Below are 112,725 nucleotides of genomic sequence, written 5' to 3'. Positions count from 1 at the left end.
TGGGTTCCATGGTGGCGCGCTGATAGGTGTCGAGTTCGGTAACGGCCGCGCCGGCGTCATAGCCGAGCACTACGCCTGCGCCGGTGTTGTAGGGGTACATCCACACGTTGTAGGGATTGTGCGTGGAGTTGTTGTAGCCGCGGGTGGCGGAACGGCCCTGGGCGGAAACCACGGTCTTGGCACGGAGGATGACGTATTCGCCGGTCACCACGTTCCAGCCGAGCGCGCCGCAGGCCTTGCCGCTGTCGGAGAGGATCTTCATGGCCATGATGCGGTCGAGCACATGTACGCCGGAATCGCGCACGATGCGGGCCATGACGCGCTTGATGGTCATGCCGTTGGCGATGTGAACCCACCAGGTGCCGGGCTGGCCGAAGCCCTGAGTGCGCTTGTAGGTGCCGTCGCTGTTCTTGCTGAAGTCCACGCCGCACTTTTCAAGGCGTTTGAGCATGTGCTCCATGTGGTTGTACCAGCCGTTGGTGATCATGGCGGGCGTCCAGCCGTTGAGGGGCTTGGCATAGAACTTCACCAGGTCTTCGGCGGTGTCGAACTTGGAACCTTTTTCGTTCAGGACGGCCATGTAATGGTCATTGCCGCCACCGATACAGCCGGAACTTTCCAGCTTGCCTTTATCCAGCAGCACGACGTCCAGGCCCTGCTCGCGAGCTCCGAGGGCCGCGCCGCAACCGGAGGCGCCGGAGCCAATGACGAGCACGTCTGTTTCAATCAGCGTGCCAAGCGGATGAGGGGAGATCTTCATGAAAATATCCTCTATGTTTATAGGAGAAGTCCTTGTTCAGAAAGAAGATTGCGCTTTCCAGCAAGGAAGGATCGGTAGGTTTAAGCCGCTGCCTTTTTGCGTCCGCGCAGCTGGATGAGGGTGAGCGCGACGAAGATGGCGATGCCGGCGATAAGGAACTGAATGTGCCCCAGGGCAATCCAGATGCCGCACAGGGCGACTACCACGGCGAGGCCCCAGCGTTCGGCGACGTTGAGTATGCGCAGCCCGTAACCGGTGATCATCATGCAGAAGGCGATGACGGTGAACACGCCTACGACAGAGACGATCAACGTTTCGGCAAGCGGTCCCTGTCCGAGCATGAGGGCAGGACGGCCCACCACGAGGTAGGGGATGGCGAAGCCCACTGCCCCGACCATGGAGGCCTCGAGCGCCGTTCTCATATAGGACGACTCAGCGATACCGGCGGCAGGCAGAGCAGCGAGGGCGATGGGCGGCGTAAGGCAGGAGAAACAGGCGAACACAAAGACGAACATGTGGGCTGCGAAGGGGTCTACGCCCATGTTGACGAGAACCGGAATGCCGACCATGGAAACGAGCAGGTAAGCAGCCAGAGTGGGAACGCCCATGCCGAGGATCAGGCACACGCACATGGTGATGAACAGCGCAATGGGAATGCTGCCGTGGGACCACATGACGATGAGCTGGGGAATCTTGATGCCGAGCAGCGTCTTGGTCACGGTGGTCATGATGGGACCAAGCACGGCGCAGGTGACGCCGATCTTGGCGCCGGTGACCGCACCGTCGATAAAGGCGGGAAGGATGCTCTTGAGTTGATCGTATTTTTTGGAAGTGACGATGTCGATGATGTTGAGCACGAGCAGAAGCATCATGGCCCAGAAGATGGTGAACATGGGGCTGTACCCCATGACCAGCAGAGCGATGATGGCCAGCAGGGGAAGCACGAAAATGGGGGCGTCGTGGATGAACGCGCGCAGGGAGAAGGCGGCGATGTCGCTGGGATCCATGCGGATGCCGAGACGCTTTGCCTGGAACTGGGCGTAGAGACCTACGGAGAGGAAGTACAGAAGAGACGGAATGAGCGCGGCAGCCATGACAGTGACGTAGGGTACTTCCGCAAGTTCGGCCATGACGAAGGCGGTGGCACCCATGACGGGGGGCATGATCTGCCCGCCGGAGGATGCGGCGGCTTCAATGGCGCCGGCCTGATAGGACTTGTAGCCCACCTTCTTCATAAGGGGAATGGTGAACGCGCCGGTCGCGGCCACGTTGGCCATGACGCTACCGGTTACGGAGCCCATGAGGGCGCTGGAGACCACGGCGGTGATGGCGGGACCGCCGTCGAGCTTGCTGCCGGTGAGCATACCTACCTGGTTGAAGAAGCGGGCCGCGCCGGTAGCTCCGAGCAGGCTGCCGAAGAGCACGAAAAGGAAGATATAGTTTGCGCTGATGCCGAGCACCTGGCCGTAGATGCCGCCGGACAGATCCAGACCGTAGCTGACGAGCAGTTCATCGATGCCGATATTGGGGGACTGCAGCGGGCCGGGCAGATAATGACCGAACACGGCGTAGGCGATGAAGCACATGGCGACGATGGGGAAAACCCATCCGAAGGAGCGCCGGGAGGCTTCAATACCCAGACCGACCAGCAGGACGCCTACGAACATGTCCTGACCTGTGAGATCCAGCATGGGGCCACGTTCTTCCTGCAAGCCGCTGTAGTTCAGAAACATGTAGGCTGTGGCATAGATGGACAGCGCGATGAGCAGCACAACGACGGCTTTGCCGAACGTGGATTTCTGTCTGGTAAACGCCCACAGGAATACCAGCACGAGAGCCATCATGTAGTGCAGGTTCTGGTGCTGGATGGGGCCTATGAGCATCCACTGCGTATATACAAGATGGTACAGCGCCATGATGAGCGCCACCCCTACCATAAGGATGCGTACCACGTTGTTCTTTGCCGTTTCCATGGTTTTGTTCCTCTTTAGTGCGACCGGGGGAAAAAGAGCGTAAGGACAGATTCCCTGTTCTCGGAAGATCAGGGGCAGCGTACGCCGTAACAGGATTTTTCGAAGGGAAAGACCGGGGGGGAGAGGGCGCGCCGGCACAGGGGAGCGTGCCGGCGCGCGGAAGGAAAAATCAGCGCAGGCCTTTTTCCTTGTAGAAGCGCAGCGCGCCGGGATGGATCATGTCGTCGGGCACGGTAGGAACGATGAGTTCGGGCCAGACACCCTTGGCCGCGGCGGAGTAGGTGGCCATCTCATCGCAGTGTTCATAGAGTACCTTGGCGATGGTATAGGCGGTCTGCTCATCCAGCTCGTCGAAGGCATAGATGCCGAGCAGGTCGCGCCAGCTGGGGATTTCCTTCGCCGGTACGTTATCGCCGATGGCACCGGCGGGCACGCTCTTGCATTCGTAGGCGATCTTGTCGTTTTCAGAAGCCTTCTTCACAGCTTCCGCGGGAATGTCGATGTAGTGGGGATTGCCGCGGGAGGCGATGAGTTCGCCATAGACGGCGACGGGAACCCAGGGCGGAGTCTGACGGGAGCTCACGCCGAGAATCATGGCATCGATGGAGCCGTCGAGCATGGCGTCGCGCATACTGCCCCAGTTCATGTATTCAAAGTCGATGGACTTGGGATCGGAGCAGGCGGCCATCACGATGGACGCATGGTTGTGACCGAGTACCGTGGGCTTGGGGCCGAGGCCGACCCGTTTGCCTTTGAGGTCTTCGATGGTTTTGATGCTGGGATCGAAGGTAATGAGAGTCTGGATGTTTTCGCTCATGTTGCCGATGAGCTTCAAGCCGGTGAAGGCCTTCTTGTAGGGGGCGACGCCGGCGCGGGCTTCCATGACGGGAACCAGAGTACCCGCAACGATGCGCCGTTCGGGAGCCTGTGAAGCCTTGATGATGCCCATGCCCGTACCGTTGGTTTCCACGGCGCTGGCCGTGATTTCGGGGGCGTGGATCTTGAGGATTTCCGTAAGGGCGTAGCTCATCTGATAGAGTGTTCCGCCGAATATGCCGGCCTGAATTTCCACGGTTGCCGCGTGAGCGGGAGCGGAAATGCCGAGGGCCAGTACGCATGCCGCCAGAGATTTGAGAGAGAGTCGAGCCATTGTTGCCTCCTGATTGCTATTGTGAAAATAATCCACAAACGACCTTGTCTTGTCAATTTGAAAAGATTTGTTTATTGTTTGATGAAATTACACATAGTTCCGCTGAGAATATGATCTGCACAATAATTATTGGAAATAGTTATTTTTTAATAGTGCTGTTCCTTTTGTGGAGTAAAAAGGGAATAAAATATAACCATAAGAGATAATTTGTTTTTTATTTTTTAAGAAAGAATTTCGTCGCAGGCAGGCGGGAAAAGAGCCGGGAGAATTCGTGCTTCTTTTTCCTTAATGGGCAGAAGTTTGAAAAAAAAAGAACAAGTTGTTTATTGTATTGCTGGAATAGATGTTTTTTTTCTTTGATATTGTCTAAAATGGGGCAAAACTTCGCCGCGGGTATTCCTGTAAAAGGTCTCATTTTGCCGGAAGTACAGGATTGCCGGTGAGTTGCAGACGTCCGCGGCGGGATAGGGAGAAAAAAGTGATAGAAGAATTGAGCGGAGATTTTTTTCAGCAGCTGAGGGGGTTTTACTACACGGCTCATACGGGCAGCATACGCAAGGCCGCCCAGCTCATGAACCGGAACCCTTCCACCATAAGCTGGCAGATCAGGCAGCTTGAGCAGCAGCTCAATACGGTACTGTTCGACAGGTACATGAAAAGGCTGCGGATTACGCCGGAAGGGGAGAGGCTGCTTTCCTGGACGATTTCCACCTTCGAGCTTCTTCGCGGCATGAAGTCCGACATCAGTTCGCCTTCCGGGGTGCTGCGCGGAACAATCAGCATTTCCAGTAATCTTCCCTTCTCGGCACGGGCGGTTCGCATCATCGCGGCGTTCCGCAGGGATCATCCCGAGGTACATATAAAGATACGCCGTGCGCTTCCTTATGAAACCGTGGAGGATGTGGTCAGCTCCCGTGTGGATTTCGGTCTTACCGGCATTACCCGCGAAGTGCCGAACTGCCAGCTTGAGGAACTTTTTACATCTCAGCCTCTGCTCATTGCGAGGGAGGACAACGAGTTCGGTCTGCCCGAAAGGCCCACGGAAGAGGATCTGATACGCCTGCCGTTCATTTCCTTTCTGGCGGAGAACATGGAGGAGAGCGGCGACCCGTACTTCGATACGTCCCTGGCGTCACTTTCCCAGCCTCTGCAGACGGTGCTGAGCGTGAACAACTATCACCTCATGCTCCGCTATGTGAAACAGGGCATGGGCGTGGCCGTCATGGACGAGCTGTGCCTCATGGCCAGCAAATACGGCAACCTCGGCGAAGGGCTGCGCTCCTATCCTCTGGACGGCATCCTGCCTCCGGTGCACAACGGCATTCTGCTCAGACATCATAAGCATCTCAGCCCGCAGGCAGCGGCGCTTATTGCCAGAATGCGCGAGGAACTCAAGGACGGACTTGCCAAAATCCGCGAGCTGGCCCGATAGCATGTGTTCCTTTCATGGGGACGGACTGCGGAGAAAGTCTTCTCCGCGGTTTTTCCGCTCCCTTGACCGGAAACGGGGCAGGCCTTAAGCTGGCCCAGGTTTTGCAATTTCCCGGCCCTGCGGGGCCGTACATTCGCCGCGCCCTTTCACGGGTGCGGCCAGAGCGGATATATTATGGCAGCAAACGCTTCCCTCGCGGCCCTTTACCGGCCGCAGACCTTTGCCGAGGTGGTCGGGCAGGACATGGTGAAATCCATCCTTTCCCGCGCCGCGCGCGAAGACCGTGTGGCTCCGGCCTATCTTCTCAGCGGCACGCGCGGGGTAGGCAAGACCACCATCGCCCGCATTTTCGCCAAGGCGCTGAACTGTGAGCATGCACCCACGGGAGAACCCTGCAATCAGTGCGAAGCCTGCCGCCGCATCACGCAGGGAAACTTCGTGGACGTGGTGGAAATCGACGGTGCGTCCAACCGCGGCATCGACGACATCCGCCGCCTGCGCGACGCCGTGGGGTATGCGCCTCTGGAAGGCCGCTACAAGGTCTTCATCATCGACGAGGCGCACATGCTCACCAAGGAGGCCTTCAACGCCCTTTTGAAAACCCTGGAAGAGCCGCCCGCCCGCGTGACCTTCATCATGGCCACCACGGAGCAGCACAAGTTTCCGGTGACCATCATCAGCCGCTGCCAGCATTTCGTGTTCCGGCAGATTCCCGAAGCCGTGCTGGAAGAGCATATCTGCGACATTCTGCACCGTGAGGGCCGCGAGTTCGAGTCGGAAGCCGCCCGTCTCATCGCCCGCCGTGCGGCGGGAAGCGTGCGCGATTCCATGTCTCTGCTCGGACAGGTGCTGGCGCTCGGCTGCGCTCCCGGCGAACCGCTTACGGCGCAGCAGGCCCGCGAGGTGCTGGGCCTTGCCGGGCGGGAAGTGATGGATCATCTGCTCGACGCCCTTGCCGCGCAGGATGCGGCGGGCATCGCCGCCCTGGTGCGGGAACTGCTTTCCCAGGGGGCGGACATGGGCTTTTTCCTGCGGGAACTGTGCTCCCTTTGGCGCAACCTTTTCCTCATCCGTCAGGCCGGAGCCGGAGCAGTCCGGGAACTCAGCCTGCCGGAAGCGGAAGAGAAGCGGCTCACCGCCGCAGCCTCGCGCTTCACGCTGACCTACATTCACGCCGCATGGCAGATGACGCTCGATTCCCAGCGCCGTATTCTCACCAGCCTTGAACCTTCCGCCGGCCTTGAGCTTCTGCTTCTGAATCTGGCCATGCTTCCGCGCCTGCTTCCTCTGGAAGAACTGGGCGCGCTGCCTCCGGTGCCGTCTGCTCCGGGAGCTGCTTCCGCTCCTGTGATTCCGGCGTCTTCCTCCGCGTTTTCCGCACCGGCGCCCTCCGCCGTTTCCGCGTCAGGGGAGGTGTCTTCTTCCGTGCCGGGGGAGTCGTTTGCCGTTGAGGCTTCTTCCCCTTCCGTTGAGGCGGAGGCGGTTTCCGTCGTCCCTGCGCCTCCGGCGAAGGCGGAAAAGTGCCCTGCCCCGGAGTGGCGGAGCCGCCCTTCTCCCGTGCAGCAGCCTGCACCGGCGCAGCCTTCCGCGTCCGTCCGAGGCTTGACGGAGGAGCCTAAAACTGTTGAAACTCAGGCCCTGGAAGCCCGGGGGCAGGCGGAAGACTGGAAGGATATTCCCGTGGACGCCTCTCTCCCGTGGGAGGGTTTTCTGGAAACATGCAGGGACAACCGCGACATTCCCCTTCCCATGCTCCGGCAGGTGACGGGCGAGGTGCGCGGCGACTGGCTTGTCCTGCAGGCCCTTTCCCAGGTCATAGGGCAGCAGCTCAGACGCAAGGAAAAGCTTCAGGTGCTGGAGCAGCTTGCCGCCGCCTGGGCGGGCAGACCTCTGCGCATAGCCTTCCGTCCTCCGCAGAAAATCGTGCGTACCGAGGCGGAGCTGAAGGAAGAAATTCAGCAGCACCCCGTCATCAGGAAGTTTCAGGAAGCTTACGACGCCAGACTGGTGCGCTGCACCCCCATCAACCGTTAACATCGCAACAAAAGGGCCGGGAGCCCTTACTCTTCAAGGAGACACGGCATGAAGAACATGAACGACCTGCTGCGCCAGGCTCAGGTGATGCAGAACAAGATCGCGAAACTCCAGCAGGAAATGGCTGAAAAGGACGTGGAAGCTTCCGCCGGCGGCGGCATGGTGAAGGTGGTCATGAACGGCCGCCAGGAAATGAAGTCCATCACCATCGACAAGGCCATCATGGAAAGCGGCGACACGGAAATGCTTCAGGATCTTGTGATCACTGCGGTGAACGAGGCCGTGCGCATCGGCCGCGCCAACCTCGAAAGGGAAATGGCCAATATTTCCGGCGGAATTCATCTGCCCGGCATGTTCTAGGCCTTTGAAGACATTTCCGGCGATACGCCGGAGCGGGACGCCCGGTTCCTCAGGGAACCGGGCGTCTTTTGTCTTTTTCCGGGCTGTTCGAAAAGGCGGCCGCCTCTGGGCAAGGTCTCCGGCAGGAGGAGGATGCCGTACCGGTGAAGCTTGCGGGGCACAGGGACGGAGTTTTTCCGTCCTTGTCAGAAAACGGCAACTCCTCTATGCTGGGCCAAACCCTTCCCCCTGGAGGATTTCATGCCTTACCGTATGGTATTCCTGCCTTTTTTACTGTGGTGCTGCATGGCCGGTTCCGCCTTCGGCGCGTCGCAGGACGCTTTGGCGCATGTGCGCGCCGTGTTCTCTGCGCCGATGGAGGGAGACGAGGTGCTCAGGCTTTACCTTGAACCGGACGAAGCGTTGTGCAGAAAAGCCTACGGCGAGGAGTGGGCGAGCCGCTGCGCGGTGAGTGCGGGCAGGGAGGGCGCGCCGGTATCCGGTGTCCGTCTTTCTCCCGATATGCCCGGTGACTGGCGCTGGGACGGAGACAGCAGTCTTGTCTTTTTGCCGAAGAAGCCTTGGCCGGAAAAAACGGCCTTCACCATTTCTTTTGCCGAATCCTTTCTGCCGGCCCGTGCGAAGCTGAGTGCAAAACGGCTTTCCTTTTCCACGCCGCCTCTTGCGACCCTGAAAATGGAGGGAGAGGTATGGATCGACCCCGATCTCAACGGAGAGAGGGCCGTATCCTTCGACATCGCCTTCACCACGCCGCCGGACAGAAGCATGGTGGAACGCGACGCCGTACTGGCCGTTTCCGACAGGTCTCTTCGCTTAGGCACGCCGGAATTCGTCTGGAACGGGGGAACGAACTGCCTTGTGAGGGCGCGCATACTTGCTCTGGCCGAAGGCCCCGGTACGGTGACGCTTTCTCTGCCGGGCGTTGCTGCGGAGGTACGCGGCAAGGGCACGGGCTGGACGGTGCCGAAAGGGCGTGAAACTGCCGTGCAGCAGGTGACGGTGCCGGGCAGAAGCACGCTTTTTGCCGTGCGCCGCGCCACGCTTGAGGCAGCGCAGGATGAAAATCTCGCAGGAGAATATCGCCTTACGCTGGAAACCAGCCTTCTGGTGCGGCCCGACGCCGTGGCCCGTGCACTGAAGGCCGTGCAGCTTCCCCGCAGTCTGGAGAAGGAAGCCCGTTCGCCCACGGTATGGACGGCGGCTCCTGTCATAGACAATGAAACGCTCAGCCGCGCAAGGCCCGTGAGGGTGGAACCGCTGCAAAGCTCCGACACCGCCGTGGGCAGAATGAGCTTCCGTGTGACGGCGGAGCCGGGCAGCTATGTGCTCTTCGACCTGCCCGGAGGCTTCGGGCCTTCGGAGGAGTTCACCCTTGCCGGGCCGTGGCGCGAGGTGTTCCATGCGGCGCCTTTCCGGCCGGAACTGGACTTTCTTCAGCCCGGCAACGTGCTTGCCCTTGGAGGAGAACGCAAGCTGGACATCCATTCCAGCGGACTCACAGCCATACGCTGGCGGGCGCAGCGCGTGCTCGACCCGTACCTCGGGCTGCTGGCCTCCCTGCCGTCGCCCTTTGCGGGGGGCAGTCTTCCCCTCGACACCATGGCCGACAGCCGGGAAGGCACGCTCACCCTCAGTCGAACGGAACCCGGCGTTCCGCAGTTTTCCGTGCTGGACGTGACGCCTCTTCTCGAAGGCGGGCATGGACTCATGCGCCTTGAACTGACGGGCATGAACGGCAAGGAGACAGTGGCCCGGGCGGAGCGTTTCCTTCTGGTGACGGATATCGGCATGATCGTCAAAAAGAGCGCGGACGGGGGGCGCGATGTCTTTGTGTGCTCCCTTTCCCGGGGCGAACCCGTGGCCGGAGCCGTGGTGCGTATTCTCGGCGCCAATGGCGAGCCCGTGGCCGAAGCCGTGAGCGATGCGCGCGGCAGGGCTTCCCTTCCTTCCGTCTCCGGTCTTATGCGGGAAAAAAGGCCCGTTGCCGTGACCGCTCTTCTGCGAAGCGGCAGAGGTGAGGACATGGCCTGGCTTTCCCTCGACGATTACGGCCGTCAGGTGGACGTTTCCCGCTTTCCCACTCAGGGACAGACCAGCCGTGCCGACGGCATCAACGCCTATGTCTTCAGCCAGCGGGGCATATTCCGTCCCGGAGAAACGCTGCGTTTCGGCATACTTCTGCGCCGGGGCGACTGGAAGGCGCTTCCTTCCGACATGCCCTTTACGGCGGAGCTTCTCGACCCGGCGGAACGTACGCTGCTGGAGCGTCGTTTCTCCGTGGGACCCGACGGGCTGGCGGAACTGAGCTGGAATGTGCCGGAGAGCGCGCCTTCCGGCCGGTACCGCCTCAATGTGCGCACGCCGGACGGCCAGGGCATGGATGTGGTGCTCGGCTCCGCCGCCGTGCGTGTGGAGGAGTTCCAGCCCGACACCATGGAACTTTCCCTTGCCCTTTCTCCCGCGCCCGGCACGGGCTGGCTGGAAGCTTCCACGGCGAATGTGGAGGCCGCTTTAAAAAATCTCTACGGTCTGGCTGCGGCGGATCGCCGTCTGCGCGGACGTCTTTCGGTCTGGCCCGCGCCGCTCTCCTTCCCCGGGTATGAGGATTTCACCTTCCACGATGCCATGCCCTATCAGGGGTCGCCGCTCACGCTGGAACTCGGAGAATTCCGTACCGATGCGGAAGGGCGCGTCGTTCTGCCTCTTCCGCTGGAGAAGCTGCGCGGCGGTACGCTGCACTGCAGCGTTCTGGTGGAAGGGTTTGAGGCAGGCGACGGACGCAGCGTGACGGAAGAGCTGGATTTTCTGCTTTCTCCCCTGCGTGCGGTACTGGGCTTCAGACCCACGGGTACGGGCGGCAACCTCGACTTCATCCCCAGAGGGAGCGAAGCCGCGCTGGAATTCGTGGCCCTCGGGCCCGACCTTGCGCGGGTCGACCCCGGGGAACTGTCCTTTGAGATATCGGAAAGGCGCTATGTGACCAGCCTCGTCACCGACAGGGAGGGGCGCTTCCGCTATGAGGAAACGCCGGTGGACCGCGTGCTTTTTGCAGAGAAGAGAAGAGTGGACGCGGACGGCCGTCTTTCCTTCGCCCTGCCTGCGGAAAAAAGCGGCGAATACCTGCTTGCCGTGAGGGACAGGGAGGGCCGTGTCATGGCGCAGGTGCCCTTCACCGTGGCCGGCAACGACGATCTGCGCCTGGCGGGCAGGGAAAAGCTGCCTTCGGGCACGCTGCGTATGCGTCTGGAAAAAACGGCGCTTGCCTCCGGTGAAAAGGCGCGCTTTTTCCTCTCCTCCCCGTATGAGGGCACGGGCCTCGTCACCTTTGAGCGCGACGGCGTGGAGGCCTGGCGCTGGTTCCGCGCTCCGGCCGGGGACAGCGTACAGGAAATAGAGGTGCCGCAGGGCTTTGAGGGCCGCGCGTATGTGCATGTCGCGCTGGTACGCGCCCTTTCCTCGAAGGATGTGTTCATGCAGCCCTATGTGTATGCCGTCTCGCCCGTTTCCGTAAACGTGGCGCGCCGCGACATGGGGCTGAAGGTGACGGTTCCTTCCGAACCTGCGCGTCCGGGCGGCGTCATTGCCGCGAGCGTGTTCTCCCGTCATGCGGGCAGGGCTCTGGTGTTCGCCGTGGATGAGGGCGTGCTCAGCCTCACTTCCTTCCCCACGCCCGATCCTCTGCGCTATCTGCTGAACGACAGGGCGCTGGAAGTGGAAACCATGCAGATGTTCGACCTGCTCATGCCCGAACACGGTTCCTTCCGTATCCCCGCCTTCGGCGGTGACAGAGGCATGGCCGGGGGGCGCTTCCATAATCCCTTCAAGCGCAGGAACGAGCCTCCCATGAGCTGGTGGCTCGGCCTTGTGGACGTGAAGGAGGGAGAAAATCCCGTGGAAATCCCCGTTCCGGGCTACTACAACGGCACGGTGCGCGTCATGGCGGTGGCCTCTTCGGCGCATGAGGCGGGCAGCGCCTCGGCACGGGCAACGGTACGCTCCCCCGTAACGGTTACGCCGCAGCTTCCGGTGCTGGCTTCTCCGGGAGATGTGTTCGAGGCGGCCGTGGCCGTGGCCAATCATACCGGCAAGGATCTTGACGCCGTGCTTTCTCTGGAATGCGACGCGGCTCTTCGCATTATCGAAGGTCCGCCATCCTCCCTTATGCTGGCTCCCGGCTCGGAAGTGACGCTTCCCTTCCGCGTGGAAGCGCAGGACAGGCCCGGCGGCGCAGCGGTGCGCTTTACCGTGAAGAGCGGGGAGAGCGTTCTTGCCATGCGGGAGGTTTCGCTTTCCGTCCGTCCGGCTTCTCCCCTGCGGGAAAGCCTGAAGACGGGAACGGTCGCAGCCTCTGCGGAGCTTTCCACGGGCCGCAGCCTCTATCCCTATGAGGCGAAGGGGTCGGCTTCGGTATCGGCCCTGCCGCTGCCCGCGTTGCGTGGGCTTGTCCGCTATCTGGAAGCTTATCCCTACGGCTGCGTGGAGCAGCGCATCAGCCGTGCGTTCCCCTTCCTTCTGCTCATGGACCGGCCCGGGCTTGTTGCCGATGCTTCCCGTCCCGAGGAAGAGACGCGCAGGCTCGTGCGGGAAAGACTGGATGATGCCGTACAGGCGGTGCAGAGCGCTCTGCAGTGGCGCGGGGTGTCGCCCTGGCCCGGCGGGGAACCGGATGTGCTCGTCACGGCCTATGCCGCGGATTTTCTTCTGACCATGCACGAAAAGGGCGCGGCTTTGCCCGGAGGCCTGCTCTCCTCCGTTGTGGACGCGCTGGAAAAGGTACTGGACCGCGTGCCCGCCTCGCTGGAAGAGGGCCGGGCGCAGGCTTACGGACTCTGGGTGCTCACCCGAGAGGGGCACATCACCACGCAGGCGCTTACCCGGCTTGTGGATCAGCTGGAGGAGCGTTTCCCCGCATGGAAGGAGGATGTGACCTCTTCTCTGGTGGCGGCATGTTGCTCCGTCATGCGCATGAAGGACGACGCAGCGGCATTCATCGGCCTGTACCGCAGGCCGGGGGCCGGTTTCCGGGGCGGCACGCTGGATGCCCTGGCCGTGCAGGCGCTGCGTGTTTCCATGGTGGCGCGGTACTTCCCCGATCTTCTGGAGGATACGCGTTCCGCTCTGGCCGACGAGCTTGTGGACGCCACGGGCGGCGGCCGTTATGTAAGCCTTTCCGCCGCGCTTGCCGTGCGTGCCCTGCTCGATCTTGAAGAGGCTGTTCCCGTTCCCTCCGGCGTATCTCTGCGCTGCACCGCCATGCAGCCGGGCTTTGAGGAGGGCTCCTTCCTGCCGCAGGAGCTGTACGGAATGCTCACTCTTTCCGCACCGGGCTGCGCCTCCTATGCGCTTGCCGTGCCCGAAGGCGGTCAGCCCCTGTATTTCGAGGTTTCGGATCAGGGCTTCGACCGCAAGGTGCCGGAAGGCACGCTTTCCGAAGGTATGGAAGTGACGAGAACCTATCTTGACGCAGAGGGCAATCCCGTCACGAGCGTACATCAGGGCGACGTGATCACGGTGTCCGTCACGGCAAGGGTCTATGGCGGAGTGCTGAACGATGTGGCCATTGTGGATCTTCTGCCCGGCGGCTTTGAAATGGAACTTGCCGCCCCCGTTCATACGGGTGATGCGGCGGACGCCCGTGCCGACCGGAGGGAAGACAGAATGATATTCTTCGCCTCACTGGGCACGGAACCTTCCACCTTCACCTACGCCGTGCGTGCGGTGAACAGGGGCGTGTACGCCCTGCCCGCCGTGCAGGCGGAAGCCATGTACGACAGAAGCGTCCGCGCCCATGCTGCGGGCGGGACCATTGTTGTGGAATGAGTCCATGCCCCTCCCCGCCCGGGGAGGGGCATGGCGTCGGGAGGGTGGATTGCGCATACTGCGGATTTTTTCTGCGGCGGTTCTTCTTTCTGCGGCGTTTTTCTGGCTCTGGCTTGCCCTGAGTCCGAAGCCGCCGCTTCTGGAAGGCGTGGAGTTTTCTCCTCTGGTGCTGGACGGCGGGGGCGAACTTATGCGCATGGGCCTTACCTCCGATGAAAAGTACCGTCTGCGCGTGCGTCTGCATGAGGTCTCGCCCGAGGCCGTGCAGGCGGCGCTTTTTTATGAAGACCGGTATTTTTACCGTCATTTCGGGGTGAACCCTTTTTCCCTGCTGCGTTCGGCCCTTTCCATGCTGGCGGGTTCCCGCCGTATGGGCGGCTCCACCATCACCATGCAGGTGGCCCGCCTCCGCCTCGGGCTGTCCACGCAGAGCGTGGGCGGCAAACTGGTGCAGATGGCCCGCGCCCTGCAGTACGAATACCATTACGACAAGAGCAGGATTCTTGAGGCATACTTCAACCTTGCGCCCTACGGCGGCAATGTGGAAGGCATAGGCGCGGCCGCGCGGGTGTATTTTCATGTGCGGCCCGGCGATCTTACCCGCGCGCAGGCCCTGGCCCTGACCGCCGTGCCGCAGAATCCCGTGCGGCGCAACCCGCTGGGCGGGCCGGATTTCGATGCGGCCCGCCGGAGAATGCATGACCTGGTCATGAAGGCGGGCGGTACTGACGCGGAAAGGCCCGTGCGTTTTTCCCTGTCGGGAGGTGAGGCTCCTCTTCGTGTGTACGCCCCTTCGGCGCTGCCTTTTGCCGCGCCGCATCTTTCCGGCGAACTGTTGTCCCTGTCCCGGGAAGGCGCGCCGGTACGCACTTTTGTGGACAGAAACGCGCAGGCGGTTCTGGAACGGGCGCTGACGGGATTTGCCGCACGGGGCAGGCGCTACGGACTCGACAATGCTTCCGCGCTGCTCATTCACTGGCCGACCATGGAAGTGCGGGCTCTGGCTGGTTCGGCGGATTTCTTCCGCGCCGACATTTCCGGTCAGGTGGACGGCACGCGGGCGAGGCGTTCGCCCGGCTCCACGCTCAAACCCTTCATCTACGCCATGGCGCTGGATCAGGGGCTCATTCATCCGCAGACGCTGCTTGCCGATTCCCCGCGCAGCTTCGGCGGCTACGATCCTGAGAATTTCGACCGCGTTTTCCGCGGTCCGCTGCCCGCGCAGGAGGCGCTGCGCGCAAGCCGCAACATTCCCGCCATTACGCTGGCCTCGGAGCTGCGGCCCGGCCTGTACGGGTTTTTGCGCCGCGCGGGGGTGGAACTGCCCTTTGATGAAGAACATTACGGGCTGAGTCTGGTGCTCGGCGGGGCGGAAGTGACCATGCGCGAACTCGGCGGGCTGTACGCCATGCTGGCCAACAAGGGCGTATGGCGGCAGATACGGCTTTTTGCCGGGCAGGAGCTGAAGAGCGCCGTGCCGCTGCTTTCCCCGGAGGCGGCCGTCGTGGCGCTGCGTATGCTGGAAGACGGCGTGCACTTCGTGCGTACCGGCTCCGGCCCTGTGCCGCTGCGCTTCAAGACCGGAACGTCCAACGGCTTCCGCGACGCATGGACCGCGGGTGTGGTGGGGCCTTATGTGCTGGTGGTCTGGGCGGGGAATTTCGACAATACGCAGAATCCTCTGCTGGTGGGCGGAGAGGTGGCCGCCCCTCTGTTCACCGATATCGCTCAGGCGCTCGCCTCCCTCGACGCTTCCATGACCGATCTCATCCCTCGCCTGCAGGAAGGGCTGAACATCACGCGGGAGAAGGTATGCGCGGCCACGGGAGACCTTGATACCTCTCTGTGCGGGGAGGTGACGGAAACATGGTATATCCCCGGCAGGTCGCCTACGCGGTCCTCGGGAGTATTCCGCATCATTCTCATCGACAGGGAAACGGGACTTCGCGTCTGCGAGGCCGTGCCCGGCCGTACCGAGGAAAAGGTGTGGGAGTTCTGGCCTTCGGATCTGCGGGCGCAGTTTCTGCGCGCGGGAGTGGTGAAGCCTCCGCCGCCGCCCTTCGGCCCGGGCTGCGGGCAGGAAGCCGTGCCGGGCATGCCGCCGCGTATTCTTTCCCCCAAGGAAGGCGTGGTCTATCAGCGCAGCCTCTCTTCCCCGGAGAGAAGCGACATCGCCCTCATTGCCGATGCCGACGCCGATGCGGGCGCTCTGTTCTGGTTTGTGAAGGATCGCTTTCTCGGCCGTTCCACGCCCGGAAAGCCGCTGTTCTGGCGTCCGCAGGACGGCGTGCATGAGCTGCGTGTCGTGGACGACAGAGGGCGGGCCTCCGGCAGGAAACTGATGGTGAAAACCCTGCCCTGAGCGTTCGGACGGCACGAACAGAGGGGCTTTTCCTTGAAAAAAGAAGGAGCGTCGGAAGGAGGTCCCGGTCGTCTTACCTGTTTTTCAGGAGGGAGACCTTCCATTCCCCCTTCCACGGGGGCAGGAGTTCAAAGCTGCGGCTGCTTCCTCCGGGCAGAGGCAGTTCCAGCCGGAAGGCATGCAGCTTCAGTCCTTCGCGGGAGGATTCTCCATACCAGGGGTCCCCGGCGATGGGGTGGCCGCGCAGGGCGAGCTGTACCCGTATCTGATGGGTCCTGCCCGTAAGAAGGCGCACCAGCACAAGGGTATGCTCACGGCCGTGTATGCGCCTTTTTTCAAGAGGGGTGACCACGCAGCGGGCCTCTCTGGCCTCCGCCTCGCCCCGGGAGGCGGCGCGCATATGTTTTGCCTTTTCATCCTTTGCCAGATAGTCGGAGAGTTCCCGCGTTTCGCCATAGGGCCATGCGCCCTCCGTCCATGCCAGGTATTCCTTGCGCGGCGCTTTTCCTCCGCGCCCGGCGAGGGCATCGGTGAGAAGACGCACGGCGGCATAGGTCTTGCCCGCCACGAGCAGGCCCGACGTGTCCTTGTCCAGCCGGTGTACGGGGGCGGGCACGAAATCGGCGCGGGCGCGTTCTCCGGCAAGGCGCGAGGCGATGCTGTCGCTGTGCCCGGTGCCGCCCTGCACGGGAAGCCCCGCTGGCTTGGCGATGACGATCACGTCTTCGTTTTCGAACACGATGTCGAGTCGCCCACCCCGGGGCGCTTCAGGAGCGTGGGGCATGTCCGATTTCGCGCTTCCAGCGGGAAGAGGCTCCGCAAAGGGAGGCACGCGCACGGCATCGCCTTCGTTCAGGCGGTCGAAGGCCTTGGCCCGGCCTCCGTTGACGCGCACCTGACCGGTGCGTATCCAGCGGTGGAAGTCGCTTGAGGGGGCGTTTATGCGGCGCTGAAGAAAGTTGAGCAGCTTCTGCCCCGCTTCCGCCCTGCTGACGAGGAGAGTCCCTGTATTTTTACTGTGTTCCATGGGTGTTGAAAGGTCCTTTCGCAGCGCGTTTCATGCGCCGTGCGCCGAAGAAGCATAAAAGTTTTCCTCTGTTGCGTCCAGATTGCACGGATACGGAAAAAAGGGCATTTTCCCGGAAAGGCGAAAGAAACGACTTGTGTATCCATGGCATTCCTGCTATGTAGAGAGACCTGCCCGATGAGGGCAGAATTCTGTTTGTTAGGTTGGAGGATCCGTATGGCAACTGCCGAAAACATGGAAAACCAGATCGATTCCGAAATGAGCTTCGCGAGCGCGCTCGAAGACTATCTCAACCCCGACATGGGCGACCTTGAAGAAGGTTCCATCGTCAAGGGTGAAGTCGTGCGCGTGGACGACGACACTGTGCTTGTGGACGTGAACTTCAAGTCCGAAGGCCAGATCCCCGCTGAAGAATTTCGGGACGCTCAGGGCAATATAACGGTCAAGGTCGGCGATCGCGTCGATGTGTACGTTGCCCGCAAGAACGAAATGGACGGTACCATCACCCTTTCGTTCGACAAGGCCAAGCGTATGCAGCTGTTTGATCAGCTTGAAGAAGTTCTGGAAAAGAACGGCGTCATCACCGGCACCATCACCCGCCGCATCAAGGGCGGCTACACCGTCGATCTCGGCGGCGTGGAAGCCTTCCTGCCCGGTTCTCATGTCGACCTCCGTCCTGTTCCGGACATGGACGCCCTCGTCAATCAGCAGTACGAATTCCGCGTTCTCAAGATCAACCGCCGCCGCAGCAACGTCATCGTTTCCCGCCGCGTGCTGCTTGAAGAAGAACGCGACACCAAGCGCAGCGCTCTGCTCCAGACCCTGGCCGAAGGCCAGATCGTCAAGGGCAAGGCCAAGAACATCACCGAATACGGCGTGTTCGTCGACCTCGGCGGTCTCGACGGTCTGCTGCACATCACCGACATGTCCTGGAAGCGCATCCGCCATCCTCGCGAAATGGTCTCCCTGGGCCAGGAACTGGAACTCAAGGTTCTTTCCTTCGACAAGGAAAACCAGAAGGTTTCTCTCGGCCTGAAGCAGCTCGTGCCCGATCCCTGGCAGGACATCACCGCCCGCTTCCCCGAAGGCTCCCATCACACCGGCAAGGTGACCAACCTTGTGGACTACGGCGTGTTCGTGGAACTCGAACCCGGCGTGGAAGGCCTTGTGCACATTTCCGAAATGTCCTGGACCCGCAAGCTGCGTCATCCTTCCCAGATGGTGCATCAGGGTGATGAGGTCGAGGTGGTCATCCTCGGCGTGGACAGCGAAAAGAAGCGCATCTCCCTCGGTATGAAGCAGGTCAAGCCCAATCCCTGGGAACTCGTGGGCGAACGCTTCCCCGAAGGCACCGTCATTGAAGGCGTCATCAAGAACATCACCGAATTCGGCATGTTCATCGGTATTGAAGACGGCATCGACGGCCTCATCCATGTGTCCGACATCTCTTGGACCAAGAAGCTGCGTCATCCCGGCGAACTCTACAAGGTCGGCGACGTGGTGCAGGCCAAGGTGCTCACCGTGGATCAGGAGAACGAAAAGTTCACCCTCGGCATGAAGCAGCTCACCGAAGATCCTTGGAGCAGCGTGCCCGCCCGCTATCCCGTGGGCAACATCATCACCGGCACCGTGACCAACGTGACCGACTTCGGCCTGTTCGTGGAAGTGGAAGAAGGCATCGAAGGCCTCATCCATGTGACCGAACTCGGCAAGAAGGTGAAGTCTCCTTCCGAACTCTACAAGGAAGGCGACACCGTGCAGGCCAAGATCATCCATGTGTCCGCCGACGAACGCCGCCTCGGTCTCTCCATCAAGCAGATCAAGGACGACGAAGAACGTCGCAAGCCCAAGGATTATCATTCCGGCGACAACAGCATCAGCCAGACGCTGGGCGACCTTCTCAAGCAGAAGTTCAACGACTAGTTTCTGATTCTCTTTGATGTACGCGGGGCGGAAAGCACAGCTTTCCGCCCCGCTTTTTTTAGGCTATGAGTAGAAAAATGGCGGAATATTCCGCACCCGGCGCGAAAGGCCGCCGACACACTCTGAAGGAAAGGGCGCAGGCCCTCGGAGGTGCCATGAAGCAGCAGGAAATAGAGCGTAAGTTTCTGGTCACGGGAGACGGATGGCGCGGCCTCGGCGACGGCGTGCTGTACCGGCAGGGCTACATCGCCCGCACGCAGGACAGAACGGTACGCGTGCGGGTGGCCGGGGAGAAGGGGTATCTTACCATAAAATACCGCGGCGAGGGCATTGCCCGCAGCGAATTTGAATATGATATCCCTCTGGAGGAGGCGCAGGCGCTTCTCGACGGGCTTGCTCCCGGGGAAATCATTGAAAAGCTGCGCCACACCTTCGAGTATGAGGGCAGCGTGTGGGAAGTGGATGAGTTTCTGGGGGCGAACAGGGGACTCATCGTGGCGGAAATCGAGCTGGATGCCGAAGATCAGGCGTTTTCCCGACCTCCGTGGCTGGGGGAGGAAGTGAGCAAGGTTTCCCGTTATCTCAATGTGGAACTTTCCCGTCTGCCCTATACGGCCTGGAACCAGGAGGAGAAGGAAGGAAAAAATAGCTGAGGGGCGGGGCGAACCATGGCATGATGTGATCGTGGACACAGTTTTTCCGTGTAAAGCTTCCTAGGGTGGAAGCTTCAGAAACTGTTCTCGATGATACCGTGGAGGATGCCATGGGCGAAATGTTTTGTTTTCAGTGCGAACAGACGGCGAAAGGCACGGGCTGCACCGTAAGCGGCGTGTGCGGCAAGAAGCCGGAAACGGCGCATCTTCAGGATGTGCTGGTGGGCGAACTTGCGGCGCTGGCCCGCGTGGCCGTGCGTACGCCCGAACTTGACGAGCTTGTGGAAAACGCGCTGTTCAGCACGCTGACCAATGTGAATTTCGACGACCTTTCTCTTTCCGCCATGGTGCAGAAGGTGCGCCGGATGCGTGTGGAGAGCGGTGCGAAGCAGGCGTATGATCTCAGCCTCGTGTGGAACGCCGGCGAGGATGAGCGAAGCCTGAAATCCCTGCTGCTTTTCGGCCTGAAGGGTATAGCGGCCTATGCCGGCCATGCGCGCACCCTCGGCTCGACCAGCGATGAGGTGTCGGATTTTCTGTACAAGGGGCTGATCCTCATTGCTTCCGAAGCGACGAAGGAAGAGCTCCTCGCCGCAGTCATGGAGGCTGGCAGGATCAATCTCGTCTGCATGGAACTTCTGCACAAGGCCAACAGGACCTACGGCGTGCCTTCTCCCGTCACTGTGTCGCGCACGGTGGAAAAGGGCCCCTTCATCATCGTGACCGGGCATGACCTGCACGATCTGGCTCTCCTGCTGGCACAGACCGAAGGCACGGGAGTCAGCGTCTATACCCACGGGGAGATGCTGCCCGCCCATGCCTACCCTGAACTTAAGAAGTACCCGCATTTCAAGGGGCATTTCGGCACCGCATGGCAGAACCAGCAGAAGGAGTTCGCTTCCGTGCCCGCACCGGTGCTCTTCACCACCAACTGCATCATGCCCGTGAAGGAAAGCTATGCCGACAGGGTGTTCACGACCGGCGTGGTGCAGTACCCCGGGATGCGCCATATCGACGGGGAGAAGGATTTTTCTCCCGTCATTGAAAAGGCTCGGGAACTCGGCGGTTATGCCGAGAATGTCACCTTCCCCGGCATCAACGGCGGCGGGAGCGTGACCACGGGCTTCGGCAGCGAGGCCGTGCTTTCTCATGCGGGAACCATCGTGGAAGCCGTAAAGTCCGGCGCCATACGGCATTTCTTTCTTGTGGGCGGATGCGACGGGGCAAGGCCCGGCCGCAACTACTATACGGAATTCGTGAAGAAGGCTCCCGCCGATACCGTGGTGCTTACCCTGGCCTGCGGCAAATTCCGCTTCAACGACCTGAATATCGGCGAGATAGGCGGTATTCCGCGGCTTCTGGATATGGGCCAGTGCAACGACGCCTACGGAGCCATTCAGGTGGCTCTCGCTCTGGCCGGGGCCTTCGGCTGCGGCGTGAACGATCTGCCGCTGACGCTGGTGCTTTCCTGGTATGAACAGAAGGCCGTGGCCATTCTGCTCACGCTGCTGTACCTCGGCGTGAAGAACATTCGCCTCGGTCCGTCTCTGCCCGCCTTCGTTTCTCCGGCCGTGCTGGAATTTCTGGTGAAGGAATTCGGCATACGGCCCGTTTCCACGCCGGAAGAGGATCTGGCCGCCATACTCGGAAAGTGATCTGCATACGTTCCTGTCTCCGCCTCCCGGAATACGGCCTTTTCCGTGTTCCGGGAGGCCTTTTTTATCTGTCATGACCGAAAGCCCCGCATTCTGTGCGGGGCTTTCGGTCATGGGGAAAATCCGCTAGAATATCTCCTCTCCGCAGGCCGTAAAGAGAAAGTACGGGCCCCATGGACGACGTTTTCGTATGCGGCGTTCTCCGGTTTCTTATGCCGGACGGAGCGAAGAACGGCGGATGCTTTCGGCAGGAAAAGGGCATGGAGAAAAAACAGCACAGGCGCTTTGCAGGCTTCGACCTTGCGCGCAGAAGCGGCAGGACAACCCTTCTCGGAGACGGGCTGGACGGCTGGCTTGCCTCCCACGGCATGCAGGCCCGTCATCACATGCTGACCGCGCTCTGGCAGAACTGGGACATCGTCATGGGCACGGAACTTGCGCCGCTCGCCCATCCTCTGGGGCACAGGGGGAATATTCTGCTTGTGGGTGGAGACGATTCCTGCGCCATGCAGGAGCTTTCCTATGCCGTGCCGGAAATTCTCGAAAGGGTGAACGCCTTCATGGATGAGGAGTACTTCCACAAGGTGGAGCTGCATCTTCTTCTGGGCAGAAATTCCCTGCGCCGTGTGGACATCACCGAGGCGCCGAGTCTTCCGCCTCCGCCCCGTCCTCCGCGCCTCGGTCAGCTGAAGCTGCCCCCGGATTCGCCGCTGGCCGCCTGTTATGAAGCCTATGTGCGCCTGTTCAACGGCGACAAAGAGAAAAAGTAAAGGCCCCGTTCCTGAAGGAAGGGGCCTTTTTTCGCAGGCAGTGCGGATATTTCAGCTCAGATGGAAGTCTTCGCCGAGATAGACCTCGCGGGCCCGGGCGTTGTTCACGATTTCATCGGGAGTGCCGGAAAGGATGATGTTGCCCTGAAACATAAGGTAGGCTCTGTCGCAGATGGAGAGTGTTTCCCTCACGTTGTGGTCGGAAATGAGCACGCCTATGCCGCGTTCCTTGAGACCCCGGATAAGCACCTGAATATCGCCCACGGCGAGGGGGTCGATACCGGCAAAGGGTTCGTCGAGCAGAACGAAGAGCGGATCGCGGATGAGGCAGCGGGCTATTTCCAGGCGGCGGCGTTCACCGCCGGAAAGATAGGAGGCGTAGGATTTTTCCAGTCTGGTGAGACCGAATTCCTCCATGAGCTGATCGGCGCGTTCTTTCTGCTGGGCACGGGAGAGGCCGGTATGCTCAAGAATGATCTGAAGGTTCTGGCGCACGGTGAGTCGGCGGAATACGGAACTTTCCTGCGGCAGGTAGGAAAGTCCCACGCGGGCGCGGCGGTACAGAGGCCATGTGCTTATTTCCTGCCCGTCCAGAAGAACCTTGCCCGCGCTGGGTTTGATGATGCCGGTGATCATGTAGAACGACGTGGTCTTGCCCGCGCCGTTGGGCCCGAGCAGACCCACGATTTCGCCCTGCCGCATGGACACGGAAACTTCGTGGACGACTTCCTTCTGCCCGTAGCGCTTGCACAGGTGTTCGGCGGAAAGCGTGGAACTCATTACTTGCCCTTCTTGTCGTTGGAGGAGAATACGGCATGGACGCGCTGCCTGGGGCTGCCTTCCACGACGCTCCTGTTTTCATTGACGTAGTAGCGGATCACATTGCCTTTGATGGAATTGTCGCCGTCATGCAGCACGGGGTTGCCTTCCAGTACGAGAAGGCTTTTTGCCGAATAGTAGGTGGCCTTCTGTGCGGAGCCGGTCTGCGTTCCGTTCTGGAAGCGCACGTTCTTTTCCGCCACGATGCGGTCGAGGTCGCTCCCTTCCATGGCGGGCGCTGCGGAATTTTTCTCCTTGCCCGCGTCGTTTTTCGACGTGAGGTACAGCGTCAGAAGTTCCGACCACATTTTGAATTCGCCGCGCACGGCTTCCACCCTGCCCTGAAAGACCACGGTGTTCTTGTCGGCGCTGTAGACCATGGTGTCGGCCGTCACGTCCACGGGAAGGTTGCTGTCCCCGCCGGGCATGGGAGCCGCAGCAGCGCAGGTTGCGCAGAACGCGACGATGAGAAGAGAAAGAAGTGCCTTTTTCATGACTGACTTTCCTTTTGCGCGTCTTTTTGCGCGGCGTCGGGGGTATCGGCGCCGGTTGCGCCGTTGGAGGTGTCGCTGTCGGAGGGCGTCCAGCGCATGCAGACGCCCTGTTCGCCCGTCAGGACATTGGTGTTGAGATCCCATACCAGGCGGGACGACGTGCCGGAAAGCGTCGGTCCGGCAAGTTCGGCGCCGTCGGGAAAGGTGAGGGTGCGGCTGGTGTTGAGAAAGACGGCAAGATCGCCCGTGAGTACGTTTTCCTCATAGGTGGCCTGTACTTCGCCGGACATGGAAACCTTCTGGTTGCCGTCCTCCACCCGACCTACATTCGAGGTGGCGCGGATGATGCGAGTCTCTCCGCCTTCGGCGTTTTCCAGCATATAGCGTATATCGGGGTCACGCACGGTAATGGCGCCGGATTCCTGGTTCAGCGTGGCCCAGTCGGCGTTGAGTTCAAAGCTCTTGCGGCCTTCGTGCCCCTGCGAAAGCATGATGCCGCGCACGGCAAGATCCACCGTGTTCTTCACTTCTTCCGGCGGGTCGGAAAGCAGCTTGTTCAGGTCGGCGGAGCGCACCACGTTTTCCAGAGCTTCCAGCGCCTGGCGGGTTTTCCAGCTCTGCCAGCCGTACCAGATGCCCCATACGGCCGCGCCCGCAACGATGAGGGCAAGGGTTCTGCGCAGGGAATCGTTCATACCTTGGCCGGTCCTGTAGCGGCGGTCCACAGATCTGCGGGATTTCTGCCGTCCATGCGGGCGGCGAGCAGAAATTCCACGGCCTCGCGCACGGCGCCTTCCCCGCCTCTGGCGGCGGTGATGTAGAGCGCTTCCTTCTTCACCTGGGTTACGGCGTTGGCCACGGCCATGGGCATACCCACGCTGCGCATGGGATCAAGGTCGATCCAGTCGTCGCCGAGGTAGGCCATCTCTTCGCGGGCAAGGCCGTATTTCTTCCGTATGTCCTCAAGCTTGGGCAGCTTGGATTCGAAGCCCGCGTAATAGTCCTTCACGCCGAGCTGCGACATTCTGGCCAGAACGCAGGGATCGTTTCTGCCCGTGATGATGCCGACGCCTATGCCAGCGCGCAGCGCGGTCTTGATGCCGATGCCGTCCTGGGAGTTGAAGCATTTCAGGGGATGTCCGTTTTCCTGAAAGTACAGTTTGCCGTCGGTGCATACGCCGTCGACGTCGAGCACGAGAAAGCGGACTTTCGCGGCCGCTTGAAGCACGTCCTCATGGGCGGGAGTGCCGGGAATATTCGAAAAGGGAGCAAGAGGAGAGGGCATGGTATTCTCGCTTGGCAGGCAGATGTGGGAAAGGGCGGAAGGGCCCTTCCGTACAGGAAAATAGCCTGAAATTTCCGTTCCGTCAAAAATGAAGAAAGCCGTTTTTCTGCCGCGCAGGAACGGCCGTATTCCGTGTTTCTCACGATCGTCCGGCCGGGGGATCTTGCCAGAGTCTGCCATATTTTTTATTCTGCCCGGAATCGTATGCAGGGCGTGTTGCGCCTGCAGCGTGTCCGACCACAGTTTCTTTGAGGGAAAACGGTATGATTCATTGCGCCATCTGCTTTCATGATTCCGGTACCATGTACAAAACGGTGTACTGCGCGCTGCTTTCCTGTTTTGAAAACACGTCGGAACAGGTGCATGTGCACGCGCTCATCGACGAGTCCGTCAGGCCGTACAGGCATTTTCTGGAAGAGCTTTGCGCTTCCTTCCATCATGAAATCACCTTCTATGATCAGGTGAACGTTCCCAGAGACATCGTGAATATGTTCCCCGGGCAGACCGTGGGCATGTACACCGAGGCCAGCCTCTTCCGCATGTGCCTGCACGAACAGCTGCCCGAAGAGGTGGAAAAGGTCGTCTACTTCGACTGCGACATCATTTTTGAGCGCGACATTGCGGATTTGTGGAATATGGAGCTGGGCAACGCCTGGATGATAGCCGCCCATGACCCGGAAAGGGTGTGGTCGGCCCGCAAGAAGAAGTATTATCTCGGGGCGCTGGGTATCGAGGAGAGCCGTTACTTCAACAGCGGCGTGCTCCTCATGAATCTGAAGGCGCTGCGCGAGGCGTCGAAGGAAGAAAACGTGTTCTGGCGGGCCTACCGCCGGGGGGCGAAGATGTTTGCCGGACTGCCCTTTACCGTGTTCGATCAGGATCTGCTCAATTACATGCTCGCCGGCGACAGGGAAAAGCTGAAGCTTGTCGACGCTTCGTTCAACTATGAGCTCTGCCTTTTTGACCGGCGTTTTCTGCGCCTGAAGGAAATGGAAGGCAGAATTCTGCATTTTCCCTCGCTCAAGCCGTGGCAGAAGTTCTTTCCCGCGCAGCTCGCCTACTGGAAATACTATATCAGAACTCCCTGGCGCGACGAGGCGCTGCCCATGATCGAAGAGCGCATGTTCGACAAGAAGGACAGAATATGGCCCGTGCTCCTCTGGATATGGCGCAGGCATGAATCCCTGCGCTGGCTGGCCCGTCTGCGCGGTGCGCGGTAGCATGTTTCCAGGTCTTTCCGCCGTGATGCGGAAGGCATGAACAAAAAAAGCCTTCGGGAAACCGAAGGCTTTTTTTGCTGCCGTTCTGCGGCATGAGAAGGCTACAGATCGAGGATGACCTTGCAGGCCACGGCCACCTGATAGAGAATTTCGGAAACTTCCTTCACCGCCTGCATGTTCTTGGAATCCACGCGGGGCAGAACGAGTATCTGATCGCCGGGAAGTACCTTTTTCGCCTTGGGCGTCACTTCCCCGTCGGGGTGCACCACAAGGATGTTGGAGGTATCGGCCCTGTTGCTGAAGCCGCCCGCGCTCCTGATGTAGTCTTCCATGTCGCGCTTTTCGTTCCACACCACGGCCTGGGGCATGATGACTTCGCCGCTGATCATGACCACGTCCGTTTTTTCGGGAATGACGATGACGTCGCCGTTTTCCAGCGCGATGTCGGCGATTTTACCGCCGCTGCCCACCACCACGATGCCTTCCGGTTCCACCTTGCGGGCGCGGTCGATGAAGCTGGAGAGCATTTCCGCTTCCTTGGCGCGGATCTGCGCCTCGTCGTTGCTGGAGGAGGTGGCGGTATAGGCGTTGTGTTCCAGGCGGTTCAGGGCGTCTTCAATGGCCTTTTTCTGCTGCTTGGCCGTGCTGATGCGCTTGATGTAGAGGCCGGAGATGTTTGCCCTGTCCGGGTCCACGGAAATGTAGCTCAACACTTCCTGAAGACGCGCGTTGCGCCGTACGGGGAAACGGGAGGAACCGAGAATGGCGCCCTGTGCCTCCACCATGATGGTGCTGCCCGTGGTATCGGCCAGAAAACGCACCTGGTCGTCGTTGGCAAGACGCAGCCGGTTGAAATCCTTGATGGAAAGGTACTGATTGTAGGGCACGCCGTCTCTGAAGCCGGAAATGCTTACATGGGAGGCGCGGGAGTTGGGATCGGCCAGGCGCACCAGAGCTTCGCCCGTCATCTTGCCTTTTTCAAATTCGAAGCGGGCGGCGTTGCGTACTTCCCCGCTTGCGGTGACCGTGGGGCCCTTTTCCGCCACGACCACGGTATCGCCGTCCTGAAAGCGTATGGAGGGAATGCGGCCGTAAAGAATGAAGGGGTAGAGATCCGCCGTGGCTATGGGCTGCTGATTCCTGAGCACGCGGATGTCACGGTAGCTGCCGCGCCGCGAGTCGATGCCGCCCGCCTTGTCGAGGAAGGAAAGAACATTGTCGGAGGCCATGCCCGCGTAGCTTCCGGGGTGATTCACAAATCCGGTGACGAACACGGAAATGTTCTGGGTATCCAGAGGGCGGGCATAGACCTGCACGTCGCTGATGCCGGAAACATTCAGTTTGCTGATGATGGACTGCTGAAGCTGGGCGGCATCGTTCCGTGGCAGGCCCGCAAGGGGAATGCTGCCGATTTCGGGCAGATCCAAGGTTCCGTCCGGCGAAACCGTGAACACATCGTCGAGGGTACGGCCTCCCCACATGCGCACGAGAATACGGTCGCCGCTCTGTATGGTTCCAGACGCATTGCCGGAGGAGAAGTTGCCCTGGAACAGGTTGCTGCCGAAGGGAAGATTTTCCTGAGAGGAAGAGGACGAGGAGGAAACCGCCGTAGCGGTGGCCGTGGCGGTGGCCGTCGCCGTGCTGGTGGCTTCGGCGGCCGGGGCCTGAGAGACGAGCGAAAGGCTCAGAAGAAGAAAAAGAACGAAGACGCGCAAAACAGAACTCCTGCCCGAAGGCTGGAAAGAAAAAACGGGCAATTATGCGGGAAAACGGGGATCAGTCCAGTCCGCGCCCCCAGACGCGGGGCATGAGCTCCCAGCTTTCGCCCTGGCGGCAGAGAACGACGATTTCCGCTTCGTGGGGAGGACGGCTGACCACGGCCCTGCGGCAGTCGCGCCCGGTGGCGGAGGTGAAGGAATCTTCGACCATGACATCCACCAGACCGCCGAAGGAGGGATCGTCGATGGAGGCCTGCGCCCCCTTGTTGTTCATGGAAATGAACTGGGCCACGGGAGAGAGGGGCGTTTCCGGCATGGAGGCTTCGGGCGCAGGGGCGCTGCCGAAGGGATTGGCAAGACAGCCGCCCAGAAGAAGGCAGAGGGCGGCGGTGAAGACGGGAATGATGCGCATGGGAATATCCTTAGGGAGCATTTTCGCGGAAATTCCGCGAAAAGAATATATGTCCGCTTCCCTTTCCCTGTCCAGAGGGGGCGGGGCGGCCGTGCCGCAGTCTCGGCCGTGCCGGAAAGACGGAACCTGTTGCGGATGCTCAATACCACAAGGCCAAAAAGCTGGAAACAGTTTGGAAAAATATTTTATTTCCAATAATATCAAAGGGATTTTTATTTTTTGCATTGGCCGCCTGTTCTCTGGAGAGGGCGTCGTCAGTCTTTGTCGCGCAGATACCAGTTCCAGGCGTCGCGGATGATTTCCTCCACACCCGAGTGCCCGGGTTTCCAGCCGAGAACGGCCAGAGCGCGGGAGGCGTCGGCCACGAGGCAGGGCGGGTCTCCCGCACGGCGGGGACCCATGGTGCAGGGCAGGGTACGCCCGGTCACCTTTTCTGCTGCGTGCAGGATCTGTTTTACGGAAAGACCGGTGCCCGTGCCGAGATTCAGGGCTTCGCCCTCGCCGTCGCGGCAGGAGACCAGGCGTTCCACGGCCCGGATATGGGCCGCGGCCAGATCGCGCACATGAATGTAGTCGCGGATGCACGTTCCGTCCGGCGTGGGGTAATCGTCGCCCATCACATGAAAATCGTTGAGCTTGCCGTCCAGAGCCATGAGGGCTCGGGGAATGAGGTGGGTTTCCGGCGTATGGCGTTCTCCGGTTTCCCCATCGGGGTCGCCCCCTGCGGCGTTGAAGTAGCGCAGCGCCGTCCAGGAAATACCGTGAGCGCGGGCGAAGTCGGCCAGCATGCGTTCCATGAAAAGTTTGGTCTCCCCATAGGGATTGATGGGATCGGCCGGGCATGACTCCGTAATGGGCATGACGCCGGGCACGCCGTACACCGCGGCGGAGCTTGAGACCACGATGTTGCGCACGCCGGTGTCGCGCATGGCTTCCAGCAGGCTCAGGGTTCCCCCCACGTTGTTGCGGAGGTATTTGCCCGGGTTCTGTACGGATTCGCCCACCTGCGAAAAGGCCGCGAAGTGTATGACGCCGTCCGGGCGGACGCTTTTCATGCAGGCGCGCAGGCGCTCTCCATCCAGAATATCCCCCTCAAACAGAGGACCCCACTTCACGAGATCGCGGTGTCCGGTGGAAAGATTGTCGTATACGGTGACGTTGTGCCCCGCATGGGCCAGAGCCTTGCTGGTGCAGCTGCCGATATAGCCGGCTCCGCCGGTGACGAGAATGTTCATGACGTACTCCGCTGTGGTCGGCCGACGCGGGGCGCGGCGGCGTTTCGGAAGCAGTATAGCGGGAAGGAAAATCAAAGAAAAGGGGAACGTTGCGGCCTGCTTTCGTTTCGAACTCTGCGGGACGGGCCGCCCGCTGCCGGGCGGCCGGGAACAGTTCGTCTTGAAAGTCCTTGTCAGTCCTTGCGTTTTTTTTCCGTGCCTATGCGGCTGCCCACGTCGTCCACGGCCTGTATGATGGTGACGGTGTCGAGGTGTGCGTAACGCATGGTGATGCGCGGGTCGTGGTGACCGAGAATCTTCTGCACCTCATAGAGGGAATGGCCGGAGTTGATGAGCAGGCTTGCAAAGGTATGGCGCAGATCGTGCAGGCGCACGTTGTTCAGCCCGAGCCTGCCCCGTATGGTGTTCCATGCATAGAAGAGCGAACTCATGTGCCGCTGTCCTTCGGCGTCGCCCGGGAATATCCATTTGCCGTTGCGGGGCAGGCTGTTCAGTACGGAAAGAGCCTCGTGGGAAAGGGGGATGTAACGGGTTTTGCCCGACTTGGAGAGCGGTACCTTGAGAAGGCGGAGGGAAAAATCCACATGCCCCCACTGGGCGGAAAGCACTTCGTTGCGGCGCGCCCCGGTGAACAGCAGAAGCTTGATGGCCGCCGCCGTAGTGGGGTTGGGCCAGCGGTCGAGTTCCTGAAGTACCTTGCGGGCGTCGTTTTCCGAAAGGTAACATGCCCGGGAGGGGCCTTCGGACAGCGCCCGCACATGGCGGCAGGGATTTTTGCCCTCGGGCAGCAGTTCCCAGCGTATGGCGCAGTTGAACAGACTTTTCAACAGAGAATAGGCCCTGTTGCAGGAAGCCTGCGAAAGCCCCGTTTCCAGCATGTGTTCCTGCCAGGCCAGAACGTCCGCCGTGTCGACGCTGTCCATGGGGCGGTTGCGGAAACGGGGGTAGAGGTACTGTTCGATGAGCCGCTTGTCCAGTCGCCAGCTTCTTTTCTTGACCTTGGCATAGGGAAGATAGTGGGTGTTCACAAATTCCTGGAACAGATTGCGGCCTTTGTCCCGGGCATGGGGATTCCAGGCCGAAAGCATGGAGGAAAGCATTTTGGCCCGCTGCCTGCTCTGCTGCGTGCTGGTCTGCGACGCGCTTCCGAGAAAGTACGAGGTCATGTGCCCATCCATGTTTTTCCGCAGGCTGAAGTGCCAGCCCAGCTCCTGCGTGAATTCCAGGCAGAAGCCGGACAGGTCGGTATCCTCATACCGGGTTTCTTCGCCGGGATCAGTGGCGATGCAGTTCGTGACAAAATGGGTGGTCAGATACTGATTCATGATGCCCTCCTATGGGTTGCAGTTCCATAAGGTGGCAGAATTTGTTATTTTTTCGAACAGCCCTCAGCAGGCGCAAAATTTTTTCGACGAGGGGTAAGGTCTTTTTCGTACTGTCAGTTTTAAGAAAGGATGCAACATGATTTCTCCCATGATGTCAGTTTGCGGCATGAGTGTCTTATACTGTCAGTTTAATATGCGGGCAAGCGGAAACGCGGTGCGGAAAGCGTCAGGAAAGGAGCGCTTCCTCCATGAGACGGGCGGTGCGGGCCGCCCCTCCCTGCCGGGGAGCAAGCCACGCCTGGAATTCGCGGCGGACGCTTGCTCTGTCTCGGGCGGAGGCGGCCTGCCTGATCATGATGTCGATGACTTCCCGGGGGGTATGGGCCACGTGCAGAAGGCCCGCTTCCTCGAGGGAGGGCATGGAGGAATCCCCCGTGCCCATGGCCCAGAGGAAGTTGTGGGCCGAAGGGCCTATGCAGGGCACGCGTCCTGCGGAGAGAGCCTCAAGGAAGTTCTGCCCGCCCTGGCCGAAGCTGCCGCCCACGAATACGGCGCGCGCCGAGGCGTACAGCCCGGGCAGATCGCCGAAATGATCCCATATCAGCACGCGCCTGCGCGGCAGAATGCGGCCGGGGGGAAGCTCCGAGGCGAGCAGAGGCATGAGGGCGAGGTCTTCCAGCACGCTTTTCCAGGTACCCACACGGTGCAGATGCCGGGGCACGATGATGACGGCCGCATTGGGCACGGCTCTGTACAGACGGGAAAGCTGGCCGGGAATGCGCGTTTCTTCGCACTGGCGTACCGAGGCGAACAGGAATACGGGATCGCTGCCGCCCGGAGCGGAGCTATGTTCGGAAAGCGGAAGGGAAAGATTGTCCGCCGCAAGATCGAACTTGATGTTGGGCATGACATCCGCCGGACAGGGAAAGATGTCGGCGAACATCTTTTTGTCGTAGCGGGAGACGGCATGGATGGAGGAAGGCGCGATATCGGCCATGAGAGCGGGGAATATCTTGCCGAAGTGTGCCGTGGAACTGTTGATGCGCCCGTTGAAGACGTGCACGGGAACGGATTTTTCCCGGCAGGCGGCCATGAGAGCCGGCCACAGTTCCGTTTCCAGCAGGGCCACGAGGCGGGGAGAAGCCAGAGATACGGCTTTTCTCACGATGTCGGGCTCATCGAAGGGGGCAAAGCGTACGAGCATGGTAAGCTGCGGATGACTTTCCCGCAGGGAGGGAAGCGCCGCTTCCAGCACGTCGCGCCCCTGTCTGGTCCAGGTGGTCACAAGGACGCGCAGAGGGATATCGGCGCCGAGATTCCGGCAGACGGCCACGGCAAGGCGTGCTTCGCCGCCTGAGGCGGCCTGAATCCAGATATCCACGCCGTGCCCGCCGGAGGGCGGGGCATCTTTTTCCAGCCAGTCGTCGGGAACCAGGCGTTCATTCCAGCCGTCGGCAAGGCGCGGGCTGCGCTTCAGAAAAGGGCGCGCCAGCTTCCAGAGCGCACGGTACGCGCGGAAGAAAGGACGTTGGAAAAGAGATACTGACATAAAATCCTCTCCGGTCACTATGCTATAGATGTCTGAGTGATGCAAGTTCTTCCCGCCTTTGAGGAGGGAGACGGAAAGGGGCACGGCGGCGCAGTTTTCCGAAAACCGGTTGGGAAACGGCAGAGCCGTATCGGATGCATGGTCCGTAAGAAAAAGGGCGTCTTCCGCGGGGCTTTTTCCCGGTCGGAAGGTTTCCTGATGCGGAAGATGGGAAACTTCCGGCCGGAAAGGGGAGCTTTGTATGATGCGGCGTTTTTCCATGTGCGCCTGCAGCAGGCACGAAAAAAGGCGGACCTTGCGGCCCGCCTTTTCTTATGGGAGATGATGGGGGATCAGAACTTCTCTTCGTCGCCGCGCTTGCGCAGAGCGGTGTGGCCGCCGGAGGAGTTCACGGTTTCAATGCCCATGGCGCGCAGCTTGAGCTGGGCTTCGTAGGCGCGGGTACCGGTGTTGCACACGAGGGCCACGGGACGATCGGCGGGGATTTCCTTGGCCGCGCGGGCGTTGAACTCTTCCAGCGGCAGGGAGAGGTACTGGCCGGGATGGCGCTCTTCAATGGGCTTGCCGGCCTTGGCGGGACGGATGTCCACGAAGAGGTAGTTGTTTTCGTCGCGTTTTTCCCACAGATCCACGAATTCATCGGGAGTGATGGCGTTGTGGTAGCCGCTCACGACGTTGTCGGCCACGTTGCCGGCAGCGTTGATCACATCCATGGCGGAGGCGAAGGGCGGCGCGTAGCAGACTTCGAGGTTGGAGAGATCGTTCAGCGTGGGACGGGACACCTGAAGCATGGCGGCCACAGCGTCGGTACGGGCCTTCACGGCGGAACCGTCGGTGCTCATGCCCTGGATGCCCAGCACGCGGCGGGACTGCTTGTCCACCACCACGTTGATGCTGGTGTTGGTGTGGCCGGGATAGAAGTGGGCCTTGTCGGAACCTTCCATGCTCACTTCAATGGCGTCGAAGCCGGCGGTGCGGGCCTGATGCAGGGTAAGACCGGCGCCGGAGGCATACATCTTGTTGAGCTTCACGCACCAGGAACCCACCACGCCTTCGAAGGTAGCCTGACCGCCGGCGAGGTTGGTGCCGATGACGCGGCCCTGCCTGTTGGCCATGGAGCCGAGGGGCAGGTAGGAAAGATCGCCGGAAATGAGGTTGCGCACCACGACCACGTCGCCGCCGGCGTAGATGTCGGGGTCGGAGGTCTGCATGTGGGTGTTCACCATGATGCCGCCGCGGGGATGGCAGGCGATGCCGGCGTCGGCGGCGATCTTGGAGTTGGGAGTCACGCCGATGGAGAAGATGACTTCGTCGGCGTCGATGGTGCGCTTGTTGGTCACCACCTGGCAGACCGCTCCGTCCTTGCCCTTGAGTTCCTTCACGCTTTCACCGGTGAGCACGGTGATGCCCATTTCTTCCAGGTCGTGCTTGGCGATCTGGCCGAAGTTGTAGCACAGCTGCGCGGGCAGAACCTGGTTGAGCATTTCGATGACGGTGACCTTGATGCCCCACATGTCGGCCAGAGCCACGGCCATTTCCAGACCGATGAAGCCGGCGCCGATGATGACGGCGTGGTTGATGCGGCGGGCGGCGCACTGTTCCTGAATGGCCTTGGCTGCTTCAAGGCAGGTCACGGAGGTGACGTTCTTCAGATCCGTGCCGGGGATGGGAGGAATGCGGGGGCTGCTGCCCGTGGCGATGACCAGCTTGTCGTAGGGCATGTCGCTCTTTTCGCCGGTCTGCGTATTTTCCACGGTAACGGTCTTTTCCTTGCGGTTGATGGAAAGGGCACGCATGTGGCAGATGGCGTTGACGCCCTTGAGTTCCTTGAAGAAGGCTTCGTCGCGCACGACGCCGGCGTTGGTGGTGCGCAGGCCGTTCATCTGAGGCACGTCGCCGCCCACGAAGTAGGGAATGCCGCAGCCGCCGTAGGAGATGTAGGTACCCTGATCAATCATGGTGATGTTGCTTTCGGGCATGAGGCGCTTGGCGCGGGCGGCAGCCTTGGGGCCGAGGGCGACGCCGCCGATGATGAGAATATTGGGAGCCATGTGTAAAAACCTCCAGAGAATAAAGGTTCGTTTCGCAGCAAAAAAACTATCGCCCGATACTTTATCAGCAAGTTGTCGGAAAAGGCAAGATAATTACGCACGCCCGCGGGCTCTTCACAAATTCTTTTGCTGCGGCCGTGCAGGATGAAAAGTGGATAAATAAAGTTAATTCAGCATATTGATATGTATTTTTCTGCCGGAAAATCTCTTTGTTAAATGCTGTGGGCGCAAGGTTCACATTCAGGAGAGCTTCTTTTTCCTGCCGGGGAAGCGCGTTTTTCTCCGGTGGGAGGCCGGGAGTCTCCAACAGCCTGTTCCTTTTGAGAAAAGGCAAGTTCTTTTTTTATCAAAGAGAAAAAAGGGGTGCAATGCCGTCTTTCGGCGGCGAAGACGCGTCATGGCGGAGCAAGTCTTCACAAAGTGAAGGCGACGAAGCGGAAAAAAGAGAAAAACATATGTGAAACTGGCAGGTTGAGGAGAAGGCAAAAAGAAGCGTGCCTGTGGCCATGCTTATGCGAACATGCATAGGTTGGCGGAAGATTTTTAGTAAAAAAAATAAATAAATACAATAGAATAATGATAGCTTGCCCTTCTAGCTTATGCCGATACGCATAATATGCATATCAGCATAAGGCTGCAAAATAAAATATAAAAATCACAAAATAGAATAATTATTTAATATAGTTGAATTTTTTACAGAAAAAAACTCTTTTTCAAAAGGTGAAGGGGCTTTGCCCCATTTTTTGCGGCGATGTCTTTTAACTTATTGTTATTTATAAATAAAAAAATGATTTTTCATAAAAATTCATCATGGCACGCTTCTTGCTTACAGGAAAATGCCGCACGGGAACATTTTATACAAGTTCCTCTTCTCTCAAAAAGGAAGAATGCGGCGGATAAGGGAAAAACGTCGGATGAACCGGCCAACCATACAAACGAGAAGGAGAAGCCATGAAACTTTTTCGCACGTTGCTTTGCGGTGTCGCCGTTGTCGGCATGATGGGCGCCAGCAGTCCTGCAGAAGCCGCCCGTCCCCTTACCCTGCGCCTCGGGCACCCCATGGCTCCGGGCAACAATGTCACCGTAGGGTATGAGAAGTTCGCGGAACTGGTGAAGGCCAAGTCCGGCGGCAAGATAAGGATACAGATTTTTCCCAACTGCCAGCTCGGTTCCGACCGTGTGACCACGGAAGCCGCCCAGGCGGGCACGCTTGACCTTTCTTCGAGCTCTACTCCCAATCTGGCCAGCTTTTCCAAGGATTACATGGCGATCGATCTGCCCTATGTGACATCGCCCAGGTATCAGCAGAACCTCTACAAGGCGCTGGATGAGGGCGAGCTCGGCAGGGCGCTGGACAAGGTGGCGGAACGCTGCGGATTGAAGACCATCATGTTCAGCGAATACGGCTACAGGAATTTCGTAAGCGCGGGCAAGCCGCTGGATTCCGTCAAATCCCTCATGAATCTCAAGGTGCGTACCACCGATTCTCCCGTGGAAGTGGCCGTGGCCACGGAACTCGGCATGAATCCCGCCCCCGTGGCCTGGGGAGAAACCTATACCGCTCTTCAGCAGGGTACCGTGGATGCCGAGGGCAATACCTTCTCTCTGCTCAACGACGCCAAACATACGGAAATTCTCAAGTATGCCATGAACTCCGAGCACAATTACTCCATGCACATCCTGCTCATGAACAAGGCCCGCTGGGACGGCCTGACGCAGGAGCAGCAGAACATCATCATGGAAGCCGCGCGTGAGGCCACCGACTGGCAGCGGGCGGAAACCATGAGACTGGAAGAAGCCGCCTGGCAGGCCTTCCGCGACAAGGGCATCAGTATTCACATGCTCACCGAAGAACAGAAGTCCGAGCTCTACAGACTCACCCAGCCCGTGCGCGATACGTTCGCCGGGGAAATCGACCCCGACCTGTTGAAGCTCATCGCCGACACCCAGAAGTAATACCGCCTGCGGGCGGAGCAGTCCGCCCGCCTCATACCCTTCTCTGAGGCTTGGAATCCATGAGCACCGATACGGAAAAATCTACCGGCATACTGTACTGGCTTGATGAGAACTTTGAAAATATCTTTCTGGTTTCAGGCCTTCTTGCCATCATCTGCTTCATCACCTGGCAGGTTGTTTACCGCTACTTCATCACTCCCTTCATCGACCGCGCGGGCGCGGCCGTGTGGACCGAGGAAATTTCCCGCTACATCTTCATCTGGATATCCTATATTGCCGTAGGCGGGGCCATCCGCAAGCGCAGCTCCATCCGCATCGACTTCGTGTATCAGATGCTGCCGCCCCGCCTTCAGCGCATCAGCTGGATATTCGTGGAACTCATCTTTCTTACCCTCACCCTTACCATCGCCTGGTACGGCTGGGGGCAGATAGAGCGGCTCCAGCGTTTCCCGCAGCATACCGCGGCCATGCGCATTCCCTTCCTCATTCCCTATCTCATTCTGCCTCTCGGCTTCGGCCTCATGAGCCTGCGCCTCGTGCAGTCCATGATCAGGCAGGTGAAGGTGACGGGAGTGCCGGACAGCCTCATCGGTGCGGTTCTCGCCGTGGCGGTCATGTCTCCCTGTGTGCTTGCGGAGTATATCGATCCTGTTCCCGCCCTGTTCGGTTACTTCCTCGTGTTCTGCGTGACGGGTGTGCCCATTGCCATAGGCCTCGGCATGTCCGCCCTGACCACCATTCTCTGTGCCGACACGCTTCCCATCGAGTACCTTGCGCAGGTGTCCTTCACCTCGCTGGACAGCTTCCCCATCATGGCCATCCCCTTCTTCATTGCGGCGGGCGTGTTCATGGGCGCGGGCGGCCTGTCCCAGCGCCTGCTCGGCCTTGCCGATGAAATGGTGGGCGGCATGTACGGAGGCATGGCCCTCACCACCGTGGCCACCTGCATGTTCTTCGGCGCCATCAGCGGTTCCGGCCCGGCCACCGTGGCGGCCATAGGCGCGCTCACCATTCCGGCCATGGAGGAACGCGGCTACAGCCGTACCTTTGCGGCGGCCATCGTGGCGGCGGCAGGCGCCATAGGCGTCATGATTCCGCCGAGCAACCCCTTCGTGGTATACGGCATCGCGGCTCAGGTTTCCATCGGCGATCTGTTCATCGGCGGCATCGTGCCCGGCGTGCTTACCGGCGGCGTGCTCATGGGCTATTCCTACTACGCGGCACGCAGGAACAACTGGCGCGGTTCCGCCCGCACCCGTACCGTGGCTACGGTGACGCGCGCCGTATGGGATGCCAAGTGGGCTCTGCTTGTTCCGGTCATCGTGCTCGGCGGCATTTACGGCGGACTCATGACTCCCACCGAAGCCGCGGCCGTGGCCTCCTTCTACGGGCTCATCGTAGGTGTGTTCCTCTACCGTGAACTGGACTTCCGCAAGGTCTGCGCCTGCTGCGTGGAAGCGTGCGAAACCTCCGCCGTCATCATCGTGCTCATGGCCATGGCCACATTGTTCGGCAACATCATGACCATTGAAGACGTGCCCGGTACCATAGCCCGCGCCATTCTCGGCATCACCAGCAGCAAGATAGCCATCCTGCTCATCATCAACGTGCTTCTGCTCATCGTGGGCATATTCATGGAGGCTCTGGCCGCCATCGTCATTCTCGTGCCCATACTTCTGCCCATCGTCACCGGTGTGGGCGTCTCGCCCCTGCACTTCGGCATCATCATGGTGGTGAACCTGGCCATCGGTTTCCTCACCCCGCCCGTGGGCGTCAACCTCTTCGTCGCCAGCGGCATATCGGGCACGCGCATCGAGCAGATCGCAAAAGCCAGCCTGCCCATGATAGGCCTGATGCTCATCGTGCTTCTTCTCATCACCTATATCCCGGCCATTCCTCTCTGCCTGATCGGCGGAGCCGGATAACTTCGGCCGCCCATACGGCAATGCGGATCTTCCCGGAGCCTTTTCCGGGAAGAGGTCTTCCTCCTCACCCCCATTTCAGGAGCGCAAGGCTCCCGGAGCCCGGCCGAAAGGCGGAGCCCGAAACAAATCATCAAGGAGTTCAGTCATGAGTGCCATCGAAATGCTCAATCCCGAAGCCTGTGAATGTCATTCCCCGCAGGAACAGCGCATTTTCGACGAACAGAAGGGCAGGAAGGACAAATACTACGACACGCATGCCCGCGTGTTCGACCTCATCGCCAGATTCGAAGGTCAGACTCCCGTCATCGACGTGGAACGCGCCCTGTACTTCACCCAGTCCATGAAGGAAACCGAAGGTCAGCCCCTGGTGCTGCGCTGGGCCAAGGCTCTCATGCATATCGCCAGGAACATGACCGTGGAAGTGGAGGACGGTCAGCTTCTGCTCGGTCGTGCGGGCGCAAAGATAGGCCGTTACGGCATACTGTACCCGGAACTCGACGGCGACTTCCTCGACATCGCGGTGCGCGATCTGCCCACCCGCGAGCAGTCCCCCGCCACCATCAGCCCGGAAGACGCGAAAATCGTCATGGAGGAAATCGCCCCCTACTGGAAGGGCAAGACCTACCATGAAGCCCTGAACAAGGCTCTTCCCGACTGGGTGCACAAGCTCACCTATGTGGACGACGACGGCCTCATCTCCCGCTTCGTGGTGAACGAAACCTCGTCCTTCCGTTCCTCCATCCAGTGGGTGCACGACTATGAAAAGGTGCTGAAGCGCGGCTTCAACGGCATCAAGGCCGAAGCGGAAGCCAAGCTTGCCGCCCTTGACCCCGCAAGCCCTGTGGATCAGGCCGACAAGCGTCCCTTCCTGGAAGCCGTGATCCTCGTGTCCGACGCCATCATTCTGTGGGCCCGCCGTTATGCCGCCAGGGCCCGCGAAGTGGCGGCCCTCACCACCGACCCTGTGCGCAAGGCCGAACTTCTGAAGATGGCCGAAATCGCGGAAAAGGTTCCCGCCGAACCTGCAGACAACTTCTATGAAGCCGTGCAGTCTCAGTGGTTCGTGCAGATGTTCTCCCGCATCGAGCAGAAAACCGGCACCACCATTTCCAACGGCCGTATGGACCAGTACTTCTACCCCTATTACAAGAAGGATATGGAAGAGGGCGTCCTGACCGAAGAAAAGGCCATGGAACTTCTGGAATGCATGTGGGTGGGCATGGCCGAATTCATCGATATGTACATCTCCCCCCAGGGCGGCGCCTTCAACGAAGGCTACGCGCACTGGGAAGCCGTGACCATCGGCGGACAGACCAGAGACGGCGTGGACGCCACCAACGAGCTCACGCATCTGTTCCTCCGTTCCAAGCGTGAATTCCCCCTTCATTACCCGGACCTTGCCGCCCGCGTGCATTCTCTCTCCCCCGACGAATACCTGTGGGACGTGGCCGAAACCATCAAGTACGGTTCCGGTTTCCCCAAGCTGTGCAACGACGAGGAAGTGGTGCCTCTGTACGCCTCCAAGGGCGGTACCTTTGAGGAAGCGCTGGACTACGCCGTTTCCGGCTGCACCGAAACCCGTATGCCCAACCGCGATACCTATACCTCCGGCGGCGCCTATACCAACTTCGCCGCGGCTCTGGAAATGGCTCTGCGACAGGGCAGGATGAAGAAGTACGGCGGCGAGCAGCTCGGTATCGAGACCCCCGATCCCCGCACCTTCAAGACCTGGGACGACATGTGGAATGCCTACAAGGCCCAGCAGGAACTTTTCCTGCGCGCCACCTTCACCCAGCAGTACATCGTCACCAAGGTGCGCGCCGAGCACTTCGCCCAGCCCATGGGTTCCGCGCTGCATGATCTGTGCATGAAGCACTGCCTCGATCTGCATACCCGCATCATCCCCGAGGGCGCGAACTTCGGCTACTTCGAGTTCATGGGCTTCGGTACCGTCATCGACTCCCTGGCGGCCATCAAGAAGCTGGTCTTCGAGGAAAAGCGCATCACCATGGATCAGCTTCTGGAAGCCATGGATCACAACTGGGTGGGCTACGAAGCCATACAGCGGCTCGTGAAGAGCTGCCCCTGCTACGGCAACGATGACCCCTATGCCGACGAAATCGGCAAGGCCATCGACCGCATCTGCGTGGAATTCGCCCAGAAGTATTCCCCGGAAATGGGCATCAACAACGACGTGCGCTATGTGCCCTTCACCTCCCATGTGCCCTTCGGCAAGGTGGTGAGCGCAACTCCCAACGGGCGTACGGAATGGTTCCCGCTCTCGGACGGCTCTTCCGCCTCCCACGGCGCGGACGTGAACGGCCCCACGGCCATTCTGCTTTCCAACTACAAGACCAAGAACTACGGCCTGCGCAACCGTGCGGCCCGTCTGCTGAACATCAAGTTCACGCCCAGGAGCGTGGAAGGCGATGCCGGCACCGAAAAGCTCGTTCAGTTCATCCGCACCTGGTGCGATCTCAAGCTGTGGCATCTGCAGTTCAACGTGCTCAATCAGGAAACGCTCATCGCCGCACAGAAGGACCCGCAGAAGTACCGCAACCTCATCGTCCGCGTGGCCGGCTACAGCGCCTACTTCGTGGATCTTTCTCCCGATCTTCAGAACGACCTGATCGCCCGTACCGATCATGACGATCTGTAGCAGACAGGGGGCCTGAGTCCCCGCCGGCTTCTCCTTCCTGCCGTGGAGAAGCCGGTTTTCCTGACAGAATGCCGGGGCGCCTTGCCGCCGCCCCGAAGCGGTACATGAGGTTACCATGAGTACGTTTGAAGACAGAAAGATCACCGGCGTGGTGTTCAATATCCAGAAATATTCCGTACACGACGGGCCGGGCATACGCACCATCGTGTTCACCAAGGGCTGCCCCCTGTCCTGCCGCTGGTGCAGCAACCCGGAATCGCAGTCTCCCCGGCCGCAGATGGCCTTCAATCCCGGGCGATGCATTTCCCCGGCAAAATGCGTCTTCTGCATTCCGGCCTGCCCTCATGGTTCCATTCGTGCCGAAAACGGCGCGCTTTCCATCGACTGCACGCATTGCGCTGCATGTGAAGGCATTGCCTGCGCCCGTGCCTGCCCTGCGCAGAGTCTCATTGCGTACGGCAAAGTCCGTACCGTGGAGGATGTGCTCGGCGTGGTGGCGCAGGATGCCATTTTTTATTCCCGCTCCGGCGGCGGCATGACCATTTCCGGCGGCGAACCTCTGCTGCAGAAGGATTTCGCGCTCGCGCTTCTGCGTGAAGCGCGCAGGCGCCGCATCAAGACCGCGGTGGAAACCTGCGGCTGCGTTCCGTGGGAAACGCTGGAGGAGGCCGCGCCGCACCTCAACAATATTCTGTTCGACGTCAAGCATACCGATACGGAAAGGCACCGATGGGGTACGGGCGTGGGCAACGAGCTCATCCTTTCCAATCTGAAGAAGCTTCTGGAGACATTTCCCGACAAGCCCGTGCTGGTGCGCACGCCGGTGGTTCCCGGCTTCAACGATACCATGGAAACGGCGCGGGAAATCGGGCGGCTGCTCAAAGGATATGCCAATGTTTCCTATGAGGCGTTGCCCTACCACCGGCTGGGTACGCAGAAATACATGTTTCTGGGCAGGGAATACCCCATGGGCGACGTTTCCCTTCCCGCAGGGGTCGCCCAGCGCTTTCAGCATGTCGTGGATGAGGAACGCGGCGTGAACGAGGCCCTTTAGAGGTTCTTACATCATGAGGAATCTGCGATGAAGATTATCGACTTCCGTTTCCGGCCCCATACCGGGGCCATTCTGGACGGCATTAAAAACAGCACCATGTTCAAGGCCAGCTGCGAGGCCAGCGGCTTCGACAAATGGCAGGCTCAGCCTCTTGAGCGCATCGTCGCCGACCTTGAGGAAAGAGGGGTGACTCGCTGCGTCATCACCGGCCGCGACTGCAGAACGACCTATGGTTTTCCCGACAACAACGGGAGCGTCCTGGAGTTCTGCCGCGCGTATCCCGACATGTTCGTCGGCTTCTGGGGCATCGATCCGCACAAGGGCATGGACGCCGTGCGCGAGGTGGAAAACGTGGTCAGCGAGTACGGTATGAAGGGTATTGCCACCGACCCGTATCTTGCCCGCATAAGTCCCTGCGAGGCCCGCTACTACCCCGTGTACGCCAAGTGCTGCGAACTCGGCGTGCCGGTGTTCATCACCATGGCTCCGCCGCCCCAGGTGCCCGGCGCGGTGATGGCCTGCACCGACCCGCGCGATGTGGACGTGGTGGCGCGCGATTTTCCCGAGCTGAAGATCATCATGAGCCACGGCGGCTATCCCTTCGTGCATGAGGCTATTTATGCCTGCTATCGCAATAAGAATGTGTATATGGACATTTCGGAGTATGAGACTGCTCCCATGTGCGAAATCTACATAAGCGCCATGAAGTCCATGATTGCCGACAAGGTGCTTTTCGCAAGCGCTCATCCCTTTGTGGAACAGGGCGAGTGCCTGGCACACTATGCCGCCATGGATCTGCCGGAGGATGTGCGCGAGAAGGTGATGTACAAAAATGCCTGCAGGGTGCTGGGGCTTTCCGAAGAATGATGCAAAGGGCGGACGGCTGTCCGCAGACATGGGCAAGGTCGCCGGGGCCGCCGCGGAAAAGGACGAAAGCCCGTTTTTGCAGCGGCCCTTTCCTTACGGGAGAGGGCGGGAAAAGCGATTGTGAACGACGTGGAATTGTTGCAGAATGTTTTTTTGTGGAAAAATTCAGCCTACGGTCGTTTGCTCCATGGATTCTGTACTTCTTGAATATGTAGAACAGGCTTTCGACGTCTTTCAGGACGGCATATGGATAAGCGATGCCGATTCCACATGCCTTTTCGTCAATAAAAAGTACGAGGAACTGAGCGGCTTTTCCAGAAAGTGGATGATGGGCCGGAAGGCGACGAGTATTGTGGCCGAAGGTATTTTCGACGTGGCCGTCAACCCGGAGGTCATCAGTACCGCACGGCCAGTTTCCAAAATACAGACGCTTTCCAACGGCCGCCATCTTTCCCTGGACGGTTTTCCCATTTTCGATAAAGAGGGAAAGGTGATCATGTGCATCACCTTCATCCGCGACATAAGTACCATAGTCAGCATGGAAAACCGTCTGGCTCAGCAGCGAGAGCTTCTGAACACGATTGTGCGGCTCAACAACAGCGCGGGGCTTCAGTCCGGAGAGGACGGGAGCGACTTCATATACAGCTCCGCCATGGAGGCCTTTCTTTTCAAGGCCCGCATCATGGCGCAGACGGATATTTCCATTCTCATTCTTGGGGAAACGGGCGTGGGCAAGGACGTCATGGCCCAGCGCATCCACACCATGAGCCGCCGGGCGGACAAGCCCTTCATCAAGGTGGACTGCGGAAGCATTTCCCCGAATCTCATTGAATCGGAGCTGTTCGGCTACATCGGCGGGGCCTTTTCCGGCGCAAGCCGGGGCGGCCACATAGGCCTTATCGAAGCCGCCGCCGGAGGAACGCTGTTTTTCGACGAGATAGGCGAGCTGCCCCTGCCGCTGCAGACGCGGCTTCTGCGTTTCCTGCAGGACGGGGTCATCGTGCGGGTGGGGGCGAACACTCCCAAGAATGTGGATGTGCGCGTGGTTGCCGCCACCAACAAGGACCTGGAAAAGGCCGTGAGCCGGGGGGAATTCCGCAGCGACCTTTACTACCGCCTGAAAATCGCGGTGCTGCATATTCCGCCTCTGAGAAAGAGAAAGGACGATATTCTTCCTCTGGCCGAGTTTTTCTTCCAGTATTTTTCCCGGCGTTACAACAGACCTCTGACCATGGCGGAGGATGTGGAACGCCTGCTGCTTGCCTACGAGTGGCCCGGCAATGTGCGCGAACTCAAGAGCATGATGCAGGAGGCCGTGGTCACCTGCCCGGAAAGTGTGGTGCGTGCTCATCATCTGCCCATCAAGGCCGTGCCGTCGGAACGGAAGCCGGTTTCCTCCGAAGAGGAATTCGACTTCGAGGGGAAGGATTATCACGACATCATGCGCGAGATGGAATGCCGCATGCTGCGCGCCGCCATCGCCCGTTTTTCCGGGAACATGACGGCGGCCTCCAGAATGCTCCGCATGGACAGAAGCACCATGTTCCGCAAGATACGCGAACTGGAGAAGCACGGGCTGAAGGTGATTTAATCTTTTTCCTGTCGGGAATGACCGGAAAGCAGAGCGAGGCAGATGCCGCCGAGTATGGGCACGGAACAGAGCGCAAGGCGCAGGGTGACGGGTTCGGCAAGAAAGATCACGGCAAGCGCGGCCGTGATGAGCGGCACGCTGAGCTGGATGACGGAAGCGCCCGTGAGGCTGTAGCGCGGTACGATGACGTACCAGAGTATGTAGCCGAGGGCGGAGGCCAGCGCCCCCGCCGCCAGCGCGCAGGCGTAGGCTTCGGGCTGCGCGGCTTCTTCCAGAGCAAGGGCGGCAGCGCCTGCGGCAAGCGCGGCGAGGGAGGCGCGGAAGAAATTGCCCGCCGTGGCCAGAGAGGCGGAGGAGGCTTTTCTTCCGCAGAGGCTGTATCCGGCCCAGGCAAGGCCCGTGACGACCATGAGCAGCGAGGCCCCCAGAGGCGGAGCCGTAAGTCCGGGCGAAAGCAGCGCCAGCAGACCGGCAGAAGCCAGGGCGAGCCCGGCCGTCTGCCGCTTCGTGAGGCGCAGGCCGTGGCTCATGCCCCAGCCCATCATGCCGAACTGTACGGAAATATTGATGATCAGGGTTCCCGCGGCCGAAGGGATGTTCTTGTAGGCCAGGGAGAAGGAGATCATGTAGAGAAAGAGAAAAAGCGCCCCCGGCCAGGAACTCTGCTTCCATGCCTGCTTCCACACCGAGCCCTCTCCCTTCTGCCCCCGCACCAGATGAACGGCGCAGAGCAGGGCCAGCATGGCTGCGGCGGAAAGGCCCCGCACGGCGGTGTACTGGAGAGGCTCCATATCCCAGATGACGAGGGCCGCGCGGCAGAAAATGGAGTTCAGGGCGAAAAGGGTGAGACAGAAGGCTGTGGAAAGAAAAAGAGTCATGGCAGAACCCGCTGTTGCGTTGGAGTCTTACCTTCCCTGCATGTTTCATGCCATGGGCGGCGTATGCACGGAAAAACGGGGCGGCATGGCTGACCATGCTGCCGCTTTGCAGGATGGCCTTGCGCTCCGGGCGGCTCCGTTTCGGGGCGGAACGGCAAAGGCCGAGCCTGTTCATGGAAGGATACGGCGCCTTTCGTATCAGGGTTTTCTGGAGAAATACAGGGGCGTTTTTGCAACAACAGGCATGAATGCACAGGCAGTATTGCACACAAAGATAGAAATATACAAAAAATTTCCATGGTGGTATAACCCGTGGTACGGAGGATCTCTGGTTCCTGCCGTTTTCGCGGGCGGCCCGCCTGCGTGCGGGCGGAGAAGTTCCCGGGGGAGGGGAGATGACCATATTTCTTGCGGTGAGTTTCGTGGTGGTGGGGTTTCTCTGTGGGGCCACCAGCATAGGGGGCATTCTGCTCATTCCGGCCATGGAATACGGCACGGGAATGCCGCTTCCTCTGGCCTCGGGTACGGCGCTGTGCAGCTTTTTCTTTACCGCTGCGGTGGGTACATGGCTGCACTACAGGCGGGGCAACCTGAAGAAGGAACTGGTGCTTCCCCAGTGTGCGGGGGCGCTCATCTTCAGCTTTTTCGGCGCGCTGACCAAGCATGTGGTGGGGGCCGTGGCGTTGAACGCCATCCTTGCCGCTCTCATCATCGTTTCCGGTCTTGCGGCCCTCAGGCCTGCGCGTCCCGTGCGCAGCATGGAAAGCGCGCAGGGACGTTTCCGCTACCTTCTGTTTGTGGGGGCTTTCGTGGGATTCATGGCCGGGCTTACGGGCATGGGCGGCCCCGTGCTTTCCGTACCCATGATGATCGTCATGGGCTTTTCTCCCATGGCCACGGTGGCCGCGGCGCAGCCTTTTCAGATGTTCGCCTGCTTTTCCGGGAGCGTGGGCAACATGATTCTCGACCAGATCGACTGGCCGGTCGCGCTCTTTTCCGTGCTGCTGCAGAGCGCGGGCGTATGGGCGGGCATACGCGCGGCGCGCAGCATGAATACCGCTCTTCTGAAAACATCCATCGCTTTTCTGTGCGTGTTCACAGGCGTGTTCATGCTTTTTCGCTGAAGGTTTTTGACCCGCACAAAAAAGGCCGGAACGAGTTCCGGCCTTTTTTCATGACGGGCGGGCTTATTCGCCGAGAGCCTTGTGGTAGGCTTCCAGAGCCTTTTCCAGGTAGGCGCCTTCCGGCTTTTCCGGCAGGCTCCAGGCAAGGGCGTGCAGACCTGCGGCAAGATCGGCCCAGTCCACCCAGCCCATGTGGGCGAGGCGGATGACCTTTTCCTTGAGATTGCCCTGACCTGCGGTGAGAATGACGCCGCAGTCCTTGAAGGCCCTGGCCACAATGGGGCTTGCGGGCATGGAGTCGGGCATGAGAATGCTGGTCAGACCCCAGGTATAGCGGCCTTCTTCCTTGACGAAGAGATCCATGCCCATGGCGGAAAGCCCGGTTCTGGCCATCTGCGTAAGAGCCCACTGTTTTTTGAAGATATTGTCCATGCCGAATTCCAGCAGCATGGTCAGCGCTTCATGCAGTCCCACGAGCAGACTGATGGGCGAGGTGTAGTGCGTCTGGTTCTTTTCGCAGTTGGCCTTCTCCTGCACGAGGTCGAAATAGTAGCACTGGGGGGCGACGCTTTCGGCCTTTTTCCAGGCGCGGGGAGAAAGGGCGATGAAGGCCAGGCCGGGGGGCAGCATGAGTCCCTTCTGCGAACCGGTGATGAGGCAGTCGATGCCCCAGGCATCCATGTCCACAGGGGAGATGGAAACGGCGGAAATGCCGTCGGCCACCAGAAGCACATCCCTTTCGCGGATGACGGCAGCCACTTCCTTCACGGGATGCAGCACGCCGGTGGACGTTTCGGAAATCTGCATGAACACGCCGCGTATGGCGGGATCGGCGTCCAGCAGGGCGCGGATTTCTTCAGGATCGAAGGATTCCCCCGCATTTTTGGAAAGCACCACGGCTTCAAGGCCGCGCATCTTCACGATGTCCAGCCATCGGTTGCCGAAATAGCCCGCCGTGGCCACGAGCACCTTTTCGCCGGGCGAGAAGAGGTTGAAGGCCGCGGCCGTCATGCCGCCGGTGCCGGAGCATGCCAGGGGAATGACCGGGGAGGACGTGCAGAAGAGCTTCTTCAGCATGACCTGATTTTCGGCCAGAACGGTCTTGAACGCGTCCTTGCGGTGATGCGGCAGGGGCGCGGCCATGGCAAGTCGGACACGGTCGGGGATGGGCGTGGGGCCAGGGGTGAGCATACGGGTAGCCTGAATGGAAGACATGGCGGAACCTCTTGTGCCGGCAAACTGTCGGAATGTTTTGCGCGGGATATGCGCGTCTTCACGGTATAGAAAAACGTCCTCAGCGGCAAGCATCCCCGGCAGGGAATGAAAAAGGCCCCGTGCCGTCGTGGCTCGGGGCCTTTCGTCCTTGCGGGCGGAAAAGAGCGTCGGTCTATGCCGGAAGATGGAACAGGAAGGCCTTGAGGTAGGCCGTTTCCGGCATGGCCGGGTGTATGGGGTGATCCGGCCCCTGGAAGCCCTGGAAGAGCAGGCGGGCGTTTCTGCGGCGTTTTGCCGCAGCCCGTGTGACGGCGGCGCGCAGGGCGTCGGCTTCCAGATGATGGGAGCAGGAGCAGGTCATGAGCATTCCGCCGGGCCTGACGAGGTCGAGCCCCAGTTCATTGACGCGGGCATACGCTTCAAGGCCCTGACGCGCGTCCTTCTTGCGCTTGATGAAGGCCGGAGGATCGAGGCAGACGATGTCGAAGGTGCGGCCCTCGCGCCGGAGATCCGCAAGCAGGGTAAGGGCGTCGCCCTGAAGGGTTTCCACTTCGGCTCCTGCGGCTTCGCCGTTTTTCCGGGCGTAGGAAAGAGCCTGGGCGGAGGCGTCTAAGAAGCTCACTCTGCCTGCGCCTTTTTTTGCCGCCAGCGCGCCGAAGCCCCCGGCATAGCAGAAGGCATCCAGCACATGGCAGCCGGGTGCGGCCTCAACGAAGGGCGTAAGCGCGGCGCGGTTTACCCGCTGATCGTAGAACCAGCCGGTTTTCTGTCCGCCCCTGAGCGGCAGGGCGTAGGTCATGCCGTTTTCTTCAATCTCTGTTTCGTCGGGAACGTCGCCGAGGGCGCTTTTCTGGAAGCGTTCCAGCCCTTCCAGATCGCGGGAGGCCACGTCGTTGTCCAGCAGAACGGAGGCGGGATGCAGCATGTCGTTCAGTACGGAGAGCAGTTCTTCGGTATGGGAGTCCATCCCCGCCGTGGTGATCTGGCAGACGATGTGGTCGCCGTGTCGGTCCGCCACAAGACCGGGCAGAAAATCGCCCTCTCCGTGGCAGAGGCGGTAGAAGGGACGGGAGAACATGCGTTCGCGCAGGGCGAGGGCGTCGGTGAGGCGGCGGCGCAGCAGATCGGCATCCAGCGCCTCCTCCGCCTTGCGGCTCACCATGCGCACGGCGATGAGCGAAGCGGGGTTGACGTAGCCTGTGCCGAGAATGCGGCCCCCGCAGTCGGCCACAAGCACGTTCTGCCCGGGAGTAAAGGAGGAAAGAGGGGAACGCCTTACGTCGATTTCGTTGCTGAACACCCAGAGGTGGCCTGCGCGCAGGCGGCGGTCTTCGCCTTTTTTCAGAAAAACGGTTTCCATGGCACGGTGTGGCTGAAGGATTGATGCATATGCCGCTTCGGGGCGGCTTGCGAAGGTCCGTTTCGGGCTGCCCCGGCTAGAGCAGGTTCAGCACGAACATGCAGAACCAGAGCGCGGCATTGACGACGAGCAGCAGGAAGACGGCGGCGGAGGCCATGTCCTTGGCGTTCTTCACTCCGATGTTGTATTCTTTGGTGATGAGATTGAGGGTTTCCTCAATGGCGGTATTGATGAGTTCCGCCATCATGACCAGAAGCCAGGCACCCAGGGCGATGAGCCAGGTGAGCGCGGGCTTCTGGAAGACGGCCAGCAGGATGATGAGAAGGATGAGTATGCCCGTTTCCTGCCGGAAGGCCAGACTGAGGCGCAGGCCCGTTCCGAGTCCGGCCAGGGAATAGCCCGCGGCCTTGAAGATGTGGAAGAAGCCTTCCTTGAAGCGTTCGCCGTTCATGATTACGCCTGCTGCTGCGGTTCGCCGCCGATTTCGAAGGAGCGGAACTGGTTGGCCTGGCCGTTGGCCTTGGGGCATTCCTTGCGCAGGTAGCAGATGTCGCACGCGCCGCGGAAGGGATAGGGGGTGAGCACGCTGAACTTGGGCAGCATGGAGTGGGTCACGTCCTGATATTCCAGTCCTTCCCTGGCAAGGACTTCGCGCAGAGCGGCCGTAGGCTCGGGAGCCGGGGCGCAGCCCGCTTCTTCCACCTCGGGCATGAGCTGGTACACCGCGCACTGGCACATGGTCTGGGCAAGGGCGCTCAGGCGGTAGCCGTATTCGGAGGACCTGGCCCATTCTTCGTCCACTTCCTTTTCCACGGCTTCATCCAGCCACAGGGCGAGATAGCGGCCCTTGCCGGTTTCCAGCTTGAGGGCGTGCAGCATGGGCAGCCAGCGTTCCCAGGTTTCGGCCAGCTCTTCGACCACCTTGCCGCCGAGTCGCTTTTCGGAAAGAAGGTTCAGCATGAGCTCAAAATCGAAGATGGGGCGGACGGGCAGCGTTTCCTTGGTGTAGCTGTTCATATATGTTCCTCTTGGGAGTGATGTCGGAGGCCGGGTTCCTCTGGCCGTCTTGAATGACCCAATGTGCCGCGCGACCGGCCTTCCGTCAAGTATCCGGCGGAAGCGCAGGCGGCCCGGGAGAGCATAAGATCCTTTACTTGAAGGGCTGTTCGGGATATGAGGAAATGTCCCGGCCAGCCCGCGAGGCGGCCGTTTTTGAGAGGTTTGCATGAGTCAGATCAGATATCCCAGCAGGGTGCGCTACGAATACAGCCAGGACCCTGACTGCCGCCTTCAGTACACGCACGGCGTGTGGGGCGGCATCAATCCGCAGGGCGAGATAGAAGTGAATTTTTATGTGGAAAGCGACAAGCTTCCGTCGTTTTCCGAACGTGCCGTGGAGCCGGACGGAGCCTTCGGCGCGGAAGTGGTGCCCTTCGATGAGGAAGAGCGCGTCATCAACCGTCACATCCATTCCCGCGTGCTTTTCAACTATCACACGGCCCGCGCCCTCATGGAGTGGCTGGAAGAGAAGATAGACACGCTGGAAATGGAGGAAAGCGCCAACTTCAACCCTGAAGACGGCGGCCCCGAGGTACAGCAGTAAATGCCCCGCAGGAACCGTTACCAGATAGGCGGAGAGGAAGAGAAGGAATGCGTGAGCCGTTCGCAGAAAAAGCGCGACAGCTCGGCCCTTCAGGAAGTGGGTGAACGCCTTGCCAAAATTCCCGCCGTCAAAAGGGCCCGCCTGCCGCTGCCCGAAGATCTGCGCGACGCTCTGGATGAGTACGACCGTCTTTCCGGTCACGAGGCCAGAAGGCGGCAGATGCAGTTCATCGGCAGGCTCATGCGCGAGGCGGGCGAGGAAGGCACACTGCAGAGCGTGCTCGACGCCCTTGCCGTGCTGGAATAGTCTTTTCGGAGGAAAAATCGGCCGGATGCATATTTTTTGCTTGACGGCCGGGAATGAATCTGGCAAATATACACCTGCAACGGGGATGTAGCTCAGTTGGGAGAGCGCTTGAATGGCATTCAAGAGGCCAAGAGTTCAATTCTCTTCATCTCCACCAGAATTTCAGCCGCCTGTACCTACAGGCGGCTTTTTTCATATCTTTACACCGGAGCGAGATATGCTCGAACCTGATATACGCATCGACGACGACATGCTTTCCCGTTGCCCGGAATGCCGTCTGGGCTGGCTCTGCTATGAGGCGCAGCCTGTGGAATCCGGCGAAGCCGTATGGAGCCGTTTCGCGCTTTTTCTGCCCGGTCTGAAGGCGCGGCTGGAAGCGACTCCCCTTGCCGACATGCCCAATCTCGGTGAATCCCGGCGCGGATACAAGGCCTGCGGCAAGGATCCGGGGCGCTGGCGCGTTTCTTCCGAAGCGCTGTACCGCCGCGTGCGTCAGGGCAAGGATCTTTACCGCATCAACACCGTGGTGGATGTGAACAACCTGATTTCTCTGGAAACGGGATTTTCTCTCGGTTCCTACGACAGGGACAGGCTGGAAGGCACGCTTGTGCTGCGTCGCGGCCGTAACGGGGAGAGCTATCCGGGCATAGGCAAGGATGCCGTGGATCTGGAGAACATGCCTCTTCTTGCGGACGACGCGGGCGCGGTGGGCAGCCCCACCAGCGATTCCACGCGGGCCATGGTGCGCCCCGAAAGCCGCCGTATCCTTACCCTCATATATTCCTTTTCGCCAAGGGCCGAACTGGAAAGAGCGCTCGATCTGGCCCGCACGCTTTTTGTGGAGCTGACGGGTGCGGAGAATCTCGTCTGCGGCATTGTGGAGAAGCGTGCGTGAAAAAGCTTATGAATGATCGCCGGTTCTGGGTAGGAACCGGTTACTGCATCATGGCGGCGCTGGCCTGGGCCATCATCGGTCCTGTTTCCCGCGTGTGTTTCGCCGAAGGCATGGGGCCCACGTCCGTCGCGTTCTGGCGACTGGCCATTTCCGGCCTGTGCTTTCTTGTGCACGCGCTTTTGAGCGGAGGCCTTCATGCCCGCGGGCGCGACCTTGTAAGCATGCTGCTCTTCGGCGCCGTGAACGTGTCGCTGGTCATTCTCTCTCTGCAGATTTCCATTCAGAAAAGCGGCGGGGCGCTTGCCATCATTCTCATGTTCACGGCTCCGGCGTGGGTGGCCTTCTTCTCCCGGCTGATTTTCCATGAAGCCATCAACAAAGTGAAGGTGGCTGCGCTGGCGCTTGCCATGGTGGGAACCAGTCTGGTCTGCCTTTCGGGCGGCAGCCTCGGAGAGGAGATATCCTATATCGGCATAGGCTGCGGCCTGCTTTCCGGTTTTACCTATGCCTTCCAGTTCCTCTTTTTCACCTGGTACAAGGATCGTTATTCCACACAGGCGCTTTTCGCCCTCACCTTTCTCCCCGCCGCGCTGGTGCTGGCCTTCTTCGCGGAGTTCGGTCCCATGACGCTGCATGCGATGGGGGCTCTCTTCATTCTCAGCGTGGTGTCCACCTATATTTCCTATTTCTGGTACGGGCAGTCGCTGCGCTATCTTTCTCCTGTGCAGGCCGCCATTCTGGGCAATCTGGAACCGGTGGTGAGCACGCTTTTGTGCTGGTGCTTCTGGAACGAGAACTTTTCCTTCATCGGCTGGGTGGGCTGTGCGCTGGTCATCGGCTCCGTGCTGCTGCTTGCGCTGAAGAAGTAACGCTGTTTTCCGCTGCATGAAAAAAGACGCCTTTCCGAAGAAGGGCGTCTTTTTTCATACGCATGATGGAAGAGGGAATGTTCTGTGCCTGCGTTATCTTTCCGAAGTTCTTCGCTTATACGGCCGTCAGAAGATCACCGAGGAAGAGATAGGCGAAGGCGAAGTAGATGCATACCCCGAAAAGATCCATGATGGACGTGATGAGCGGGGAAGAGAGCGTGGCCGGGTCCGTGCCCATGCGACGGGCAACGAAGGGCAGACAGAGGCCGATGACGCCTCCGGCTGCGGTGCAGACGAACATGCTGAGCCCCACGGTGAGGATGACGTCGAAGCTGATGCCCTTGGAGAACCAGGCCAGAATCCCTTCCAGCACGGCTACGCTGAGCCCGAGGGCGCAGGCGACGGGCATTTCCCGCCGGAGCACGCGCCACAGATCGGACAGGCAGAGCGTTACGTCGCCCACGGCCATGGAGCGTATGACCAGCGTGGCGGACTGGCTGCCGGTATTGCCGCCCATGTCCACGATGGGTGCGATGAATGCGGCAAGCACGATGACGCGGGAGAGTATTTCCTCCTGCGCGGCGACGAAGGTGCTGGTGATGACGCCGAACACGGTAAGGAAGATGAGCCAGAACACGCGCACTCTGAACATGGCGGGCAGGGAGGACTTCAGAATGTCCAGATCGGTGTCGTCGGCCGTGGCCGTGCCGCCGAAGCGGGCGAGCTGGGAGGCGTCCTGTTCCTTTTCTATGTCCATGGCGTCGTCCACGGTGATGATGCCCATCATCTTGTTGTCGTCGTCCATGACGGGCAGGGCCAGCAGGTCGTAGCGGCGTATCATTTCCGTGGAGCGGGTGCGCGGCCATGAGGCGCGTACGGAAACGGGACGGCGGCGCATGATGCTTTCCACGGCGGCGTTGTCGTCCGCAAGCAGCAGTTCCCGGAGCGACACGGTGCCGAGCAGATGCTTTTCCCTGTCGAGCACATAAACGATATAGACGGTTTCGCTGCCGCGCGCCGCAGCCCGTACGGTTTTGAGCGCCGCCGCGACCCGCGTTTCGGGAAGAACGGAAATATATTCGGAAGTGGTGGCGGAGCCGGTGCTTTCTTCGGGGAAGGATGCCAGATGGAGCATGTCTTCCCGGATGCCCTGTTCCAGAGAGGGCAGAATGTTCCGCCGGGCCTGAGCATCGAGCAGACCGTAGAGGTCGGCGCGTTCGTCGGCGGGGAGATGCTTCAGCAGACGGGCGGCCTCCTCTTTGTTCATGTCGTGGAAAAGACCGGTCTGGAGTTCTTCGGAAAAATAGCTGAACAGGGAGGCGGCCGTTTCTCTATCCAGCCCTCTCAGCAGGGAAAGGACGGAGGCGCGGGGAAGGGTGGCGAGTTCTTCCGCCAGGTCGGAGGGATGCCCGGTTTCCGCCATGGTGGTGAAATCGAGGTGGCGGCGGTTCCGGGACAGTTCACGGACGCAGAGAGCGATATCCTTACGGGTCATGGCATGATTCCTCTTTTTGTGCGGTTGAAGGGGAGGATTCGGGGCGATGGGCCGAAGGGACGATGGTACTGTCGGGGTTTTCCATGGAATGCTCCTTGCAGATGGAAAGGGTGAGCCGCAGGAAACGCGGCATGACGATGCCGGAAGGAGGCCTGCGCTGTGCGTGCGTGAGAAATCGACGCAACGCACGGCGGAGCCGTAGCGGGCGCACGGGGGCCGGCCCTCCTGCCATGGTCGGAACAGGCGGAATTAAACGAGGGGAACGGCATCCGCCTCAGGGAAGCGGAGCGTTACGCACAGGGGAAGAGGGCTGTATTGCCGGAAGAGGCGGGAGGCAGGGACGGGGAATGCCGCCGCAGGTATTTTGCGGAGGAAAGGGCGCAACAAAGAGCAGCGCGCGGCACAGAGCGCGTGGGGATGCGGAACACGTGGAAAAGAGGGGAAAAACATGGAACCTCCTCGCCCGGCCTGCGGCCTGCGGGAGGATGCGCGCAAGGCCGTCAGTTCAGAGCGTCGAGAAAGGTGAAATGTTGACTGTGACTGTCGGCAGACATGGCGACTTCCTTGCAGATAAAGAGTGAATGACCCCCAATAGCCTGTAAAAGCTGAAGATGTCAAGCCCGGGCGTCGCCTGCGCGAATTCTGCACGAGGGGCGGAGCGCGGCCGATGCCTTGAATGGCGGAGTTTTCTGCCGGAAAAGCTGCCGGCGGAACCGGAGGCAGGGGCGGAGGGAAGAAATCGTCCCGTGGGGAAGTATTGCTGTACGGAGAAGGCGGGGAGACTTCGGCCCGCAGGCGATTCTGCCTTCAGCGTCGCCGGACAGGGGGGAGCCGTAAGTTTTTTCAGGGGGGGAAGGGAACACTGTCCCGGCGAAGCGGCGGGAACGGCCCGGAGGGGGCTGCATGGGGCCGGGGCGCGCGCTTTTGCGGTCGATAGGGAGCAGGGAAAACGTTGCCGCAGGGAATTAAAGCAGCAGGCCCGCGCTGTTCGGCGCGGGCCTGCAAAACGGCGACTGCTGTGTCTACGCCTTCTGCGCGCGGATCCAGGCCATGGCTTCGGGCAGGTTCAGCGTGCCTTCGTAAATGGCGCGGCCGGAAATGGCGCCCTGAAGGCTGGCGTTCACACTGAGGGGATAAAGGGCCTTGATGTCTTCAAGCGTGGCCACGCCGCCCGCGGCCACCACGGGTACGGGGCTTGTTTCGGCAAGGTGCGTGAGCATGGGCATGTTCACGCCGCTCTGCATACCGTCGCGTGCGATATCGGTGTAGATGATGAAGGCCGTGCCGTCGCCCACAAGGCGGGGCAGCACTTCATCCACCGTAACGCCCGCATCGGTCACCCAGCCGCGGGTTTTCAGCCTGCCGTCCACGGCGTCGAGGGAAACGCCTATTCTGCCGGGGAACAGGGAACAGAGGCGGGCGTATTCAGCGGGCTTTTCCAGCGCCATGGTTCCGATGATGAGGCGGGTCACGCCTGCGTCGAACCACATGCGCGCGGCGTCTTCGTCGCGGACGCCTCCGCCGAGTTCAATGGGAATGTCAAGCGCGGCACTGATGCGGGCCACAAGGTCGGCGTTGACGCTTTTGCCCTGGAAGGCGCCGTCGAGGTCGATGAGATGCAGCCATTCCGCGCCCTGCTTCTGCCAGTGCAGGGCGGCTTCCACCGGATCATCGTTGAAAACGGTGGACTCTTCGGCCTTGCCCTGTTTCAGGCGCACGGCCTTGCCGTTCTGCAGGTCTACTGCGGGAAAGATGATCATAGACCGAATTCCTCCAGAGCCTTGTCCATGCCTTCCGCCGCAAGTTCCTCAGCCGTGATCCAGCTGCCGCCTCTGCGGAAGAAGGAACCGATCTTGGTGATGTCGCTGGCAAGAGATTTCTGCTCTTCGGCAAAGTGGCTGCGCATCACCAGCGTGGCGGGATCGCGCGCATCGATGAGGTAGAAGTCTTCGTTGACGGAGGCGGCGGACATGACGCCGGCCTTGCCGCCCACGCGGGCCTGCATCTCGATGATGTGCGGAACGATGATCATGTCCGCGCCTGCGGCCCGGGCGCGCGTCGCCCAGGTGACGAGGGCGTTTCTGCGGCCGCGCGCGTCTCTGGCCATGTCGCCCGAAATGTCGGCATCACTCAGAAAGACGTAGGAACGGCCGCTTTTCTTCAGCTTGTCGCGGAAAAGATCGTCCAAGGCCGCCAGCGTCTGTTCGGAGATTTTCTTCTGGTCTTCGGGAATGAAGCCGGAAAGAAGTTCCGTGGTCTGCGTAGGCTGGGTGAAGGGCGCCACGGCGACGACAAGGTCGGGCATGATGAGGCGCTGCTGTTCGGGCCCCTTCTGGCAGCCGGCCAGCAGGCAGAGGCTGCACAGGGCAAGGAGGAAATGGCGGAAAAACATCAGTCGAGACTCCCCTTGGTGCTGGGCATACGGTCATGGCTGCGGCGCACAGCCTGCGCCAGCGCAAGGCCCAGTCCCTTGGCGGCGGATTCCAGAAGGTGATGGCCGTTTTTGCCGTACTGGAAAGAAATGTGAAGATTGCACTGGGCGGAGGAGGCGAAGGCCTTGTAGAATTCCCGCCATACGTCTTTTTCCTCGCCCGCCATGACGGGGGGCAGCAGTTCGTCGCCCCGGAACTCCAGCCACGGGCGGCCCGACAGGTCGATGGTCACGTCGGCCAGGGCTTCGTCCATGGGCACGCGCGCCCAGCCCACGCGGGCTATGCCTTTTCTGTTGCCGAGAGCATCACGCAGCGCTTTGCCCAGGCACAGGGCCACATCTTCCGTGGTGTGGTGCGCATCCACATGCATGTCGCCGGAAGAGGTGAGACGGAGGTCGAACCCGGCCCAGAACGCCGTGAGCGTGAGCATGTGGTCGAGCATCCCGAAGCCTGTGGAAACGGTGCAGTTGCCCGCTCCTTCGAGCAGAAGTTCCAGCCGTACCGAGGTTTCCCCCGTGGAGCGCGAAAGCTCTGCCGCGCGTTCAGAATAGTCCGCCATGTCAGGCCTCCTTTTTCCCTTCGCTTTTTTCCGAAGCGTCGCCGGAATCCTTCTTCTTGTACGCCATGGCCGAAACATAGATGCTCACCTCGTAGAGAAGCAGCATGGGCAGGGCCATGAGGCACTGGGAGAAGACGTCCGGCGGGGTGAGAATGGCGGCCACGATGAAGATGACCAGTATGGCGTAACGCCTTGTGCGGCGCATGAACTCGGGGGTGAGCAGGCCGAAGCGCGAAAGAAAATACGCGAACAGCGGCATTTCGAACACCAGTCCGAAGGCGATGAGGAGCTTGAGCGCAAAGCTGAGGTATTCCTCCACCGATATCATGGGCACGATGGTTTCCGTGGCGAAGCCCATGAAGAACTTGAAGGCGATGGGGAACACCAGGAAGAAGCAGAACGCCGCGCCCGCCAGGAAGAAGATGGAGGAGAAGAAGGCCAGCGGCAGTACCGCCCGCCGTTCCTCACGGTACAGGCCCGGCGCGATGAAGGCCCAGAGCTGATAGAAGCTGAAGGGACTCGTGCCGAACAGCGAGGCCACGAGGGCCACCTTCATATAGGTGAAGAAGGCTCCCTGCGGAGAGGTGTAGATGAGCTTGCTGCCCTCCGGCATACAGGCCTGAAGAGGGGCGGAAAGGAAGGCGTACAGCGGTTCGGATACGCCGTAGAACGCCACGAAGCCGAGAAGAACGATGATGACGATGCGGAAAAGCCGACGCCTGAGTTCGTTGAGATGCCCCATGATGCTCATGGGCACGTCGTCTTCCGCGCCTTCCTCCTCGTCCTCTTCGGGTTCTTCCTGCTTTTTTTCCGGAGCCTGGAAGGCTGCAAAGGCGGGCACCTCGGAGGCGGGCTTTTCTTCCCCGCTGTTTTCCACGGGAGTTTCCGGCTCTTTCTCAGGCTGCTCCCGACCGTCCTCTCCGGCATTTTCTCCGAAGAGATTCAGCGGCCCGTGGGGGCTGCCGTCGTCGAAAATATCGGCGGTGTCGGCGGGCGCGTCCCCTTCGTTTTTGTCGGCGTTTTCAGCGGGAGCATCTTCTCCCGGAGCCGCAGGGGCGGAACTTTCACCGGAATCGTCGCCTTTTCCGGTTTCATCCTTGGAAAATTCGTACCCCGTGGAGGCGGCCGAAGCTGCGGAAGCGTAATAGGAAGCCATATCCGGCTCAGCCTTGTTCACGGCGTCGTCGGAGGGCTCCCCTCCAGTCACAGGGGGATTGATGATGTCTTTGTTTTCCATGCCGTCCGCCCGCTCAGGCCTTGTTTTCCGTATCCGTCTCAGCATTTTTGACCTGTGCTGCGGCCTTTTCCGTTTCGGCTCCGGCGGCGGCCTTTCTGGCCTTTGCCTTCTCCGCTTCTTCCTCAAAGGCGATTTCCGTATTGAGGGTGCGCTGGAACTCCGTGGAAACACGGCGGAACTCGCCCATGGCGCGGCCAAGGGTATGGGCTATCTTGGGCAGGTTCTTGGGGCCGAGAACCAGAAGCGCCACAACCAGGATGACCAGCAATTCTGTACTGCCGATGCCGAACATCTATAAAAACTCCTCGCGAGGGTTATCTCTCCGTCAGCTCTGGACGGTAGCATATCGTTTGTGGGCCTTCAAGTGCATCCTTGTTCCGCATCACGCCGGGAGCGCTTTCTCCGGGCCGCCCTCAAAGTATATGCGCAGAACGCGTCCCTCCCCATCGAAGGCAACGCCTTCTTCTTCCAGCAGACGGCGCTGTCTTGCGGCGCTTTCTTCGGAAAGAGAAGGAAGGGAACCGTCCTTGCGTACGACTCTGTGCCAGGGCACGCCTTCCTCTGGGCAGACGTGCAGCGCCCACCCCACCTGGCGGGCCATGCGTCCGTTGCCCGCGAGAAACGCCACCTGCCCGTAGCTGATGACCTGCCCGGGCGGAACCGAACGGACGATGTCGTACACTCTTTCAAAAAAGTTCATGACGCTCTCCGTCAAAGGGAAAAGGGGCTTGGCCGGTTTTGGGGTACCGGAAAGGCGGCACGAAAAAGCCGCCGGAAGAGGGAAGGGGACGTTTTTGTTTTTCTGCCTCGCCGGCCGTTTTTCTTCTGCGCCAGAAGCCGGCGACGTGCCTTGGAGCGCGTTTTTGCGCCGTGTCAGAAAACATATTCCAGGATCAGGTCTTCGTCCCGTTCTTTTACCGTGCGGTAGCCGAGTCTGCGGTACAGCTTCAGCGCAGGGTTTTCCCTGTGCACGGAAAGAGAAGTTTTTGTGCAGCCCCGGGCCTTCAGCTCCCTGAGCATGCGCGTCATGAGGGCGCTTCCCCACCCTCTGCCCCGGAAGGGCGCATACAGGGCCACGGCAAGTTCCGGCGTTTCCTCATCCACATGTCCGAAGCCCTGCATGAGGCGCACCCATACTGCCCCGACCACCCTTCCTTCCGCCTCGGCGCAGAAACAGAGATCGCCTTTTCTGGCGCCGAACTCTTCGATATACGCATAAAGGGCGGGAAGACGGATGATGCTCCGGGGGGCTTTTTCTTCCCCTTCCTTCTGGAATACTGCTTCATGGAGAAAGTCTTCCAGAAGCGGGTATTCCTCTTCCTTCATGGGGCGGATGAGGCAATTCATGGCGTTTCCTGCAAGGGGATGAACAAGGCGTTTTCCGCAGGGAAAGGTTTCTCCGCAAGGCGCGAGGGCCGGGTACGGCCGAGGCGGGGAAGACAGGTTCCTTCCGTGTCTCCGGGGGCCCGGTCATGCTCTGCTGATGCGCCGGAAAGCCCGTCCGGGCGCTTCGCGGGCTTTCCGTGCCGCGGTGTCATGCTCGCGACCCTGCACGCGCCTTTCAGATACGAAAAGCCCCGGAGGCCTTAGGCCTTCGGGGCGGAGGTTCTTATTCCCACTCGATGGTGCCCACGGGCTTCGGCGTAAGGTCGAAGAGCACGCGGTTGACGCCGCTCACTTCCTTGGTGATGCGGTCGGTGATGTGCTGCAGCAGGGAGAAGGGCACGTCTTCCACGGTGGCGGTCATGGCGTCCACGGTGTTGACGGCACGGATGATCACCGGGTAGGCGAAGGTGCGTTTGCCGTCGGACACGCCCACGGACTTGAAGTTCGGCACCACGGTGAAGTACTGCCATACCTTGCCTTCCAGGCCGTTTTTGGCGAATTCCTCACGCAGAATGGCGTCGGATTCACGCACGGCTTCGAGGCGGTCGCGGGTGATGGCGCCGAGGCAGCGCACGCCGAGACCGGGGCCGGGGAAGGGCTGGCGGTACACCATGCCGTCGGGCAGGCCGAGGGCCTTGCCCACCACGCGCACTTCATCCTTGAACAGGAACTTCAGCGGTTCCACGAGGGAGAACTGCAGGTCTTCGGGCAGGCCGCCCACGTTGTGGTGGGCCTTGACGGTGCCGCTTTCCAGAATATCGGGATAGATGGTGCCCTGAGCCAGGAATTCGATGCCTTCCTGCTTGCGGGCTTCTTCTTCAAACACGCGGATGAATTCCGCGCCGATGATCTTGCGCTTCTGCTCCGGTTCGGAAACGCCTTCGAGCTTGTTCAGGAAGCGTTCCACGGCGTCCACATACACAAGGTTGGCCTTCATCTGATTGCGGAAGACTTCAACCACCTGTTCGGGTTCACCCTTGCGCAGGAGGCCGTGATTGACGTGCACGCAGACGAGCTGCCGGCCGACGGCCTTGATGAGCAGGGCGGCCACAACGGAGGAATCCACGCCGCCGGAAAGGGCGAGCAGCACCTTCTTGTCGCCGATCTGTTCGCGCAGAGCCTTCACCTGTTCTTCGATGAAGGCCTGGGCGAGAGCCTCGGTGTTGATGCGGGCCATGGATTCGGGGCGGACATTGCTGGACATGATGTTCTCCTCAAAAGGAAGGATTGAAGATTCTCTGGATTATTCCCATTCGATGGTGGACGGCGGCTTGGAGGAGATGTCGTACACCACGCGGTTGACGCCCTTCACTTCGTTGATGATGCGGCCGGAGATTCTGGCCAGAAGGTCGTCGGGCAGGCGCGCCCAGTCCGCGGTCATGGCGTCCACGCTTTCCACGATGCGCAGCGCGACCACATGCTCATAGGTGCGGCCGTCGCCCATGACGCCCACGGTCTTGAGCGGCAGAAGCACGGCAAAGCCCTGCCATACCTTGCGGTACCAGCCGGAGGAACGCAGTTCGTCCATGACGATGACGTCGGCCCTGCGCAGAATGTCCAGGCGTTCGCGGGTCACTTCGCCGATGATGCGGATGGCGAGTCCCGGGCCGGGGAAGGGATGACGCCACAGAATGGATTCGGGAATGCCGAGCTCCGCGCCCACGGCGCGCACTTCGTCCTTGAAGAGTTCGCGCAGGGGTTCGATGAGCTTCATGTTCATCTTTTCCGGCAGGCCGCCCACGTTGTGATGGCTTTTGATGACGGCGCTGGGGCCCTTGTAGGACACGGATTCGATGACGTCGGGGTACAGGGTGCCCTGGGCGAGGAACTTCACGTCGTGTCCGGCGTCCTTGATGGCCTGGGCTTCCTTGTCGAAAACATCGATGAAGGTGTGGCCGATGATCTTGCGCTTCTTTTCCGGGTCGTCCACGCCGGAAAGCAGATCGAGGAAGAGGTCGGCGGCCTGAACGTATTTGAGGTTCAGGTTGAAATGTTCGCGCAGGTAACCCACCACCTGTTCGCCCTCGTTCTGCCTGAGAACGCCGTTGTCCACGAAAATGCAGTGAAGCTGATGGCCGATGGCCTTGTGCAGCAGCACGGCCACCACGGTGGAATCCACGCCGCCGGAAAGGGCGCAGATGACATGGCTTTCGCCCACGGTTTCCCGCACTTCTCTGACCACGCGTTCCACAAAGGAGCTCATGGACCAGTCGGGAGCGATGTGCGCCACCTTGAAGAGGAAGTTGTGGATCATCAGGGCGCCTTCCTCGGAGTGATGCACTTCGGGGTGGAACTGCAGAGCGTAGATGCCGCGCTCTTCGCAGCTCATGGCGGCCACGTCCAGCGTGGCGGTGCGGCCGGTGACGATGAATCCGGGCGGAGGCGTCTGCACCTTGTCGCCGTGGGACATCCACACGCGGGAGCTTTTGCCCCCGGCAAAGCCGGTCATGCCGTCCCACAGGGGGCAGTCGGCAACTTTTTCCAGGTCGGCCGGGCCGTATTCCCGGGTTTCCGACTGGGCGAGTTCTCCGCCGAGTTCATGGGCGAGAAGCTGCATACCGTAGCAGATGCCGAGCACGGGCACGCCGAGTTCGAGAATGCCTCTGTCGAGGCGGGGGGCGTCTTTTTCCCCCACGCTGGCCGGACCGCCGGAAAGAATGACGGCGTCGGGATGCATGGCGGCCACTTCGGCGGCGGAGATCACGCAGGGATGAATTTCGGAATAGACTCCGGCTTCACGCACACGCCGGGCGATGAGCTGCGTGACCTGGGAACCGAAGTCGAGAATGATGACTTTGGACATGAGTGTTCCGGAAAGTAAGGCCCTGCCCGCCTGTGCAGGCTGGGCAGGGCCGTTCGGTTAGTTTTCGACCTTGTAGTTGGGGGCTTCCTTGGTGATGATGACGTCGTGCACGTGGCTTTCGCGCAGGCCGGAGGCGGAAATTTCCACCATGTGGGCCTTTTCGTACAGTTCATCAAGCGTGGCGGCGCCGAGGTAGCCCATGCCGGAACGCAGGCCGCCCACAAGCTGGAAGACGGTGTCGGCCACGGGGCCGCGGGCGGGCACGCGGCCCACGATGCCCTCGGGCACCAGCTTCTTGGTGGGGTTCTGGAAGTAGCGGTCCGCGCTGCCGGAACGCATGGCGTCGATGGAACCCATGCCGCGGTAGGTCTTGTAGGCGCGGCCCTGGTAGAGAATGGTTTCGCCCGGGCTTTCGTCGGTACCGGCAAGCATGCTGCCGATCATGACGGAATGGGCGCCGCAGGCGAGAGCCTTCACGATGTCGCCGGAGAACTTGAGACCGCCGTCGGCAATGCAGCAGCGGTCGGCTTCACGGGCGGCACGGCTGCCTTCCATGACGGCCGTGACCTGGGGCACGCCCACGCCGGCCACCACGCGGGTGGTGCAGATGGAGCCGGGTCCGATGCCCACCTTCACGGTGTCGGCGCCGGCCTTGATGAGGGCCTTGGCGCCTTCATAGGTGGCGATGTTGCCCGCGATGAGCTGGCAGTTCGGGAAGGTGGAACGCAGCATTTCCACGCTGCGCAGCACGTTGGCGGAATGGCCGTGAGCGCAGTCGAGCACCAGAACGTCCACACCGGCGGCGAGCAGTTCGGAGGCGCGGTATTCGCAGTCCTTGCTGATGCTCACGGCGGCGCCCACGCGCAGACGGCCCTTGTCGTCCTTGCTGGCGTAGGGGTACTGCTGCACCTTGTCGATGTCCTTCATGGTGATGAGGCCGCGCAGCTGGCGGTTTTCATCCACCACGAGGAGCTTTTCGATGCGGTGGGCGTGCAGGTGATGCTTGGCTTCCTCGAGGGTGGTGCCCACGGGCACGGTAACGAGGTTTTCGCGGGTCATCACTTCACAGACGAGGGTGGTCTGCGGCTCGGTGACGAAGCGCACGTCGCGGTTGGTCAGAATGCCCACAAGTGCGCTGTTCTTTACCACGGGCAGGCCGGAAACGCGGAAGTCGGACATGAGATCCAGGGCGTGCTGCACCGTGTCGTCGGGAGCCACGGTGACGGGGTCGAGGATCATGCCGCTTTCGGACTTCTTGACCTTTTCCACTTCAAGGCGCTGACGGGCGACGTCCATATTCTTATGGATGATGCCGATGCCGCCCTGACGGGCCATGGAGATGGCCATTTCCGCTTCCGTCACGGTATCCATGGCGGCGGAGATGAAGGGTACGCCCAGTTTGATGCTGGGAGTCAGCCATGCCGACACGTCGACCATGTCCGGGGTGACTTCCGAATACTCGGGAACCAGAAGGACATCGTCGAATGTCAATGCCTTGCCAAGCACAGTGGCCATATTTTCCTCCAGGGTTGGATTAAATTCGGAAAAAGATAGGTCAGAATATCTATGAGACCTGCCACTGTCAACCTTGGCCGCCGCCCCTTCCCCGAAAGCGGGCGCGGGGAGGGGCGTTCCCGGCCTGGCGTTTTCCGGCGTTTTTTTGTCGATGCCGGAGCGTCTCTTCCCGGTGATGCCGGGGAAGGTGGCGAAAAAAAAGCCGGGAAAGATTCCCGGCCGGTATAGTTCGGAGCGCCTCAGGTTCAGCAGCGCAGATTGGAGCTCCTGTCGGCGTTTCTGGAAATGGCCTCCTCCGCAGGATCGCATTCGCTTCCGGCGGATTCTTCGGCCGGGGCGCAGCGCAGGTTGGAGTTCTTGCCGGCATTGCGGGAAATGGCTTCTTCCGCGGCGTCGCACTCGGTGTTCACGGCAAATTCTTCCGCAGGAGCGTCTTTTTCTCCGGCGGAGCCGCCGCAGCGGAGATTGGACGCCTTGCCCGCGTTTCTGGAGATGGTTTCTTCCGCCGCGTCGCACTCGCTTTCATCGTCGGGGGCGTTTTCCACAGGCGCGCAGCGCAGGTTGGAACTTTTGCCCGCATTGCGGGAGATGGCCTCTTCCGCGGCATCGCATTCATGGCCGGCGTCGGCGCCGTCCATGGCTTTGCGGAGGCGTTCCTCATCTTCATGGGAAAGGGAGGTCTGTATGATGGTGCCGCCCGTGCCTTCCAGTTCCTTCAGGGCCTTGTCCATGGTGATGCTGCGGAAAAGCACGAAGAGCATGGAACCGCCGGGTCTGAGGTTCCGGCCCAGGTCCTTCATGAAGGCATCGTCGATACCCACGTCGGCCAGCGCCCCGGAAACGGCGCCCGCTCCCGCGCCTACGGCTGCGCCGAGCAGAGGATTCATGAACAGAAGGCCGACGAGAAGGCCCCAGAAGCCGCCGGAAAGCGCACCCGCGCCGGTGAGATTGTGGAGCTGGAGCAGCTTGATCCTGCCGTTTTCCTTGCGGATGGCGATGACCGCATCTTCCAGGTCGACAAGATATTCCTTCTGCATTTTAAGAAGGCGCAGACGCACTTCTTCTGCCTGAAACTCATTGGGGTAGGCAACAACAACGAGAGTACTCATGGAACCTCCTTTTTTCTTTTCTATAGCAGGAGCGATGAAAAAAATCCATGAGTTTTGTGAAAGAAAAGCCTGGAAGGTACAAGTTTATTTTTCAACAAGCGCATGGCCTGTGGCGTTTACGCGGCTCTCATACGAAGGAGTATCATGGGAAAATATCATACATGCAGGCAAAGGTGCAGTATGGGGAAGGGAAGGCCCAGACCGTCCTTTTCCTCTCTTCCCGCAACGGTGAATCCCATGTGCCGGTAGAAGGAAAGCGCCTCCGGGTTCTGTTCGTTCACGTCCACGAACCGGGCTCCGAGCCTGACGGCGAGGCGCAGAAGCGCGCCGCCTGCGCCTCGGCCCCGGAAGGCCGCGTCTACGAAGAGCATGTCCACATTCCGGCCGTCCATGCCCATGAACGCGACGGCCCTGCCCTCTTCCCGGGCGACGAAGAGCTCGGGAACCTCCCGGAGAGCGTCCATCACCAGAGGGCGCAGCATGTCGATGTCCTGAGGGGAAAGAAAGTGGTGCGTGGCGCGAACCGAGGATTCCCAGACAGGAAGAAGTTCTTCAAGAAGCGCTTTTGAGCGAAGTTTCACGTTTTCCATGTTCATGATTGTTCCCGTACCGGCCGCCTTGCGGCAGAAGAGGCCCGGTGATTTTCTCCCGGAAGAGAGAAAGAGCCGCCGCTGTCGGCAGGACGGCGGCGCATGATGCGGATTTTTACGCAAGGGGGCAGGAGGTGCCTTTCCCGGATGAACCGGGGCGCGCCATGGCGTATATACGACGCGGCCGGACCCGCATCGGCAGGCCCGGCCGGAAAGAGAGGCTCGGCGCTATTTTTTTTCCTTCTTGGCGTGGGCGGAGCGCAGATGCAGGCGCATGGGCGCGTGCCGTATGCCGAAGATGCGGCGAAGGGAACGCTCCAGATAGCGGGCGTAGGAATCGGCCACGCGGTCGGCGTCGTTCACGAAGCAGACGAAGGTGGGCGGTTCGCTTTCCGCCTGGGTGAGGTAGAAGAACTTGGGCCGCACGCGGCGCACCACGGGAGCCTGATGCCGCGTCAGGGTTTCTTCCATGGCACGGTTGAGCAGACCGGTGGAAACGCGGGTACCGCATTCGGCATAGATGCGCTCCGCAAGGGGAATGAGCCTGTTGAGGCCTTCGCCCGTGCGCGCGGAGGTGGGAACCAGCGGCACATGGCAGCAGAAGCTCAGTTCTTCCTGAAGATTCTTCATGAGTTCGGTGCGCGCTTTGACGGGGATGAGGTCCATCTTGTTCACGATGATGAGGAAGGGCGTCTTGCGTTCGTCGAGAAGTTCGATGAGGCGCTTGTCCTGCGTGGTGAGTCCTTCCGTGGCGTCGAGCAGAAGAAAGGTCACGTCGGCCTTGGTGGTGCTCTTTAGGGAGGAGTTCACGGAAAAGCGTTCCACCGTGTCGGTGATGCGCGAACGGCGGCGAACGCCGGCGGTATCTACGAAGGTGTAGGTTTTGCCGTTCTTTTCCACCGTTACGTCCACGCTGTCGCGCGTGGTGCCCGCCTGATCGCTCACGATCATGCGGTCTTCTCCGATGAAGGCGTTGGTCATGGACGACTTGCCCGCGTTGGGGCGGCCCAGCAGGCACAGCCGGAGGTGATCGGTAACCTTGCGGCGGCGTACCCCGGGTCTGTCGCGGTCTTCTTCCAGGTCTTCCTTTTCTTCGCTTTCTTCCTCGTCGTCGAAATCGTCGTCTTCGGGGAGAAGATCGCGGATTTCTTCTTCAAGGGCGCGCAGGTTGTGCCCGTGTTCGGCGGAGCAGGCGATGAGGGGAAAGCCCAGACCGTGGAATTCCGCAAGCAGCAGTTCTTCCTTTTCCGCGCCGTCCACCTTGTTCACCACCAGCAGTATGGGCTTGTCGCATTTGCGCAGGTATGCGGCGAGGTGCTCGTCGAAGGGCATGAGACCGTCCTTTCCGTCCACCACCATGCAGATGACGTCGGCTTCCTTCAGGGCGGCTTCGGCCTGGCGCAGAATATCGGCTTCGAAACCGCGTATGCCCGCGGGGCCTTCGGCCACGGCCTGATGATGATCGAGCGTGATGCCGCCCGTGTCGACGATGGCGAAATCGCGGCCGTAGCGCGAACGCACCACGCCTTCCATACGGTCGCGCGTGACGCCGGGGCGGTCATGCGTGATGGCGCGGTTGCTGCGGATAAGGCGGTTGAACAGGGTGGACTTGCCCACATTGGGGCGTCCCAGCAGAACGACTTTGGGCATCATGGGCGGGCACCTCGTTATGTTTTGGTTTGGATCGTTGTTTTCCGGCGGGCCGGAAGCGCTGACGGCCTGCACCCTGCGCAGGCTCTTTTCAGGAACGTCTGCCGCACGCAGAAGGAGCGTTTCGGGAGGACTCAGGCAGGCGCAACATGCTCCCCGTCGGAAAGAACGGAGGCAATCTTTTACGCCCAAGGGCGGCTTCTGTCCAACCTTTTTCAGGATACCCCCCTCGGCGGGAGAAGATCAAGATGGGCTGATATGCTATATAACCTATTGAAATATAATAAAAAATAAAAAAATCCTTGCAATATTTCCTCAATTCGTCTATAAAAACGTTTTTTCCGTTCCAGAAAGACATATCTCTATCACGGAGTCCCGCCATGACCCGCAAAGACCGTACGGAAGGAATTTACAGCCGCCGCGAAGTGCTCGACGAGAGCGAACGCCGCCAGTATAACCTTATCCAGCTCAAGGACCTGCTTTCCTACGCCTACCGCTATTCGGAAGACGTGAAGAAGCGTTTCGACCGTGCCCAGTTCAACGTCGAGAAGTTCAAGACGCTTTCCGACCTCAAGCATATTCCCATCCTTAAGAAGAAGGAACTCATCTTCCTGCAGACCATGGGCCCGCGTCTCGGCGGTCTGCTCACCAAGGATATCGGCGAACTGCGCCGCGTCTTCCTTTCCCCCGGTCCCATTTTCGACCCGGAAGACCGCAACGACGATTACTGGGGCTACACCGAAGCCTTCTATTCCGTGGGCTTCCGTCCCGGCGACGCCGTGCAGGTGACCTTCAACTATCATCTCGCGCCTGCGGGCCTGATGTTTGAAGAGCCTCTGCGCAACCTGGGCTGCGCCTCCATTCCCGCCGGTCCCACCGACGCGGCCACGCAGCTCGACATCATGCAGAAGCTGCGCGTTTCCGGTTATGTGGGTACGCCGAGCTTCCTCATGCATCTTGCCCAGCGCGCCGAGGAAAAGGGGCTCAACCTGCGCAAGGACCTCTTCCTGGAAGTGGCCTTCGTGACCGGCGAGCGCCTTTCCGAGAAGATCCGCAGCCAGATGGAAAAGAAGTACGACATCATCATGCGCCAGGGCTACGGCACCGCCGACGTGGGCTGCATAGGCTACGAGTGCTTCCAGAAGAACGGCCTGCACATCTCCAACCGCTGCTACGTGGAAATCTGCCATCCCGATACCGGTATTCCGCTCAAGGACGGTGAAGTGGGCGAAGTGGTGGTCACGGCCTTCAACAAGACCTATCCGCTCATCCGTCTTGCCACGGGCGACCTTTCCTACATTGACCGTACGCCCTGCTCCTGCGGCCGTACCAGCCCCCGCCTCGGCAGCATCGTGGGGCGTGTGGACACCACCGCCCGCATCAAGGGCATGTTCGTCTACCCCCATCAGGTGGAACAGGTCATGGCCCGCTTCGAGGAAATCAAGCGCTGGCAGATCGAGGTCACCAACCCCGGCGGTGTGGACGAAATGGTGCTGTATGTGGAAGCGAGCAACTTCAAGCGCAAGGAAGAGCTCCAGCATCTGTTCCGCGAACGCATCAAGCTGCGCCCGGAACTGCGCATTCTTGCTCCGGGCAGCCTGCCTCCTCAGATCAAGCCCATCGAAGACAAGCGCGTCTGGGACTAACGAACATTCCCTGCGGTGCGCCTTGCGCGCACCGCAGGACCGGCCTTTCTCAAGCCGCCTCCGGGCGGCTTTTTTGTTTCCGCCGGACCGTTTTATATTTTTTTTCTGCCGGGAAGGGAGGAAGGAACCGGGAGTCGGCGTCGGAACCTGTGCCTGTGAAGCAGGTTTCCCCGCAGGGCCGTTCCGTTTGCGGGGCATGGGAAGAAACTGCCGGAGAAGGGGCGTCATCCTGTATCCCCGTCTTGACAAAACACAGAAATTTTTTAAAAATGTCGACATTCGACATTCTTCTTGTGCCGTTTTTCTCTAAACGGCCGGAAGGCCGGAATGTTCTTCGTCGGAGCGCCGCATACTGCGGCCGTGTTCCGGGAATGTTCCGAAGGCTGGAGTTTTCCTCATGCCGCCCGGAAGCGGGCGATGTTTGAAACATAAGGAGGCTGGGGCAGCAGACAGAACAGGCGGCAGAGACGTCCGCGTATGATGGCTGCAGAGGCGGAAGCGCTCTTCGGATCAGGCGGGACGCGCGAAGAGTACAACGTATTTTTCCTTGAGAGTTGCTATGTCAAAGCGTTTAGGTCTTCCCGCCCAGATGGGCATCGGCATGTTACTCGGCGTCATCGTCGGCGCCATGGCTCCTTCCATCAGCATCGACGCGAGCTGGTTCAAACCTCTCGGCGATCTGTTCATCACCCTGGTCCGCATGGTGGTGGTTCCGCTTGTGTTCACCACCCTTGTGGCGGGCGCGGCGAGCGTGTGCGACGTGAAGGAACTCGGACGCGTGGCCTCCAAGACGCTGATCTACTACCTGCTCACCACCACCGTGGCCGTGGTCATCGGCCTCATTCTCGCCAATATCATCCGTCCCGGACTCGGGCTTACGCTTTCCATGGAAAATCTTGCGGTGAAGGACGTTTCCGCTCCTCCGCTCATCAAGGTGCTCATGGACATCGTGCCCCTGAATCCCATCGACGCCCTGGCCAAGGGCAACATGCTCCAGGTCATCTTCTTCGCCATCCTGTTCGGCTTCGCGCTCAGTATGCTGGGTGAGAAGGGCCGTCCCGCCTTCGTGTTCTTCGACTCCTGCGCCGAAGTCATGATCAAGGTGACGGGCATCGTCATGCACTACGCCCCCATCGGCGTGTTCGGCCTCATGGCCTTCACCGTGGCCAACCACGGTCTCTCCGTGCTGCTGCCCCTCATCAAGCTGGTGGCGGTCATGTATCTGGCCTGCCTCATTCAGGTGCTCGCGGTGTATCTGCCCTGCGCCCGCGTGGCCGGGCTTACGCCTTCCACCTTCCTGAAGGGACTGACCGAACCTCTCATCATTTCCTTCTCCACCTGCTCCAGCGCGGCGGCTCTTTCCTCCAACCTGCTTTCCGTGCAGAAGCTCGGCGCCTCCAAGTCCGTGTCCAGCTTCTCCATCCCCCTCGGCAACACCATCAATATGGACGGCGCGGCCATCTACATGGGCGTGGCGGCCATTTTCGCGGCGGAAGTGTACGGTATTCCCATGCCTCTGGATAAGCAGCTCACCGTCATTCTGCTGGCGGTGCTCGCCTCCATCGGCTCCATGGGCGTGCCCGGCGCGGCCCTCATCATGATCACCATGGTCTTCACGCAGGTAGGCATTCCGCTGGAAGCCATCGCCCTCATCGCCGGCGTGGACCGTATCATGGACATGGCCCGCACCACCATCAACGTTCTCGGCGACGCCACCGGCGCCCTTCTGGTTTCCAAGCTGGAAAACAACGGCGAATGCAGGGAATAACCGTGGTTCAACGCTTTTTCGATCATCTGCCCGAGCCCCGCACCATAGGTATCGTGGGGGGGCTCGGCCCCTATGCGGGGTATGACCTCGTGCGAAAGATCTTCCGCTGGACGAAGGCCGGCACGGATCAGGAGCACCTGCCCATCATGCTGCATTCCTTCCCCGGCTGGATCCCGGAGAGGCCCGCCTTCCTGCTGGGTGAAACCAGGGAGAATCCGGGAGAGGACATCGGCGGCATCATGGCGCAGCTTGCCGAAAACGGCGCGAGGGTCATAGGTATGCCGTGCAATACGGCGCACAGCCCCCGCATTCTGAACACCGCGCTGGAGCGCCTGCAGGCTACCGGCCTTGACGTGACCTTCGTGTCCATCATCGAAAGCGCGGTGAAGCATGTGAGCGCTCTCTGCCCCGGTTCCGGGCGCATAGGGCTCATGGGCACGGTGGCCACGCTCCGTACCCGTCTGTATCAGGATGCGCTGGAAAAGGCGGGTCTTGAGCCCGTACTTCCCGATGAAGAGGAATGCGCCATGGTGCAGCGCGCCATCAGCGATCCCGCCTTCGGCATCAAGGCCTTTTCCGACCCGGTGACTCCCCGTGCGCGGCAGATACTGCTTGACGCCGCGCGCCGTCTGGTGGAGGTAAGGCATGTGGATGCCGTACTCCTTGGCTGCACGGAAATTCCGGTAGCGGTCACCGAGTCCGTTCTGTACGATACTCCCGTCGTGGACGCCACAAGCGTGCTCGCGCAGGAACTGATCCGGGCCAGTTGCCCGGAACGACTTAAGCAGGTTGCGGATTTTTAGAACGAACGGCACCTCAGGCTGCTTTTCCCGGGGCTTTCCCGTGCGGGGATTCCCGCCGGGGCCCGCAGATTCGCCCCCTGAGTCCCGCTTTCACCCTGAAGAGAAGGAAACACCATGAATCTCGCCAAGTTCCCCCGTCGCGGCTATGTCAAGGAAGTCACCCCCATCGAGTATCTTCCCAACTTTTCCAAGGCTCTGGGCAACAAGGTCAACGTGTACATCAAGCGCGACGACCTGCTCCCCGGCTGCGCCGGCGGCAACAAGACCCGCAAGCTCGACTTCAGCATCGCCGACGCCATCGCTCAGGGCGCCGATACCCTCATCACCTGCGGCGCGGTGCAGTCCAACCACTGCCGCCTGACCCTCGCCTGGGCCGTGCATGAAGGCCTCGACTGCCATCTGGTGCTGGAAGAACGCGTGAAGGACAGCTACAACCCCGAAGCTTCCGGCAACAACTTCCTGTATCAGCTTCTGGGCGTGAAGAGCATCACCGTGGTGCCCGGCGGCTCTCCCATGATGGAAGAAATGGAAAAGGTGGCGGAAAAGCTGCGTGCGGAAGGCAGAAAGCCCTACATCATCCCCGGCGGCGCTTCCAACCCCATCGGCGCTCTGGGCTATGTTTCCTGCGCGCAGGAAATCATGCAGCAGATGTTCTCCATGGGCATCAACTTCGACCATGTGATCGTGCCCAGCGGCAGCGCCGGCACCCATGCCGGCATGATCGCCGGCTTCTACGGCAACAACATGGACATCCCCATGTCCGGTATCGACGTGAGCCGTCCCGGCAACGTGCAGCAGGCTCTCGTGCACAAGCTGGCCCAGGCCACCCTCGATTACATCGGCGCCGGCGTGCAGCTTCCTGAAGAAAAGGTCGTGTGCTACGGCGACTACTATCAGCCCGGCTACTCCATCCCCAACGACGGCATGATCGAAGCCGTGAAGATGCTTGCCCGTACCGAAGCCATCCTGCTCGACCCCGTGTACAGCGGCAAGGCCATGGCCGGCATGATCGACCTCATCCGCAAGGATCACTTCCCCAAGGGCGCCAACGTGCTCTTCCTGCACACCGGCGGCTCTCCCGCTCTGTACGCCTACCTGCCCACCTTCCGTAAGTAGGATCTGAGCGTTCAGGCATCAACAACCCCTCCCCCGCCTCCGGTTGTCGGCAACGGCTTCCGGGGGCGGGCTTTTTTATGGGCCGCGTTCTTCCGGGAGAATGGGCCGCGCGGCGGGATGCCCGGGGGCAGAGTATTTTTCGTGGAAAAAAGAGAAACGCGGTGTTTTTCCCATGCCGGAAGCCGGAAAAGGGCGCTTGGGAGCATTTTTCCCGGAAGTCGGCGGAATTTTTCGCCGCCCGGGCGGAAGTAGCTGTTGAAAGACGAGGCATTTCAAGTGTAAGTTGTTACGACAGGGTTTACATGCCTCTGTCGGTTTCCGCCCCCGGAGCGGCGTTCACCAGGAAAACACCCCTTCCCGCCATGCAGTTCAAAAAAGAAACCTACAGTATCCAGGCTGCCGCATACATACGCGGTCTCATCCGTTCCGGCGCGCTCAAACCCGGCCAGCCCGTGCGCGAAGCCCAGATATCGGAAGAGCTCAACATCAGCCGCGCTCCCATCCGTGAGGCGCTGCTCATGCTGGCGCATCAGGGGCTTATCTGTTCCGAACCGCAGAAGGGCAAATATGTGCGTTCCATGAGCGCCAAGGAAATTTACGACAGCTATGTGGTTGCCGGTATTCTGGAAGGCGCTGCCGTGGCGCAGTCACTCCACCGCTGGACGGCGAAGGAGGAGGCGGCCTTTGCTGAGGTGGTGCGTCGCCTGGATGAACAGGTGAATTACGCCGTGCATCTCGACACGCTCACCGAAATAGACGAGGCGTTCCACATGACGCTGCTTTCCGCCTGCACCAACGAGCGCCTTATCGAGCTGGCGCGCACGTCCTGCTCATCTTTGGCGAAGTTTCTGTACTATACCTACTGGCGCACCCTGTTCACGCCCAAGGAATTCTATGACCGCCATCATCTCATTGCCGAAGCCGTGCGCGAGAGGGATCTTGTGCATATAGAAACGGTGCTGCGCGGGCACTATGAGGAAGTGGGCCTGCGCCTTTCCGAACTGGTGCACGACGACATGCCCGATGGGGAAGAGAAGGCGGGAAGAGGAGCGAAGCTCCGCCGTGCGCCCCTTTCCTTTCCGGCGTAGGGATGTTCCGCCGCAAAAGCCCTGCGCTGAGCAGAGGCAGGTTCCGCCATGAAGAAAAAAGCCCGTGTCGAACGGGCTTTTTCCGTATCGGGAATCATCGCCGGAACGGGCGCGCGTTTTTTCCGGTGTTTCAGTTGGAAATCCATACTTCGCCGATGATGAGGCAGTCGCCCTTATCGTCCGGCATCCAGTACAGGGCCTGAAGGCCGTGATGGAGCACGCCCTTGCGCTCATAGCTTTTGATGAAACAGGAAACCCAGTATCCCGGACCTTCCAGAATACGGATGCCTTCCCTGTCGAGAAAGACGTCATGCTGGAGCTGGAACTCCGAACGCAGGCGTTTGCGCAGGGAGGAAATTTTTTCCCTGTTGCCCCGGGGGAATTTTTTTCTGTCGTACAGTTTGAGGATGTCGTCGGTTTTTCCGAGGCGTCTTTCCATCCATAGCAGGGTCTTGCAGCGCACCGTTTCCTCGGCGGAAAGCAGCGCCCGGGTATCCGGCGCAGGCGTTGCGGAGAGGGGAGGGCAGACATTCTGTTCCGAAGTCTTCCCGGGAGGAGGGCAGACATCGGCGGGCGATTCCGCGCTGTGGAACACGGTTGTTCCGCCCGGCAGGGAGGGAAGGAGGCCTTGCGCGGCCGTGCCTTCCGGCGGAGTTTCAAAGGGGGCTCCCTGCAGATGTTCCGCAATGATGACGGGCGTGCCCGGAATGAGCAGGGGCACGAGATCCTCGATTTCGTACATGTCTATGGCCATGCAGCCCCGGGTGGTGAGTCCTTCGATGGGCTGGCCCTTGCTGTGCAGCCATATGCCGCCGCCGGTTTTGCCTCGCAGCCGGTCGGCGGGATTGGGATAGTTGAGGTTGAAGGCGTGAGGCCCGTATTCCATGAAGTCGAGCTTCTGCTCTATCTTGTGTGTGACGAAATATACCCCTTCCGGCGTACGCAGGTCCCCTTCCTTCTGCTTGTCGCCCTCTCTGCGGCCGTGAATGCAGTCGAATGTCCGCGTCACGACGGGGTCGGCCTTTCTTCTTTCCACCTGAAAGAGCAGCTTGCGGCTTTTGTCGGCGGCAAGGAAATACTCCGGCGTATGGGAGGAGAGGCCCGTCGTCCATTCGGCAGAGGCCGGGGCGGGAAAAAGCAGGCAGATGAGAAGCGCGTAGAGGAACCTGGGCAAGCGGAGTCTCCTTGAGGTGTTGGAGCCTTTTCGTGACTTGGGGGAAGGCACGTGTATTTTAAGGAAAATCCTCGGCGTTGACAATGCCGCATACGAAGAGCGCCGCCCCGGCGGTACCGGAAGCGGCGCTCTTCGTATGCCCGGAGGCGTTTATTTTTCCGCGAGGACGCGGTCGACGATTTCGGACTCGTAGCGGGTGTAGTGCCCGATGTCGAAAATGGCGTCGAGTTCGGCGGGGGTGAGGTGGGCTTTGATTTCCTCATCGGCGCGGATGAGATCGGGGAAGGACTTGCGTGTCTCCCAGCTTTCCATGGCGCGCTTCTGCACCACCACATAGGCCTGCTGGCGGGGCATGTCCTTTTCGATGAGGGCGGTGAGCACTCTCTGGGAGAAGAAGAGACCGTAGCTGCCCCAGAGATTGCGTTCCACGTTTTCGGGCAGGATGCGCAGCCCTTCCAGCAGACGGTTCAGGCGGTGCAGCACATAGTCCATGAGAATGGTGGAATCGGGGGTGATGATGCGTTCCACCGAGGAATGGCTGATGTCGCGCTCATGCCACAGCGCCTGGTTTTCCAGGGCCGCGAAGGCGTTGGAACGGATGACGCGGGCAAGGCCGCACATGTTTTCCGCGGAAATGGGGTTGCGCTTGTGGGGCATGGCGGAAGAACCCTTCTGCCCCTTGGCGAAGCCTTCCTCCACCTCGTGCACTTCCGTGCGCTGAAGATGACGCAGTTCCACGCAGATGCGTTCCACCGTGCCTGCGGCGATGGCCAGGGAGGTGAAGTAGTGGGCGTAGCGGTCGCGCTGCACGATCTGGGTGGAGATGATGTCGGCCTTCAGGCCGAGGAGTTCGCAGGCGCGAGCCTCCACGGCGGGGGTGATGACGGTATAGGTGCCCATGGCGCCGGAGAGCTTGCCTGTGCGGATGTCTTCCACGGCGTCGGCGAAGCGCTTCTTGTCGCGCAGAAATTCGGCGTAGAATCCCGCGAACTTGAAGCCGTAGGTCACGGGCTCTCCGTGAATGCCGTGGGAACGGCCCATGCAGACGAGGCCCTGATGGGCGCGGACGAACTTCTTCAGCGTGTCGAGCACGAGATCGAAGTCGGCGAGGATCATGTTGCCCGCCTCCACCATCTGCAGGGCCATGGCGGTATCCACCATGTCGGAGGAGGTGCAGCCGAGGTGGATGAAACGCGCGGAGGGGCCGATCTTCTGTTCCAGATAGGTGAGGAAGGCGATGACGTCGTGGCGGGTGACGGATTCGATTTCAAGGATTTTGTCCACATCGAAATCCACATCCTGCATGATGTTCTTCAGATCTTCGTCGGGAATGACGCCCTGTTCGTTCCAGGCGCGGCATACGGCCTGTTCCACCTTGAACCAGTAGCGGTAGCGGTTTTCCAGAGTCCAGAGACCGGCCATTTCCGGCCGGGAGTAACGCTCTATCATGGTGGCCTCTATTTCGTACCGGCGGAGGTGTCCGCGCTTTTCGCGGGGGCCGGGCTTTCGGCTTTGGGGGTGGAGGGAGCGCTTTCTTCCGGCTTCTTGTCGGAAACGGAGGGAACGCCCTTGCTTTTGTCGAAAAGATTGCTGGTACCGTGCCCGTAGGAGGAGGCGAACCAGCCGCCTCCTTTGAGAATGAAGGAAGTGTTGGAAATCACTCGATGGCAGCTCTGCCCGCAGTCGGGGCAGGGCTGCGTTTCGGCGTCGTCGCCGGAATGCAGCCATTCTTCAAAGGTCTTGCGGCATTGGGGGCAGGCGTATTCGTAGATAGGCATGGGAAAGAAAGGGTTGGGACAAAAAAAGAAACGGCGTGTCCGCACGAGCAGCCGACACGCCTAAAACCTACTGCAACCGGAAGGCCGCAGAACCGAGCAGCCAGGCTTACTTCTTGGCGGCAGCGGCCTTGGCTTCGTGGATGCGTTCCTTGATGCGCTGGGCGCGACGATGGCGACGGCGATCAAGTTCCTTGGCGCGTTCAATCTTCTTATGGGCCATGAGATTGCTCCTTAAAAGAAATGTATCCAGAAGATATAAACTCTCCGGCGGGCGCTGTCCAGCGAAAGAAGGGCGTCCGCCGCGGGAGGGCGTTTTTTTCCTGCGCTTTTTCTTTGGCAGAGATCGGGGCCGGCGTCCGGTCCGTGGCTTCGGGCTTGTCAGCAGGGGCGCCCATGCGTATGCTTTTGCGCTGTAATCTGTGTTATGAGGTGCGTATGAGCGAAGTCGTCACGGAAGGCACGCTGTCCGCTCTGCTGGGGATAGAAGTCGAAGGTTTCGGGGCGGACGGGCGCGGCGCGGTATCCATGCCGCTGGACGGGCGTCACAGAAATTCCATGGGCAACGCCCACGGGGGTGCGGTGTTCACCCTGGCCGATATGGCCTTTGCCGCAGGGTGCAGGGGGGCGGGACTGGTGTGCGTGAGCGCGCAGTGCTCCATTTCCTATCTTCTTCCCGGTCAGCGGGGACCGCTGCGGGCCGAGGCCGTTCCCGTGAAGCTGGGGAGTACCCTCGCCGTGTTCGACATCATGGTGTACGACGGGGCGGGCAGAAACATCGCCAAGGCCGTGATGACCGGCTATATCGTCAAAAGGCTGAAGAGCGGAGCGGAGCATGACTGAAGAAAAGACGCCGTTCGACGAGGATATCGAATTTTCGGAAGAAGAGGGCGGGAGCGTCGGAGAAGAGCGTCTTTTTCCCGTGCCCGAAGGTACGCGCAGGGTCCGCCTCGACGTGTTTCTCAGCTCCGTGGCGGAACTTTCCCGCAGCAGGGTGAAGAAGCTGGTGGAGCAGGGGAGCTGCACCGTGGACGGTGCCCTCTGCACGGATGCGGACATGCGTGTGCGGCCGGGCCAGAACGTGACGCTGCGTATGCCCGGAGCCTCGGAAGCGCTGCTTCCCGAGGAAGGGCCGCTGGACATCGTGTACTGCGACGAGGATATCGTGGTGGTGAACAAGCCCGCCGATCTTACCATGCACCCCTGTCCGAGCTGCCCGCAGGGCACGCTGGTGCACCGGCTGCTGGCCCGCTTCCCGCAGCTGGCGCTTCAGGAAGGGCCGAGACCCGGCATCGTGCACCGGCTGGACAAGGACACGTCCGGCCTTGTGATCGTGGCCCTTTCGGAAAGGGCCAGGCTCCGCCTCATCGAGGATTTTGCCGCAAGGAGGGTGCACAAGACCTATCTTGCCGTAACGCGCGGCGTTCCTCCCTCCGAGGGAACGTGCGATCTGCCCATAGGCCGTCACCCCGTCATCAAGACGCGCATGGCCGTAGTGCCCGAGGAGAAGGGCGGCAGAAATGCGCTTACGACATGGAGCACGCTTTACGCCTCGTCTTCCGGTCGCTTCGCTCTGCTTGCCGTTCGTCTTTTCACGGGGCGCACCCATCAGATCCGCGTGCACCTTGCCCGGGAGGGCTTTCCCCTGTGGGGCGATGCCGTGTACGGCCCGGAAGACAGGGCTTCGCCTGCGGCAAGGCAGCTTCTGCACGCATGGAAGCTGGAATTTCAGCATCCCGTGAGCGGCAGAACCATGAATTTCGTCTGCCCTCCGCCCGGGGATTTTCCCCGCGCCATGCTGGCGCTGGAACGGGGGATGCGGCGCGTCATACTTACCGGTATGCCCGGCTGCGGCAAGTCCGCCGTGCTGGAGAGAATGCGGGAGCATTCCATTCCCGTATGGAGTGCGGACAGGGCCGTGGCGGAGCAGTACAGACCCGGAGCGGACGGCTGGCACCTCATGCGTCAGCGCTGGGGCAACGCCTTTTTCGACGAGGACGGAACGGTGGACCGCACGAAGCTGACGGCTCTTCTTTCGCGCACTCCCGGCATGAGGCGCGAGCTTGAGCGGCTGATCCATCCCCTGGTGAGAGATTCCATGGACAGGTTCTTTCAGTATGCCGGGGCGCGGGGGGAGGCCGTTGCCGTGGCGGAAGTGCCGTTGTGGTTCGAAACGGGCTGGACATGTCCCGGAGCGGATATAGCCGTCATCGTCTGCCCCGATGAGGTCCGGCACGAAAGGCTGCGGCGTACCAGAAGCTGGAGCGATGAGAAAATAGCCGCCGTGGAAGGCTGGCAGTGGACGCAGCGGGACAAGGCTGCGGCCGCAGATCTGCTCATTGCCAACGGGGGTACGCTGGAGGAGCTGGACCGTGGGGTGAGCCATTTTCTGAACGCCCTGACGGAAAAGGAGCGGAAAGAGGAAGAGGCACTTCTCGAGAAGTGGACGGGGCTGTGGAGCGGAGAAAAATCGTAACGCCTCCTCAGCATACACGCAGGAAAGGCTTCTGCCGCAGGGGCTCCCGTGGTTCCTGCCGTTTTTCGCGTCGCTCCAGCGGCGTTTTCAGGGAGGAGCACCCCTTTCTGCCGTATCCCGGACCATGGGCGCGACGCGCCGACTGCACGGCGAACCGGAGCGTGTTCACGGGAGGGCCGTGCAGCGGAACACCCTAGCCATAGAGTGGAAGAATCATGATAAAAACCGTCATTTCCACGGAGCTGCCGGTGGACGAGCATCTGCTCATCCGCAAGAACAGCATTTCGGGAGGAACCGGGAAGAAGCGCATCTGCATCGTCACCGGTACTCACGGCGACGAGCTGGAGGGGCAGTACATCTGCTATCGCATCGGCAGCATCCTGCAGGAGAATCTCGACAGGCTCGACGGCACGGTGGAGATCTACCCCGCCCTGAATCCCCTGGGCATCGACTCCATCACGCGCGGCATTCCCAACTTCGATCTGGACATGAACCGCATTTTCCCTGGCGATCCCCGGGGCAGCATGGCGGAGAACACGGCCTACAATCTGATCGAGGATCTGAAGGGGGCGGATCTTGTGCTGGATATCCATTCCAGCAACATTTTCCTGTATGAGGTGCCGCAGGTCCGCATCAATCAGCTTACGGCGGAAAGACTTGTGCCGCTGGCCCGCTATCTGAATCTGGATTTTCTGTGGGTGCATGAGGCCGCCACCGTGCTGGAAGCCACGCTGGCCTATTCCCTCAACACGCTGGATACGCCCACGCTGGTGGTGGAAATGGGCGTGGGGATGCGCATCACCAAAAGCTACGGCGATCAGCTTGTGGGCGGCATACTGAACCTCATGCGTCATCTCGGCGTATGGAAGGGCGAGGTGCCCGAGCCTCCGGCCGGGCATAAGACCATTCTTTCCACCGGAGGAAGCGTGGAATTCATCAACGCCTCGGCTTCGGGCGTGTTCATTCCGCTTATCCGTCAGTCCAATCTGGTCGAGGCGGGGCAGCCCATAGGGCGCATCGTCGATCCTCTGCGCGGCGCCGTGCTTCAGGAGGTGGCCGCGGAACAGCCGGGCTTTGTCTTCACCATACGGGCGTATCCGGTGGTGTATGAAGGTTCGCTTCTTGCCCGCGTCTACAGGGAGGGCAGGGCATGAAACGCGAACGGCTCTTCGTCATGTCCTCGCCGTTCCGGGACGAGTTCCGCATTCACGGCTTCCGTTTCGGCTCCGGCAGAAAAAGTCTGGCCGTGGTGGGGGCCATGCGCGGCGACGAGCTGCAGCAGCAGTTCGTATGTTCCCGCCTCGTTCACACGCTTCAGGATCTGGAGGAGCGGGGAGAACTCATGCCCGGACATGAGATCCTCATCATCCCTTCGGCCAATCCCTTTGCCATGAACATAGGCAAACGCTTCTGGGCCATGGACAACACCGACATCAACCGCATGTTTCCCGGTTATCCTCTGGGGGAAACCACGCAGCGCATCGCCGCCGCCCTGTTTGAGCACATTCAGGGCTACCGTTTCGGCGTACAGCTTGCGAGCTATTATCTGCCCGGAGACTTCATTCCTCATGTGCGCATGATGCATACGGGCTATGAGGACGTGGAGCTGGCCCAGGGCTTCGGTCTGCCGTACACGCTGGTGCGCAATCCCCTGCCCATAGACACCACGACGCTGAACTACAACTGGCAGATCTGGGAGACGCAGGCCTTTTCCGTCTATGCCGGTCATACCGGCGTCATCGACGCCTCCTCGGCCGACGACAGCCTTTCGGCCATACTGCGCTTCATGGCGCTGCACGGCCTTATCCGGCACCGCCCCCATCCGGGCTATCACTCCGAAGTGGTGCAGGAGGACGAACTCATCAACGTCAAAGCCTGTCGGGCGGGCATCATGTACGGCATGTGCAGGACCGACGACATTGTGCGCCGTCATCAGCGCCTCGCCTGTATTCTCGATCCGTACGACGGTTCCGTGCGCTGGGAGGTGCGCGCTCCCGAGGACGGCACCGTCTTCTTCATGCAGACCCGTCCGCTGGTGCTGGAAAATTCCATGCTTTTCAGGCTCATTCCGAGCTGAACATGCGTCCCGGAAGGCCGTTTTGCCGAAAAGAAAAGGGCCGCCCCTGGGGGCGGCCCTTCGTGTCAGGCAGGCCTAGGCTTCCGGCGCGTCGAAGAGCAGGTCTTCTTCGGGGTATCTGGCTTCGTACTCGGCCTTGAACGCCGCATAGCGGCCTTCAAGAATGGCCCTGCGCGCGCCGCGCACCATGTTCAGGAAGTAGGTGATGTTGTGCAGGGAATTGAGGCGGAAGGCCAGCAGCTCCTGACTGACGTAGAGGTGCCGCAGATAGGCCCGCGAGAAGGTGCGGCAGGTGTAGCAGTTGCACTTCGGGTCCAGGGGGCCGTCGTCTTCGGCGTATTCCCGGCGCTTGATGTTGATCTTGCCTTCCGAGGTGTACAGCGTGCCGTTGCGGGCGTTGCGCGTGGGCAGCACGCAGTCGAACATGTCCACGCCCGCTTCTATGGCGTGCAGAATGTCCAGGGGCGTGCCCACGCCCATGAGGTAGCGGGGCTTGTCCTGCGGCAGCACGGGATTCAGCACGCGCAGGTTCTTCATCATGAGGTTCTTGGGTTCCCCCACGGCGAGGCCGCCGATGGAATAGCCTTCAAAACCTATGTTCATGAGCTGCCGGGCCGAGGCTTCGCGCAGTTCAGGATAGGTGCAGCCCTGCACGATGCCGAAGAGAAGGTTTCCGGCGCTGTGGGCGGGGTAGGCTTCGCGGCAGCGCGCAGCCCATTCCGTGGTGCGTTTCACGGCCTTTTCCGCTTCCTCATAGGTCGCGCCGTAGCCGAGGCACACGTCGAGAGGCATCATGATGTCGGAGTTCAGGTTTCGCTGGATGGAAATGACCTTTTCCGGCGTGAACATGTGCTTCGAGCCGTCGATGTGGGAGCGGAATTCCACCCCGTCGACCTTCATCTTGTTCAGCTTGCTCAGGCTGAAGGCCTGAAAGCCGCCGCTGTCGGTGAGTATGGGCCTGTTCCAGCGTATGAATTCGTGCAGGCCGCCGCGGCGTGCCACAAGTTCATCGCCCGGACGCAGATAGAGGTGATAGGTGTTGCCGAGAATGATCTGCGCGCCTGCGGCGTTCAGATCGTCGGGAGCCAGGGCCTTCACGCTGCCCACGGTGCCTACGGGCATGAAGATGGGGGTTTCGATGACGCCGTGCGCGGTGTGCAGAAGGCCGGCGCGGGCGTCGCCGTCCTTGCCCAGGAGTTCGAAGGTGCCGGGGGCTTTGTCCATAGTCTCCTCGGAGTGAAGGTTAGAGTGCTGCATTCCAGCACAGAAGCAGAAAAAGAGGCGCGGCGAAGCCGAGCAGGTATTCCAGAGAAGGGGGGAGGCCGCCATCATGCCTCAGGCGGGAGCTGACGGCAAGTCCGACCAGAAAGCCGGAGAGAAGGCCGAAAATATGGGCGGCATAGTCGGTGTTCTGTCCTTCCGTGCCGAGAAGGGCCAGAAATGCCATGCCTGCGGCTGCCGGAAGCGCCAGACGGCGGAATCCCCTCGCCGGACTGCGTACCGTGATGTCGGCACAGAGCAGTCCCACCGTGGCGAACATGGCGGTGGAGAAGCCGAGGCTCACATAGCCCGGCTCCCGGTAGAGCACGTTCATGGCGTTGCCCAGCATACCGGAGACCAGCGTAGCCGCAAGGGTGAGGCCGAGTCCCAGCCGCCTTGCCAGAAGAACGAGAAAGGGAGCGCCGAACAGGACGTTGCTGAAAAGGTGCAGGCTGTCGGCGTGGAGGGTGAGGGCCGTGGCCGTACGCCACCATTCCCCGGCGCGCACGGCGGCAACATCCAGCCTGCCGCACATCTTCCAGTAGTCAGGGTCGGGGACATGCTCGAAGGGCAGGGGCCACCATCCCATGGTCAGCCCGTGCCAGAAAATGAGAAAGAGCATGACGAGCATGGCCCAGTGGGCATTGCGTCTTGGGGCCGGCGATGGAGAAGCGGGCGCTTTTTCCGAAGCCACGTCGGCAAGTTCCGTGCGGACCAGCGTTTCGAACATGGGGGGCACGAAGGCCCGTACCTGCGAACCGTGGCCCGTGATGATGTAGGGAATGTCGCGCGAATCGAGCACGAGACGCAGAAGTTCCATCTGTCTCGTGCCGGGGGCGGGCAACTGTCTGCCCATGTATTCCGGCCCGCGGAAATCCACCACGCGCCAGTATTCCGGTACGCGCGCAGGGCGTCGCCACATGGCGATGCGGCGTTTCGGGCGGTGGCGGAAGGGGGCGCGTAGGTCGTTCATAGGCGCGTGCGCCGCAAAAGGGCGCGAAAGGCCCCGGCCCGGAATCATCCCGGACGGGGATTCATTAAGCAAAAAAGGCGGAGATGTTATCCCCGCCTTTGGAAAGATCGGCAAGCCGGACTATTCGGCGTCGTTCTTGACGACGGGCTTCACCACGGCGCCGGAACGGAGGCAGCGGGTGCACACGTTGATGGTGCGCACGGTACCGTCGGCGTCCTGATGGCGGACAGCCTGCAGGTTGGGATTGAAGCGACGCTTGGTCTTGATATTGGAATGGCTCACAAGGTTGCCCACCTGAGCTTTCTTGCCGCAGATCTCACACTGTTTACCCATGGTATATCCTCCATAAAAAGCCCGAGTGGGGCGGAATGCTGCTTGAACTCGATACCTTTTGTATCGTAAGGACTGCTAGCAATAGCCTGAATTTTTAAAAAAGGCAAGCGAAAAAGCTCGAAACGGCGTTTTCGGTCCTTTCCGGCCGAAGAAAAGGGTTCCGGGCGGACGGCAGAGAGCCGTGCTTACGGGGGCGCGTCCTTCTGCCGGAAAAGCCGGCACCCGCTTTCTGAACCCGGGGAAAAAACGGCGGAAAAGCCCGGGCACGGGCTTTTCCGCCGGAAGGTGAGATGCCTAGTCTTCGAAGAAGATGGGCGGAATGTCCGCCAGCGTGGCGACCATGACGGCCTTGATGGTGTGCTTGCGGTTTTCCGCTTCGTCGAACACGATGGAGCTGGGGGATTCGAACACGTCTTCCGTCACTTCCAGCGCCTCGAGGCCGAATTTCCGGTAGATGGATTCGCCCACGGCGGTTTCCCTGTTGTGGAAGGCGGGCAGGCAGTGCATGAACTTGCATCCGGCATTGCCGGTCAGCTCCATGACGCGGGCGTTCACCTGATAGGGCAGAAGCAGATCGATGCGTTCCTTCCACACCTCGTCGGGTTCGCCCATGGACACCCACACGTCGGTATAGATGAAATCGCAGCCCTTCACGCCTTCGGCCACGTCGCTCGTGCGGATGATTTCCGCGCCCGACTTTTCGGCTTCGGCAAGGCAGAGGCTGTAGATCTCGTCGCTGGTCTGGAGGGCCTCGGGGGCCACGGAACGGAACTTCATGCCCATCTTCGCCGCGCCCATCATGAGGGAATTGCCCATGTTGTAGCGGGCGTCGCCGAGGTAGGCGAAGGTGATTTCATGAAGAGGCTTGTCGCAGTGTTCCAGCATGGTGAGAAAGTCGGCCAGAATCTGCGTGGGATGCGCTTCGTTGGTCAGGCCGTTCCATACCGGCACGGAAGAGAATTCCGCCAGCTTTTCCACGATCTCCTGCCCGAAGCCGCGGTATTCTATGCCGTCGTACATGCGGGAGAGCACGCGGGCCGTATCGGCCATGGATTCCTTTTTCCCTATCTGGGAGCCGTCGCTCAGGTAGGTGCTGTGCGCGCCCTGATCGAAAAGGGAGGTCTCGAAGGCGCAGCGGGTGCGGGTGGAGGTCTTTTCAAACACGAGGGCCACGTTCTTGCCCTTGAGGAACTGCGGTTCCTTTCCTTCCTTGTTGAGCTTTTTGAGGCGCGCGGCGAGGCGGAGCAGATAATCCAGTTCTTCGCGGGAGAAGTCGGCTATTTTCAGAAAGTCACGATTCTTGAGTTTGCTCATGGCAGGCTCCTTGTCCGGCTTTAGAAGTGCAGCATCATGCCGACTTCGTCGCATTTATAGAATTTCGGGCATTTGCTGCATTCGGCCCAGACCACGGGCGAGAGCGTGTCCCTGTCCACGGCGGAAAAGCCGAGAGAGGAGAAAAAGCCCGGGGCCAGCGTGAAGGTGAACACATGGGCCGCGCCGAGGGCGCGCGCGTCGGCAATGAGATCCTGCACGATGAGCCGGCCTATGCCCTTGTGCTGCAGGCCGGGGTGAACGGCCACGGATCGGACTTCGGCAAGGTCTTCCCACAGCACATGCAGGCCGCCGCAGGCGAGAACGACTTCCCTCTCGCCCATCATGGCGGTGATGACGCGGTAATCCTGAATATTCTGATAAAGATAAAGCGGCCCTCGGGCCAGCATGATGCGGGCGGCGGCGAACTCGTTGATGAGGCTGGACATGCCGTCCACGTCCTGAATCCTGGCCTTGCGGCTGGTGAAGCGGGTCGGCAGCGTCACGGCACTGATGTCGGGCAGCGTGGACTGGTTGCCGGGCAGCGCCTTCTTCGGGGCGGAAGCGAAAGGATGCATGGGTTCCCCCTCTGAAAATATGGATGAGTCCGAACCAATAGCCCCCTTTGCCCGTATTTGGCAAGGCTTTCCCCGCATCGGGAGGGCGCGGAGCTGCCCGGAAAAAAGCCCTGCGGCGCAGGCGGCCCCCCGCAGGGCGTGAAGAACGGCGTCCGATCGGGGGAAAGTTTCCTCCCCGACGGAGAAAAGTCGGGCAGAAGCATGGGACGGAACCGGTTCCGGGCGCGTGTCTGCGGAAAAAGAAGGCGGAGGGGGGCGGCGGGTATTTGCGTATTCCGAAACTTTCTGATACCCTGTTTTTCGCTCTTGTGATTTTTAACGCGGTGGCTGATGGCTCGGGACGCCCACGGAAAGGCTGATCCGTACGCATGGTGCAGGCGTCGCGCAAGACATATTCCACCGGAAGTGCCCGTCTTTTCCGGGCAAAGGAAAGGAACCATGAAAAAGGTAAGAGTTGCTATCAACGGCTTCGGCCGTATCGGCCGTCAGGTCTTCCGCGCCATGTATGGCAAGTACGGCGAAACCGCCGAAATCGTGGCCATCAACGACCTGATGGATGCCAACACCAATTTCCATCTGCTCCAGCACGACAGCGCCTACGGTCCCGCCGCCTTCACCTGCGAAGTGGCTTCTGAAAAGACCTCCGTGGGCGGCGTGGAATGCACCATGGTCAAGGTCGGCGACTGGAACGTGGCCTGCCTCGCCGAACGCGATCCCAACAAGCTCCCCTGGAAGGAACTCGAGGTGGACGTGGTGGTGGAATCCACCGGTATCTTCCGCAGCGCTCCCCAGGCCGGCGTGCATCTGGAACGCGGCGCCAAGAAGGTCATCATTTCCGCTCCCGCCAAGCAGCCCGATCTCACCGTGGTCATGGGCGTGAACCAGGACATGTATGATCCCGCCAAGCACAACATCCTGTCCAACGCCTCCTGCACCACCAACTGCCTCGCCCCCGTGGCCAAGGTGATGCATCAGGAATTCGGCATCAAGCTCGGCAGCATGGTCACCGTGCATTCCTACACCAACGACCAGCGCATCCTCGACCTGCCTCATAAGGACCTGCGCCGCGCCCGCGCCGCCGCTCTGAACATCATCCCCACCAGCACCGGCGCCGCCAAGGCCGTGGCCGAAGTCATTCCTTCCCTGAAGGGCCGCTTCGCCGGCTATGCTCTGCGCGTGCCCACCCCCACCGTGTCCATCGTGGACTTCACCGCCGTGCTTGAAAAGTCCACCGACGCCGAAACCCTGGTGAACGCCTTCCGCGCCGCTTCCGATACCTATCTGAAGGGCATCCTCGGCGTGAACGACCTTCCCCTCGTGTCCATGGACTTCAAGGGCGATTCCCGTTCCTCCATCGTGGAATCCGAATACTGCACCGTGCAGGACGGCAACCTCGCCAAGGTGGTGAGCTGGTACGACAACGAATGGGCCTACTCCGTCCGCGTCACCGACCTCATCCACTACATGCAGTCCAAGGGCTTCTAAGCCTTGAATGACGGATCCGGCGCCCCTGAAGGCGCCTCCTGACAGACAGACGGGCCGCCGCCCCGGCAACGGGGCGGCGGCTTTTTGCGGATTCCTGCTTAGAGAAGGAATGCACGGGGCATACTGCCGCCATGAAATTTTTTCCCAGTCAGTTTTCTCTGTTGAGCCAGGGGAAGGGGGCGCGTCGTAACTTCGGTTACTTCTTCCGCGTCATCGCCGTTCTCACCGTGTGCGTGTTCGTATTCAGCGTTCTTTTCCATTACATCATGGAGTATGAAGGGCGCGAATATTCATGGATCACCGGTCTGTACTGGACGCTTACGGTCATGTCCACGCTGGGGTTCGGCGACATCACCTTCAATTCCGATCTGGGCAGGTTTTTTTCCATCATCGTGCTGCTCACCGGTATCGTGGGGCTGCTCATCGTGCTGCCGTCCTCGTTCATCCAGTTCGTCTATACGCCGTGGCTGGAGGCGCAGAAGAAAAAGGAAGTGCAGCACAGTCTGCCTGCTTCGGTACGCAATCACATCCTCATCGTGGGCATAAGCCCCGTGACGCGCAACCTTGCGCAGGTGCTCTCCCGCTACGGGTTTCACAGCGTGCTTTTGTGCGCCAATACCCAGCAGGCACTCGATCTCATGGATCTCGGGCTGCACGCCGTGGTGGGCGATTACGACGACGTGCAGGTCTACCGGGGCCTGCATGCCCAGAACGCCCGTATCGTGGTGGCTCTTGATGCCGACGTGCGCAACATCAACGTGGCCTTCACTCTGCGGGAGCTGGACAAGAACGTGCCCATGGTTTCCCGTGCGGAAAAGGATGAATCCATAGAAATCCTCAAGCTTGCGGGCTGTTCTCAGGTTTTTCAGTTCCGCAAGGTGCTCGGCCAGTCGCTTACGCGCAGAGTCATCAGCGGCCGCCTCACGGTCAGCCCTCTGGCCACCTTCGGGCCGCTCGTCATTGCGGAAGCTCCGGTGAAGCAGACCTCCCTCGCCGGGCAGACTCTCCGGGAAAGCAATCTGCGCGGAAGAACGGGCATCAACGTGGTAGGCCTCTGGAATCACGGCGTGTTCGAGCATCCCGGCCCGGATACGGTGCTTGAGGAACACAAGGTGCTCGTCATGGCCGGTTCCCGCAGGCAGATGGATAATTTTTCCCGCACCCTTGCAAGGGAGAATGCCGCGCCCGAACATCCCGGCCCCGTGCTGGTGCTCGGCGGCGGTCGCGTAGGGACGGCCGCGGCTCTGGCGCTCAAGGAGCGCGGGCAGGATGTCGTGGTGGTGGACAGGTCCAACATCGCCTCCCGCATCCCCGGCGTGCGCGTGCAGGTGGGCGATGCGTCCGATCCCGTCACGCTGGAAAAGGCGGGCATAAAGACGTCACCCTCCATTATCATCACCACCCACGACGACGACATCAACATCTATCTTACCATCTACTGCCGAAAGCTGCGGCCCGACGTGCAGATCATCACCCGCACCAATCTCGACCGCAACGTGCATGTGCTGCACATGGCCGGGGCCGATCTCGTGCTTTCCCTGGCCTCTCTCGTGGCCAATCAGATCATCAATCTGCTGGAGCCTGGCAGGGTGTTCATGCTCAACGAAGGGCTGAACATCTTCCGTGCGGCGGCAGGCGTGGGCCTTGCCGGAAAGAACCTCGTCAACAGCGGCATCCGCAGGAATCTGCGCTGCAATGTGGTGGCGGTGAAGACAGCCTCCGGCGAAATGCTGGTCAACCCCGATCCTCAGCGGGAATTTCAGGCTGCGGACGAGCTTTTCCTCATAGGCGACGCCGCCTCCGAAACGGCCTACTATGAAACCTACTGGCCGGACCGCGGACAGAGCGGCGAGAATTCCGGCCTGTCCGCCTCCGGGAAGAGGCTGCACGAACCGGGAGAAGGGTGGTTTTCTCTCTAGGCTCTGCAGAAGAGGGAAAATCTGCTTTCCGCAGAAATGCGCCTGCGGCCTGAACGCGGGGGCAGAGAGCAGCCGGCTCCTGCGGACTTTCCCCTACGATCAAGGGGGAAAGAGTGCCGGTCAGGGCGGAAGAGAGCGTGCGCCGCATGCCGGAATCGCTGAAAAAAACCGGCTTTTCGCGCACCTTGGAAAAAAAAACGGAAAAAACAAAAAAAACTTGACTCCGGGGGGCGGTGAAGCTACAAATAGACCTCGCCCATCCGATGGGCATTTCCCTGGACGGCAGGGAAGGGCAGATGGAATCTGTCCTGCTGTACTCTGAGCATTCGATCAGGGTTTTGACATTTGCAGGCGTCACACATGCCTAAGATGTCAGACCACAGCGGTTCGCGTCTTGCGGATCGCAAAGGGTTTTCCGGTATATTGGGCAATCCTTGTACCGGGTATGTGTTGGCTCCTGCGGGACCACCTGTTTGACGGAAATTTTTTTCCGGTACAGGCCAGGTTGGCGACCAGGATCGGCTTTTATGGACTTTTGCAGGGCTCGAAGCGGTCGCCGTTGGTTCCGTTCTTCTTTTTATCCCCCGCATACATATCCACATGAGCCGAACGACTTTGAACTTTCAAAGGCGTCTTTGGTCGTATCCTGACTTTGAGGTGTAGGAACGAAGGGCGTTTTTCCCCGCAAGGTGAGCATGGAAAGAGGCCTCATGAAATGACCGGCGTTTCGACCGGTCAGCCGCCCTTTCGGCGGTGGATTCTCCGGCTGAAATACTCCGACAGGGATCAGCCGGAGCGGGTTTGCCAGAAAATGGAGATTCGCAATGACGACAGTTGGCAGTGATCGTATCCGTATCAAGCTTAAGGCTTACGATTACCGCATCCTGGACAAGGCTGTGGCGGAAATCGTGGACACGGCGCGCAATACCGGCGCCGGTGTGGCTGGGCCTATTCCTCTGCCCACCAACATTCACAAGTACACGATTCAGCGCTCGGTCCATGTGGACAAGAAGTCCCGTGAACAGTTCGAGATGAGGGTCCACAAGCGCCTTATGGACATCCTCGACCCCACGCAGCAGACCGTGGACGCTCTGGGCAAGCTTTCCTTGCCCGCCGGCGTGGATGTGGAAATTAAGCTCTAGAGAGGGGCGTCATGTCTGAAAAAATGGGTATTATTGGACGAAAGCTGGGCATGACCCGTATTTTCGCCGACGACGGCAGCGCTGTTGCCGTTACCGTGGTCAAGGCAGGTCCCTGCCCCGTGACCCAGGTAAAGACGGTGGAAAAGGACGGCTACAACGCTCTTCAGATCGCCTTTGAAGAAGTGGCTGAAAAGAAGGTGACCAAGGCTCTGCGCGGTCACTTCGCCAAGGCCGGCGTGGCTCCCTGCCGCGAGGTCCGCGAGATCCGTCTCGCCGAACCGGCCTCCGTTGAAGTCGGCCAGGTGCTCACCGCCGAAGTGTTCGCCGCCGGCGACACCGTGAAGGTGACGGGTACCAGCATTGGTAAAGGTTATCAGGGCGTTATGCGCCGTTGGAACTTCCATGGCATGGACGATGGCCATGGCGACGAAAAGGTGCATCGTTCCGGTGGTTCCATCGGTAACAACACCTTCCCGGGCCATGTGTTCAAGGGCAAGAAGATGGCCGGTCAGTGGGGCGCCGAACGCGTCACGCAGCAGGGCCTGAAGATCGTGGAAGTTCGCCCCGAGGATAACGTCATCCTTATCAAGGGTGCCGTGCCCGGACCGAAGAACGGTCTGGTGCTGGTGCGCAAGCAGTAGTGCGCAACACAGGAGATGAAGCAATGGCTGTTATGAAAGTTTACGATCAGAACAAGCAGGAAGCCGGGGAAGTCACCCTCGCTCCCGAAGTGTTCGAAGTCGAAGTGAGGCCGGAGATTCTGAACCTTGTGGTTCGTGCCTATCGCGCCGCCCAGCGTGCCGGTACTCACGCCGCCAAGACCCGCGCCTTCGTGTCCGGCGGCGGCAAGAAGCCCTTCAAGCAGAAGGGCACTGGTAATGCGCGTCAGGGTTCCAATCGCTCCCCCATCATGCGTGGCGGCGCGATCATTTTCGGACCTCAGCCGCGTGACTACAGCTTCAAGGTCAACAAGAAGGTGCGCGCTCTGGCTCTGCGCATGGCTCTTTCCTCCCGCGTGGCCGACGGCCTCATGGTGGTGAAGGGCATTGAACTTGCCGAAGCCAAGACGAAGCTCTTCGCCGGCGTCGCCAAGAACCTTGGTCTCACCAAGGCCCTCGTGGTGGCCGCTCCCGAAGAAAACGGCGTGAATCCCACGCTGGCTCTCGCCGCCCGCAACCTCCCCGGCATCACCCTTGTCACTCCCGACGCTGTCACTGTGTACGATGTGCTCAACTGCAAGCAGCTCGTGGTTCTGGAAGGTGCTCTGCCCCACCTGGAAGAGAGACTGAAGTAGTCGCTCGCCTTGAAAGGAATGGACATGGATTACACGAAAATTCTTCTTCGGCCCGTGGTGACCGAAAAGGCTACCGCCCTTCGTGAAGAAGGCGTGTACGCCTTCTTCGTCGACCCCAAGGCCAACAGGATCGAGATCGGTAAGGCAGTGGAAGAAGCCTTCAAGGTCAAGGTCACCAATGTCAATGTCATTACGGTCAAGCCGCGCCGTCGCGTGCGTCAGGGCCGCGTGAAGGGTCGCATTCCGGGCTATCGCAAGGCCTATGTCACCCTCGCCGCTGACAACAAAATCGATTTCTTCGAGGGAGTCTAGTCAATGGCTGTTCTGAAGATGAAACCGACCTCGGCTGGACGTCGTTTCCAGACTGTGTCCGACTTCGCTGAGATCACCAGATCCACGCCGGAAAAGTCCCTCACCGAAGGTCTTACCAAGAAGAGCGGCCGCAACAACAACGGCCGCGTTACCAGCCGTCGCCGTGGCGGCGGTCATAAGCGCCTGTATCGCATCATCGACTTCAAGCGCGACAAGATGGGCATCTCCGCCCGCGTCGCCGAAATCGAATACGATCCCAACCGTACCGCCCGCATCGCTCTTCTGAACTATGCCGACGGTGAAAAGCGCTACATCCTCGCTCCCGTGGGCATTCAGCAGGGCGACGTGATCGAAGCCGGCGACAAGGCCGACATCAAGCCCGGCAACGCCCTCACCCTGGGCCGCATCCCCGTGGGCACCAACGTGCACAACATCGAGATGCATCCCGGCCGCGGCGGCCAGATGTGCCGCGCCGCCGGCACCTACGCCCAGCTCGTGGGCAAGGACGGCAAGTACGTCATCCTGCGCCTGCCTTCCGGCGAAGTGCGCAAGGTGCTCGCTTCCTGCATCGCCACGGTGGGTCAGGTCGGCAATGTGCAGCATGAAAACATCAGCCTTGGCAAGGCCGGCCGCAACCGTTGGCTGAGCCGTCGTCCCAAGGTCCGCGGCGTCGCGATGAACCCTGTCGACCATCCTCTGGGTGGTGGTGAAGGTCGCAGCTCCGGTGGTCGTCATCCTGTGACTCCCTGGGGTATTCCTACCAAGGGCTACAAGACCCGCGCAAAGAAGAAGCCTTCCGGCCGCCTCATCATCAAGAGCCGCGGTCAGAAGTAAGAGGAGCCGGACATGCCCAGATCTCTTAAAAAAGGTCCCTTTGTGGACGGCAGCCTCATGAAGAAGGTAGACGCGGCCGTTGCCAGCAACGATCACAAGGTCATCAAGACCTGGTCCCGTCGTTCCATGATTCTGCCTGAAATGGTTGGTTTGACGTTCGCCGTGCACAACGGCAAGAAGTTCATCCCGGTCTTCGTGACGGAAAACATGGTCGGACACAAGATGGGCGAATTCGCGCCCACCCGTACGTTCCACGGCCACGCTGCGGACAAGAAGACGAAAGCGGTCAAAAAATAGCGAGTAACGTTCATGGAATCGAAAGCAATCTGCAAGTTTCAGCGCGTTTCTCCCCGCAAGACCCGTCTGGTTGCCCAGAACATCAAGGGTCTTCCTGTGGAAGATGCCCTGAACCAGCTCAAGTTCACGCCCAACAAGCCTGCCGGTGTTCTTTACGGAGTGGTGCGTTCGGCGCTGGCCAACGCCTCCCAGTTCCCTGGCATCGATGTGGACTCCATGTACGTCAAGGACGTGGTGGTCAACGAAGGCCCCACCTGGAAGCGCTTCATGCCTCGTTCTCAGGGTCGTGCTATGCACATTCGCAAGCGTACCAGCCACATTACCGTAATTCTCGCGGAAGGACAGGAATAGGCTATGGGTCAGAAAGTACATCCTTACGGCTTCCGTTTGGGATATAATAAGAATTGGCAGTCTCGCTGGTTCAGCAAGAAGGAATACGCTTCCTTCGTGTTTGAGGATCACAACATCCGCAACTATGTGAAGAAGCTTCTTTACAGCGCGGGTGTCGCCAGAATCGAGATCGAACGCTTCGGCGGTCGTATCCGTCTCATCCTTTCCACCGCCCGTCCCGGCATCGTCATCGGCCGCAAGGGCGCTGAAATCGAAAAGCTGCGCGCCGACCTGAAGAAGAAGTTCGGCCGTGATTTCGCTCTCGAAGTGAACGAAATCCGCCGTCCTGAAATCGAGGCCCAGCTCGTTGCCGAAAACATCGCCATGCAGCTGGAACGCCGCGTCGCCTTCCGCCGCGCCATGAAGCGCACCGTGCAGATGGCCCGCAAGTTCGGCGCCGAAGGCATCAAGATTTCCTGCGCCGGCCGTCTCGCCGGGGCTGAAATCGCCCGTTCCGAATGGTATCGTGACGGCCGCGTGCCGCTTCAGACCCTGCGTGCCGACATCGACTTCGGTTTTGCCGAAGCCCACACCACCTATGGCCTCATCGGCATCAAGGCGTGGGTTTACAAGGGTGAAATCCTGGATAAAGAGGTTGAACAATAATGCTTGCTCCCAAGAGAATCAAATTCCGCAAGTGGCAGAAAGGCCGCCTGCGTGGCCCGGCCAACCGTGGCGCTACCATCGCGTTTGGTGAAATTGGCCTGAAGGCTGTCGAACATGGCAAGCTTTCCAGTCAGCAGATTGAAGCCGCCCGTATCGCCATGATGCGCCACATCCGCCGCGGCGGCAAAGTCTGGATCAGGGTGTTCCCCGATCATCCCGTGACCGCCAAGCCTCTGGCCACTCGTCAGGGTAGCGGTAAGGGTGCCCCTGTGGGCTGGTGCGCACCGGTCAAGCCCGGCCGCGTGCTGTATGAAATCAAGGGTGTCGACCTTGAACTCGCCAAGCGCGCTCTGACCCTGGCCAGCCACAAGCTGCCCGTGAAGACCGTGATCGTGGTGAGAGAGGGGGCCTTCGCATGAAAATGAAGGAACTTCGCGAAATGAGCGTCGAGCAGCTCCAGGCCAAGCTGACTGAACTGCGTCAGGAACTCTTCAACCTGCGCTTCCAGCATGCCACTGCTCAGTTGGAAAAGACGGCGTCCATTCCGGCCACCAAGAAAGATATTGCCCGTGTGCTGACGGCTCTTGCCGCAGCCGCGAAGAACTAGGAGCGGATATGAACAGCGCAATCGAGAAGCGCAACGGCAGAACGCTCGTCGGAACTGTGGTCAGCGACAAGTGCGACAAGACCATTGTCGTGCTGGTTGAAACTCTGGTTCAGCATCCGCTGCTCAAGAAGTACATTCGTCGGCGTAAGAAGTTCACCGCCCACGATCCCATGAATGAGTGCGGCATCGGCGACAAGGTCAAGATTGTGGAATACCGGCCCATGAGCCGGAACAAGCGCTGGCACCTGGTGTCCGTGCTTGAAAAGGCCGTCTAGTCCCATTCGGGCTGACTAAAAGGAAACACTATGATCCAGGTAGAATCCAGACTCCAGGTGGCCGACAACTCCGGCGCCAAGGAAGTGGCCTGCATCAAGGTGCTGGGCGGCTCTCACCGTCGCTATGCCACGGTGGGCGATATCATCATGGTGTCCGTGAAGGACGCCATCCCCCACGCCAAGGTGAAGAAGGGCGATGTCATGGAAGCCGTGGTCGTGCGTACCGCCAAGGAAGTGCGCCGCGCCGACGGTTCCTACATCAAGTTCGATACGAACGCCGCCGTGCTTCTGACCAAGCAGGGTGAACCTGTGGGAACCCGTATCTTCGGACCCGTTGCCCGCGAACTTCGCGCCCGCAACTTCATGAAGATCGTGTCCCTTGCCCCTGAAGTGCTGTAGGAGCCAAGGCTATGAAACAGTTTCGTATTCATAAAGACGACAAGGTGATGGTGATCGCCGGCAAGGACGAAGGCAAGATCGGCAAGGTGCTGAAGGTCCTTCGCAAGTCCGACCGCATTCTGGTGGAAAAGGTGAACGTCGTGAAGCGCAACGTCCGCCCCAACCCCTACAAGCGCGAAGCCGGCGGCATCGTTGAAAAGGAAATGCCGATTCACGTCTCCAACCTGATGGTGGTTTGCCCGCACTGTGCAAAGCCCACCCGCGTTGGCTATCGGGCGACCGAAGACGGGAAGAAAGTCCGTTTCTGCAAGAAGTGCAACGAAACCCTCTAGAAGGTGAACGACGATGACCCGTCTGGAAACGATATATCGTGAGAAGGTGGTCCCGGCATTGCAGAAGGAGTTCGCGTACAAGTCTCCTATGCAGATCCCTGGGATCGAAAAGATCTCCCTGAATATCGGTCTTGGTTCTGCCAACCAGAACCAGAAGCTGATCGACGACTGCGTGGCCGACCTGTCCGCCATTGCCGGCCAGAAGGCCGTAGTCACCCGCGCCAAGAAGTCCATCGCCGCGTTCAAGCTGCGTGAAGGCATGCCCATCGGCGTGCGCGTCACCCTGCGCAAGGACGCCATGTGGGACTTCCTTGACAAACTCATGAACTTCGCCATGCCCCGCGTCCGCGACTTCCGCGGTATCCCGGATCGTGGCTTCGATGGTCGTGGCAACTTCACCCTCGGCATCAAGGAACACACGATCTTCCCCGAAATGGAATCCGACCGTGTGGAAAACCCCGTGGGCATGAACATCACCATCGTGACCTCCGCAACCACGGACAAGGAAAGCAAGCTGATGCTCGAACAGCTCGGCATGCCTTTCCGCAAGTAAGGAGTGAGCAATGGCTCGTACTGCTCTTAAAGTAAAAGCCGCCCGCAAGCCCAAGTTTGCTGTTCGCGCTTACAATCGCTGCCCTGTGTGCGGTCGTCCCCATGCTTTCATGCGTCAGTTCGGCCTGTGCCGTATCTGCTTCCGCAAAAAGGCGCTGAACGGCGAACTGCCCGGCGTCCGCAAATCCAGCTGGTAGTCCAGCTAACTTTCAGGAGTTATACCATGTTGACCGATCCCATTGCCGATATGCTCACGCGTATCCGCAACGCACACCTGGCCCTTCACAAGGAAGTAAGTGTGCCGCGCTCGAAGATGAAGGAAGCCATGGCGTCCATCCTCAAGCAGGAAGGCTATGTGGAAGATGTTACCGTCGATGACCGTAACATCACCATTGCGCTGAAGTATGTGAAGGGGCGTCCGGCCATTACGGGCCTCAAGCGTATCAGCAAGCCTGGTCGCCGTGTCTATGTGGGCGCTCATCAGATTCCCCGCGTTCAGAATGGTCTTGGCATCTGCATCCTGTCCACCTCTCGTGGCGTTCTGGACGGCATGACCGCCCATGCGGACAAGACTGGCGGCGAACTTCTTTGCGAAGTCTGGTGATCGCGGCGTAACAGCCGTTGACCTTCAGCCAAGGTAGAAAACATATGTCGAGAATAGGTAAACAGCCCATCGAGCTTCCCAAGGGTGTGGAAGTTAAGTTGGGTGAAGATATGGTCGAAGTGAAAGGCCCCAAAGGGACCCTGCAGACTCCGATTTGCAGCCTGCTGAACTACGAACTCGCCGATGGTCACCTCACCATCACCCGCAAGGACGATACCCGCGAGAGCAACGCTCAGCACGGCCTGCGCCGTACCCTCATCGCCAACTGCGTGGAAGGTGTGAGCAAGGGGTTCTCCAAGACTCTCGAAGTCATCGGCGTGGGCTTCAAGGTGGCCGTGAAGGGCAACATCATTGACCTTTCCGTCGGTTACTCCCACCCCGTGCTGATCGAGCTTCCCAAGGGTCTGGAAGCCAAGGCGGAAGGCACCAAGCTCACCATTTCCGGTATTGACAAGGAACTGGTGGGCGAGTTCGCCGCCCGCATCCGCCGTGTGCGCGAGCCCGAACCCTACAAGGGCAAGGGCATCAAGTATGAAAACGAAATCATCCGTCGCAAGGCCGGTAAGTCCGGCGGCAAGGGCAAATAGGGGTAACGGACATGATTCTTTCCAAGAATGAAAGCCGGAAGCGCCGCAAGGTGCATATCCGGAAGAAGATTTCCGGCACGGTCGAAAGACCCCGTCTGGTTGTGTACCGTTCCAACCTGCATATCTACGCCCAGGTTGTGGATGATGCGTCCGGCAACACGCTGGTGGCCACTTCCACCCTCGCTCTTTCCAAGGGCGGTGAGAAGGCCTCCTGCAACAAGGCCGGCGCGGAACTCGTGGGCAAGGAAATTGCCCGCCTGGCCCTGGAGAAGGACATCCATAAGGTTGTCTTCGATCGTAACGGCTATCTGTATCATGGTCGCGTGAAGGCTGTTGCCGAAGGCGCCCGTGAAGGCGGCCTCGAATTCTAGTGGTCCGCAAGGACAACAAGAGCAGGATTGATATGGAACAGCAGCAGCAAACGCAGCAGGATTCCGGCTACATTGAAAAGATCGTTAGTCTGAACCGTGTTGCCAAGGTCGTGAAGGGTGGCCGTCGTTTCAGCTTCAGCGCCCTCATCGTCGTTGGCGACGGCAAGGGCAGTGTCGGCTACGGCCTCGGCAAGGCTCAGGAAGTGCCTGAAGCCCTGCGCAAGGCTACCGAACGCGCCCGCAAGTCCATGGTTCAGGTTCCCCTGGTGGAAGGCACCCTGCCTTATGAAGTGCTTGGCCGCTTCGGCGCAGGCCGCGTCCTCCTGAAGCCCGCTTCCCGTGGTACCGGCATCATCGCCGGCGGCGCCGTCCGCGCCGTCATGGAAGCCGCCGGCGTCACCGACGTGCTTGCCAAGGCCATCGGCACCAACAACCCGCACAACGTCCTTCGCGCCGCCGTGGCCGGCCTGAGCTCCCTGCGCAGCGCCGAGGAAGTGTCCGAAGTGCGCGGTAAGAAACTGGAAGCCCCCCGCAAGTAGGGTCATAAGGTAGATTACCATGTCTGAAATCAAGGTGAAGCTCATCAAAAGCCGCATCGGTACGACCCCTGCCCAGAAGAAGGTTCTGGACGCCATGGGCCTGCGCCGTCGTGAGATGGAAAAAACCCTTAAGGATAACGCCGCCACCCGCGGCATGATCGCCAGCGTGTCCCACCTGGTTGAGGTCATTGCATAATGAGACTTAACGATCTGTATCCTTTCCCTGAAGAACGCAAGGGCCGCAAGCGCGTCGGCCGCGGCGCCGGTTCCGGCCTCGGCGGCACTTCCGGCAAGGCCGGTTCCGGCCTCGGCGGCACTTCCGGCAAGGGCCACAAGGGCCAGAACGCCCGTTCCGGCGGCGGTGTCCGCCCCGGCTTCGAAGGCGGCCAGATGCCCCTGCAGCGCCGTCTGCCCAAGCGTGGCTTCAAGAACTATCTGTTCAAGGTGACCTACGAAGTCATTAACCTCGATCGTCTTCTGGCGGCCTTCCCCGATCAGAAGGAAATCACCCTGGAAGACATCTACAGCCGCGGTCTGGTCAAGAGCGCTCTCGTCAAGATCCTTGGCGAAGGCGAAGTGACCCGTCCCGTCAGCATCGAAGCCTTCCGCTTCAGCCAGTCCGCCAAGGACAAGATCCTTGCGGCCGGCGGCGAAGTGAAGGAACTTCTCGCCGACGAAGAACCCGCTACCTCCGAGGAATAAGACGTGGCGAACGGCGTGGACAAAATGGCGCAAATGCCTGAGCTGCGTAAAAAGCTGGCATGGACCCTTTTCATCCTGTGCATGTACAGGGTGGGGGTCCATGTCCCTGTGCCTGGCATTGATGCCGGCGCGCTGTCTCACTTTTTCGCCAGTATGCAGGGTTCGGTCTTCGCTCTGCTCGACATGTTCTCCGGCGGCGGCCTGAGAAATGTCTCCGTGTTTGCTCTCGGCATCATGCCTTACATCTCGGCGTCCATCATCCTGCAGCTTCTGCAGGTGGTGAGCCCCGACATCAAGCGCATGGCCAAGGAAGAAGGGCAGGCCGGCAGGCGCAAGATCACGCAGTACACGCGATATCTTACTGTCGCGATCACCCTTATACAGGGCTTCGGCATCGCCGCCCTTCTGGAAGGCATGGTCAGCCCTGAGAACGCTCCCGTCGTCATGAATCCCGGCTGGGAATTCCGTCTGGTGACCATCGTCACCCTGACGGCTGGTACCATCCTCATCATGTGGCTTGGCGAGCAGATAACCGCCAAAGGCATAGGGAACGGCATTTCGCTCATCATCTTCTCCGGTATCGTGGTCGGCATTCCGAGCGCGCTCATGCGCTCCTATCAGCTGATCAAGGCCGGCGACATGAATGTGCTCTTTGCCATCTTTATCCTTATAATGATGCTGGCAGTCACCGTGGGCATCGTTTTTGTCGAACGCGCCCAGCGCAGGATACCCATCCAGTATGCCAAGCGTCAGATCGGCCGGAAGATGTACGGCGGTCAGACCACGCATCTGCCTCTCCGCATCAACACCGCCGGTGTTATTCCTCCCATCTTCGCCCAGAGCCTTCTGCTCTTCCCGGCGACGGTGGCGGGCTTCTCCACCGCCGAGTGGCTGCAGAGAGTGGTGTCGTGGTTCCAGCCCACGTCCATCGTGTACAACATCATCTTCGTGGCGCTGATCTTCTTCTTCTGCTTCTTCTATACCGCCATCATCTTTGATCCCAAGGATATCGCGGAGAACCTGAAGAAGGCGGGCGGCTTCGTTCCGGGCATCCGTCCCGGCGACAAGACCCGTGAATACATCGACAACGTGCTTACTCGTCTTACCTTGTGGGGCGGCATCTACATTTCCATCATCTCCGTGCTGCCCATGCTGCTGATCGCTCAGTTCAATGTGCCTTTCTACTTCGGCGGGACCAGCCTCCTGATCCTCGTCGGCGTGGCCATCGACTTCATGAGCCAGGTGGAATCCCACCTCATCTCCCAGCAGTATGAAGGCCTCATGAGCAAAGCCAGAAAGGGATAAGCATGAAAAAGTTTCGGGGCATTTTTATCAAGAATGAGCATGAGATCGAACTCATGCGCGTGGCCAACGGCATGACGGCGACCATTCTTGACGAACTGGTGGCCAACGTGCGTCCCGGCGTTCCCACCATATTTTTCGACGAGCTGGCCCGCAAGATGTGCCGCGACATGGGAGTTGTGCCCAACTTCCTCAACTACTGCGGCTATCCTTTTGCGCTGTGCTGCTCCGTCAACGAGACCATCATTCACGGCTTTCCTTCCAAGGACATCATTTTGAAGGAAGGCGACATCGTCAGTTTTGACATGGGCGTGAATTACAAGGGTTTCAATGGGGACTCCGCCCGCACCGCGTTCTGCGGCGAGGTGTCGGAAGAGGCCAGGCATCTTTCCGATGTGACGAAGCGCTGTCTTGAACTCGGAATCGCCGAGGCTCGTCCCGGCAACAATCTTTATGCGATTTCGGCGGCGGTGCAGCGTCATGCCGAAATGGAAGGGCTTCATGTCATCCGTGATTTCGTGGGGCACGGCATAGGCGCCAGCCTTCACGAAAAGCCGGAAGTACCGAACTTCGTGCCACGCGGCGGCATGGAAAACGGCGTTCCGGGCGGTGTTCCGCTGAAACCTGGTATGGTTTTGGCCATTGAGCCCATGTTGGCAATCGGCACCCATGAGGTGGAAATCATGGCCGATGGATGGACGACGAAGATCAAGGATCGCAGCCTGTCCGCCCATTGGGAGCATACTGTAGCCATACGACCCGACGGAGCTGAGATTCTCAGCGTCGCGTCCAACTACAGACCGTGATTTTCGCGTCGTGAAACACTGTCCTTGACAGGGTGATGAGAACAAGATAAGAGAGACGGTTCCAGGCGATTTTTTTCGCCTTAATCGTTTATCGAAAAGTAACTAGCGGAGTGAGCGATGAAAGTCAGGCCGTCCGTCAAAAAAATCTGCCCTAAGTGCAAGGTTATCCGGCGCAAGGGTGTTTTGAGAGTGATCTGCGAAAACCCCCGGCATAAACAGCGCCAGGGCTAACCTTGCAGGAGTCTTAACGTGGCCAGAATTGCAGGCATTGAACTGCCCCGTGGTAAAAGAGCGGATATCGCACTTACCTATATTTATGGCATCGGCCGGGCTACTGCCCTTGAGATCCTTGCTGCTTCCGGCGTCGACTGGAACCGCAGCATCGACGATCTGAGCGCCGATGAAGTGAACGAAGTCCGTAAGGAAATCGAAACGAACCACAAGGTGGAAGGCGACCTCCGCCGTGAAGTGGCTTCGAATATCAAGCGTCTGATGGATATCGGCTGCTACCGTGGCCTGCGGCACCGCCGTGGTCTGCCCGTCCATGGTCAGCGTACTCACACGAACGCTCGTACCCGCAAGGGTCCGCGTCGTGGCAATGTGGGTAAAAAGAAGTAGGAAGCTGTATCTGATGCAGCCATACTTCGGCTGATCGAGACACCATAGCTCCAAGGAAGTGCAAGATGGCAAGAGCCAAACGTGCAGTCAAAAAGAAGGAAAAGAAGAATATTCCGCTGGGCGTGGCCCATATCGCGGCTTCTTTCAATAATACTATTGTTACCTTCACCGACACTCGCGGCAATACCGTGAGCTGGTCTTCCGCCGGTCAGAGCGGCTTCAAGGGATCCCGCAAGTCCACTCCCTTCGCTGCTCAGGTCGCTGCTGAAAATGCCGCCCGTCGTGCCCAGGAAAACGGCATGCGGACTGTTGGCGTGTATGTGAAGGGTCCGGGCGCCGGCCGTGAATCCGCCCTGCGCGCTATCAACGCCGCCGGTTTCAAGGTTGCGTTCATCCGTGATGTCACGCCCATTCCCCACAACGGTTGCCGTCCTCCCAAGCGGCGCCGCGTCTAACGCATTGAAGGCAAGGAGAACTAGCCTTGGCAAAATATAATGACGCCAAATGCCGGCTCTGCCGTCGTGAAGGCACCAAGCTGTTTCTGAAGGGCGACCGCTGCTTCACTGACAAATGCGCTCAGGAACGCCGCCCCTATGCTCCCGGCCAGCATGGCCGTGCCCGCAAGAAGCTCAGCGAATACGCTCTGCAGCTTCGTGAAAAGATGAAGGTCCGCCGCATCTACGGCGTGCTGGAAAAGCAGTTCCACGGCTACTTTGAAGATGCCGAAATGGCCAAGGGCGTCACCGGCGCCAACCTGCTGACCATTCTCGAACGCCGTCTCGACAACGTCGTGTACCGCATGGGCTTCGCCAACTCCCGCAGCCAGGCCCGCCAGCTCGTCCGCCACGGTATCTTCACCCTCAACGGCCACAAGGTGACCATTCCGTCCCTCCAGGTCCGCGTGGGCGACGAAATCGCCGTGCCTGAAAAGAACCGCAACATCCCCGTGATCGCCGCCGCTCAGGACGTCATCGCCCGTCGCGGCTGCCCTGCCTGGGTGGAAGTTGACGGTGCGTCCTTCAAGGGCGTGATCAAGGCCCTTCCCCAGCGCGACGATATCCAGACTCCCATCGAAGAATCCCTTATCGTCGAACTTTACTCGAAATAAGCAGGAACCCCCATGCTCAGCAAACAAGCCAACAGGCTCATCAACGCCCGCAACTGGGCGGTGCTCGTCAAGCCCGAACAGATCGTCCGCGAGAACGACCCTGCCGATACCATGTACGGCAAGTTCGTGTGCGAACCTCTGGAACGCGGCTATGGCACCACCATCGGCAACGCGTTGCGCAGAGTGCTTTTGGCATCCCTTCAGGGCGCAGCGTTTGTGTCCGTCAAAATTGCGGGCGTACAGCATGAGTTCACTACCATCCCCGGCGTGCTTGAAGATGTGACGGACATCATCCTGAACATCAAGCAGGTGCGCCTTGCGATGGATACAGACGTTCCTCAGACGATCACCCTCAACGTCAACAAGAAGGGTGAAGTGACCGCCGGCGACATCCAGGGCAATCAGCACGTTTCCGTGCTGAATCCCGAGCTGCATATCGCCACGCTCACGGAAGATGTGGAATTCAACCTTGAATTCGAGGTCCGCATGGGCAAGGGCTACGTCCCCGCCGACATGCACGAAGGCCTCACCGATGAAATCGGCATCATCAAGCTCGATTCCAGCTTCTCTCCCGTGCGCAAGGTCGCCTATACCATCGAAGCCGCCCGCGTAGGCCAGATGACCAACTACGACAAGTTGATCCTCGAAGTCTGGACGGACGGTTCCGTGACCCCTGAAGACGCCATTGCCTACAGCGCGAAGATCATCAAGGATCAGATTTCCGTGTTCATCAACTTCGACGAACACATTTCTGACGAAAGCGGTCTCGGCGCCTGCGACAACGGGGAATTCAACGAGAATCTCTTCAAAAGCATCGACGATCTTGAGCTTTCCGTGCGCGCTACCAACTGCCTGCGCAGCGCGAATATCGCGCTGGTGGGCGAACTGGTGCAGCGCTCCGAAAATGAAATGCTCAAGACCAAGAACTTCGGCAAGAAGTCCTTGGACGAAATCAAGAACGTGCTTGTGGACATGGGGCTTGATTTCGGCATGAAGGTCGAATCTTTCGATAAGAAATACCAGGAATGGAAGAGGAAGCAGCACCATGAGGCATAGCAACTCTGGTAAGAAACTGAGCAGAAATCCTTCTCATCGCAAGGCTCTGCTCCGCAATATGTCCAAGGCCCTGCTCACGCACGGCCGGATTCGTACCACCGAGGTCAAGGCCAAGGAGCTGCGCGGCGTGGTCGAATCCCTCATCACCTTGGCCCGTCGCAACGACGTGGCCGCCCGTCGTCAGGCTTATCGTGAGCTTGGCAGCCATCAGCTCGTGCAGAAGCTGTTTGACGAAATCGCTCCCCGTTTCGCCGGCGTCCCCGGCGGATTCACCCGCGTGGTGAAGCTTGCGATGCCCCGTCCCGGCGACTGCGCCCCGATGGCCATCATCGAACTGACCCGGCAGGCTGCTGAAGCGCCCGCCGAAGCTCAGGCGTAAGCTGCTTTAGATAGAGCGGATGGAGGGAGTCACCTTGTGACTCCCTTTTTCTTTTAATCGTGTTCCGGCACGTCCGGGCTGCGGCCGCGGCAGAACAGGCACCTTGAAAGCATACGGAATTTCCGGTTTCGGCGGCGTTCACGGTGTTTTTTTATACGGCAGAATGGGGAACGGATATCTTGAGGCTCTTTCTGTGCTGCTCTGCCCTTCTGTTTGGAGAGAGGAAGGCGGAAAGGCAGTGTTGTTTCTGCGCGAAAACGTCGCTGCCGGATCGCGGATGGCGGCAGCACTGCCCGGCTGATCTCGCCGGGAAGTGCAACTCCGCTCGCCCGGCAGATGTTCCGATACGCGACAAGGGAGTTCCGAAGTCCCTTTCTGGAAAAGCCGCCGGGGGCGTCTCTTTCACCGCTTTTCATCCGGGGAAAAAGAGATGGGAGAAACAGGGCGAAAGCGCTGCGGAGTACCGGGAGTCGGGTCTCAGGACTGTCTGGGGAACAGGGAAAGTCCGGTGCCATGCTTCGTCTCTTCCCTGTCTTGGAAGGACTGTTTTTGCAGAAGCGCGTGCGTATATTCCCTGGAGATGCAGCTCCTGCCCGCATGTCCGTCTGTTCTGAAGAGTTGCTTGTCGGTATTGCCATCTTCGGCGGGTCCCTATCATCTACAGGAAAACATGCCCGATATTCCCTGAGAGAACTGTCTGTCCTGTCCAGGAAAACGTGCAATGTTTTTCTCGGATGCAGCACATATGAATCAGGGATGTTCCTTTGCCTTTGCCGAACGGGCGTTGCAGGCAGAAAAAGCGTATTGCATGAGGGGAAGCAGGTTCCGCAGATAAACGAGCAAAGAACATATCGATCCGCTCAGGCCGAAGCAGGGAAAGCGTCCTGATAAGCAGGCTATGCTTCAACCCATGACGGTGTGCATGGTGTACATACCGGGAGCGTGAAAGAACGTATCCCTCTTCAGCAGAAAGCGCAGCGGAGAAGCGTTTTTCGGGCAGTTGGGAGGGGCTGCGCGGTGAAGCCTTGTGCAGCACCATGGAAGGGGCAACGACCTGTAGAGACGGAGTGGGATCGGAGTGGGGAATCATGCCGAGGAAACCCGCAGCACGGGGGGCAGGGAACTCCCGCTTGCACGGCGGAAAAATTGCGGATAGGTATATCGGCGGGGAGAATTCCCCGCAGACTTCCGGTATGTGCCGTTGACGGTACTGTTTCAGGAAGTGATGCACTTAACCTCGGTGGATGGTTATGAAACTGAAAAATTTTGTTTTTCTGGTCGTGGCGGGAATTTTCTTCCTTCTTTCCGGCAACGCTTCCGCCGCGCAGGATGAGAAGAAGGCAGCAACCCCTGCGGAACCTGCGGTGGAACAGCAGCAGACGGCGACGCTGAAGACTTTTCAGCCCGACGATGCGTTCCGCAAGGACAGATTCCTCTTGGACAGGCTGCAATTCGACGCCTTCCGCTACATGTGGGAACATACGTTCCCCGAATCCGGTCTTGCCTATGAAGACAGCCGCAACAAGGACAGCGGCCAGGCCACCATCGGCGGTTCCGGCTTCGGCGTGGCCGCCATCGTGGTGGCTGCCGAAAGGGGCTGGATAAGCCGCGAGGACGCAGCAAAGCGTATTCTCACCATGGCCACCTTCCTGCGGGACAAGACGGACCGCAAGAATCTGCACGGCGCCTTCCCCCACTGGCTCGACGGACGTACCGGCAAGACCATTTCCTTCGGTGAGCAGGACAACGGGGCCGACCTTGTGGAAACGGCCTTCATGATGCAGGGGCTGCTTATTGCCCGCGCGTATTTTTCCGCCGATACGGAACTGGAAAAGGAACTGCGTGCCTGCATTACGGAACTGTGGCACGATGTGGACTGGCACTGGTTCACCCGTTCCGAGAACAACGGACTGTTCTGGCACTGGAGCCCGCAGCATGAGTTCGGCATGGGCATGAAGATTTCCGGGTTCAACGAGGCCATGGTGGCCTATGTGCTGGCTCTGGGGTCCCCCACGCATCCCATTTCCCGTGAAGCCGCACAGTACTGGTATTCCACCGAAGAATACCAGCCCAAAACCGGCAACGGCTACACCATCGAAGCCGCCAACGCCTACGGCGGCTGCATGTTCCTATCTCATTACTCCTTCATAGGGCTGGATCCGAGGCGTATGGCCGACAGTCATGTGCGGCGCGGCTATATGGTCCGCAACATCACCCATACGCTTATGAACCGTGCCTATGCTCTGGAGTCCGCGCCTGCCGAACATCAGTTCAGTGAAGGATTCTGGGGGCTGACGGCTTGCGATATCAAGGGCGGCTACCGCTATCAGTCCGCCTACAACGAGGTGGGTACCGTGGCTCCCACGGCGGCCCTTTCTTCCATGCCCTATACTCCTGAATATTCCATGCGCGTACTCTGGAACATTCAGGACAACTATAAGGACAAGATGTGGGGCCCCTACGGTCCGTACGACGCGTTCAGCCTTAAGGATGACTGGTTCGACAACAGCTACCTGGCCATTGACCAGCTCCCCATCGTGAGCATGGTGGAAAACTATCGCAGCGGGCTTTTGTGGTCTCTGTTCATGAATGTGCCCGAGGTCAAGGAAGGTCTGGAGCGTATGGGAGTGCAGCCGCTGCCCGCCACCAACGGTTTCCCGCATGTGGTCGTTCCGTTGAAGAAGACGGAAGCCGGTTATGAACTGGATGCTCTGGACCTGCGCCGTCATCCCGATACGGGACTTTATACCCTGCCCTACAGCTGCGAAAAGGACTGCATCGTGTTCTTCACCATTGCCGATGCTTCGGGAAAGGTGCTCAGCCAGTACACCCGTGAAGGCCGCAAGGGCGACAACCTGCTGGAATTTCCTCAGTTCATGCCGAAGAACGGAGAGACGTTGCAGCTTACCATGCATATTGGTGATCTGACGGCGGGGCTGCCCATCCGTCTGAACTGATTTCTCTTTTACCGTTTGCAAAACAGAGGCCCCACCGGCTATGCCGGGGGGCCTCTTGTGTGCTTTAAGGGATCTTATCAGATGCGCCTGGCAGGCGCATGGACGATCCGAGAGCGTCATTTCTGCCGCCGGAGCCCCGTAAGCGCTTTTCGGCATACGGAATGCCGACTGCCTCCGGGGCTGCTCGCGGCTGACGGATGTCCCATGTAGCCGGTTATCCTGCCGTATCGGCATGGCAACCGCGACGCCAAACCTCATGTCTGTGATATGTGAAAGTCCGTTTACCGGGCTATCGTATGAGCCGGCTTTTTTGCGTCACCCGTTGCTCCTTTCTGATTTGCTCAGGCGTCCTTGTCAGGCCGCACCTCATTTTCAGCAAACCCAAAGGAGTGTCATCACATTCTCATAACTATACGTTTTCGGGCAACCCCTGCCCGGCAGAGGGGGCAGGACGGCGGTGGATGCACAGCCTCTTCTTTTTTCGATCTTCGGCACGGAAGAGCCTCGGCGCCAGCCGGAGATTATTTACGGCGCTGGAAGAAGGGCAGGGGGACTTCCGTCTCGCCATTGCAACCGCAGGTCGGCTGGAAGAGCCGCCGTATGCCTGCCTGTGCCCGCAGGTGCGCAGAAGCATGGGAGGGGACTCTTTCGCGCTTCGTTCAGTACATGTACAGTGTGAACGGGAAAGCTTTCGGAGGCTGGGACGGCTGTGGAAGAAGTCGGAGGGAAAGAACATCCTGTGGTGGATGATGTGCGCAGTCGTTCATGCCGTGGCGGCAAGGACGTCGTCGGAAACCGGATTCGGGAAAGGCTTCCGTTTTTGGGCCGGGCGGAGGTACGCAGACCGGGCGGCCGGAACCCGGGATTATCGTGCAGAATACCCGTGACCGGGGCGGAGAAGAACGGATAAGAAAAAAGGCTTATGATTGCTCATAAGCCTTTACTCTCAAATGGTGCGCCCGGAGGGATTCGAACTCCCGACCTACAGGTTCGTAGCCTGTTGCTCTATCCAGCTGAGCTACGAGCGCTTGGTGAAAAAGGACATTAGTCGTCCTTCGTGAAAACGTCAAGCGTTTTTTTTACTTTTTTTGCGGAACGGATAAGAAAAAAGGCTTATGATTGCTCATAAGCCTTTGCTCTCGAAATGGTGCGCCCGGAGAGATTCGAACTCCCGACCTACAGGTTCGTAGCCTGTTGCTCTATCCAGCTGAGCTACGAGCGCCCGACAACGGCAAACATAGGGAAAACGGGTCGGGTCGTCAAGCATTTTTTTCTGTTTTTTTAAAAAGATTGTTCGGGTGGGAGAGGACGGTCTTTTCCGTCAGGATGGAGCCGTGGCGTGCAGTTCCGCCTTGACCATAAAAAGAACGTGTCCTACTTTACTCCTACTATGAACTGGGACTGGGATAAATTACAGGAAAAGCGGCAACAACAGCAGAAACAGGGCTGGGGTTCCGCCGGCAAGGGCAACTGGGGCAGGCGCGACGATGATCGCGACGATCCCCAGGACAATGATGATCAGCAGAAGCGAAGAGGCGGGCCTTCCGGGCCGAATCGTCCTTCTTTCTCATGGCCTAAGCTCCCGAAGATAGAGGGTGTGCCGGGGGTGCACTGGTGGATCGGCGGCGCGTTGCTTGTCTGGGCGCTTTCCGGCATTTATATCGTGCAGCCCGATGAGGCCGGTGTGGTGCTCCGTTTCGGCCGTTATGTGCGTACGGAAGCTCCCGGCCCCCATATTCATCTGCCGTATCCCATCGAGCAGGTGTTCAAGCCCAAGGTTTCGCAGGTGCGCCAGACGGCGGTGGGATATCGAGCCCAGTCCGTGGGCGGTGTGTTTCAGCAGGGGCGCGTGCAGGCCGTGGATGAGGAATCCTCCATGCTCACGGGGGATGAGAACATCATCAACGTACAGTTCAATATTCAGTATCAGATCAAGCCTGACGGCGCGGTGGACTACCTGTTCAACGTCATCCGGCCCGATCAGGTGGTCAAGCGTGCGGCGGAAGCCTCCATGCGCGAAGTCATCGGCAAGAATACGCTGGATTCTGCTCTCACGGACGGCCGTGTGAAGATACAGAACGATGTGGCGGAGCTGCTTCAGAGCATTCTGGACCGCTACCAGGTGGGCGTCCAGGTGGTTGCCGTGCAGATGCAGGACGTGCAGCCCCCGCAGGAAGTGCGCGACGCGTTTAAAGATGTTGCCAGTGCCCGCGAAGACAAGCAGCGCAGCATCAACGAGGCCGAGGCCTACCGGCGCGACATTCTTCCCAAGGCGCAGGGCCAGGCTTCGGAAATGGTGAACAAGGCCGAAGCCTATCGGGAAACGCGTGTGCGCGAGGCCGAAGGCGAGGCGCAGCGTTTCCTTTCCGTGCTTGCCGAGTATGAAAAAGCCGAGGATGTGACCAGAAAACGTATGATGTATGAAGCGTTTGAAGATATCTTGAGCAAGCCGGGCATGGAAAAGCTGGTGCTTCCCTCCGATGCCGGTTCCAACGTGCTCCCCCTGCTTCCGCTGGATGCCTGGAAAAGGCAGGACGGCGCCAAGGAGGAAAAGCGCTGATGAAGGGTTTGAAATCCGTACTTCTGATCCCGGCGCTGCTGATTCTGGCGCTGCTCGCGCAGCAGACGCTTTTCATTGTGAATCAGACGCAGCAGGCGCTGGTCATACAGTTGGGCCATCCTCTGGACAAGGTATATGGACCGGGTCTTCATGCCAAACTGCCGTTCGTTCAGAATGTGGTGTATTTTGAAGCCCGTATTCTCGATTACGATGCCCGCCCCGCCGAAGCGCTGACGAGCGATCTCAAAACCATCGTGCTCGACAATTACGCACGCTGGAAAATCGAAGACCCTCTGCGGTTCTACCGCACCATGCGTACGGAAGCGAATGCGCAGGCCCGTCTGGATGCCGTCATCTATTCGCAGATACGCGCCCATATAGGTCGCCATACGCTGACCGAGGTGGTGGCGGATGAAAGAAACTCCATTATGGAATCGGTGACGGAAAAGGCGTCGCAGCAGATGAAGGAATTCGGCATCAGCATTGTGGACGTGCGCATCAAGCGCACCGACCTGCCCGCCGAAAACCAGCGTGCCATTTTCGACCGTATGCGCGCCGAACGCGAACGGCAGGCCACGCAGTACCGTTCCGAAGGTTCCGAAGAAGCCACCAAGATCCGTTCCGCTGCGGAAAAGGAACGGGCCCTTATTCTGGCCGAGGCCGGAAAGCAGGCTCAGGTTCTTCGCGGCGAAGGCGATGCCGAGGCTGCGCGCATTTATGCCGAGGCTTTTTCCCGTTCACCGGAATTTTTCTCCTTCCAGCGTGGCCTGGAAGCGTTACGCAAGTCGCTGGGAGAAAATACCCGCATGGTACTCACACCGGACAGCCCCCTGCTTCAGCCTATCAAGTAGGCGGGGACGTGCATGGAACGGCCGGATATCGATCAATTTGAACCTGTCTATGCCAGGATGCTTTTCGTTTCCCAGCGGCGTACACAGGCCGAACTGGCGGATCTGCTCAACCTGCAACAGGGGAGCATATCGGAAGCCAAGAGACGAGGAGCGATTCCCCTGCCGTGGTGTGTATATATCTGCGATCTTTTCAATGTACGCATGGACTGGCTGCGCTTCGGAGAGCCGCCCGTGTACATGAGCGCGGAAATGAAGCAACAGGAAGAGCTTTCCGAGGCGGGGCTGCATGAACCGCCGCCCCCGCTTCTGGAAACCGTGCGCCCGGGAGAACTGTCCATTTTCAGTACGGTTCGGCAGCGCGACGGATCTTTCCCCGAAGCGGGCACGCAGATTTTTCCCCAGGAAGTCATTCGGGAGGGCCTGCAGGTATTCCGTCTGCTGGAACGCTGCATGGCCCCCGCCCTCAATAAGGGCGCGCTTGTGGCCGTGATGCCGGGTGCGGATGTGGAAGAGGGGGATGTGGTCGCCGTACTGGGAGGCAGCGGACTCCAGTTCCGCCGCGTTTTCATGACGCCGGAGGGCTATGAACTCAGGGCGGAACGCAGGGATCTGGAAGCGGATATATCTGTCGCAGCCGCCGAATGGTCTTCGCGTTATTACGGAAAGGCCGTCTGGGCCTTTCAGCCCCTGTAGGATATCTTTCAGAAATGCTGCGGCGGCATCCGATGTATGCGGTTCCGGGCCGGAAGCAGGGCGTTTCTTTCCTGTCCTCCCGGTTGAGGCTGCGGAGCCGCATCGTTCGCATGGTGTCTGCTGTGTATGAGGGAAGGGCACAGGCTTTCGGATTGTCCGGCGGACGGATTTTTTGAAGTCGGAGGCGTGTTTTTACCGGAAGCAACACGGCGGCGGAGCGCTCCGCTTGGTCCGATTCCGGTTTCGAGTCTTCGCTTTTCATGGAAACATAGCGTGATTTGAGGCGAACATGTTCATTTCTCTTGGCCCTCAGGCTTTTCTTTCTCCCGCTCCCGTGCTTCTTGTGGGGACGTATGACGAGGCAGGGCAGCCTAACATCATGACGGCTGCCTGGGGCGGACTGTGTTGTTCTCAGCCCCCGTGTCTGTCCGTATCTCTTCGGCGTTCCTCCTGGACCTGTCGTTCTCTCCAGCAGAAGCAGGCCTTTACCGTAAGCATTCCCAGCAGAAATATGGTGGGACAGGCGGACTTTGCAGGCCTGGTTTCCGGCAGGCAGGAAGAAAAGTTTAAGACTCTCGGCCTCACACCGCGTGCAGGGGAGCATGTCGATGCGCCTTTTGTGGCGGAATGCCCCGTGGTGCTGGAACTTCTGCTCCGCCACTCCCTGGAACTCGGCTCCCACATCCAGTTCGTGGGAGAAATCATGGACGTGAAGGTCAACAGAAACTGTCTTACCCCGGAAGGCCTGCCCGACCCTGCCCGTATCGACGCGCTTTCCTTCGCCCCGTTGACCAAGGAATATTACGCTGTCGGAGAATTCGTGGCGCGTGCCTTCGCCGTGGGGAAAACGGTAAAGCGGAATATATGAGAAATACCGGAGTCGTTCCGGTGAGAAGGAGAGCTGCCGGCAGTTCTCCCTCTGTTTTTAAGAGTCGTACCGGAAAAGGACGGCCTTCTGGCCGTCTGGATGAAAACGGTATCGGAAAATTTCCGGTCCGCGTGAATGGTTGTCGGGAAGGCGGTTGCCCGGAGACGAACAGGCTTTTTGAGAGACCGCGCATAAGGAAGAGCATGGGGGACTCTTCTGAGAGGAAGATAATTCTTTTACGGAAGGGGCGCGCAGCCGTTTCATCATGAAGGGCGTTGTCCGGGAGGACTGTTTCGAGAAGCCGCGAAGGTTCTGCGTGTGCATGGCTCACCGGTAAGAGTTCTTCAGCTTGGAGGCAGAGCTCAGAAGGGAGGGATGAGGCTGTTTTTCTGTTTTCCGGGGAAAAAGGCGGTCCTTCGGAAGAGGAAAAACGAAGAATTTTTTTCCCTATGGCAAGTTTTATCGGCAGGATACGAAGAATCAGCGAAAAATTTCCCGAAAAATTCGAAAAAAGTGTTTGACAGAACGGGGTGAAACGGGCATAACTCGAAAACGCGCTGAGGCACAGCGGCTCAAACGAGCTCACGCCGAAGGCGCTTCGCTGAAAAAACTTTGAAAAAAGTTGTTGACAGCGGAAACGAAAAGTTGCATAAAGCAACACCGCCGCGAGTGAGCGGCACGGTTCTTTGACAAGTGAAGAGCGAGTTGGGAAATAGAGCTTTGAGTTCGATTTGAGAACTTTGGTTCTCTGAATCAAATACTTTTCAACTGGAGAGTTTGATTCTGGCTCAGATTGA

The 112,725-nt window shown here is 59.9% G+C and carries 107 protein-coding genes, 3 tRNA genes and 1 pseudogene (1 of these 111 only partly in view); 67 read left to right on the top strand and 44 right to left on the bottom strand.

Annotated elements, in window-relative coordinates:
- The 3 genes from CZ345_RS01980 to CZ345_RS01970 all read right to left on the bottom strand — a co-directional run.
- Positions 1-760, bottom strand: the beginning of a protein-coding gene (locus CZ345_RS01980; RefSeq protein WP_077071521.1) for an FAD-binding protein. The gene continues 908 nt to the left of window position 1, outside the view; only the first 760 of its 1,668 coding nucleotides appear in the window; the start codon lies at positions 758-760; its stop codon lies off the left edge, out of view.
- Positions 761-840: 80 nt separating this feature from the next.
- Positions 841-2,733, bottom strand: coding sequence for a TRAP transporter permease (locus tag CZ345_RS01975; protein ID WP_077071520.1), 1,893 nt, complete (start codon positions 2,731-2,733; stop codon positions 841-843).
- Between the two features lie 169 nt (positions 2,734-2,902).
- The gene (locus CZ345_RS01970) at positions 2,903-3,883 is read right to left on the bottom strand and encodes a TAXI family TRAP transporter solute-binding subunit (RefSeq protein ID WP_077071519.1); all 981 of its coding nucleotides are present in this window, start codon (positions 3,881-3,883) and stop codon (positions 2,903-2,905) included.
- Positions 3,884-4,361: 478 nt separating this feature from the next.
- Between CZ345_RS01970 and CZ345_RS01965 the strand changes: the two genes are divergently transcribed.
- The 5 genes from CZ345_RS01965 to pbpC all read left to right on the top strand — a co-directional run bounded on the left by CZ345_RS01965 (position 4,362) and on the right by pbpC (position 15,891).
- Positions 4,362-5,315: a LysR family transcriptional regulator gene (locus CZ345_RS01965; protein ID WP_077071518.1), complete on the top strand. Its 954-nt coding sequence runs from the start codon at positions 4,362-4,364 to the stop codon at positions 5,313-5,315.
- A 174-nt stretch (positions 5,316-5,489) separates the two neighbouring features.
- Positions 5,490-7,349, top strand: a complete 1,860-nt coding sequence (gene dnaX / locus CZ345_RS01960; RefSeq protein WP_077071517.1) for a DNA polymerase III subunit gamma/tau — start codon at positions 5,490-5,492, stop codon at positions 7,347-7,349.
- 48 nt (positions 7,350-7,397) lie between these two features.
- Positions 7,398-7,709 carry a YbaB/EbfC family nucleoid-associated protein gene (locus CZ345_RS01955; RefSeq protein ID WP_077071516.1) on the top strand — a complete coding sequence of 104 codons (312 nt, stop codon included), beginning with the start codon at positions 7,398-7,400 and terminating at the stop codon, positions 7,707-7,709.
- A gap of 240 nt (positions 7,710-7,949) precedes the next feature.
- Positions 7,950-13,529 carry an alpha-2-macroglobulin family protein gene (locus CZ345_RS01950; RefSeq protein WP_077071515.1) on the top strand — a complete coding sequence of 1,860 codons (5,580 nt, stop codon included), beginning with the start codon at positions 7,950-7,952 and terminating at the stop codon, positions 13,527-13,529.
- 49 nt (positions 13,530-13,578) lie between these two features.
- The gene (pbpC, locus tag CZ345_RS01945; RefSeq protein ID WP_077071514.1) at positions 13,579-15,891 is read left to right on the top strand and encodes a penicillin-binding protein 1C; all 2,313 of its coding nucleotides are present in this window, start codon (positions 13,579-13,581) and stop codon (positions 15,889-15,891) included.
- Positions 15,892-15,964: 73 nt separating this feature from the next.
- On the opposite strand, the gene CZ345_RS01940 is transcribed toward pbpC, so the two are convergent.
- Positions 15,965-16,918 carry an RluA family pseudouridine synthase gene (locus tag CZ345_RS01940; RefSeq protein ID WP_077071513.1) on the bottom strand — a complete coding sequence of 318 codons (954 nt, stop codon included), beginning with the start codon at positions 16,916-16,918 and terminating at the stop codon, positions 15,965-15,967.
- A 216-nt stretch (positions 16,919-17,134) separates the two neighbouring features.
- Between CZ345_RS01940 and CZ345_RS01935 the strand changes: the two genes are divergently transcribed.
- The 4 genes from CZ345_RS01935 to CZ345_RS01920 all read left to right on the top strand — a co-directional run bounded on the left by CZ345_RS01935 (position 17,135) and on the right by CZ345_RS01920 (position 21,919).
- A complete protein-coding gene (locus CZ345_RS01935) occupies positions 17,135-18,841 on the top strand; it encodes a 30S ribosomal protein S1 (RefSeq protein ID WP_077071512.1) in 1,707 nt (568 codons plus the stop codon).
- A 155-nt stretch (positions 18,842-18,996) separates the two neighbouring features.
- Positions 18,997-19,494 (top strand): CYTH domain-containing protein, encoded by a 498-nt coding sequence (locus CZ345_RS01930; RefSeq protein ID WP_077071620.1) that lies wholly within the window; start codon positions 18,997-18,999, stop codon positions 19,492-19,494.
- Positions 19,495-19,613: 119 nt separating this feature from the next.
- Positions 19,614-21,149 carry a hydroxylamine reductase gene (hcp, locus tag CZ345_RS01925; RefSeq protein ID WP_077071619.1) on the top strand — a complete coding sequence of 512 codons (1,536 nt, stop codon included), beginning with the start codon at positions 19,614-19,616 and terminating at the stop codon, positions 21,147-21,149.
- Positions 21,150-21,409: 260 nt separating this feature from the next.
- Positions 21,410-21,919 (top strand): DciA family protein, encoded by a 510-nt coding sequence (locus CZ345_RS01920; protein WP_083717077.1) that lies wholly within the window; start codon positions 21,410-21,412, stop codon positions 21,917-21,919.
- A 51-nt stretch (positions 21,920-21,970) separates the two neighbouring features.
- Here the strand turns inward: CZ345_RS01920 and lptB are convergent, their stop codons facing one another.
- From lptB to CZ345_RS01900, 4 genes are read right to left on the bottom strand one after another with little or no spacing between them, the layout of a single operon-like run.
- Entirely contained in the window at positions 21,971-22,699 is a 729-nt protein-coding gene (gene lptB / locus CZ345_RS01915; protein ID WP_077071511.1) for an LPS export ABC transporter ATP-binding protein, read from the bottom strand.
- Entirely contained in the window at positions 22,699-23,232 is a 534-nt protein-coding gene (gene lptA, locus CZ345_RS01910; protein WP_077071510.1) for a lipopolysaccharide transport periplasmic protein LptA, read from the bottom strand. Before lptA ends, lptB begins: the two co-directional genes overlap by 1 nt.
- Entirely contained in the window at positions 23,229-23,927 is a 699-nt protein-coding gene (gene lptC / locus CZ345_RS16450) for an LPS export ABC transporter periplasmic protein LptC (protein ID WP_077071509.1), read from the bottom strand. The genes lptA and lptC overlap by 4 nt, the downstream gene beginning before the upstream one ends.
- Positions 23,924-24,517, bottom strand: coding sequence for a KdsC family phosphatase (locus tag CZ345_RS01900; protein ID WP_083717076.1), 594 nt, complete (start codon positions 24,515-24,517; stop codon positions 23,924-23,926). The genes lptC and CZ345_RS01900 overlap by 4 nt, the downstream gene beginning before the upstream one ends.
- A 263-nt stretch (positions 24,518-24,780) precedes the next feature.
- On the opposite strand from CZ345_RS01900, the gene CZ345_RS01895 reads away from it, so the two are divergent.
- Positions 24,781-25,737, top strand: coding sequence for a glycosyltransferase family 8 protein (locus tag CZ345_RS01895; RefSeq protein WP_077071508.1), 957 nt, complete (start codon positions 24,781-24,783; stop codon positions 25,735-25,737).
- 101 nt (positions 25,738-25,838) lie between these two features.
- Here CZ345_RS01895 and CZ345_RS01890 read toward each other — a convergent pair whose 3' ends face one another.
- The 7 genes from CZ345_RS01890 to CZ345_RS16445 all read right to left on the bottom strand — a co-directional run bounded on the left by CZ345_RS01890 (position 25,839) and on the right by CZ345_RS16445 (position 34,334).
- Entirely contained in the window at positions 25,839-27,452 is a 1,614-nt protein-coding gene (locus CZ345_RS01890; RefSeq protein WP_077071507.1) for a polysaccharide biosynthesis/export family protein, read from the bottom strand.
- A 61-nt stretch (positions 27,453-27,513) separates the two neighbouring features.
- Positions 27,514-27,867, bottom strand: coding sequence for a DVU3141 family protein (locus tag CZ345_RS01885; protein WP_077071506.1), 354 nt, complete (start codon positions 27,865-27,867; stop codon positions 27,514-27,516).
- 254 nt (positions 27,868-28,121) lie between these two features.
- Positions 28,122-29,102 carry a UDP-glucose 4-epimerase GalE gene (galE, locus tag CZ345_RS01880; protein WP_077071505.1) on the bottom strand — a complete coding sequence of 327 codons (981 nt, stop codon included), beginning with the start codon at positions 29,100-29,102 and terminating at the stop codon, positions 28,122-28,124.
- 173 nt (positions 29,103-29,275) lie between these two features.
- Positions 29,276-30,427 (bottom strand): tyrosine-type recombinase/integrase, encoded by a 1,152-nt coding sequence (locus CZ345_RS01875; protein ID WP_077071504.1) that lies wholly within the window; start codon positions 30,425-30,427, stop codon positions 29,276-29,278.
- 226 nt (positions 30,428-30,653) lie between these two features.
- On the bottom strand, positions 30,654-31,976 hold the full coding sequence (locus tag CZ345_RS01870; RefSeq protein ID WP_162274908.1) for a 3-deoxy-D-manno-octulosonic acid transferase: 1,323 nt from the start codon (positions 31,974-31,976) through the stop codon (positions 30,654-30,656).
- Between the two features lie 332 nt (positions 31,977-32,308).
- Positions 32,309-34,027, bottom strand: a complete 1,719-nt coding sequence (locus tag CZ345_RS01865) for an FAD-dependent oxidoreductase (protein WP_077071502.1) — start codon at positions 34,025-34,027, stop codon at positions 32,309-32,311.
- A 64-nt stretch (positions 34,028-34,091) separates the two neighbouring features.
- Complete coding sequence (locus CZ345_RS16445) at positions 34,092-34,334, bottom strand: hypothetical protein (RefSeq protein WP_144277203.1); 243 nt, start codon at positions 34,332-34,334, stop codon at positions 34,092-34,094.
- A gap of 689 nt (positions 34,335-35,023) precedes the next feature.
- Here CZ345_RS16445 and CZ345_RS01860 point away from each other — a divergent pair.
- The 6 genes from CZ345_RS01860 (at position 35,024) to CZ345_RS01835 (ending at position 44,079) form a co-directional block, all read left to right on the top strand.
- Positions 35,024-35,983, top strand: coding sequence for a TRAP transporter substrate-binding protein (locus CZ345_RS01860; protein WP_420538681.1), 960 nt, complete (start codon positions 35,024-35,026; stop codon positions 35,981-35,983).
- Between the two features lie 59 nt (positions 35,984-36,042).
- Complete coding sequence (locus CZ345_RS01855; RefSeq protein ID WP_077071616.1) at positions 36,043-37,908, top strand: TRAP transporter large permease; 1,866 nt, start codon at positions 36,043-36,045, stop codon at positions 37,906-37,908.
- A 145-nt stretch (positions 37,909-38,053) separates the two neighbouring features.
- A complete protein-coding gene (gene hpsG, locus CZ345_RS01850; RefSeq protein ID WP_239446583.1) occupies positions 38,054-40,567 on the top strand; it encodes a (2S)-3-sulfopropanediol dehydratase in 2,514 nt (837 codons plus the stop codon).
- Positions 40,568-40,682: 115 nt separating this feature from the next.
- Positions 40,683-41,621: a (2S)-3-sulfopropanediol dehydratase activating enzyme gene (gene hpsH / locus CZ345_RS01845; RefSeq protein ID WP_077071500.1), complete on the top strand. Its 939-nt coding sequence runs from the start codon at positions 40,683-40,685 to the stop codon at positions 41,619-41,621.
- A 27-nt stretch (positions 41,622-41,648) separates the two neighbouring features.
- Entirely contained in the window at positions 41,649-42,488 is an 840-nt protein-coding gene (locus tag CZ345_RS01840; protein ID WP_077071499.1) for an amidohydrolase family protein, read from the top strand.
- 187 nt (positions 42,489-42,675) lie between these two features.
- Positions 42,676-44,079 (top strand): sigma-54 interaction domain-containing protein, encoded by a 1,404-nt coding sequence (locus CZ345_RS01835; RefSeq protein WP_077071498.1) that lies wholly within the window; start codon positions 42,676-42,678, stop codon positions 44,077-44,079.
- Here CZ345_RS01835 and CZ345_RS01830 read toward each other — a convergent pair.
- Positions 44,076-44,957: a DMT family transporter gene (locus CZ345_RS01830; RefSeq protein ID WP_077071497.1), complete on the bottom strand. Its 882-nt coding sequence runs from the start codon at positions 44,955-44,957 to the stop codon at positions 44,076-44,078. The genes CZ345_RS01835 and CZ345_RS01830 overlap by 4 nt on opposite strands.
- Before the next feature lie 395 nt (positions 44,958-45,352).
- Between CZ345_RS01830 and CZ345_RS01825 the strand changes: the two genes are divergently transcribed.
- Entirely contained in the window at positions 45,353-46,081 is a 729-nt protein-coding gene (locus CZ345_RS01825; protein WP_077071496.1) for a sulfite exporter TauE/SafE family protein, read from the top strand.
- Positions 46,082-46,144: 63 nt separating this feature from the next.
- On the opposite strand, the gene CZ345_RS01820 is transcribed toward CZ345_RS01825, so the two are convergent.
- The 4 genes from CZ345_RS01820 to CZ345_RS16975 all read right to left on the bottom strand — a co-directional run bounded on the left by CZ345_RS01820 (position 46,145) and on the right by CZ345_RS16975 (position 49,673).
- Positions 46,145-47,296 carry a pyridoxal-phosphate-dependent aminotransferase family protein gene (locus tag CZ345_RS01820; protein WP_077071495.1) on the bottom strand — a complete coding sequence of 384 codons (1,152 nt, stop codon included), beginning with the start codon at positions 47,294-47,296 and terminating at the stop codon, positions 46,145-46,147.
- A gap of 172 nt (positions 47,297-47,468) precedes the next feature.
- Positions 47,469-48,656, bottom strand: a complete 1,188-nt coding sequence (locus CZ345_RS01815) for a class I SAM-dependent rRNA methyltransferase (protein ID WP_077071494.1) — start codon at positions 48,654-48,656, stop codon at positions 47,469-47,471.
- 76 nt (positions 48,657-48,732) lie between these two features.
- Complete coding sequence (locus CZ345_RS16980) at positions 48,733-49,107, bottom strand: diacylglycerol kinase (protein WP_077071493.1); 375 nt, start codon at positions 49,105-49,107, stop codon at positions 48,733-48,735.
- A gap of 2 nt (positions 49,108-49,109) precedes the next feature.
- Positions 49,110-49,673: a hypothetical protein gene (locus CZ345_RS16975; RefSeq protein ID WP_077071492.1), complete on the bottom strand. Its 564-nt coding sequence runs from the start codon at positions 49,671-49,673 to the stop codon at positions 49,110-49,112.
- Positions 49,674-49,881: 208 nt separating this feature from the next.
- Here CZ345_RS16975 and CZ345_RS01800 point away from each other — a divergent pair, with 208 nt between their 5' ends.
- The 5 genes from CZ345_RS01800 (at position 49,882) to CZ345_RS01780 (ending at position 52,329) form a co-directional block, all read left to right on the top strand.
- Complete coding sequence (locus CZ345_RS01800) at positions 49,882-50,259, top strand: hypothetical protein (protein WP_077071491.1); 378 nt, start codon at positions 49,882-49,884, stop codon at positions 50,257-50,259.
- Complete coding sequence (gene yjgA / locus CZ345_RS01795; protein WP_077071490.1) at positions 50,260-50,565, top strand: ribosome biogenesis factor YjgA; 306 nt, start codon at positions 50,260-50,262, stop codon at positions 50,563-50,565.
- Between the two features lie 81 nt (positions 50,566-50,646).
- Positions 50,647-50,722: transfer RNA gene (locus CZ345_RS01790), tRNA-Ala, on the top strand.
- Positions 50,723-50,782: 60 nt separating this feature from the next.
- Entirely contained in the window at positions 50,783-51,460 is a 678-nt protein-coding gene (locus CZ345_RS01785) for a B3/B4 domain-containing protein (RefSeq protein ID WP_077071489.1), read from the top strand.
- Positions 51,457-52,329 carry a DMT family transporter gene (locus tag CZ345_RS01780; RefSeq protein WP_083717060.1) on the top strand — a complete coding sequence of 291 codons (873 nt, stop codon included), beginning with the start codon at positions 51,457-51,459 and terminating at the stop codon, positions 52,327-52,329. Before CZ345_RS01785 ends, CZ345_RS01780 begins: the two co-directional genes overlap by 4 nt.
- Positions 52,330-52,444: 115 nt before the next feature.
- Here the strand turns inward: CZ345_RS01780 and mgtE are convergent, their stop codons facing one another.
- The 14 genes and pseudogenes from mgtE to der all read right to left on the bottom strand — a co-directional run bounded on the left by mgtE (position 52,445) and on the right by der (position 67,108).
- Complete coding sequence (mgtE, locus tag CZ345_RS01775) at positions 52,445-53,824, bottom strand: magnesium transporter (RefSeq protein ID WP_077071488.1); 1,380 nt, start codon at positions 53,822-53,824, stop codon at positions 52,445-52,447.
- Between the two features lie 1,022 nt (positions 53,825-54,846).
- Positions 54,847-55,584, bottom strand: coding sequence for a 1-(5-phosphoribosyl)-5-[(5-phosphoribosylamino)methylideneamino]imidazole-4-carboxamide isomerase (gene hisA, locus CZ345_RS01770; RefSeq protein ID WP_077071487.1), 738 nt, complete (start codon positions 55,582-55,584; stop codon positions 54,847-54,849).
- A complete protein-coding gene (locus CZ345_RS01765) occupies positions 55,581-56,216 on the bottom strand; it encodes a hypothetical protein (protein WP_077071486.1) in 636 nt (211 codons plus the stop codon). Before CZ345_RS01765 ends, hisA begins: the two co-directional genes overlap by 4 nt.
- On the bottom strand, positions 56,216-56,815 hold the full coding sequence (locus CZ345_RS01760) for an imidazoleglycerol-phosphate dehydratase (protein ID WP_077071485.1): 600 nt from the start codon (positions 56,813-56,815) through the stop codon (positions 56,216-56,218). The genes CZ345_RS01765 and CZ345_RS01760 overlap by 1 nt, the downstream gene beginning before the upstream one ends.
- 1 nt (position 56,816) lies before the next feature.
- A complete protein-coding gene (tatC, locus tag CZ345_RS17640; protein ID WP_077071613.1) occupies positions 56,817-57,566 on the bottom strand; it encodes a twin-arginine translocase subunit TatC in 750 nt (249 codons plus the stop codon).
- A gap of 499 nt (positions 57,567-58,065) precedes the next feature.
- Positions 58,066-58,344: a Sec-independent protein translocase protein TatB gene (tatB, locus tag CZ345_RS01750; RefSeq protein ID WP_077071484.1), complete on the bottom strand. Its 279-nt coding sequence runs from the start codon at positions 58,342-58,344 to the stop codon at positions 58,066-58,068.
- A 90-nt stretch (positions 58,345-58,434) separates the two neighbouring features.
- On the bottom strand, positions 58,435-58,752 hold the full coding sequence (locus tag CZ345_RS01745) for an MGMT family protein (protein WP_077071483.1): 318 nt from the start codon (positions 58,750-58,752) through the stop codon (positions 58,435-58,437).
- 173 nt (positions 58,753-58,925) lie between these two features.
- On the bottom strand, positions 58,926-59,399 hold the full coding sequence (locus CZ345_RS01735; RefSeq protein ID WP_077071481.1) for a GNAT family N-acetyltransferase: 474 nt from the start codon (positions 59,397-59,399) through the stop codon (positions 58,926-58,928).
- A gap of 262 nt (positions 59,400-59,661) precedes the next feature.
- Positions 59,662-60,642: a glutamine-hydrolyzing GMP synthase gene (gene guaA, locus CZ345_RS01730; RefSeq protein WP_077071480.1), complete on the bottom strand. Its 981-nt coding sequence runs from the start codon at positions 60,640-60,642 to the stop codon at positions 59,662-59,664.
- Between the two features lie 39 nt (positions 60,643-60,681).
- A complete protein-coding gene (guaA, locus tag CZ345_RS01725) occupies positions 60,682-62,241 on the bottom strand; it encodes a glutamine-hydrolyzing GMP synthase (protein ID WP_077071479.1) in 1,560 nt (519 codons plus the stop codon).
- 57 nt (positions 62,242-62,298) lie between these two features.
- Complete coding sequence (gene guaB / locus CZ345_RS01720; RefSeq protein ID WP_077071478.1) at positions 62,299-63,756, bottom strand: IMP dehydrogenase; 1,458 nt, start codon at positions 63,754-63,756, stop codon at positions 62,299-62,301.
- Positions 63,757-64,376: 620 nt separating this feature from the next.
- Positions 64,377-64,865 (bottom strand): annotated as a pseudogene (locus CZ345_RS17265) (DUF1269 domain-containing protein); the annotation flags it as partial.
- Between the two features lie 155 nt (positions 64,866-65,020).
- Positions 65,021-65,461, bottom strand: a complete 441-nt coding sequence (locus tag CZ345_RS01710; RefSeq protein WP_239446581.1) for a GNAT family N-acetyltransferase — start codon at positions 65,459-65,461, stop codon at positions 65,021-65,023.
- Between the two features lie 222 nt (positions 65,462-65,683).
- The gene (gene der / locus CZ345_RS01705; RefSeq protein ID WP_077071476.1) at positions 65,684-67,108 is read right to left on the bottom strand and encodes a ribosome biogenesis GTPase Der; all 1,425 of its coding nucleotides are present in this window, start codon (positions 67,106-67,108) and stop codon (positions 65,684-65,686) included.
- Positions 67,109-67,485: 377 nt separating this feature from the next.
- Between der and CZ345_RS01700 the strand changes: the two genes are divergently transcribed.
- The 5 genes from CZ345_RS01700 (at position 67,486) to CZ345_RS01680 (ending at position 73,526) form a co-directional block, all read left to right on the top strand.
- Positions 67,486-68,751, top strand: a complete 1,266-nt coding sequence (locus tag CZ345_RS01700) for a phenylacetate--CoA ligase family protein (RefSeq protein WP_077071475.1) — start codon at positions 67,486-67,488, stop codon at positions 68,749-68,751.
- A gap of 559 nt (positions 68,752-69,310) precedes the next feature.
- On the top strand, positions 69,311-70,519 hold the full coding sequence (locus CZ345_RS01695; protein ID WP_077071474.1) for a dicarboxylate/amino acid:cation symporter: 1,209 nt from the start codon (positions 69,311-69,313) through the stop codon (positions 70,517-70,519).
- Positions 70,520-70,521: 2 nt separating this feature from the next.
- A complete protein-coding gene (locus CZ345_RS01690; protein WP_239446580.1) occupies positions 70,522-71,322 on the top strand; it encodes an aspartate/glutamate racemase family protein in 801 nt (266 codons plus the stop codon).
- Positions 71,323-71,436: 114 nt separating this feature from the next.
- Positions 71,437-72,438, top strand: a complete 1,002-nt coding sequence (gene cuyA / locus CZ345_RS01685) for a D-cysteate sulfo-lyase (protein ID WP_077071472.1) — start codon at positions 71,437-71,439, stop codon at positions 72,436-72,438.
- A 302-nt stretch (positions 72,439-72,740) separates the two neighbouring features.
- Positions 72,741-73,526 (top strand): GntR family transcriptional regulator, encoded by a 786-nt coding sequence (locus CZ345_RS01680; RefSeq protein ID WP_077071471.1) that lies wholly within the window; start codon positions 72,741-72,743, stop codon positions 73,524-73,526.
- A 130-nt stretch (positions 73,527-73,656) separates the two neighbouring features.
- Here CZ345_RS01680 and CZ345_RS01675 read toward each other — a convergent pair whose 3' ends face one another.
- From CZ345_RS01675 to CZ345_RS01665, 3 genes are all read right to left on the bottom strand, one after another.
- Entirely contained in the window at positions 73,657-74,700 is a 1,044-nt protein-coding gene (locus CZ345_RS01675; protein ID WP_077071470.1) for a L,D-transpeptidase family protein, read from the bottom strand.
- A gap of 150 nt (positions 74,701-74,850) precedes the next feature.
- A complete protein-coding gene (gene purB, locus CZ345_RS01670) occupies positions 74,851-76,149 on the bottom strand; it encodes an adenylosuccinate lyase (protein WP_077071469.1) in 1,299 nt (432 codons plus the stop codon).
- 8 nt (positions 76,150-76,157) lie between these two features.
- Positions 76,158-76,478 (bottom strand): FmdB family zinc ribbon protein, encoded by a 321-nt coding sequence (locus CZ345_RS01665; RefSeq protein ID WP_077071468.1) that lies wholly within the window; start codon positions 76,476-76,478, stop codon positions 76,158-76,160.
- 393 nt (positions 76,479-76,871) lie between these two features.
- Between CZ345_RS01665 and CZ345_RS01660 the strand changes: the two genes are divergently transcribed.
- The 4 genes from CZ345_RS01660 (at position 76,872) to CZ345_RS01645 (ending at position 81,028) form a co-directional block, all read left to right on the top strand.
- Positions 76,872-77,318 carry a PaaI family thioesterase gene (locus CZ345_RS01660; protein ID WP_162274907.1) on the top strand — a complete coding sequence of 149 codons (447 nt, stop codon included), beginning with the start codon at positions 76,872-76,874 and terminating at the stop codon, positions 77,316-77,318.
- Positions 77,311-78,951 carry a dephospho-CoA kinase gene (gene coaE / locus CZ345_RS01655; RefSeq protein WP_083717057.1) on the top strand — a complete coding sequence of 547 codons (1,641 nt, stop codon included), beginning with the start codon at positions 77,311-77,313 and terminating at the stop codon, positions 78,949-78,951. The genes CZ345_RS01660 and coaE overlap by 8 nt, the downstream gene beginning before the upstream one ends.
- A gap of 215 nt (positions 78,952-79,166) precedes the next feature.
- On the top strand, positions 79,167-80,105 hold the full coding sequence (locus CZ345_RS01650) for a M14 family metallopeptidase (protein ID WP_077071467.1): 939 nt from the start codon (positions 79,167-79,169) through the stop codon (positions 80,103-80,105).
- The gene (locus CZ345_RS01645) at positions 80,102-81,028 is read left to right on the top strand and encodes a M14 family metallopeptidase (protein WP_077071466.1); all 927 of its coding nucleotides are present in this window, start codon (positions 80,102-80,104) and stop codon (positions 81,026-81,028) included. The genes CZ345_RS01650 and CZ345_RS01645 overlap by 4 nt, the downstream gene beginning before the upstream one ends.
- A gap of 75 nt (positions 81,029-81,103) precedes the next feature.
- On the opposite strand, the gene tgt is transcribed toward CZ345_RS01645, so the two are convergent.
- The 5 genes from tgt to CZ345_RS01620 all read right to left on the bottom strand — a co-directional run bounded on the left by tgt (position 81,104) and on the right by CZ345_RS01620 (position 85,483).
- A complete protein-coding gene (tgt, locus tag CZ345_RS01640) occupies positions 81,104-82,252 on the bottom strand; it encodes a tRNA guanosine(34) transglycosylase Tgt (RefSeq protein ID WP_077071465.1) in 1,149 nt (382 codons plus the stop codon).
- Positions 82,253-82,271: 19 nt separating this feature from the next.
- Positions 82,272-83,261 carry a rhomboid family intramembrane serine protease gene (locus tag CZ345_RS01635; RefSeq protein WP_162274906.1) on the bottom strand — a complete coding sequence of 330 codons (990 nt, stop codon included), beginning with the start codon at positions 83,259-83,261 and terminating at the stop codon, positions 82,272-82,274.
- Between the two features lie 120 nt (positions 83,262-83,381).
- Entirely contained in the window at positions 83,382-83,594 is a 213-nt protein-coding gene (gene rpmB / locus CZ345_RS01630) for a 50S ribosomal protein L28 (protein WP_077071464.1), read from the bottom strand.
- A gap of 294 nt (positions 83,595-83,888) precedes the next feature.
- On the bottom strand, positions 83,889-84,908 hold the full coding sequence (gene argF / locus CZ345_RS01625) for an ornithine carbamoyltransferase (protein WP_077071463.1): 1,020 nt from the start codon (positions 84,906-84,908) through the stop codon (positions 83,889-83,891).
- 20 nt (positions 84,909-84,928) lie between these two features.
- Positions 84,929-85,483, bottom strand: a complete 555-nt coding sequence (locus tag CZ345_RS01620) for an N-acetyltransferase (RefSeq protein ID WP_077071462.1) — start codon at positions 85,481-85,483, stop codon at positions 84,929-84,931.
- A gap of 438 nt (positions 85,484-85,921) precedes the next feature.
- On the opposite strand from CZ345_RS01620, the gene gap reads away from it, so the two are divergent.
- From gap to CZ345_RS01460, 32 genes are all read left to right on the top strand, one after another.
- Positions 85,922-86,968 carry a type I glyceraldehyde-3-phosphate dehydrogenase gene (gene gap / locus CZ345_RS01615; RefSeq protein ID WP_077071461.1) on the top strand — a complete coding sequence of 349 codons (1,047 nt, stop codon included), beginning with the start codon at positions 85,922-85,924 and terminating at the stop codon, positions 86,966-86,968.
- A gap of 131 nt (positions 86,969-87,099) precedes the next feature.
- Positions 87,100-88,887 carry a potassium channel family protein gene (locus CZ345_RS01610; protein ID WP_077071460.1) on the top strand — a complete coding sequence of 596 codons (1,788 nt, stop codon included), beginning with the start codon at positions 87,100-87,102 and terminating at the stop codon, positions 88,885-88,887.
- A gap of 824 nt (positions 88,888-89,711) precedes the next feature.
- Positions 89,712-90,029, top strand: a complete 318-nt coding sequence (gene rpsJ, locus CZ345_RS01605) for a 30S ribosomal protein S10 (RefSeq protein WP_077071459.1) — start codon at positions 89,712-89,714, stop codon at positions 90,027-90,029.
- An 11-nt stretch (positions 90,030-90,040) separates the two neighbouring features.
- The gene (gene rplC / locus CZ345_RS01600; protein WP_077071458.1) at positions 90,041-90,670 is read left to right on the top strand and encodes a 50S ribosomal protein L3; all 630 of its coding nucleotides are present in this window, start codon (positions 90,041-90,043) and stop codon (positions 90,668-90,670) included.
- A 23-nt stretch (positions 90,671-90,693) separates the two neighbouring features.
- Positions 90,694-91,323 (top strand): 50S ribosomal protein L4, encoded by a 630-nt coding sequence (gene rplD, locus CZ345_RS01595; protein ID WP_077071457.1) that lies wholly within the window; start codon positions 90,694-90,696, stop codon positions 91,321-91,323.
- Positions 91,324-91,347: 24 nt separating this feature from the next.
- Positions 91,348-91,635, top strand: a complete 288-nt coding sequence (gene rplW, locus CZ345_RS01590; protein WP_077071456.1) for a 50S ribosomal protein L23 — start codon at positions 91,348-91,350, stop codon at positions 91,633-91,635.
- A gap of 3 nt (positions 91,636-91,638) precedes the next feature.
- Complete coding sequence (gene rplB / locus CZ345_RS01585; protein WP_077071455.1) at positions 91,639-92,469, top strand: 50S ribosomal protein L2; 831 nt, start codon at positions 91,639-91,641, stop codon at positions 92,467-92,469.
- 12 nt (positions 92,470-92,481) lie between these two features.
- On the top strand, positions 92,482-92,766 hold the full coding sequence (gene rpsS, locus CZ345_RS01580) for a 30S ribosomal protein S19 (RefSeq protein ID WP_077071454.1): 285 nt from the start codon (positions 92,482-92,484) through the stop codon (positions 92,764-92,766).
- A 12-nt stretch (positions 92,767-92,778) separates the two neighbouring features.
- Positions 92,779-93,117 (top strand): 50S ribosomal protein L22, encoded by a 339-nt coding sequence (gene rplV / locus CZ345_RS01575; protein ID WP_077071453.1) that lies wholly within the window; start codon positions 92,779-92,781, stop codon positions 93,115-93,117.
- Between the two features lie 3 nt (positions 93,118-93,120).
- The gene (gene rpsC, locus CZ345_RS01570; protein ID WP_077071452.1) at positions 93,121-93,762 is read left to right on the top strand and encodes a 30S ribosomal protein S3; all 642 of its coding nucleotides are present in this window, start codon (positions 93,121-93,123) and stop codon (positions 93,760-93,762) included.
- Positions 93,762-94,181, top strand: coding sequence for a 50S ribosomal protein L16 (gene rplP, locus CZ345_RS01565; protein ID WP_077071451.1), 420 nt, complete (start codon positions 93,762-93,764; stop codon positions 94,179-94,181). The genes rpsC and rplP overlap by 1 nt, the downstream gene beginning before the upstream one ends.
- Positions 94,178-94,369 (top strand): 50S ribosomal protein L29, encoded by a 192-nt coding sequence (gene rpmC, locus CZ345_RS01560; RefSeq protein WP_077071450.1) that lies wholly within the window; start codon positions 94,178-94,180, stop codon positions 94,367-94,369. Before rplP ends, rpmC begins: the two co-directional genes overlap by 4 nt.
- Before the next feature lie 8 nt (positions 94,370-94,377).
- A complete protein-coding gene (gene rpsQ / locus CZ345_RS01555) occupies positions 94,378-94,644 on the top strand; it encodes a 30S ribosomal protein S17 (protein WP_077071449.1) in 267 nt (88 codons plus the stop codon).
- 30 nt (positions 94,645-94,674) lie between these two features.
- The gene (rplN, locus tag CZ345_RS01550) at positions 94,675-95,043 is read left to right on the top strand and encodes a 50S ribosomal protein L14 (RefSeq protein ID WP_077071448.1); all 369 of its coding nucleotides are present in this window, start codon (positions 94,675-94,677) and stop codon (positions 95,041-95,043) included.
- Positions 95,044-95,054: 11 nt separating this feature from the next.
- Positions 95,055-95,375, top strand: a complete 321-nt coding sequence (gene rplX / locus CZ345_RS01545) for a 50S ribosomal protein L24 (protein WP_077071447.1) — start codon at positions 95,055-95,057, stop codon at positions 95,373-95,375.
- Positions 95,376-95,388: 13 nt separating this feature from the next.
- A complete protein-coding gene (gene rplE / locus CZ345_RS01540; RefSeq protein WP_077071446.1) occupies positions 95,389-95,928 on the top strand; it encodes a 50S ribosomal protein L5 in 540 nt (179 codons plus the stop codon).
- 10 nt (positions 95,929-95,938) lie between these two features.
- A complete protein-coding gene (locus CZ345_RS01535) occupies positions 95,939-96,124 on the top strand; it encodes a type Z 30S ribosomal protein S14 (RefSeq protein ID WP_077071445.1) in 186 nt (61 codons plus the stop codon).
- Between the two features lie 26 nt (positions 96,125-96,150).
- Positions 96,151-96,531, top strand: a complete 381-nt coding sequence (gene rpsH / locus CZ345_RS01530; protein ID WP_077071444.1) for a 30S ribosomal protein S8 — start codon at positions 96,151-96,153, stop codon at positions 96,529-96,531.
- Positions 96,532-96,575: 44 nt separating this feature from the next.
- A complete protein-coding gene (rplF, locus tag CZ345_RS01525; protein ID WP_077071443.1) occupies positions 96,576-97,118 on the top strand; it encodes a 50S ribosomal protein L6 in 543 nt (180 codons plus the stop codon).
- 11 nt (positions 97,119-97,129) lie between these two features.
- The gene (gene rplR / locus CZ345_RS01520; RefSeq protein ID WP_077071442.1) at positions 97,130-97,489 is read left to right on the top strand and encodes a 50S ribosomal protein L18; all 360 of its coding nucleotides are present in this window, start codon (positions 97,130-97,132) and stop codon (positions 97,487-97,489) included.
- A 32-nt stretch (positions 97,490-97,521) separates the two neighbouring features.
- Entirely contained in the window at positions 97,522-98,028 is a 507-nt protein-coding gene (rpsE, locus tag CZ345_RS01515; RefSeq protein ID WP_077071441.1) for a 30S ribosomal protein S5, read from the top strand.
- A 19-nt stretch (positions 98,029-98,047) separates the two neighbouring features.
- Positions 98,048-98,224, top strand: a complete 177-nt coding sequence (gene rpmD, locus CZ345_RS01510) for a 50S ribosomal protein L30 (RefSeq protein ID WP_077071440.1) — start codon at positions 98,048-98,050, stop codon at positions 98,222-98,224.
- Positions 98,224-98,730, top strand: a complete 507-nt coding sequence (gene rplO / locus CZ345_RS01505) for a 50S ribosomal protein L15 (RefSeq protein WP_077071439.1) — start codon at positions 98,224-98,226, stop codon at positions 98,728-98,730. The genes rpmD and rplO overlap by 1 nt, the downstream gene beginning before the upstream one ends.
- Before the next feature lie 24 nt (positions 98,731-98,754).
- Complete coding sequence (gene secY / locus CZ345_RS01500; RefSeq protein WP_077071608.1) at positions 98,755-100,035, top strand: preprotein translocase subunit SecY; 1,281 nt, start codon at positions 98,755-98,757, stop codon at positions 100,033-100,035.
- 2 nt (positions 100,036-100,037) lie between these two features.
- Complete coding sequence (gene map, locus CZ345_RS01495; RefSeq protein ID WP_077071438.1) at positions 100,038-100,838, top strand: type I methionyl aminopeptidase; 801 nt, start codon at positions 100,038-100,040, stop codon at positions 100,836-100,838.
- Between the two features lie 117 nt (positions 100,839-100,955).
- Positions 100,956-101,069, top strand: a complete 114-nt coding sequence (gene rpmJ, locus CZ345_RS01490) for a 50S ribosomal protein L36 (RefSeq protein ID WP_005027799.1) — start codon at positions 100,956-100,958, stop codon at positions 101,067-101,069.
- 18 nt (positions 101,070-101,087) lie between these two features.
- Positions 101,088-101,456 carry a 30S ribosomal protein S13 gene (gene rpsM, locus CZ345_RS01485; RefSeq protein WP_077071437.1) on the top strand — a complete coding sequence of 123 codons (369 nt, stop codon included), beginning with the start codon at positions 101,088-101,090 and terminating at the stop codon, positions 101,454-101,456.
- 65 nt (positions 101,457-101,521) lie between these two features.
- Positions 101,522-101,911: a 30S ribosomal protein S11 gene (rpsK, locus tag CZ345_RS01480; protein WP_077071436.1), complete on the top strand. Its 390-nt coding sequence runs from the start codon at positions 101,522-101,524 to the stop codon at positions 101,909-101,911.
- A 26-nt stretch (positions 101,912-101,937) separates the two neighbouring features.
- Entirely contained in the window at positions 101,938-102,564 is a 627-nt protein-coding gene (gene rpsD, locus CZ345_RS01475; protein WP_077071435.1) for a 30S ribosomal protein S4, read from the top strand.
- Positions 102,565-102,576: 12 nt separating this feature from the next.
- On the top strand, positions 102,577-103,620 hold the full coding sequence (locus CZ345_RS01470) for a DNA-directed RNA polymerase subunit alpha (protein ID WP_077071434.1): 1,044 nt from the start codon (positions 102,577-102,579) through the stop codon (positions 103,618-103,620).
- Positions 103,610-103,999, top strand: coding sequence for a 50S ribosomal protein L17 (gene rplQ / locus CZ345_RS01465; RefSeq protein WP_077071433.1), 390 nt, complete (start codon positions 103,610-103,612; stop codon positions 103,997-103,999). The genes CZ345_RS01470 and rplQ overlap by 11 nt, the downstream gene beginning before the upstream one ends.
- Before the next feature lie 1,250 nt (positions 104,000-105,249).
- Positions 105,250-106,956: a glucoamylase family protein gene (locus CZ345_RS01460; protein WP_077071432.1), complete on the top strand. Its 1,707-nt coding sequence runs from the start codon at positions 105,250-105,252 to the stop codon at positions 106,954-106,956.
- A gap of 951 nt (positions 106,957-107,907) precedes the next feature.
- On the opposite strand, the gene CZ345_RS01450 is transcribed toward CZ345_RS01460, so the two are convergent.
- Positions 107,908-107,984: transfer RNA gene (locus tag CZ345_RS01450), tRNA-Arg, on the bottom strand.
- A gap of 117 nt (positions 107,985-108,101) precedes the next feature.
- A tRNA-Arg gene (locus CZ345_RS01445) sits at positions 108,102-108,178 on the bottom strand.
- Between the two features lie 168 nt (positions 108,179-108,346).
- Here CZ345_RS01445 and hflK point away from each other — a divergent pair.
- The 4 genes from hflK to CZ345_RS01425 all read left to right on the top strand — a co-directional run bounded on the left by hflK (position 108,347) and on the right by CZ345_RS01425 (position 111,928).
- Complete coding sequence (gene hflK, locus CZ345_RS01440; RefSeq protein WP_077071430.1) at positions 108,347-109,516, top strand: FtsH protease activity modulator HflK; 1,170 nt, start codon at positions 108,347-108,349, stop codon at positions 109,514-109,516.
- Complete coding sequence (hflC, locus tag CZ345_RS01435) at positions 109,516-110,367, top strand: protease modulator HflC (protein WP_077071429.1); 852 nt, start codon at positions 109,516-109,518, stop codon at positions 110,365-110,367. Before hflK ends, hflC begins: the two co-directional genes overlap by 1 nt.
- Before the next feature lie 12 nt (positions 110,368-110,379).
- The gene (locus CZ345_RS01430) at positions 110,380-111,060 is read left to right on the top strand and encodes a helix-turn-helix domain-containing protein (protein ID WP_144277201.1); all 681 of its coding nucleotides are present in this window, start codon (positions 110,380-110,382) and stop codon (positions 111,058-111,060) included.
- Positions 111,061-111,349: 289 nt separating this feature from the next.
- Complete coding sequence (locus tag CZ345_RS01425; protein ID WP_077071427.1) at positions 111,350-111,928, top strand: flavin reductase family protein; 579 nt, start codon at positions 111,350-111,352, stop codon at positions 111,926-111,928.
- Positions 111,929-112,725: the final 797 nt, after the last annotated feature.

The sequence above is a fragment of the Mailhella massiliensis genome, assembly GCF_900155525.1.
GTDB lineage: Bacteria > Desulfobacterota > Desulfovibrionia > Desulfovibrionales > Desulfovibrionaceae > Mailhella > Mailhella massiliensis.
Note: the sequence above shows the minus strand (reverse complement) of the source record. Positions and strands in the feature narration are given on the sequence as shown.

Bases quoted from the DNA above. Each gene is read 5' to 3' on its own strand.
- CZ345_RS01975 (WP_077071520.1), bottom strand. From the start codon at position 2,733: ATGGAAACGGCAAAGAACAACGTGGTACGCATCCTTATGGTAGGGGTG.
- CZ345_RS01970 (WP_077071519.1), bottom strand. From the start codon at position 3,883: ATGGCTCGACTCTCTCTCAAATCTCTGGCGGCATGCGTACTGGCCCTC.
- dnaX (WP_077071517.1), top strand. From the start codon at position 5,490: ATGGCAGCAAACGCTTCCCTCGCGGCCCTTTACCGGCCGCAGACCTTT.
- CZ345_RS01955 (WP_077071516.1), top strand. From the start codon at position 7,398: ATGAAGAACATGAACGACCTGCTGCGCCAGGCTCAGGTGATGCAGAAC.
- CZ345_RS01950 (WP_077071515.1), top strand. From the start codon at position 7,950: ATGCCTTACCGTATGGTATTCCTGCCTTTTTTACTGTGGTGCTGCATG.
- CZ345_RS01940 (WP_077071513.1), bottom strand. From the start codon at position 16,918: ATGGAACACAGTAAAAATACAGGGACTCTCCTCGTCAGCAGGGCGGAA.
- CZ345_RS01935 (WP_077071512.1), top strand. From the start codon at position 17,135: ATGGCAACTGCCGAAAACATGGAAAACCAGATCGATTCCGAAATGAGC.
- CZ345_RS01930 (WP_077071620.1), top strand. From the start codon at position 18,997: ATGAAGCAGCAGGAAATAGAGCGTAAGTTTCTGGTCACGGGAGACGGA.
- hcp (WP_077071619.1), top strand. From the start codon at position 19,614: ATGTTTTGTTTTCAGTGCGAACAGACGGCGAAAGGCACGGGCTGCACC.
- CZ345_RS01920 (WP_083717077.1), top strand. From the start codon at position 21,410: ATGGAGAAAAAACAGCACAGGCGCTTTGCAGGCTTCGACCTTGCGCGC.
- lptB (WP_077071511.1), bottom strand. From the start codon at position 22,699: ATGAGTTCCACGCTTTCCGCCGAACACCTGTGCAAGCGCTACGGGCAG.
- lptA (WP_077071510.1), bottom strand. From the start codon at position 23,232: ATGAAAAAGGCACTTCTTTCTCTTCTCATCGTCGCGTTCTGCGCAACC.
- lptC (WP_077071509.1), bottom strand. From the start codon at position 23,927: ATGAACGATTCCCTGCGCAGAACCCTTGCCCTCATCGTTGCGGGCGCG.
- CZ345_RS01900 (WP_083717076.1), bottom strand. From the start codon at position 24,517: ATGCCCTCTCCTCTTGCTCCCTTTTCGAATATTCCCGGCACTCCCGCC.
- CZ345_RS01895 (WP_077071508.1), top strand. From the start codon at position 24,781: ATGATTCATTGCGCCATCTGCTTTCATGATTCCGGTACCATGTACAAA.
- CZ345_RS01885 (WP_077071506.1), bottom strand. From the start codon at position 27,867: ATGCGCATCATTCCCGTCTTCACCGCCGCCCTCTGCCTTCTTCTGGGC.
- galE (WP_077071505.1), bottom strand. From the start codon at position 29,102: ATGAACATTCTCGTCACCGGCGGAGCCGGCTATATCGGCAGCTGCACC.
- CZ345_RS01875 (WP_077071504.1), bottom strand. From the start codon at position 30,427: ATGAATCAGTATCTGACCACCCATTTTGTCACGAACTGCATCGCCACT.
- CZ345_RS01870 (WP_162274908.1), bottom strand. From the start codon at position 31,976: ATGTCAGTATCTCTTTTCCAACGTCCTTTCTTCCGCGCGTACCGTGCG.
- CZ345_RS01865 (WP_077071502.1), bottom strand. From the start codon at position 34,027: ATGGCTCCCAATATTCTCATCATCGGCGGCGTCGCCCTCGGCCCCAAG.
- CZ345_RS01860 (WP_420538681.1), top strand. From the start codon at position 35,024: ATGATGGGCGCCAGCAGTCCTGCAGAAGCCGCCCGTCCCCTTACCCTG.
- CZ345_RS01855 (WP_077071616.1), top strand. From the start codon at position 36,043: ATGAGCACCGATACGGAAAAATCTACCGGCATACTGTACTGGCTTGAT.
- hpsG (WP_239446583.1), top strand. From the start codon at position 38,054: ATGAGTGCCATCGAAATGCTCAATCCCGAAGCCTGTGAATGTCATTCC.
- hpsH (WP_077071500.1), top strand. From the start codon at position 40,683: ATGAGTACGTTTGAAGACAGAAAGATCACCGGCGTGGTGTTCAATATC.
- CZ345_RS01840 (WP_077071499.1), top strand. From the start codon at position 41,649: ATGAAGATTATCGACTTCCGTTTCCGGCCCCATACCGGGGCCATTCTG.
- CZ345_RS01835 (WP_077071498.1), top strand. From the start codon at position 42,676: ATGGATTCTGTACTTCTTGAATATGTAGAACAGGCTTTCGACGTCTTT.
- CZ345_RS01830 (WP_077071497.1), bottom strand. From the start codon at position 44,957: ATGACTCTTTTTCTTTCCACAGCCTTCTGTCTCACCCTTTTCGCCCTG.
- CZ345_RS01825 (WP_077071496.1), top strand. From the start codon at position 45,353: ATGACCATATTTCTTGCGGTGAGTTTCGTGGTGGTGGGGTTTCTCTGT.
- CZ345_RS01820 (WP_077071495.1), bottom strand. From the start codon at position 47,296: ATGTCTTCCATTCAGGCTACCCGTATGCTCACCCCTGGCCCCACGCCC.
- CZ345_RS01815 (WP_077071494.1), bottom strand. From the start codon at position 48,656: ATGGAAACCGTTTTTCTGAAAAAAGGCGAAGACCGCCGCCTGCGCGCA.
- CZ345_RS16980 (WP_077071493.1), bottom strand. From the start codon at position 49,107: ATGAACGGCGAACGCTTCAAGGAAGGCTTCTTCCACATCTTCAAGGCC.
- CZ345_RS16975 (WP_077071492.1), bottom strand. From the start codon at position 49,673: ATGAACAGCTACACCAAGGAAACGCTGCCCGTCCGCCCCATCTTCGAT.
- CZ345_RS01800 (WP_077071491.1), top strand. From the start codon at position 49,882: ATGAGTCAGATCAGATATCCCAGCAGGGTGCGCTACGAATACAGCCAG.
- yjgA (WP_077071490.1), top strand. From the start codon at position 50,260: ATGCCCCGCAGGAACCGTTACCAGATAGGCGGAGAGGAAGAGAAGGAA.
- CZ345_RS01785 (WP_077071489.1), top strand. From the start codon at position 50,783: ATGCTCGAACCTGATATACGCATCGACGACGACATGCTTTCCCGTTGC.
- mgtE (WP_077071488.1), bottom strand. From the start codon at position 53,824: ATGACCCGTAAGGATATCGCTCTCTGCGTCCGTGAACTGTCCCGGAAC.
- hisA (WP_077071487.1), bottom strand. From the start codon at position 55,584: ATGATCATCTTTCCCGCAGTAGACCTGCAGAACGGCAAGGCCGTGCGC.
- CZ345_RS01765 (WP_077071486.1), bottom strand. From the start codon at position 56,216: ATGTTTTTCCGCCATTTCCTCCTTGCCCTGTGCAGCCTCTGCCTGCTG.
- CZ345_RS01760 (WP_077071485.1), bottom strand. From the start codon at position 56,815: ATGGCGGACTATTCTGAACGCGCGGCAGAGCTTTCGCGCTCCACGGGG.
- tatC (WP_077071613.1), bottom strand. From the start codon at position 57,566: ATGAGCATCATGGGGCATCTCAACGAACTCAGGCGTCGGCTTTTCCGC.
- tatB (WP_077071484.1), bottom strand. From the start codon at position 58,344: ATGTTCGGCATCGGCAGTACAGAATTGCTGGTCATCCTGGTTGTGGCG.
- CZ345_RS01745 (WP_077071483.1), bottom strand. From the start codon at position 58,752: ATGAACTTTTTTGAAAGAGTGTACGACATCGTCCGTTCGGTTCCGCCC.
- CZ345_RS01735 (WP_077071481.1), bottom strand. From the start codon at position 59,399: ATGAATTGCCTCATCCGCCCCATGAAGGAAGAGGAATACCCGCTTCTG.
- guaA (WP_077071480.1), bottom strand. From the start codon at position 60,642: ATGTCCAGCAATGTCCGCCCCGAATCCATGGCCCGCATCAACACCGAG.
- guaA (WP_077071479.1), bottom strand. From the start codon at position 62,241: ATGTCCAAAGTCATCATTCTCGACTTCGGTTCCCAGGTCACGCAGCTC.
- guaB (WP_077071478.1), bottom strand. From the start codon at position 63,756: ATGGCCACTGTGCTTGGCAAGGCATTGACATTCGACGATGTCCTTCTG.
- CZ345_RS01710 (WP_239446581.1), bottom strand. From the start codon at position 65,461: ATGAACATGGAAAACGTGAAACTTCGCTCAAAAGCGCTTCTTGAAGAA.
- der (WP_077071476.1), bottom strand. From the start codon at position 67,108: ATGATGCCCAAAGTCGTTCTGCTGGGACGCCCCAATGTGGGCAAGTCC.
- CZ345_RS01700 (WP_077071475.1), top strand. From the start codon at position 67,486: ATGACCCGCAAAGACCGTACGGAAGGAATTTACAGCCGCCGCGAAGTG.
- CZ345_RS01695 (WP_077071474.1), top strand. From the start codon at position 69,311: ATGTCAAAGCGTTTAGGTCTTCCCGCCCAGATGGGCATCGGCATGTTA.
- cuyA (WP_077071472.1), top strand. From the start codon at position 71,437: ATGAATCTCGCCAAGTTCCCCCGTCGCGGCTATGTCAAGGAAGTCACC.
- CZ345_RS01680 (WP_077071471.1), top strand. From the start codon at position 72,741: ATGCCTCTGTCGGTTTCCGCCCCCGGAGCGGCGTTCACCAGGAAAACA.
- purB (WP_077071469.1), bottom strand. From the start codon at position 76,149: ATGATAGAGCGTTACTCCCGGCCGGAAATGGCCGGTCTCTGGACTCTG.
- CZ345_RS01665 (WP_077071468.1), bottom strand. From the start codon at position 76,478: ATGCCTATCTACGAATACGCCTGCCCCCAATGCCGCAAGACCTTTGAA.
- CZ345_RS01660 (WP_162274907.1), top strand. From the start codon at position 76,872: ATGCGTATGCTTTTGCGCTGTAATCTGTGTTATGAGGTGCGTATGAGC.
- coaE (WP_083717057.1), top strand. From the start codon at position 77,311: ATGACTGAAGAAAAGACGCCGTTCGACGAGGATATCGAATTTTCGGAA.
- CZ345_RS01650 (WP_077071467.1), top strand. From the start codon at position 79,167: ATGATAAAAACCGTCATTTCCACGGAGCTGCCGGTGGACGAGCATCTG.
- CZ345_RS01645 (WP_077071466.1), top strand. From the start codon at position 80,102: ATGAAACGCGAACGGCTCTTCGTCATGTCCTCGCCGTTCCGGGACGAG.
- tgt (WP_077071465.1), bottom strand. From the start codon at position 82,252: ATGGACAAAGCCCCCGGCACCTTCGAACTCCTGGGCAAGGACGGCGAC.
- CZ345_RS01635 (WP_162274906.1), bottom strand. From the start codon at position 83,261: ATGAACGACCTACGCGCCCCCTTCCGCCACCGCCCGAAACGCCGCATC.
- rpmB (WP_077071464.1), bottom strand. From the start codon at position 83,594: ATGGGTAAACAGTGTGAGATCTGCGGCAAGAAAGCTCAGGTGGGCAAC.
- argF (WP_077071463.1), bottom strand. From the start codon at position 84,908: ATGAGCAAACTCAAGAATCGTGACTTTCTGAAAATAGCCGACTTCTCC.
- CZ345_RS01620 (WP_077071462.1), bottom strand. From the start codon at position 85,483: ATGCATCCTTTCGCTTCCGCCCCGAAGAAGGCGCTGCCCGGCAACCAG.
- gap (WP_077071461.1), top strand. From the start codon at position 85,922: ATGAAAAAGGTAAGAGTTGCTATCAACGGCTTCGGCCGTATCGGCCGT.
- CZ345_RS01610 (WP_077071460.1), top strand. From the start codon at position 87,100: ATGAAATTTTTTCCCAGTCAGTTTTCTCTGTTGAGCCAGGGGAAGGGG.
- rpsJ (WP_077071459.1), top strand. From the start codon at position 89,712: ATGACGACAGTTGGCAGTGATCGTATCCGTATCAAGCTTAAGGCTTAC.
- rplC (WP_077071458.1), top strand. From the start codon at position 90,041: ATGTCTGAAAAAATGGGTATTATTGGACGAAAGCTGGGCATGACCCGT.
- rplD (WP_077071457.1), top strand. From the start codon at position 90,694: ATGGCTGTTATGAAAGTTTACGATCAGAACAAGCAGGAAGCCGGGGAA.
- rplW (WP_077071456.1), top strand. From the start codon at position 91,348: ATGGATTACACGAAAATTCTTCTTCGGCCCGTGGTGACCGAAAAGGCT.
- rplB (WP_077071455.1), top strand. From the start codon at position 91,639: ATGGCTGTTCTGAAGATGAAACCGACCTCGGCTGGACGTCGTTTCCAG.
- rpsS (WP_077071454.1), top strand. From the start codon at position 92,482: ATGCCCAGATCTCTTAAAAAAGGTCCCTTTGTGGACGGCAGCCTCATG.
- rplV (WP_077071453.1), top strand. From the start codon at position 92,779: ATGGAATCGAAAGCAATCTGCAAGTTTCAGCGCGTTTCTCCCCGCAAG.
- rpsC (WP_077071452.1), top strand. From the start codon at position 93,121: ATGGGTCAGAAAGTACATCCTTACGGCTTCCGTTTGGGATATAATAAG.
- rplP (WP_077071451.1), top strand. From the start codon at position 93,762: ATGCTTGCTCCCAAGAGAATCAAATTCCGCAAGTGGCAGAAAGGCCGC.
- rpmC (WP_077071450.1), top strand. From the start codon at position 94,178: ATGAAAATGAAGGAACTTCGCGAAATGAGCGTCGAGCAGCTCCAGGCC.
- rpsQ (WP_077071449.1), top strand. From the start codon at position 94,378: ATGAACAGCGCAATCGAGAAGCGCAACGGCAGAACGCTCGTCGGAACT.
- rplN (WP_077071448.1), top strand. From the start codon at position 94,675: ATGATCCAGGTAGAATCCAGACTCCAGGTGGCCGACAACTCCGGCGCC.
- rplX (WP_077071447.1), top strand. From the start codon at position 95,055: ATGAAACAGTTTCGTATTCATAAAGACGACAAGGTGATGGTGATCGCC.
- rplE (WP_077071446.1), top strand. From the start codon at position 95,389: ATGACCCGTCTGGAAACGATATATCGTGAGAAGGTGGTCCCGGCATTG.
- CZ345_RS01535 (WP_077071445.1), top strand. From the start codon at position 95,939: ATGGCTCGTACTGCTCTTAAAGTAAAAGCCGCCCGCAAGCCCAAGTTT.
- rpsH (WP_077071444.1), top strand. From the start codon at position 96,151: ATGTTGACCGATCCCATTGCCGATATGCTCACGCGTATCCGCAACGCA.
- rplF (WP_077071443.1), top strand. From the start codon at position 96,576: ATGTCGAGAATAGGTAAACAGCCCATCGAGCTTCCCAAGGGTGTGGAA.
- rplR (WP_077071442.1), top strand. From the start codon at position 97,130: ATGATTCTTTCCAAGAATGAAAGCCGGAAGCGCCGCAAGGTGCATATC.
- rpsE (WP_077071441.1), top strand. From the start codon at position 97,522: ATGGAACAGCAGCAGCAAACGCAGCAGGATTCCGGCTACATTGAAAAG.
- rpmD (WP_077071440.1), top strand. From the start codon at position 98,048: ATGTCTGAAATCAAGGTGAAGCTCATCAAAAGCCGCATCGGTACGACC.
- rplO (WP_077071439.1), top strand. From the start codon at position 98,224: ATGAGACTTAACGATCTGTATCCTTTCCCTGAAGAACGCAAGGGCCGC.
- secY (WP_077071608.1), top strand. From the start codon at position 98,755: ATGGCGCAAATGCCTGAGCTGCGTAAAAAGCTGGCATGGACCCTTTTC.
- map (WP_077071438.1), top strand. From the start codon at position 100,038: ATGAAAAAGTTTCGGGGCATTTTTATCAAGAATGAGCATGAGATCGAA.
- rpmJ (WP_005027799.1), top strand. From the start codon at position 100,956: ATGAAAGTCAGGCCGTCCGTCAAAAAAATCTGCCCTAAGTGCAAGGTT.
- rpsK (WP_077071436.1), top strand. From the start codon at position 101,522: ATGGCAAGAGCCAAACGTGCAGTCAAAAAGAAGGAAAAGAAGAATATT.
- CZ345_RS01470 (WP_077071434.1), top strand. From the start codon at position 102,577: ATGCTCAGCAAACAAGCCAACAGGCTCATCAACGCCCGCAACTGGGCG.
- rplQ (WP_077071433.1), top strand. From the start codon at position 103,610: ATGAGGCATAGCAACTCTGGTAAGAAACTGAGCAGAAATCCTTCTCAT.
- CZ345_RS01460 (WP_077071432.1), top strand. From the start codon at position 105,250: ATGAAACTGAAAAATTTTGTTTTTCTGGTCGTGGCGGGAATTTTCTTC.
- hflK (WP_077071430.1), top strand. From the start codon at position 108,347: ATGAACTGGGACTGGGATAAATTACAGGAAAAGCGGCAACAACAGCAG.
- hflC (WP_077071429.1), top strand. From the start codon at position 109,516: ATGAAGGGTTTGAAATCCGTACTTCTGATCCCGGCGCTGCTGATTCTG.
- CZ345_RS01430 (WP_144277201.1), top strand. From the start codon at position 110,380: ATGGAACGGCCGGATATCGATCAATTTGAACCTGTCTATGCCAGGATG.
- CZ345_RS01425 (WP_077071427.1), top strand. From the start codon at position 111,350: ATGTTCATTTCTCTTGGCCCTCAGGCTTTTCTTTCTCCCGCTCCCGTG.